The organism is Pseudomonas sp. MDT1-17, assembly GCF_054898105.1.
Genome location: NZ_JBUBVM010000001.1, coordinates 3434776 through 3547660, shown reverse-complemented (window position 1 = coordinate 3547660; position 112885 = coordinate 3434776). Strand labels below are relative to the sequence as shown.

Genomic DNA, 112885 nt, shown 5'->3' with positions numbered 1-112885 from the left:
CGCCGCAAGCACTGCCGGACGGCGGTCAGTTGTGGTTGCAGAACGCCGGCTTCATCTGGGTGCCGTTTATTGTCCTGGTGACGGTGCTGGCCTGGTTCGGCATGAATGACCTGTCCAGTGCCCGCGCTTCCTTCAGCGAACAGGCGGTGATCTTCAAACGCAAACACAACTGGCTGATGTGCTGGTTGTACCTGGCGACTTTCGGTTCGTTCATCGGTTTCTCCGCCGCGTTTCCGCTGCTGATCAAAACCTCATTCCCTGATGTCATCGCTTTGAAATTCGCCTTCCTCGGCCCGTTGGTCGGTGCGCTGGTACGCCCGTTGGGCGGCTGGCTGGCGGACAAGCTCGGCGGCGCGAAAGTGACCTTGTGGAACTTCGTGGCGATGATCGTGATGGTCTTCGGCGTCATGCACTTCCTGCCGCAGAACGGTGAGCCCGGCAACTTCTACGGCTATCTCGGCATGTTCATGCTGCTGTTCATTACCACAGGCATCGGCAACGGTTCCACCTTCCGCATGATCCCGGTGATCTTCCGCACACAGCATGAAAAAGCCTGTGTCGGCAAACCACCCGCCGTACGTGAACAAGCACTGAAGAACGCCGGCAAAGAGTCGGCCGCCGTCCTGGGCTTCAGTTCCGCCATGGGCGCCTTCGGTGCGTTCTTCATTCCCAAATCCTTCGGTACTTCGATGGCCCAGACCGGCGGCCCCGAGATGGCCTTCTACATGTTCGTCGGCTTTTACCTGAGCTGCATCGTGGTGACCTGGTGGTGGTACGCGCGCAAAGGCGCGGCGACACCCTGCTAAGACGACCCGAATCCAACCATTGCGTGGGCGGGGCACAGAACCCCGCAGCAAGCCTGAGAGGACTACACCGTGAGTCATTTACTGGATCAACTGAAGTTTTTCAATCGCAAGCAAAACGAGTTTTCCGACGGTCATGGCGAGACCCGCAAAGAGTCTCGCGACTGGGAGAACGTCTACCGTTCACGCTGGCAGTACGACAAGATCGTGCGTTCCACCCACGGGGTGAACTGCACCGGCTCGTGCTCGTGGAAAATTTACGTCAAGAACGGCCTGATCACCTGGGAAACCCAGCAGACCGACTACCCGCGCACCCGTAACGATCTGCCGAACCATGAGCCCCGTGGCTGTCCCCGTGGTGCCAGTTACAGCTGGTACATCTACAGCGCCAACCGGCTCAAGTACCCGAAAATCCGCAAGCCGTTGCTCAAACTCTGGCGCGATGCGCGGCAGACCATGGCGCCGGTCGAAGCCTGGGCCAGCATCGTCGAGGACAAGGCCAAGGCCGACTCCTATAAAAGCAAGCGCGGCATGGGTGGCTTCATTCGCTCCAACTGGGAGGAAGTCAACGAGATCATCGCCGCGGCCAACGTCTATACGATCAAGCAGTACGGCCCCGACCGGATCGTCGGTTTCTCGCCGATCCCGGCCATGTCGATGGTCAGCTATGCCGCGGGTTCGCGTTACCTGTCGCTGATCGGCGGCGCCTGCCTGAGCTTCTACGACTGGTACTGCGACTTGCCACCGGCCTCGCCGATGGTCTGGGGCGAGCAGACTGACGTGCCGGAATCGGCCGACTGGTACAACTCCAACTACATCATTGCCTGGGGCTCCAACGTCCCGCAGACCCGCACCCCGGATGCGCACTTCTTTACCGAAGTCCGTTACAAGGGCACCAAGACGGTCGCGATCACCCCGGACTACTCGGAAGTCGCCAAGCTCACCGATCTGTGGCTGAACCCCAAGCAGGGCACCGATGCGGCGCTGGCCCAAGCGTTCAACCATGTGATCTTCAAAGAATTCCACCTGGACAAACCGAGCGCCTATTTCACCGATTACGCCAAGCGCTTCACCGATTTGCCGGTGCTGGTGCTACTCAAACAAATGGTCGACAAGGCACCGGGCGCCGGCTACCAGCCGGACCGCTTCCTGCGCGCCAGTGACCTGACCGACAACCTCGGCCAGGAAAACAACCCGGAATGGAAAACCATCGCCCTGGATGTCAGCGGTGAACTGGTGTCTCCTCAGGGTTCCATCGGTTATCGCTGGGGCGAGAAGGGCAAGTGGAACATCCTTCCCCGTGAAGGCGGCGAAGGCCGTGAGATCGATCTGAAGCTGAGCCTGATCGGCGATGACGTCGCCGAAGTGGCGTTCCCGTATTTTGCCGGTGAGTCCCACGAACACTTTCAGCACGTGGCCGGCGATGCCGTGCAGTACCGCCGCGTGCCGGTGCATAACGTGGTGCTGGCGGACGGCAGCGTAGCCAAAGTCGCCACCGTGTTCGACCTGTCGGCCGCCAACCTGGCGATCGATCGCGGTTTGGGTGGCGACAACGTCGCTAAGGATTACGACGACGCCTCAGTGCCTGGCACCCCAGCCTGGCAGGAGCAGATCACCGGCGTCAGCCGCGAGAAAGCGATCCAGATCGCCCGTGAGTTCGCCGACAACGCCGACAAGACCAAGGGCCGCTCGATGATCATCGTCGGCGCGGCGATGAACCACTGGTACCACATGGACATGAACTACCGCGGGCTGATCAACATGCTCATGCTCTGCGGGTGTGTTGGCCAGACCGGTGGCGGTTGGGCGCATTACGTCGGTCAGGAAAAACTCCGTCCGCAATGCGGCTGGCTGCCCCTGGCGTTCGGCCTGGACTGGAACCGCCCACCACGGCAAATGAACGGCACCAGCTTCTTCTACGCCCACAGTTCGCAATGGCGCCACGAGAAGATGAGCATGCACGACGTGCTCTCGCCGCTGGCCGATAAATCGAAATTCCCCGAGCATGCCCTGGACTACAACATCCGCGCCGAACGCGCCGGCTGGTTGCCCAGCGCACCGCAACTCAACACTAACCCTTTGCACATTTGCCGCGACGCGGCTGCGGCCGGCATGGACCCGAAAGACTACGTGGTCAAGTCGCTGCAGGACGGTTCGCTGCGCTTCTCCTGCGAACAGCCGGACAGCCCGGTGAACTTCCCGCGCAACATGTTTATCTGGCGTTCCAACCTGCTGGGCTCCTCGGGCAAAGGCCACGAGTACATGCTCAAGTACCTGCTCGGCACCAAAAACGGCGTGATGAACGAAGACATCGGCCAGGTCGGCGACTGCAAACCAGAAGAAGCCGAATGGGTGGACGAAGGCGCCATCGGCAAGCTCGATCTGGTCACCACGCTGGACTTCCGCATGTCCTCGACCTGCGTCTATTCCGACATCGTGTTGCCGACGGCGACTTGGTACGAAAAAGACGACATGAACACCTCGGACATGCACCCGTTCATTCACCCGTTGTCGGCTGCGATCGACCCGGCGTGGGAATCGCGTTCCGACTGGGAAATCTACAAAGGCATTGCCAAGGCGTTTTCCAGCATGTCCGAAGGGCACCTGGGCGTTGAGAAGGACCTGGTGACCATCCCGCTAATGCACGACAGCGTCGGCGAACTGGCCCAACCGTTTGGCGGCACCGACTGGAAAAGCGCCGGCGTCGCACCGGAGCCGGGCAAGAACGCGCCGAACCTGCATGTGGTCGAGCGTGACTACCCGAACATCTACAAACAGTTCTCGTCCCTCGGGCCATTGCTGGAAAAACACGGCAATGGCGGCAAAGGCATCAACTGGAACACCGAAGCCGAAGTGAAGTTCCTCGGTGAACTCAATCACAAAGAAGGCGATGCCGGTATCAGCCAGGGTCGGCCGAAAATCGACACCGCGATTGATGCCGCTGAAGTGATTCTGTCGCTGGCACCGGAAACCAACGGCCAGGTTGCCGTGAAGGCCTGGGCCGCGCTGTCGGAATTCACCGGTATCGATCACAGCCACCTGGCGCTGTCCAAGGCCCACGAAGCGATCCGCTTCCGCGACATTCAGGCACAGCCGCGCAAGATCATTTCCAGCCCGACCTGGTCGGGTCTCGAAGACGATCACGTCAGCTACAACGCCGGCTACACCAACGTTCACGAAGGGATCCCATGGCGCACCATCACCGGTCGCCAGCAGTTCTATCAGGATCACCCGTGGATGCAGGCGTTCGGCGAGCAACTGATGAGTTATCGCCCGCCCGTCAACACCCGCACCATCGAAGGGGTGAAAGGCAAGCGCAGCAACGGCGAGATCGAAATCGTCCTGAACTGGATCACCCCGCACCAGAAATGGGGCATCCACAGCACCTACAGCGACAACTTGCTGATGCTCACCCTCAGCCGGGGCGGGCCGATTGTCTGGCTCTCGGAGAACGATGCGAAACGCGCCGGTATCGAGGACAACGACTGGATCGAGTGCTTCAACATCAACGGTGCACTGACCGCCCGCGCGGTGGTCAGCCAACGGGTCAAGGACGGCATGGTGATGATGTACCACGCCCAGGAACGGATCGTGAACGTGCCAGGTTCGGAAACCACCAAGACCCGTGGCGGCCACCACAACTCGGTCACCCGCGTTGTGCTCAAGCCGACCCACATGATCGGCGGCTACGCCCAGCAAGCCTACGGTTTCAACTATTACGGCACGGTCGGTTGCAACCGCGATGAATTTGTCGTGGTGCGCAAAATGTCCAAAGTCGACTGGCTCGATGGTTCGTCCGGCGATGACCTGCCGCGTCCTTTGCCGACCGATATCGAGGAAAACTGAGATGAAGATTCGCTCACAAATCGGCATGGTTCTGAACCTGGACAAATGCATCGGTTGCCACACCTGTTCGATCACCTGCAAAAACGTCTGGACCAGCCGCGAAGGCATGGAATACGCCTGGTTCAACAACGTCGAATCGAAACCCGGGATCGGCTACCCGAAAGAATGGGAAAACCAGGACAAGTGGAAGGGCGGCTGGATCCGCAATGCCAACGGCACGATCAACCCGCGCATCGGCGGTAAATTCCGCGTGTTGGCGAACATTTTCGCCAACCCGGACCTGCCGAGCCTCGACGACTATTACGAACCGTTCGACTTCGACTACCAGCACCTGCATACCGCGCCGCTGGGCGAGCATCAGCCCACCGCGCGCCCGCGTTCGCTGATCTCCGGCAAGCGCATGGAGAAAATCGAGTGGGGCCCGAACTGGGAGGAAATCCTCGGCACCGAATTCGCCAAGCGCCGCAAGGACAAGAACTTCGACAAGATCCAGGCGGACATTTACGGCGAATACGAAAACACCTTCATGATGTATTTGCCGCGCCTGTGCGAGCACTGCCTCAACCCGACGTGTGCAGCGGCTTGCCCGAGCGGGGCGATCTACAAGCGTGAAGAAGACGGCATCGTCCTGATTGACCAGGAGAAATGCCGTGGCTGGCGGATGTGCATCAGCGGCTGCCCGTACAAGAAGATCTATTTCAACTGGAAAAGCGGAAAGTCCGAAAAATGCATCTTCTGCTACCCGCGTATCGAAGCCGGGCTGCCGACCGTGTGCGCGGAAACCTGTGTCGGGCGCATTCGATACCTCGGTGTGTTGCTGTATGACGCCGACCGCATCAGCGAAGTGGCGAGCACCGCCAATGAGCAGGATCTGTACGAGAAACAACTGGAGATCTTCCTCGATCCGAATGACCCGGCGGTGATTCGTCAGGCTCTGGAAGATGGCGTCCCGCAATCGGTGATCGACTCCGCGCAACGTTCGCCGGTCTACAAAATGGCCGTGGACTGGAAACTCGCACTGCCGCTGCACCCGGAATACCGCACCTTGCCGATGGTTTGGTACGTACCGCCGCTGTCGCCGATCCAGAACGCGGCCACCGCTGGCACCGTGGGCATGAACGGGGTGATCCCGGACGTCGACAGCCTGCGCATTCCATTGAAGTACCTGGCCAACCTGTTGACGGCGGGCGATGAAAAACCGGTCAAGCGTGCGCTGAAACGCTTGCTGGCGATGCGCGCCTACAAACGTTCCGAGCAAGTCGACGGCGTTCAGGACCTGCAAGTACTGGAGGATGTCGGCCTCAGCGTGGCTCAGGTCGAGGAGATGTATCGCTACCTGGCGATCGCCAACTATGAAGACCGTTTCGTGGTGCCGAGTGCCCACCGTGAAGACGCCATGAGCGACGCCTTCGCCGAGCGTTCCGGGTGCGGCTTCAGTTTCGGCAGCGGCTGCAGTGGCAGCTCCGACACCAACATGTTCGGCGCCAAGAAAGCCAACCGCCGCGACATCCTGAAAACCGTCCAGTTGTGGGAGGAATGAGCATGCAAATTCTCAAAGTGATTTCACTGCTGCTCGATTACCCGACCGAGGCGCTGATTGGCGGTCGCGACGAGCTGGAGCAAGCGATCATCCAGTCACGGGAAATCAGCCCGACGCAGCGCGGTGCATTGTTCGAATTGCTCGAGCTGATCTGCGCCAATGATCTGATGGACGGGCAGGAGCACTACGGTGCGCTGTTTGGCCGGGGGCGCTCGCTGTCACTGCTGTTGTTCGAGCATGTGCACGGTGAATCCCGCGACCGTGGCCAGGCGATGGTCGACATGATGGCGCAATACGAAGCCGCCGGTTTTGCCATCGGCGTCAAGGAGCTGCCGGACTATATCCCGCTGTACCTGGAGTTCCTTTCTACCCGCGAAGACATTGAGGCCCGCGAGGGCCTGGCGGATGTTTCGCACCTGCTGGCCTTGCTCGCGGCGCGTCTGGAAGAGCGCGAAAGCGCCTATGCCAGCTGCTTCCGGGCGCTGCTGCAAATTGCCGGGGCCGAGCCCCATCAAGCGGTGGCCGACCTGCGGGCGCAAGTCGCGGCAGAACCTCGCGACGACTCCCTCGAAGCCCTCGACAAGATCTGGGAAGAGGAGGCCGTGGACTTTCTCCAGGCCGAACAGCAGGACCGTTGCAGTTCGCTGCCAAGCGCGCCGGGCAAGGCCCGGGAAGAAAGCGCGGTGCCGTTGCACTGGGTGGATTTTCAGCATGAAGGGTTGGCCGCCGCGCCAGCCAAGGAGGTGGACAATGTCTAAATGGAATCTTTTGTTGTTCGGGGTCTATCCCTATGTCGCCCTGGCGGTTTGCCTGATCGGTAGTTGGGCGCGCTTCGATTTGTCGCAGTACAGCTGGAAAGCAGGTTCGAGCCAGATGCTCAATCAGCGCGGCATGCGCGTGGCGAGCAACTTGTTCCACATCGGTGTGTTGTTCGTGCTGGCCGGGCACTTCGTCGGCCTGCTGACCCCAGCGTCGATTTATCACCATGTGATCAGCACTGAGAACAAGCAGTTGCTGGCGATGGTTTCCGGCGGGTTCTTCGGTCTGTTGTGCCTGATTGGCCTGCTGATGCTGGTCAACCGGCGCCTCACCGATCCACGAGTACGCGCCACCTCCAGTCCTTCGGACATCCTGATTTTGCTGGTGCTGCTGGCGCAATTGCTGCTCGGTCTGCTGACCATCGTCGCATCCACCGGGCACATGGACGGCTCGGTAATGGTGATGCTCGCCGATTGGGCGCAGAACACCGTGCTGTTGCGGCCGATGGAAGCGGCGGCGGCCATCGCGCCGGTCGGGCTGACCTACAAGTTGCATGTGTTTCTCGGATTGACCCTGTTTGTGCTGTTCCCCTTCACCCGTCTCGTACACATGATCAGTGCACCGATCTGGTACCTGGGACGTCGTTATCAAATCGTTCGTCAGAAGTACTGAGGAGACAATCATGTCAGGTGGATGTGGATGTGGTGGCGGTAATGGGGGCAGCGGTGGCTGCGGTTCTTCAAAAAAAGCGCAGGACGTTCTCGACATCGCGCCGGTCGCAGAGGCGCAGTTTGAAGCGCTGCCGGTTGAGTCCGCGGCTGACGATGACGCTCCGGCGCAGTTGATCGCCAGCAGTGAACAGGAGTGGCCGATCATCAGCGTCAACGAGGTGTCGATCACCCCGGAGGCGATGGCTCAGGAGCTGCAATATCACCCGGCCGAAAGCCGTGAGGAAGCGGTGTATCTGGCCGCTAGGGCACTGGTGATCCGCGAGTTGTTGCAGCAGCGCATCACCGAACTCGGTGTGTCGCTGGAGATCGGCGCCGGTGAGAACGAAGAAGAAGCGGCCACGCGCTTGCTGCTTGAGCGTGAGGTAAAAGTGCCTCAGTGCGACGAGGAAACCAGTCTGCGTTACTACGAAAGCAATCGCGGGCGCTTCCACAGCGCGCCGTTGCTGGCGGTGCGGCACATCTTGCTCGAATGTGCACCGGACGATGTCGAGGCCCGGGAGCTGGCGCATGATCAGGCACAAATCCTGCTGCAGCGCCTGGAAGAATTCCCCGGTAGTTTTGCCGAGCTGGCCGTGAAGTATTCGGCCTGCCCGTCGAAGGCTCAAGGCGGTTCTTTGGGACAAATCAGCAAGGGCCAGACCGTGCCCGAACTGGAACGTCAGCTGTTCACCCTGGCACCGGGCCTGACCAGCAAACCACTGGAAAGCCGTTACGGCTGGCATGTGATCAGTGTCGATCAACGGATCGAAGGCATGCCGTTGCCCTATGAAGTGGTGTCGACGGCGATCCGCACGCAATTGCAGCAAGGCGTGTGGCAGAAAGCGCTGGTGCAATACCTGCAAACCCTGATCGGAGCGGCGGATATTCGCGGCATCCACTTACAGGGTGCCGACTCACCGCTGGTGCAGTGAGCATTGGGCAAACCGGGAGAAGTGATGAACGTTGTGATGCAGGATGGTTTTGGGCGGCAGATCGATTATCTGCGGATGTCGGTGACGGACCGGTGTGATTTTCGTTGCGTGTATTGCATGGCGAAAAACATGACCTTCCTGCCGCGTCAGCAGGTGCTCACGCTGGAGGAATTGCAGCGTTTGGCGACGCTGTTCGTTGGCCTGGGTGTACGTAAAATCCGTCTGACCGGCGGCGAGCCGCTGATCCGTCCCGGCATTGTCGGACTGTGCCGCAACATCGCCGCCTTACCCGGTTTGCGCGAACTGGTGATGACCAGCAACGGCTCGCAACTGGGCCGTCTGGCCCGGCCGTTGGTCGACGCCGGGGTCAAACGGATGAACATCAGCCTCGATAGCCTGGACGGGCAGAAGTTTCGGGCGATCACCCGTAACGGCGATCTCGATCAGGTGCTCAACGGCATCGAAGCGGCGCGCGATGCGGGCTTCGAGCGGATCAAACTCAACTGCGTGGTGATGAAAGGACGCAACTTCGATGAAGTCCCGGCGTTGGTGCAATACGCGATTGATCAGCGCATCGACATCAGTTTTATCGAAGAAATGCCCTTGGGCGACGTCGGTCGTTCCCGGGGCGAATCGTTCTGTTCCAGCGACGAAGTGCGCACGCTTATCGCCAGCCAGCATCGGTTGCTCGACAGCACCGAAAACAGTGGCGGCCCGGCGCGCTATGTACGTCTGGAACGCCATCCCGAGACCCGGATCGGCTTCATTTCGCCCAACAGCCACAACTTCTGCGGCAGCTGCAACCGGGTGCGGATGACCGTTGAAGGGAAGCTGTTGCTGTGTCTGGGCCAGGACGATGCCCTGGATCTGCGCGGATTGCTGCGGCGTTATCCGCTGGATGACCAGCCGTTGATCAACGCGATCCAGAGAGCGCTGCGCGGCAAACCACTGCGCCATGATTTCAGCCCCGACGGGGAGGTGCAGATTGTGCGTTTCATGAACATGAGTGGTGGTTGAACTGACCTACTCGGTTCATCAAACAAAACAAATCCAATGTGGGAGCGAGCCTGCTCGCGAAGAAGGCAGCATATTCAACATCAATGTTGAATGTTCAACCGCTTTCGCGAGCAGGCTCGCTCCCACATTGGTTTTCGTTTCCCTTCAGGCATTTTTTTTCGCCGGCAAATCTTGATATCGATCAATTGCAGATCATTACAATGTCCGTAGCCTTCACTGCATGTTGTGCTTAGTTTCAACTAAACATCTATATGTAGTGTCTGGAGGACGAATGCAGAGCACGCTGATCGCAGTAGGATGTAACCGCTTGCACAAACGCGATGGCAGCCAGGTCGCCTTCGATGCCGACAAAATTCGTCAGGCGTTGATCGCCGCCGGCAAGGCGACGGGGGAGTACAGCGAGGTTGAGGTCGAAGGGTTGCTTCACGCGGTATTGGTCAGGCTGGAAGGGTTGCCGAGGCTGAATGTCGAACAAATCCAGGACCGTGTCGAACGCGTGCTGATGGACGCCGGATTTTTCCTCGCCATGCGCGCTTACATCGTATACCGCGAACAGCACGGGCGCTTGCGCCGCGACCGCCGGACGTTGGTCGAGGTGGCGACCTCAATGAACGAATACCTGGACCGTGAAGACTGGCGGGTCCAGGCCAACGCTAATCAGGGCTATTCCCTGGGCGGTCTGGTGTTGAATGTGTCGGGCAAGGTCACCGCCAATTACTGGCTGGACGAGGTGTACAGCGAAGCCATCGGTCAAGCACACCGCGAGGCGGATTTGCATGTCCACGACCTGGACATGCTCGCCGGTTACTGCGCTGGCTGGTCGCTGCGCACCCTGTTGCACGAAGGGCTTAACGGTGTGCCAGGGCGAGTCGAAGCCGGTCCGCCGAAGCACTTGAGCAGTGCCTTGGGGCAGATGGTGAATTTCCTCGGCACCCTGCAAAACGAATGGGCCGGCGCCCAGGCGTTCAGCTCGTTCGACACCTACCTGGCACCCTATGTGCGCAAGGATCAACTGAGCTTTCAGGAGGTGCGCCAAGCGATTCAGGAGTTCATCTACAACCTCAACGTTCCTTCGCGATGGGGCACTCAGACACCGTTCACCAACCTGACCTTCGATTGGGTTTGCCCGCAGGATTTGCGTGAGCAGATCCCCGTCATCGGCGGTGAGGAAATGCCGTTTGCTTATGGCGATCTGCAAGTTGAAATGGAGCTGCTCAACCGTGCCTACATCGAGGTGATGCAGGCCGGCGATGCGAAAGGGCGGGTGTTCACCTTTCCGATCCCGACCTACAACATCACCCATGACTTTCCGTGGGACAGTGAAAACGCCGACCGTCTGTTCGAGATGACCGCGCGTTACGGCTTGCCTTACTTCCAGAACTTTCTCAATTCGGACCTGCAGCCCAATCAGGTGCGCTCGATGTGCTGCCGCTTGCAACTGGATGTTCGCGAGTTGCTCAAGCGTGGCGGCGGGTTGTTCGGCTCGGCGGAACAGACCGGATCGCTCGGCGTGGTGACCATCAACTGCGCGCGGCTGGGCTATGTGTTCAAAGGTGATACCAGCGGATTGCTGCAGCGCCTGGACACGCTGATGGAACTGGCGATGGAAAGCCTGGAGGTCAAGCGCAAGGTCATTCAGCACCACATGGATGCCGGTTTGTACCCGTACACCAAGCGCTATCTGGGAACTCTGCGCAACCATTTTTCCACCATCGGCCTCAACGGCATGCATGAAATGCTGCGCAATTTCACCGGCGACGAGGAGGGCATGCACACCGAACAAGGTCGGCAGTTTGCCCTGAAAATGCTGGACCATGTGCGCAGCACGCTGCTGCGTTTTCAAGAAGAAACCGGCCATATGTACAACCTGGAAGCGACGCCCGCCGAGGGCACGACCTACCGCTTCGCCAAGGAAGACCTCAAGCGCTACCCCGACATTCTCCAGGCTGGCAGCATGCAAGCGCCGTATTACACCAACTCCTCGCAACTGCCCGTGGGCTACACCGAAGACCCTTTCGAGGCGCTGGAACTTCAAGACGAGCTGCAATGCAAATACACCGGCGGCACGGTCTTGCACCTGTACATGGCCGAGCGGATTTCTTCGACCGAGGCCTGCAAGCAACTGGTGCGCAAGGCCCTTGGCCGCTTCCGCCTGCCTTACCTGACCGTGACCCCGACGTTCTCCATCTGCCCGGTGCACGGCTACCTCGATGGCGAGCATGAGTTCTGCCCCAAGTGCGACGAAGCACTGCTGCTGCGAGAACAGAAGCTCGGCACCGTTCATTGATTTCGATCCACTCAACTGCAAGGAGCTTCACCATGACTGCATCGCAAACACTGCCCCAGGCTCAACGTCAACGCTGCGAAGTCTGGACTCGGGTGATGGGCTATCACCGTCCTGTGTCGGCGTTCAATCCGGGTAAACAGTCGGAGCACCGCGAGCGGGTGCACTTCACTGAAAGCGCGGCGCTGGCCGGGCGCCAATGAGTCGAACGCTTCGGGTCGGGGGCATGGTGCCCCTGACCACTATCGACTACCCGGGACTGCTTGCCTGCGTGCTGTTTTGCCAGGGTTGCGCCTGGCGTTGTCGTTACTGCCACAACCCGCAGTTGATCCCGCCTCGAGGCACAGACGAAGTGGATTGGCGGCGGGTGTTGGCGTTTCTGCAACGGCGTCAGGACCTGCTCGATGCCGTGGTGTTCAGTGGTGGTGAGCCCACCTTGCAGGATGGTTTGCTTGGCGCCATGGATGAGGTGCGGGCGATGGGATTTCGCATCGGTTTACACAGTGCCGGCATTAAACCCGCAGCGTTCGCCAAGGCACTGACCGGGGCCGACTGGGTCGGCTTCGATGTGAAGGCGTTGCCCGAGGATTGCCAGGCCATCACTCGGGTCGAGGGTAGCGGAACCGCCAACTGGCGCAGCCTCGAGCATCTGCTCGCCAGCGGTGTCGACTACGAATGTCGGACCACCGTGCATTGGCATCTGTTCGAGCCTGCGCGTTTGTTGATCCTGGCACAGCGTCTGAACGAGCTCGGCGTCAAACGTTTCGCCGTGCAACTGGTGCGCACCGAGCGGATGTTCGATCCGCTGCTGCCAAGCATTTCGGCACAAGCCTTGCTACCTGACTTATGGGAAGCGATGCGCGAGCTGTTTCCAGCCTTCGTGCTACGGGGGTAGCCGAGCCTGCGGAATAACGTTTAGCAGTGACATCCATCATCAGGTTTTCAAATGCGCTGCCTTTCTGGCAGGTATCAAACGGGGAGCATTTGATATGGCCAAATTAAGCACGGCACACCGTATTGTCATCGGCTTTGCAATTGCGCCGCTGGCATTGATGGGCATGGCGTTTTACGCGTTGCACGATCTGGCAACGCTCAAGGAACAGGCGGTGGTTATCGTCAAGCAGGACTGGCCTAAGATCGATCCGATCATGATCATTGCCACCGGCGTGCGCGATAACGCCAGGAACACCCGGGATTTGCTGATCGATAAAGACAATCAGCAAGTGCAACAGTCGATCGACACCACCAAGAAACGCATCACTCAGGCGCTCGAAACGCTTGAGCCGCTGTTCTATTTGCCAGAAGGCAAAGCCGCTTACGCCGCCCTGAAAAAGAATCGCGAGGTCTATGTCGCTGCGTTCACCCAAGTGCAGGTGTTGATCAGGCAAGGGGCCTTCGATGACGCCATGGCGCAGCTCAAGCAAAAGGTCGTCCCGGCTGAACACCAGGTTTATAGAAGCCTGGATGAGCTGATGGCGCTGCAAGGGAAAATATTCGCCGACCGAGAACAGGCGGCGCAGGCACTGTACAGCGATGCCCGGCGCAATATGCTCGGGTTGTTTGTGTTCTGTGTGGCGCTGGTCATCGCCGCCGCGGTGATCGTCACGCGCAGTGTGACCCGGCCACTGGGTGGCGAGCCGGATGATGCCGCACGTTTTTTGAGTCAAATCGCTCAGGGCGACCTGACGATTCAGGTGCCCGTGAACTCAAGTGTCGGCGGCAGCGTGATGATGAATATGCATCAGATGCAGCAAAGTCTGAATGCCATGGTCAGGCACATCGCGAACTCGGTTGACCAGGTGGCCAGTTCTTCCGAAGAACTGAGTACGGTCAGCAGCCAGACCAGCAGCAATCTGCAATTGCAGGGTCTGGAGATCGAGCAGGCGGCTACCGCTGTGAACCAGATGACCGCTGCGGTCGACGAGGTGGCGCGCAATGCGGTGAGCACCTCGGAGGCTTCCCGGCAGTCCGAGCAAACCGCACAGCGCGGGCGCGAGCAGGTTCAGGAAACCGTGGTTTCAATCGGCGCACTGGCCGATGGCGTCACCGACACCTCACAACGCATCGAGCAATTGGCGGGCCGGGTGCAGGACATCAGCAAGGTGCTGGACGTGATTCGCAGCATCGCCGAGCAGACCAATTTGCTGGCCCTCAACGCGGCCATTGAAGCGGCCCGTGCTGGGGACGCCGGACGTGGTTTTGCCGTGGTCGCCGATGAAGTGCGCGCCCTGGCGCATCGCACTCAAGAGTCCACCCAGGAGATCGAGCAGATGATTGGCAACATTCGTCTCGACACCAGCCATGCGGTGACTGCCATGCAAAGCAGCAGTAACCTGGTTCGGGCCACCCTTGAAGTGGCGCAACGGTCGGGCGATGCACTGGACGAAATCACTCGGTCGATCTCGCAGATCAACGAGCGCAACATGATGATTGCCAGCGCCACGGAGGAGCAGGCATTGGTGGCGCGGGAGGTGGATCGCAATCTGATGGGTATTCGTAACTTGTCCGAGCAGGTCTTGCTAGGCGCTCAACATACCCACACCGCCGGCCACGAATTAGCGCAGATGGCAGGGGCGCTGCACCAGACAGTGGCACGTTTTAAAGTCTGAGTGTTCGGGTGGGTGGTTGCAGGAGGGCGCTGAAGTACTCAGGCCCAGCCCCAGAATTGCAACCACCAGCCAAACCCTACCAAGCCGATGGCGAGTAACAGGCAAGTGCTGCCAGCGCAGCGTCGAGCACGGGAAATGCCTTCGCGGTCCAGTCGTTTCCAACCTAGCAGCAGGCTCCAGCCCATCGCGGCCATTAACAGGCAGGCCCTGGTCGGTTGTACCCACTCCAGCAGCAGACCTTCGTAGCGCAGCAATTTCACCGTCGTGGCCGACAGTCCGAGAAACAATCCGGCACCACCCAAAGGCGTGAGGGTCAGTGCCAGGGGCCAATACAGTGCGCGATTGTGTGCCAGTCGAGCCGTCAGGCGCAGAAGGATCATCAACGCCGTGCCCAACACCATCGAACTCAAACTCAAGTAAGCGACGATGCTGAAACCGTCGAGCCAGCTGAAGCTGTCGTTGAGCTGCGGGTAATGGGTGAGCAGCCACCAGGGCGCGTTATCCTGCAGGGCCCAGAGTTGGTCGTGCTCGACCAGCCATTGGGCGAGGGTTTGTTTGAGGGCGACGAACCATGGGCTGACCGTCCACTGGAAAGCGCCCATGGCCAGGCCGATCACACCGAACAGCAATAAGCGCGCGTCCCACGGTGAAAGAGTCTGCCCCGTTGCGTGAAGAATCTCTTGGTTGCTGGAGCGGGCGATCAGCTGAACCGCACCGCGTTGGCCGCTGCAGCGTCCGCAGGCGTGGCAGTCACTGGCGCCTTGCATACGACGGATATCGAGCAAGGGCGCGCAGTTGGGAGGCGGAAGGCGCAGCGCGGTATTTTCCATCCAGCGTTGTTCGTCGACTTGAAAATGCACGGGGGCAAGGCGGGCGAGCAGGGCGAAGACGCCGCTGACCGGGCACAGGTAACGGCACCAGACGCGCTTGCCCCGGGCGAACAGCAACCCGACGACGACCGCGGCGACGGTCGAGCCGCCCAGAATCAACAGCGCCGCCTGGGCGTAGTCGTAGACGCTGATCAATTGGCCGTAGAGGGTCGTCAGGCAAAACGCCAGGGTTGGCCAGCCACCCCAGCGCAACCAGCGCGGTACACCCAAACCTTTGCCGTAATGGCTGGCCCATTCGCTGAGTGAACCTTCCGGACAGAGAACGCCACACCAGAGCCGTCCGAACAGCACGATCGACAGCAACACGAACGGCCACCAAATGCCCCAGAACAAAAACTGCGCGAACAGGGTCAGGTTATCGAGCAGCCGTGCCTGGCTGTCCGGGAGCGGCAACAGCGCTGGGGTCACCAACAGCAACGCATAGAACAGTACAACGGCCCACTGCACCGCACGAATGACCGGCGCATGGCGACGCATTCCATCGCCCAGGCGCTGCAGCCATCGATTGCGACGACTCAGCTCAGGCATGGGACTTTTTCCGCAGCACGCTGGCGCAGCCAACCGCCCACAGCCAGGCAATAACCTGCCAGCACCAGTAACGTCATGCCACTGGGCGTCGCGCGATAACCAGCAAAACCGGCAAGAAAACCACCCAAACCATGGCTGTCGCTGAGTACTGCGCTGCTATCCCAAAGCGCCTCGCCAACGAGGCTGTAGACCACCTCCGGTAAATCCAGGGCGAGTAATTGACCGCCGATTCGCTCGGTGCCGTTGACCAACAATGCCGCCCCGAGCATCAGCAAAACAGCTTCGCTGATGGCAAAGAATCGCTGCCACGAAATAAACCGGCGACTGCTGTGCAGCAGCGCAATCGTCAGCACTGACAGCACCAATCCCAATCCACCGCCGACGGCAAACAAACCAAGCTGCGGACCTCGTAACTGAGCACCGGCGCCATAGAGAAAGACCACCGTTTCACTGCCTTCACGGCTGACGGCGAGCATGGCCAGCAGTAACAGGCCTGCGCCACCTCGCCGGGCCAGGTGGCTATCGGCGTGTCGTTGCAAATCGTGCTTGAGCGTGCGCCCGTGACGGTGCATCCAGCCGACCATCTGCACCATCAGCAGGCTGGCAACCAGCGCGAGTGCGGCCTGGAACCATTCACTGGCTGAGCCGCTCATGGCCTCACCGGCAAACAGAATCAGCACAGCGAGCAGGCCCGAGAGCATCAACCCCAGCACCACACCTGCCCACAGGTATTTGAGCAGGCGACTCCCTTGGCTTTGCTGGCTGGCCCAGGCCTGAAGAATGCCGATCACCAGCAGCGCCTCGACGCTTTCGCGCCAGACAATGAACATTGATTGATTCATGGAAACTCCGTACTGAACGGGTTATTTCGCGAGGATGCCGCCCTCGGGCAATTGCGGATTGAACTCGTCGAAGAAGGGGTAGTGACCGGGCCTGAGGGGGTGAATGACCACGAAGGTCGTCACCCCCGGCGACAGGACTTTTTCAACCCGCAACGGCGTGCTCTCGAACTCTGCCGGACCCTGGCCGATGTTTTTCAGGATGATTTTGAAGCGCTGTCCGGCCGGCACCTCAAGCAGGGCGGGGGTGAAGTGGCCATCGCGCAGGCTGAGTTCATAGCTCTGTAAATCGGCATAGGCCGTCAACGGCGCAACTGCTCCGGCAAGCATCAGCCAGGCAAAGTGCAGACGCTTCATTCAATAACCGCCTTTTTTACCAATGCCGGCGTAGATGAACTCGTAGTGCAGTTCGCAGCGTTCGAACCACGGCGCGACACCGGTCTCCTTGTCGGTATGACGCCCGAGGGACCCATGACCGCTGGGTGGCAGGAGGGTGAAGGTCAGCTGATATTTGCCCGGACCTAGCAGCTTCACATTGTCGCCGTAGTGCGGGCCGTCATTGGCGACCATGGCGTGGAAATCACCCTTGAGTTCCGGGTCGCTGCCATGTTTTTTCAGGTTGAAAGAGACGTTGAGGTAGGGCACGAAACTGCCTTCCTGGAAGCCCTGCCGATTGTCCGCAGTGGCCCGAATGTCGGCTTCCAGATGTACATCGGAATCCGCGGTGGCCCGCATCATCCCGGCAGGCTCCATCTCGATCGGCTGTAAATACACCGCCCCGACTTCCAGCCCGGGACACAACTGTGGCTCACCGATCGGGTATTCCTTGGCGTGAGCCAGCGGTGTGAGCAAGAGCAGGGCAAGCGAAAGCGACAAGGGGGTACGCATGATTTCTTCCTGGGCATTGGCGAGTAGGAGCCCGAGTCTAGGAAGCTTTGCTGCGAACAATAATGATTAGTATCAAGTTTCGAGCAATTAAACCGATGGCTCGTCACGTTGGCGAAATCGCTGGGCGCGCTCGACGCTGTAGATCATCTGTTCGGCTGCGTGAATGGTCAACGGATGCTGAATAAAACCGGGTCTGGGGGAAATGTAGGTAGCCATCTCCCGGGCAACGGCGAGCTGGTGTTCCGAGCCTTCGGCCAGCAGGGCGATGACCAGGTTCTCCAGGGCAATCACTCGGACACGCAGATGAACCAGTTCGGCGTTCGTCAAGGCTGGCGGAGCGGCAAAAACTTCGTCATCGAGAGATGTTGCGGCGTTTTGATTGTCCCAGGTCGACAGAGTTGGATGGCCGCTTGGGACAGGATTTTTATTGAGCATGAGAAACGTCTCCAAGTCTATTCAGACGTTAGCTTAGCCCCGGGATTGCGAAGGAGGCAGTCGCCCGATGTCGATTCTTGATGTGTATCAAGGCTAGCTTTGCGCAAGGGCTGTAGGTTGGAAGAACTCCTCTCAATGATCGGAGATCGGCATGGCCAAGAACTTCCCCGTCAACCCCAAGCACCCCGAACGGATCTGTTGGGGGTGCGACCGGTATTGCCCGGCGAAGTCCCTGGCCTGCGGCAATGGCTCCGACCGTACGATGCATCCGGCCGAGCTGTTCGGCGAGGATTGGCATCTGCCTGGTGACTGGGGCATCGAGACGCTCATCACTACAGACAAGCCGACGGATGACGTAGCGGACGCCTCGACTGGCAGTCAGAGCGAGTAGCTGGTTGCTTGTATCAATGGACGGGACTTCCAGACTGCCCACAATTTGCAGGTGTCGCTCTCAGTTCGGCCGACTCGTCTGTCTTTGCCATAGCGACTCTCGCGTGGTTCGCTGCGATTTCATTGAGCGAAGATGGAATCGATGCGGATCATCGCAACAGGTCTAGCAGGAAAGCAGAACACGCCGCCGCATTCTCTGCCGGCCAGTTAACAACTACTGCGCCTTTTGAGTGGGGCACTGCGATTCGGATCGTAGCGGGAAAAGTTTGATGCACTGCTACCGGCGGCGATGCCTTGTCCGGGATAAAGGCGGTTTGAGGTTGAAGCCTATGGCGAAGGGTTCTTCCGGGGCAGCCTGCACTTTGGTTTTATCAAGGCGCCCGATGCACCCCAAGCTACACCAAGACTCTAAAAAGCCCGCCCCTCAAGAATCTGTTCATTCAATTGGATGAGTGGCCTTCCACCTTTCGCTCGGTTGAAGTCAACGGCGCTTTAACGCACGTCAAGCCTGAAACTGAAAAAGCGCTGAAAAAGCAGATCGACCGCTTGCATACTGCCGTGGATGACACTGGATTTGATCGACACGAGTTGAGAATCCTGGTCAAGCGGACTCGCTACCTCACGAAGGCTTTTCCCAAACTTTCACCGCTTTCGCGCAAAGCGGCGAGTTCTTTGAAAGCACTTCAATCGGCTTTAGGTTCCTGGCATGACCATTATCAATGGTGCCAAAAGGTGCTGATCGAATCTGATCTGCGACCGTTGGAAAAAAATTAGCAGCGCTGCGCAGCTACTGCTCTCGAAAAAGCAGAGGCCCAATTGGTAGGCTTGGCAAAACTGTTGCCAACATCATCAGGCAAAAAAAGCCGTCTGAAGGGGATCAAGCCATCACTAGCCTCTTGATCCATTCCAGCAGCGCGCTGGGCAACAGCTCCGGCCTGGGCAGTAAGACGTACTGCCGCAATCCGAACACTGCTGGCAGATAGTTCGCTGCCTGGCGGTCGATGGTCAAACAAAAAGGGTGGATGCCTTGTAGCTTGGCTTCGGTCACGGCTTGACGCATGTCTTCCACGCCATAGCGACCTTCGTACTGGTCAATATCGTTCGGCTTGCCGTCGGAAAGTAGCAACAGGAGCCGGTGTGTGGCCGCTTCGCGCATCAGCAATGTGCTGGCGTGACGGATGGCAGCGCCAGCCCGGGTATAACGTTCCGGTTCGAGTGCGGCAATGCGCCGGCCGACTTCACTGCTGTAGCACTCATCGAATGCTTTCAGGGTGCGTATCGTGACCCTTTGCGGCCCCTCGCCGGAAAACGCCAGCACGCTGTAAGGTTCGCCCAGGCTCTCAAGCGCCAGACAGACCAACAGCAACGCTTCGCGTTCGACATCAATAATCCGGCGATGGCAGGACAGCCAGCTATCGGTGGAGCCGCTGACGTCGATCAGCAACATGATCGCCATGTCGCGCCGACTACAGCGCTGGGACTGATACAGCGCCTGCGGCATGTTCAGGCCGGCGCGGGCCTCGGCGCAACCGTCGATGTACGCTTCCAGATCGATATCGTCACCGTCCAATTGTTTGCGCAGCCTGACGCGTTGGGCGCGCAGCCTTTCGAATTGCCGGCGGATGGCATCGAGCACCGGACGGTGAGTGGCGAGTGTTCGCTCGACCCACTGTTGCGGGCCTTCCGGGGCTGGACACAGTTGCAGGTTCGCACCCGGATCACGGTAGACCTGCCGGCGGTAATCCCACTCGGGGTAGCTGATTGCGTTGCTGGCGAGATCCTGTGCACTGTGCTGAGCACGGGTCTGTGGCAGATCGTCAGACAGCAGAACTTCTTTCGGGCGACCGGCCGTGACCACCAGTCGGGCTTCGTTAAGTTCGGCCAATGACTCGGCAAAATCAGCCGCCGGGGTGTCGGTATCCCGGTCGGCAGGCCGCTGCATTCCCATGGGGTCTTCGGCCTTTTCCAGCGGTTCGGCGGGCTGTACCATCCACAGGCCTTGTTCCTGATCGTCGTCCTCGTCGGCACAGGCTTCGCGCACATTTGGCTGGCGTTCAAGGCGTGCGCTGCGTGGCAGGGTGTCGGCGGTGTCGATTTCGCCGGGCAGCGTCGGCACCGCCCGTTGCGCCGACGGCTCGCGCAGATCGCCGGTCCAGGCATCGAGCAACAGCCAATTGGCACCGAGCTTGCGAGGTTCTTCGGCGGACATGAGGCGTGCCGCGAGGGTTGCTGAATGGCGCAGCGAGTCGGCCGTTTTGGCAGGTATCACCAGTCCCTCCAGAGGCTTGCCGCATTCACTGCTTAGCAGTAAACGAAGGAAGTTTTCCAGGGGCTGTCGCTGGCGGGGAAATGCGTGAAGAGGGGGGCGCATGGCAACCGCCTGTTGGCGCAACCCTTGGATCGATGCAGCCAGTCCCGGCAACACTCGCACCAGATCGGTATCGGCAGCCCAGGCTTCGAGGAGCAGATAGACGCTGCGCTGCATCGGATTGGCAAGGGTCGACAGGGCGGCGGCACTGCCTCTTTGCGCGCGCATCGCTTGTTGCAAGGCGAGGGTTCGATAACGTTTCAGCGTGAGTGGAAGATCATCGCTGCCCAGGTGCTCCGGCAGCCAGATAGACACGCCATCGGTAGCCGGGACCGCGCTTTGCCGACAAGGTATCTCGCTACGCTGTAAAAGCCTTTTTAACAATGTGGGTGGCGAGGGTGGTTGCGCGACACGCAGCGAATAGTGGGTATTGAACACCGCCTTGATCAGTAAGTCGAGGTGTTGTGCGACATCCCCTAGGGTGACGATTTTTGCAGGGGCCGAGGGTGCCTGGTGACGACGCCACAACGCCTGTGCATACCCCGTTGCGTGGCGTGCGACATCGGTGATGAGGTCCTCGGCTTCAGCCATCTAGATAAACGTCAGGTCGACGAGGTCGCGCATGGCCGCGACCAGCACCGCGTCATCGGACAGCGGCGAGATCAACGCGACCCGACACGCGACGGGCGCAGCAATGCCGTGGGTGATCAGCCGCGCAGTGGCGATCAGCAGACGGGTACTGGGGACTTCCGCCAGGCCCCGGTCCTGCAAGGCACGTAGCCGCTGGGCGAGGGTGACTAAGGCGTGGGCGGTGGCGTAGTCGGTTCCACCCTCATGGATGACGATAGCGATTTCGCGCTCGGGCGGCGGGAAGTCAAAATCCAGCGCCACAAAGCGCTGTCGGGTACTCGGTTTCAAATCCTTGAGAATGCGTTGGTAGCCGGGGTTGTAGGAGACCACCAGTTGAAAATTTGGTGAGGCTTCGAGGATCTCGCCGATTTTGTCCAGCGGCAGAATGCGTCGGTGGTCGGTCAGCGGGTGCAGGACGACAATCGTGTCTTGCCGCGCTTCGACCACCTCGTCCAGGTAACAGATAGCGCCTTCGCGCACCGCTCGGGTCAGCGGGCCCTCCGTCCAATGGGTGCCCTGGTGACCGATCAGGAAACGCCCGACCAGGTCGCTGGCACTCAGATCGTCATGGCAGGAAATGGTGATCAACGGGCGCTTGAGACGCCAGGCCATGTGTTCGACAAAGCGGGTCTTGCCACACCCGGTGGGGCCTTTGAGCATGACGGCCAGTTGCTGCGCATGGCATTGCTCGAAAATCGCGACCTCGTCGCCGCTGGGCTGGTAATAGGGTTCAGCTTGCAGCGGTGCGGGTTCGGCATGCATCAGCGAGCGTTCCATCACAACGCCGCGCTTGAGGCTTGAGGTGTGGCCAGGAGTGGATCGGCTTCATCGACATTGAAGTCCGGCGTATGGCGGAAAAAATCAAAGATGAACAGCCCGGCACCCAGGCTGAACAGCGACGCCGTCGCCACCAGCATCAGGAAGTGCACCTGAATTTTCAGCTGCACGTCTAGATAACCCAAGCCAAGAATGCGCTCTAGGTACACCTGAGCGATGCCCGCGGTGGCAAATGACAGGGTCATGCCGAACATGCCTCCCAACTGCAGCCAGAACGCCCAATAGCCGATACTGCTTTCCTCCACGGGACGACGGGTCAGGCCCGGCAGCGCATAGGTGATCATCGCCAGGACAATCATGGCGTAAGCGCCATAGAAGGCTGCATGGCCATGCATGGCGGTAATCAGGGTGCCGTGGGTCCACTTGTTGACGTCGGGGAAGGTGTGAGCCAACCCCAGCAGGCCGGCTCCAAACATGGTAAATACCGCGCTGCCCAAGGTCCAGTGCAAGGCCAGTTTGTTGGGGTGAGACAGGCCCGAGCGGCGCATCGCGTTGTAGGCATAGATCGCCATGCCGATCAGCGCCAATGGCTCAAGCGCACTGAAGAAGCCGCCCAGTGGCAGCCAGTAATGGGGAACGCCGATCCAGTAATAATGGTGTGCGGTGCCCAGAATGCCGGCAATGAACACCAGGCCGACGATCACGTACAGCCACTTCTCCATCACCTCGCGGTCAGCGCCGGACAACCGGATCAGCAGGTAGGCAAGAAAGCCGCCCTGGATCATTTCCCAGACACCTTCGACCCACAGGTGGATCGTCCACCAGCGGTAATAAATCGACACCACATAATTTTCATAATGCAGCAGCGCCGGCAGATAGAGCACGGCGGCGCTAGCCAGGCCCAGCAGCAGGACGCCCTCGGTGGCGGTGAAACGCCCGGCCTTCTTGATCGTCATGCCGATGTTGTAGAGAAACATCAGCATGCAAATCACGATCACGATTTTGTGGGGCAGCGGCTGTTCGAGCAGTTTGTTACCGGTGCCATAACCAAACAGGTAGCCAAGCACCGCGGTGACCCCCATGGCCGTCCACAGCCCGAGCTGGATGTAGGCCAGTCGGGTGCTGTGCAACTCGCCACGGGATTCATCTGGCACCATCCAGTAGGTCGCGCCCATGAACCCGGTGAGCACCCAGACGATCAACAGATTGGTGTGAATGGACTTGGTGACATCGAATGGCAAGAGGTCCAGCAGCGGATCCGGCCCGAGGTACTTGGCCGCCGAGAGCAGGCCGAATACCAGTTGCAGGCCGAACAGCACCATGGCAACGGCGAAATACCAGTAGGCGACGGATTGAGATCTGTAGCGCATGGTTATCCCCTGCGGTTACTGGAACGACGCCAGATAGGCGACCAGTTGATTGATCTGTTCGGGTGTTAGTGATTTGGCGAAGGTGTCCGGCATGAAGGACATGCCGTTGGCGGAAAACATGTCGCCCGGATGCAGGTAGGCACTCGGTGTGACGATGGATTCGCGGATAAAGCCCTCGGCGTCCTTAGCCTTGCCCTTGTAGTCAGGCGAGGCGATGACCTGCTTGGCCCGACTGGCCAACCCGGCCAGTGATGGCCCGGCGAGGTTGACGCCCGGCGCAATCGAGTGACAAGCGCTGCACACCGGGGTGGCGGTTGTTCGAAACAGCGCCTCGCCCAAGGCAATCGGATCTTCTTTGCCGGACATCGGGCGAGCTGCGGGTGGTGGTTGGTCGCCGGTAGCGTTCTGCTGAGCCACGGTGAGGTCCATGCCGGGGATCGACGCACCGGTTACTAGAATCGGGCGCGGTGGCCAGCCTTGATTGTCGACCTTGCTCACCCAGTCGAGGAAGGCGATCAAATCGGCGATTTCCTCGTCGCCGAGTTTCAGGTTCGGCATCAGACGACGATGGCGTTTCTCGTCATAGAACTTTGAGGGGTCTTTGAGAAACGCAGTGAGATAAGGGGCGCCGCGCTGCTGCGTGATTTTCGTCAGGTCCGGGGCGTAATAAGCTCCCTCGCCGAACAAGGTGTGACAATTGATGCAGTTGTATTGGTGCCAGACATCTTTGCCGCGAGTGACTTGGGGCGTGATCTGTTGAGCGTTGGTCAGTGTGGGAAACTGCCGGTGACTATCAACAGTCATGCCCAGAAACACCACAGCGGCAATAGCCGTGGATATCAACGCGAACGAGCGTGTTTGGCGTTTGTTCATTGCAATCTCTCTATACGCCGATACCGGTCCAATAGGTGATGCCGATCACTCCGGCATAAACGATCGCGCTGGCCATCAGCACGAGCACTGTATAACTGACGAGCTTCAAGACTTTTTGCACGGCTGCCTCCCGGAATTGAAAAGGTGGAAAATTCCTGGTTAGTCGCTCTGAAATTCGTATTAATACAGATGATTTGGTCGAAATAGAGCGAGAAATATAGGTCAAACCTAACGTTGGTGCGGCCAACTGAATTTGATTTCTACACACTGACAACAACCAGCAATCTGGATTCCAATAGACAAACGACAATTGAGAAAACTAACAACTTCACCTATTCGGGCATAGAAGTTCGTTGTAGTGTGTCACCTTTGAAGATCGTCAGTTGAATGGACTCAGCGTAGTTGAAATTCCTACGATGTCAATTAAATCCGTCGGGTCAAAAGGGAAGGTTTTCGATCTCAAATAATATGTGCAACACATGATGTAAGGCATCGCCCTACCTACAAAATACAATCATTCGAGTATCGAGAGTCGCGTCGCATTTTGATGATGCTATTTCAACCAAGACGCTTCGGGCTATTGCTTCTTCGCAAGTGTCCTATCTCCGAAATAGTATCTAGTATGCTGTTCTCGAAATAACTTACGCCCATGATTGTTCGCAATCGTGACGGTGCAGTTTTCCTGCAATAGCAAATTCGCCATTGGCTTCCCGACGATGTTTAACCTACCGTCAATTACAGCCTAAAAACTTGCCTTGATGCAGACGGCGGGCCGCTAGCCAGATGCCCAAACCGTCATGCACCAACACCTGATGCGCGTGGCGCGGCGAGACCTGGATGGCGCGCGAGAAAACGGAAGGAGCAATTCGACTGGCTGAGTCGGATGAGACGCTCAACCCGCCGGTCTACATGAAGGCTGCAGCGGAGTTCATCCACCATGCCTAATCATCTGACCTTGGCTGTCGCTGGAGGTAGAAAAACTCAAGGGCTGGTTGACCACTGCAGAGCACTACCTACCGATCGACGAGTGCTCGTTGTCACGTTCACTCAAACTAATCAGCAGGAACTGATCAATCGCCTCGGTTCGCAGGCCGGTGATCGCCATAATCTCGACGTTCTGGGCTGGTACACATCAAATTTACTATTTATTACTCCGGCTCTTAGTGCTCTTGGCCGGCCTGTTGCGAACTTCGTTCAGATGAGAAAAGGCCATCATCACACTTCACTAGAGATGTCCGAAAAACATTTATAACAGGGTCCCCAAAAGTGATCGAATATGACGACTTACGAGCGCCGCCCAACTTTCGATTGGTTCCGTTAGCAAAGCGGCGAGAAAGCCGCCGCGCTGCTGCAACGCAGCGTGATCGGCGAGCAGTGTTTACACGAACCGCTGGTGCTGCACTCGGACAACGGAGCGCCGATGAAATCGGTGACGCTGTTGAGCAAGATGTACGAACTGGGCATCACGCCCTCGCGGGGGCGACCGCTGGTACAACAACGAGCACCGGCATAGCCGTATCCGGTTCGTCACACCGGCTGAGCGGCATCGAGGACTGGACCAACAGGGCAACGATTCCGCAGCAAGAGAGAACAGCTTCTCGACGGACGCCAGTTCTGGCAGGTGAGTCAACGTGTCTCCCATGCACAAGATTAGATTTGCCTTTGCGTCGAGGTGGCGCTGAAATGACAAGAGGTCATCCTCGACCGCTCTGACGGGCAGCGCTTCAGCGTGCACCCGCAGCTCGTCAAGCAGGATAGAGGATGTGTCCACGGCGACCACTGAGCAGCCGCGGCGAGCCAATGGAATGGCGTGCATGCCGAAGCCCGCGCCGATATCAACGGCGGTGGTTCCACTGGCTAGATTTGGGAGAACGGCTTCGATCTCGGCTTCGCCCCGAGATACGGCGGCATCAAAGCCGCCGGCCATCCACAGATAGACAGGAGCGAGGTGGGTCTCGTAGTGATCAGCGACGGTGGCCATGAATGTGGGTTCCAAGCGTCTAACGTTCAGGTTAAGGGGCCGCGGTACGCGGTCCCAGTGAGCGGAGCGAGCGATTTGAACCGTTTGTTAGGCATTGATGCGCTTAAGGAAGCAAGCCATACCCCGCCGCGATGAGCAGCGGAGAGACCAGGAGCGTTGCCCAGAACCCTGATTTTGGAACGGCAATGACGCAAATGATTGAGGTGATGAGCACGTAGATGCCAACGATTTTGAGTAGTGCGAGGTCGCCAACTGCTACGGCATGAATGGCTGCGTGCCCGGCGAGCATGAAAAGCGGCCCCAAAATGGTAAACCAGAGTGCAGTACGCCGAACTTCATGCGCTCTGAACTGGTCGACGAAGCCGGCGCTCACGGCTTCGGCGAATGCTGTTTTGAACTTGATAATACCGAATGGAATATGGAAGACGCCCAAGGCGAACAGGGTCCATGCGACGATGTTTGACATGTCTTATGCTCCGTAACGGTAAGGTGGAATGAGTGGGCCTAACGACCGAGTTGAGGGGCGCGCGTGAAGCGGGCGAAGCCCGCAAAAGGCGCGTCCCGCTCGAACGACTGGTTAGACCTCAGTGGGCTGCGCATGGCGACTGGGAGTTTTGCTCACGCCTCCGCGGCCATTGGCCAGCCGATTCGTGCGGCACGACGGAGATTGGATTGAACGACCAAGCGGTGGAACGGGGCGATGACAAGAATATAGAGACGACCCAGGCGGTTGTGGCAATGGACCACGGTTGACAGAGTCAGGTGACGTTTGCCTCCCGCCGACGGCTGATTGGAACAGAGGACGGAGAGCCTGAAGTCCAGGTGCTTATCGTCTTCTCCAAGGATAACTTCGGTCGGACTTGTGCCGTAGATCCTGAAGATGCCGACGCGGCCTGTCTTGCTCTCCGCACCAAGTGACGCAAGTTGCTTGGCAGTTTTGAGGCCGAATCTGCCGACCACCGCATCTCGGACTGCCATGAGGCTGCTGACCCACGGTGCTTGTTGGGAGAAGATGAACCTCGCCAACAGTTCGGGATTGGTCGACGCTCCGGGCGGAAGCTCGATTGAGTAAGCATCAGCAAGATTCGTCGATGCGTAGGCTCTGGCAATTGCCGACTCCGGAGGAAGCGATACCGGCGTTGCGCGATGCTGTTGGGTTGACATGTGTGCGATCCAGTGGTTGGGTTCTGAGGTCTAACGCGCCGTTGAGCGGCGCCGGAGCGCGTAGCGCGGAGGCGTCCGCTCCAACGGCTGGTTAGGCGTCATTCACATCGTTTCCAGCAGACGGAGATTCTTCTCTAAGTCCAATTCTTCCACCGTAACAGCAATTCCTTTTGAGTTGTCTGTGCGGAGATGAATGATCTTTTGGTACTCGGGTGAGTGGTACCAACTATTAAGCGCTTCCTTTGATTTGAATCGAATAACGACCGTCATCGAGCCTGGCTCACCCTCTAACGGTTCCGATTCGTAATCGGCTACGAGTATTTCTGCACCGTGCGCTTCAAGCGTCGGAAAGACGGCGGGGACATAAGATTTAAAGCCTTCCGGCTTCGTGAGTTCGAAGTTGGCAACCAGATATGCGCTCATCAATTTCTCTCCTTGACTCGTCGTGTTAGTAACTTGGTTTTGTCATTTCGTCGAGGAACCTAGCCGCTGCAGGATAATGGGACGGTTCCGTGACGCCTAACGATTAAGCTAAGGGGCCGCGGCACGCGGTCCCAGTGAGCGAAGCGAGCGATTTGAACCGCTTGTTAGGCTTGTGAACTTGAACTGCTTTTTTGGCATTTGATTGCACGGCTTTTTGTACCAGAAATACGCTTGGATGTAGCCGTCCGGGCAACACCCCTTCCTGAAGCGAAGTTGCCACCTGAATTTTAAGTGGATACCAGCGCCCTTATGCCTATGATCAGGTAGGGGACATCGCCGGACGGTTACCGGCATGAATTAAGTGGATGTTGTTGAGGCGCCAACTTCTCCTTGTCGGATACTGAGCCCGATCAAGGCATCATAGAGCTCTTGCTGCCCAGCTGGCAGAACAGGGAGCAACGTCGCACGGCGCTTGTCGACATCGAACCAGGATTCAACCAACCATCCCACCAGATAGAGCGCCGAAAGGCATCCGCCAGCGGTTGCAATGTTCCCCTGGCATACAAGAGGCTGGTCCACGGGGCTCAAGTCCCAGAGCTTGCAATCTCGATCGTGCATCCGGGTGTGTAGTTGCTTGGCCGCTGAGCAGCCCAAGCCGTTCGAGAATGAAAGCTCCGGCGCATATGGAGCCGATTCGCTGGCGTCTGGAATCAAGTTCAAACGACGGCAGGAAATCTGGAGCGGCAAGTGCGGCGGGTATCCCTTCCTTGCCGCTGACGAACAGTACCGCGTCGGCGTTATTGGCCTCGGAAAGCGGACCGTGCACCGAAACAGGCAGGCCGTGCGCCGATCGCACGATAGAGCTAGAGCCCAATATTCGGACGTGCCAGTCCTCGGTGTTGCGGCCTAAAATGTCCCACATCAGGAATAGGTCGATATCAGTGAATTGGTCGAAAGCAACCAGAACGATTTTCTTCAAGGCGAGCTCCATGAAAAGTGCTGGCGTGCAAAACGCAACGGCCGTCTTTGCTGGTGTTCGCAGCGTATCAATCGGTTGCGCACCATACACAGTCTGTATGGCGCTAAATATGGAGCGAAGTAACTCGTGAGAAAACTAACTCGTAACCATTGGGTCGCGGCTGGCTTTGAGGCCCTCGACCAAATAGGGCATATTGGCGTTTCGGCCGAGAGTCTATCGCGCCGATTGAATGTGACCCGCGGATCGTTCTATCACCATTTCCGCAATCGCGAAGACTTTGTCCGCACCTTGCTGGCCGCCTGGGAAGAAGACTACACGGGGCGCATGCTCGCCTATGCAGCGCAGGGTCGTAGCGCGGGCGAAACCTTGAAACGCTACTTGAGTATTGCCGCTGAGAAACAACCTGGGCGGGAAGTTTCCATCCGAGCCTGGTCGCTGCACGATCCGTTGGTAGGCGAGTTCCAGCAGCGTGTTGACACAAGACGACTGGACTTCGCGATACGGACGTGCCGCCGCTTGGTCCATGTGCCAGGCGAAGCAGAAGTAATTGGTCTGGTGGCCCATCTGTGCCTGATTGGAGGTCAACAGGCAGGGCTGCGGCGTGATGCCGCTCGCTTCAACAGTTTCCTGCATCGAGCCTTTTCACTTTTCGAAGGGGCTCTTCCACCGTGGCGGGCCTAAGTCATGAGCTAAATTGGGTAACTGAATAAATAGAGGTCGCGTGCCTGCCTGGCCTGGATCAGTACAAGAGAAAGCGGTGTAGTTTTTCATCGCCCGAGTTACAGACTGAATCGCCCCTAATTTCGCAGTCACTCGATGACCGCTTCTGGCCGATTGCTGCTTTTCATGAAGGGCATTTGACGACCCATTGCAGTCATTCAATCCCCGAGCCTTTCCCGCGCCATTTTCTGATTGGTCGGCGTAGCTTCTTTCCATCGAACGGTTCAAGTGTTTTTCTAACACGCAGCAAAGACTCCAGAGCCCGTTCCTCTGCTTAATCCTCGAGGGATACAGACGAAGTCGGCGATTTATCAGATTGAGACGACCGTACCGAGTAGCGCCAAAAACGTGTATCAGAATGATATGTATTTACTTACAAAAGATAATCGTTATCATCTGCGCGATAATTCATATAAAAGGTGTCCATGGTGACTCGATCGCGCATTTATCCAGCTTCTCTGTCGTTGCTGGGCGTTCTGGTTGTACCTGATTTACAGGCAGAAACGGTGTCTGCTCTAACCCTGCCTGCCACCGCTGTGAACAGTGAGTACAGCGAGCAGAGCTACATGCCAACCGAGAGCAGGAGCGCGCTGAAAATCGATGCCCCGCTTCGTGATATCCCGCAAACCGTCAATGTCATTCCCCAGAGCGTCATCAAAGATCAGGGGGCTCAGTCGATGGAAGACGTGCTGAAGAATGTCCCCGGTATCGGCCTGTCCAATGGTGACGGTCAGCGCGACCAGGTCACCATTCGTGGTTTCAGTGCCATTGGCGACATGTACATCGACGGCATTCGCGACGATGCGCTGTACTTCCGGGATCTGTCCAACGTCGAGCGGGTGGAAGTGATCAAGGGGCCGGCCGCAGTGCTCTATGGCCGCGGTTCATCCGGTGGCCTGATCAATAGCATCAGTAAAAAACCCAACTTCACCCCCAAGCAGGAAGTGGGTGTCAGCTTCGACAGTGAGGGCAAAAAGCGCACCCAGTTCGATGCCGGTTGGGCCGATCAGCAGCAAAACGACAAGGCATTCCGGGTGACCGGTGCTGTGGAGAACAGCGACACCTTCCGGGATGACGGATACATCGACCGCAAAGCCATCGCGCCTTCGGCCTACTTCAAACTCTCGGATGATCTGGAGCTGGACCTGGGTGCTACCTATCTGTATGACAAGCGCCTGATTGACTTCGGCATCCCGGCACGAGGTGATCGTCCGGTCGACGTGGACCGCGACAAGCGCTTCGGTGCCGCCGACCCGGATGATGACTACACCCGCAGCGAAGTGTTCTCATTCACGGCGGGTGTCAACTACCGGATCAACGACGATTTCAGTCTGAGCAATACCAGTCGTTACTACCACTACGACCTGGATCGCAACAATACCCTCGCTGACTCCAGCCCGACACGTTTCGTCACTGCGCCCAATGGTGAACTGCTGGTAAAACTCAACCGCGGCAACGTGCAGCGTAAGGAGGACGGGTGGTTCAATCAGACCGAACTCAAGCAGCGCGCCGTGCTCGCAGGGATGAACCATAGCCTGCTCTATGGTGTGGAGCTGGGGCGCCAGGTGAAGGACCAGTCCGTGTTCAGCCAATCCAATGTGGCAAGGGTGCCGGTGTACCGAGATGCCTTGGTCGACGTGCCGTTCCAGGCCAACCGGCAAACCGCCAAGGGCACCAATACTCAGGACACTGCCGGCTTCTACGTGCAGGACCTGATCGAACTGGCGCCACAGTGGAAGGCTCTGCTGGGTGTGCGCTATGACGTCTTCGATCAGGAATACTCCGATGGCCTGACGCACAGCAATCTGTCCCGCACCGATACTACCTGGAGCCCGCGAGTCGGTCTGGTCTACCAGCCTGATCAAGTGCAGTCCTATTACGTCTCGGTGAGCCGTTCCTACCAACCCTCCGCCGAGATGTTTGCGCTAAGCACGGCGAACCAGGACCTTGAGCCGGAGGAAACAACCAACTTCGAGATCGGCGGCAAGTGGGACCTGCTCGACAATCGCCTGGCGTTGACGGCGGCGCTGTTCCGCCTGGAACGCACCAATATGAAAACCAGCGATCCGGCGAATCCGACCAAACTGGTGCTTGCCGGTGAGCAGCGCACCGATGGTCTTGAGCTGACCGCCAGCGGGCAGTTGAGTGACAAATGGCAGGTCTATGCCGGTTACGCCTATCTGGATGCCGAGATCACCAAGTCCAACAGCCGAACCAACGGTGTGGCCAACGAAGGCCAGGTCCCCACCTTGACGCCGCGCCACAGCGCCAACCTGTGGTTAATGCGTTCGCTAACGCAAACCTGGCGTGTGGGCATGGGGGCCAACTATGTCGATGATCGCTATACCGCGCTGGATAACAATGTCGTCATGCCGGCTTACACAACAGTGGACGCTGCACTGCTGTACAACCAGCCGAAATGGGACATGGCCCTGCGTCTGCGCAATGTCTTCGACAAGGACTATTATGCTTCGGCGCATGGTTCGGTGGATCTGATCACGCCCGGTGCCCCTCGGACGCTGGAGCTGAGCACCAACTATCGTTTCTGAGTACAGACCTTGAGAGCAGGCGTCCGGCATTGTCGGGCGTTTGTTTGGGGGATTGCCCCTGAAGGGATAGTCAGTTCCTCAGGGGTCAACAGCAACATCGAGGCCGTAGTCAGCGCCCCAGGCGGTACGCAGCACCGACGACTCATGCGGCCAAAGCGCCCAATCAGGTGAAATACTGCCCGCAATGGCCGCTGGATGGTTTTGCCAGTTTGGACACCGCACGAGCTTGGGTGAGGGATTTCATGCGCTGGTACAACAACGAGCACCGGCATAGCCGTATCCGGTTCGTCACACCGGCTGAGCGGCATCGAGGGTTGGACGATCAGGTCTTGGCCCGGCGACATGAGCTGTACGAACGAGCCAAAGAGAAAAACCCGGAACGGTGGTCGGGTCGAACACGTAACTGGGAGCCGATCAGCACCGTGCTACTGAACCCGGATCGGGAGCAACAGATCGAGAAAAGAGCGGCATAGTCAGACGGTTGATGCGACAACCACCTTGAAAACGCCGTAAGAGGTTCTTTGGCGCATGGCAATCCTGATGATAGGGGCGATTGTGTCCACGTATTTTTAAGTGGACAACATCGCCCTTATTGCCGGGATCGGGTAGGTGACTTCGCCGGACGGTTACAGACTTAGGCTCTACCCCGAACTCCGGGAGTCCAATAACGGCTTTGCACTATGCCGCCAGTGCGCGGCGATACTGTGGGCCAGTACCAGCTACGAGCCGTTTTACCATCGCCCCAGACGACTTGTTACCGGAAACGTTACCTATCCCTCCAGGAGTCACTTGGCGGTGCCGCTGCGCGATTAAGTTCGGTTGAAAAAAGCTGCTGAGTCATGGCAGTGGCGATCATATAGCCATCATTTTCAACGACATTGACGGCCGAACCCAAGTCTCAAAAATGACAAATATTAATTGCGCACCTGAAAAGCCTGTACTAGACCCAGTGCAGTTTCTAAAGCAATAACAGGACAGCCTTATGCGCACGGAACGATTGCTTCCACAGCCCCACCTGCTTGGTGTGGGCATTCTTTCCATTCTCTGTGTTGCCGTACAACAGGCCCAAGCGGCTTGCATACTCACCCCCGGCCCCGGCGTCGACTCTTATGTCTGTGACAGCGGTAGCAGCGCCACCGGCCTCACCGACCTGGTGGGCAACAATACCCTGACGCTGCCTGCTGGCGGTACCGGCACCATCAACGGCGACGTCGTCTTCGGGCCAGGCGTTGACGCCGTTGACATGAACTCCGGCCGCGTTGTCGGTAGTGTCACCCAAGGTGACGGCACCGACAGCTTTCGCATCAGTGCCGGTACTGTCACTGGCGCGGTGTCCCAAGGCAATGGCATTGATGACTTTGTCATGAGCGGTGGGCAGATCCAGTCGCTGGCGCAGGGCGATGGCCGGGACACGTTCCTGATGACCGGCGGCACCATCGTCGGCGCCTTTGAAGACGGTGACGTGTCCCGGCAGACTGCCGGCACCATCGGCCGGGTGGACATGAAGCTGGACAACAACATCTACGACATGTCTGGCGGTGCGATCCTGGGCAACCTAGTGACCGGTTTTGGTACCGACAGGATTATCTTCTCCGGCGGCACCGTTGGGGGCAATATCAGCGTCAGTGGCGGCGATGACAGCATCACCGTCAGCGGCGGCGTGATCAACGGCGAAATCCGCGCTAGCGTCGGCAACGACACACTCAACTGGCTCGGTGGCGGCCAGATCAAATCGCAAGTGTTAATGGGCGACGGCAACGATACCGCGTTACTCAGTGGCCTGACAGAAAGCCTGCTGAGTGCCACACCCTCCATCGACGGTGGCTTGGGCAACGACCAACTGACCTTCGAAAACACCACCGCCAGCACGGCCTCCCGTTACATCGGCTGGGAATCCGTCAACCTCAACAACGATTCTCACTTCGACCTGGCAGGGAACTTTTTTCTCGGTGACAGCGCGAGCCATACCGGTACATTTTCCATCGATAACAGCAGTGTGCTGGCCGTGACCCAAGGCAGTATCCGGCCCTACACCGCCGGCCAGTTGGCTACCCTCAACAACGCCGGTACCCTCGACATGACCACCGGCAGCAACAGTGCCACCGACTCGCTGACGGTGCACGGCAACTATGTCGGCAACAACGGTCAGTTGTGGCTGCAGACGGTGCTCGGTGATGACAATTCTGCCACTGACAAACTGGTGGTCTCGGACGGCACCATCAGCGGCAATACCCAATTGGCGGTGACCAATCTTGGCGGCCTCGGTGGCCTCACGCTCAGCAATGGGATTGAAGTGGTGCAGGCGCTCAACGGCGCCGTCAGCAGCACCGATGCCTTTGCCCTGAATGGCTCGCTCCGGCCGGGGCCTATCAGTACTACCTGTTCAAAGGCGGTGTGACGGCGGGTTCGGAAAACAACTGGTACCTGCGCTCATCCGTGGTGGCGGTGCAACCGCCGGTAGTGCCAACGCCTACGCCGGAACCACTAGTAGTGGTACCCGTGCCGCCGGTTCCGGCGACACCGCCCGTGGTCACGCCCGATGAGCCACCCGTGGAACCACCGACCGCACAACCGGTCGCGCCGGTCGAACCACCAGCCCCGCCTCCAACCCAAGTGCCGGCCGAAACCTCGCCGGAGCCCGCTGTTACCACTCCACCATTGCCGACGGCGGTTGCGGGCGCTGACCCGATTCCGCTGTATCGCCTGGAGGTGCCGGTGTATTCGGTAGTCGTGCCGGCGGCGCAATTGATGACCTTGCAAGCACTGGGTACCTTCCATGACCGTCAAGGCGAGCAAAGCCTGTTGAGCGAAACTGGCGCCGTACCGGCAGGATGGGGTCGCTCCTATGGTAGTGACTTCAACAAAAGTTGGTCAGGTACCGTGTCACCGAGTTTCGACGGTTCTATCAAGGGCTACCAGGTCGGCCATGATCTGTACGCCTCCGAAACCAGCGGTGGGCAGATCCAGCGCTTCGGCTTGTTTGTCGGTCAGACCCGCTTGCGGGGGGATGTCAAAGGCTTTGCCGAGGGCTTTCAAAACCGCCGCTCGGGCCGGGTTAAACTCGACGGTGATAACTTTGGCGCCTACTGGACACTCACCGATCCCAAGGGAGGGTACGTGGACTTGGTGGCCATCGGCACCCGCCTGGACGGTGATAACAAATCCGACCGTGGCGTGAAAATGGACAGCAAAGGGCATGCCTTGGCGCTGTCCGCCGAAGCCGGCTACCCCATTGCAGTGTCCGAACACTGGGTGGTGGAGCCGCAAGTGCAGGTGATCAATCAGCAGATCGATATGGACAGCCAGAATGATGGGATTTCCAAAGTGTCATTCGACTCCCAGGGCTACTGGACTGGTCGCCTCGGCGCACGCCTGAAGGGCCGCTATCTGGTGAACGATACGCCGGTCGAACCCTATGTGCGCGCTAACGCCTGGCGTACTTTCGGCGGCAGCGACACAGTGACCTACAATGACGCTGATCGGATCAAAAGCGATCATAAATCCTCCTCTGTCGATCTAGGGATGGGCGTGGTCACACGGTTGTCGTCCTCGGTCAGTGTGTACCTAGCTGCGGACTACAATACCAATCTGGATACCAATGCACTGGAAGGTGTGAGTGGCAATGCAGGGGTCAGAGTAAGCTGGTAAATCCCTCCGGTTAGACCAACTCATTACGGCATAGGAATGAGTTGGTCTAACCGGAGGCTCTCTGCAGCTTCGCCGAACTCAAGCGCGCCATGATCCCCGCGAGAGGATAGGCCCAGGGCTGGCTCAGGCCCGGCTGAAAGGTCGCGTTGGTGGGCGACGGCGCAAGCTCCGTGATAAAAAGCGGGGCGAGGTCGCCGAGTTCGTTCTTTCGAGCCGCAAGTCTGGCGCCGAAATGGCAAGGCTATACGATGTGACGAGACAACCGTCTCAAGAATCGTTGCCGAATTTCACCAGCGAGAGGCACATAAAGCACTGCATGACTTTGCTTGAATGACCGCTGTAGTGGATAGCGGAAGTTCCACAATTTTGATTTGTGCAGCATCTTCACTCGAGGACAATGGGATTATGGGCGCTCAATAATCAAGCAGATGGGATGGCACGACGCAGATCGGATGGCCACCAGGATTGCGGCCACCACCCATGGAGACGCAGATGTCTAAGTAGCGGTCTTGTTGAAACAGCATACCCGCCCAAAAGAGCAGGGCCCCACTAGCCAAGATGGCTATAGTCCAAAGCATTTTCTTCGTCGGCATAGCGTCCTCATTCAACCCTACTGAAGTAAAACTGGAGTCGTTCCATAGTCAACAAGCACAAAACTTGAATGGCTGAGAAGGGTCGAATTTTATCGATCAGACACCTCGAGCGAGCGTCCGAGGCAGATCACCACGGCATGGCCCGCCCGCTATTGGCAAGTAGTTTGTCGAACTCTGGCCGGGTGCTTCTGGCGTCGCTGGCAATGTCTTGATAGATGCGCTCGCCTCCGGCCTGCTTCAGGGTATCGACCTGGAGGTCAGCTTTTTGATCCCGCGTGCTCACCCGCGAATATCCGATCTTCATCAAAAGTACCGTTTACTCGACTGTGCTAGTAATAGTTGAACTTTTTTTAAGCAAACCCGTTAATTGAGCTGAAACGAGGCTAGATTAATGCGCTGAGTCATGTGGCGTCCAATATTTCGGGGTCAGATCATTAAGCGGACGCAATGATTCTTAACGCCAAGATCACCATGGGCGAACGTAAGTCTCCTCGAAATCCTTCAAAGCTCAGGTCGTCCAAGAATGCGGGCACCCCATTGCTTCCGTGCGGGCTATTGCGATCTGGCACGGTATCAACCTCAATGTTGTTCGCCACTGGCTCTCGCTTTATCGCGGTCAGCAGGCCATTACCCTGCGAGCTTAAAAAAGCCGCATTGAGCTGACGCCCCATGGAAGGATGCTTCTCAGGAAACTGACTCGCCATTGGGTCGAAACCTTCGCTGTGATCGAAGAACTGGTAGAGGAACCAGGCCTGCAATTGAGGCTTGTTCTGGAAGTAACCGCCAGAGCTCTAGAGCGACAAGGGTTTCTCCGAGGGCTCAGTCAGATCACACTGCTCTTGAGCTGACAGCGTCTACCACAAGTAATCCAAATAGCGAGTAGCCGGATTTCTCTTGTACGCAGCCCGCTTTTGAAAGCTAAGGACGTCCTGACCAGCTAGGGCCTCCTTACGGGATCTAATCATCTAATTGTATGGAGTCACACATGCATACTGACAAAGCCGCTCCTCCGTTCGATCATGGGCTGAGTATCCGGCACCACTCAGGGGTGTTCGAGATCCCCGTGCATTACATGCGTGGAGGCACATCAACTGGAGTCGTGGTGTGGGAGCCGCTTTTGCCCAAGGACGAGAGATTGCGCGATGAATTGCTACGACATCTGATGGGCGTCCCCCTGATAGGTACACAACAGGGGAACCGGCAGATCACTGGTCTCGGGCGTGGCCCTGCGACTAGCAATAAGGTGTTCCTGCTGCGCGTCGAACAGACGGCCCAAGGTAATCGATTGGTCAGTACGCTCGCCCAACTTGCCAGTGACCATGGCGAGATTGATTGGAGCGTGAACTGCGGAAACATGTCTAGTGCTTTGCCTCTCTGGGCTATCGATACAGGGCTCTTCAGCGCTCGGGCCAACGAAATATGCGAAATTGAAATCAAAAATACCAATACAGGTGTTGTGACAATTTCACGAATGAAGCGAGATGAGCACGGGTTGTTCGTAGCCGCTGAGATTCCAGGCGTCAGTGGCGCTTACCCTGGCGTCGATCTGTTCTTGCAATCGCCAGTTGGCAACAAAACTGGAGCCCTGTTACCAACGGGATCGGTGATGGACGTTGTTGCTGGGTATGAAGTCTCCTGCGTCGACGTTGCAGTCCCAATGGTGATTGCCGATGCCAGTAGCTTCGGTAAAACGGGCCACGAGCCGATTGCAGAACTTGAAGCGGATCCCGTGTTCATGGCGGCGCTGCGCCAAGTGTGGATAGCGGCAGGGTTGAAGATGCGCCTTCGTCGTAGGGACGGTGAACTGATGAATCGTGCGGACATGGAGAGAAGCGAAACCATTCCGAAGGTGTGCATCGTCGGCGCCCCGCGCCAAAGTGGCAACATTGCGGTACGTTACTTCACCCCCCAGACCGGCCACTCTTCAATGGCCGTATCGGGCGGTTGCTGTCTGGCCGCAGCCTGCTTGATTCCGGGTACGACTGCGTATAGAAATGCGACAGGTATAAGCCACCCTATCTATGAGTTTTCCGACGTCGAGGTCAGCATCGAAAATCCCGCAGGGCGCCTGGATGCCACGGTTGTTGCGGCGATTAGAAACAACCAAGTCGATATCACCAGCGCAGCCTATCGTCGCAGTGCGCAGATACTGATGCGCGGGTACGTGCCGCTTTACCAGGCATCTACCGAGTTGTTAAGCGCACTGGCTGCCGAAAACAAATCGAACAGCGCTCCAATGTGAGGACGTTCACGACGTCGGCAAAAATGACCAGAACAGATCAGGTTCCGCATGATTTTTTAATCACTTCGGCACCGGGCAGCCGGCTCAGCATTCATGAGCAAGAATGTTGGGATAACTGATGGTGACCACAGTTCCGACCAAGGCGATTGTCAGATACATCTGAACTTTGGAGGGGTAAAGGTAGAGCGCTTACGTAGATTCGCTGTAGGCAAGCGCCTATACGGCCCGCATAGTTGATCGCGAGGTCGAGCGCGTAGGAATTTCCTTACACGATTGCCGGAAAGGCCCTGCTCAAAACTCAAATGCCCAGCATTACAATTCAATACCTCGGTCTATGGGTAATTGAAAGAGAATTGATGACTTCCCCTCGCGTTCTTGTTCTAGAAAATCACTCGTTTCAAGGCGGCGTCGTCATCGCGGCGCTGAGAGAACTGGGAGTGTCCGATATCTTGCAGGCTGGTTCTGGCGAGCAGGCGATGGCTTTGTTGAATAAAGAGGGTGCGGTCGATATTGTCCTGTGCGATTTGAGCTATCACGGTCTGGAGACTCTTAAATTTTTGAGCTGCGCGAGCCAGCTGGGTACGGTTCGTGCAATCGTACTTCTTAGCAAATTGCATCCGTCACTCCAACGAGCGTTGGGTCAAATGGCTCATTTTTCTGGTTTGAAATTGTTGGGTGTGTTGAGCCCACCCGTGCATGTTCAGGCACTTGAAAAAATACTGCAGCGCTACAACCGAAACGGACTCATCGTATCCCCCTCCAGCGAACTCGCGAGCACTTTGCCTAGTGAAGAAGACGTTCGTCATGGGCTCGCCCTTGGAGAGTTTCGAGCCTACTACCAGCCTAAGTTTGTGCTCTGCAGTGGAGAGGACGCGGGTGCTGAAGTGTTGGCACGTTGGGAGCACCCTGTAAGGGGCCTGCTGTTACCCAAGGATTTTTTGGCAGCGGTGTTGGCCTACGATTTGATCGATGAGATGTTTAAGCAACTACTCGAGCAAGGCTTAAGCCTGCTCAGTGTGCTGCACCGCAGTGGATGTTGATCTGACCGGCTTGCAAGGTTGACTGCAGCGGCACAAAGGTTTTTTGCCCGTAGGTGTAGAGGGACTGAAAGTTTCGGTTGTTGTCCTGCACGCTGAACGACTGCCGACTACGCACAATCCAGTCACCCGCATTAAAACCTACTTCAGTATTCGTTGAGTAATAGCGACTATCGCTGCTTGAGAACTGGTTGTTTTGGCCAAGCACTTCATAATTAAACAGGCCGCCGGTACCCCCGGACTCATAAATGCCTTGGTCTTCGCTCACCGGTCAACGACACTTCTTCACGACTGGGTCGCAACTCGACTTCTGTCTGTGGGAAAGCGGCCATAAAATCATAGCAATCACCTTCAGAAGCCTTTGCGTCACTGTCGATCCTGAACCTATCAGCCGGAACCATCAGGTTAGCCTGATCCAATAACTCCCGGGTGAAACATAGCTGACCGTCATTGTCAAAACGCGCTAAGACACTACCGCGCTGACTTCCATTGACTTGCAAACCTACACGTCGATCACCTGCAGAAAATCGCGCAGCCTTACTGAAGAACTCAGCCACTTTTGGGTCAAGCCCACGGTTCTTGAGCACCTCCAGGTCGAACGAAGCAGTTTGGGGAACATTGCCTAAAGAGGGGAGTCGATCCGGGCCAACAATAAGCAGTTGTCGACGATTGTGCGGGCCGTTGAGCGCTTGCGTAGTAATAACCTGGTGATTTTGCGAGTGTCCTCCAGCGCCCGCCGGGCGTTATCCAAATCGCTAGTCTTCTTCGCCATCACCTCGCTTTGCGCGGTGTAATCGGCAGTCGTCTCATCAAGGCGACGGCCCAACGCCTCCTTCTCCTTGGCGTGCTTAGCAATAATCTCCTCGGCAAGATCAACAAACGCCTCCTTATCGCCGGCTTTAGCCACCGCAATCAGCGCCGCCTGCTGGTCCTGCGGCAAACGCCGATATTGACCCAACTCTCGGTAACCAATCCCCATACGCGACATCGAATCCAGCGCCTCCTCGCCGAAAGTCCGCAAGTTCGCGATGTCCCGATCCACCTGATCAACCGAGCGGCCCAGCAACGTACAAAACTCATCCCATGTACCGCTCAACACCTCCGCACCGTGCGGACTTCTACGCCCGGCAATCCCCCGATACAGCTTGTTCGCCTTAACAAACGCCAACTTCGACGTCCGCACCGTGCGGGAAAATTCCTCAACCGCGCCGGCCATCTGCGCCTGCCCCAGCAACTGATTAACCCTGTCCCGCTCGTCACTGTGCGAGGCGTGAAGCGCCGCCATCGCATTCTGATCAGCCGTCAACATCGCCCCATTCAAAACAGGCAACGCCAGCGCCTCTACAGGTGTGCTCTTCGTCCGTGCCATACAACCCTCCTTAAACGATCGACCCAGCGGCAATACGCTGATTGATTTCCTGCATACGCCCCGTCAAACGGGCCATGTGTTCGGCATGCGCCTGCGCGATCTGCAACACACCCACCGAGTGGGCAAAGCGGCCGTTATCCAGCTTCACTGCCAGACCTTCCTCAATCAGCGTCTGCATGGCCCGCGTAATATTGCTGGGGCTGTCCTGCGTCAGATGGGCCAACTCCGTATTACTTAAACCCGTCACCGTGTGGCCCTTCAACGCCTTCAGCGCACGCAAAACACGCGCAGCAGCCGACACTGTGCGATTCATAACATCGCCTCCGGCCCAAACATTTGAGGTAAATTGACACCCGTAATACCAATGGCATTAATAGGCGATGTGGTGTGGCATGAAGTGAAAACAACGAAAACGGTGTGGATTCGTGTGTTTTTTGTAGGAAGTTTCTTTTTTTGCCCCGCGCACTCATACGGCGGGTGTTTTAAAGCGGTAGATTCCAAATAACCGATATGATTTTTCATCACGAGCCTCACGCCACAAAACGGTTGAGCTCAAGAGCCGTCGCTGGATTAGTACAAATTTCGCCGGCCTTAAGCCCCAGCTTGATTGCTATCTCGTGGGCCTGACCCCGCACACATTTCTTGCGCCCACCCAACACCTCAAACACCAGGTTGGGCGAAAAACGATTAGCGATTGCCCATTGGGTAATCGAAACACCTTTGGCCTTGAGCTCAGCTCGGGCCTGGTCTGCTGTACGTAGCACCATGGGTTCACTCCGGGGGGCTGCTGGCGCCGCTAAGGTGCCGATTAAGTTGCCGTTCGTGGTCGAACGGTGTGAACCCATAATGGAACCTATCGGTTCCTTTTGAAAGGCTTTTGGGTAACCGAATGGTTTCTTTTTGTGAACGGCTGCGCGCAGAGCGAACACGACTTGGCCTCAACCAGACCGACTTCGCGGCATTGGCCGGCGTGACAAAGAAAACGCAGATGCTCTACGAAGCAGAAGAACGCGTGCCCGACGCCAACTACATGGCCGCCATCGCCAAAGCCGGCGCTGACATGTACTTCATCATCACAGGCCAAAAAATCGTCGTCCCGCCGCCAGCCGCGGCATGGGCCCCCATAGACAGCGAAAAGCTCGGCCGAATCATCGAAATGTTAGAGGCCGCCGCCAAACAAGCCGGTCGGCGCTGGCCGGCCAAAAAATTGGCCGAAGTGGCCGCAGAGGTCTACAACGCGTTGGGCGAAGATCAAGGATTTGATGAACCACGCGTTGAACGAATATTGAAGTTGGTAGTAAATCGCTAAATAGCAAAGGAGTTCTATGCGAAGCGAGGACGAAGACCTGGTCAAAAATCTGTCAGCCAGGCTTTCTGAGGAAATCGAAAATCTCCCCAGGGATGGAAAAGATCACGAACTCACCATCAAAATCAAAGGCAACCAAGGGCACATCAACCTCGGCCACCAGACCTTTGACATAAAGACCGCCAAAGAACCCCCACCCGAGGGCAGCGATCGCGCCCGAGAATGCCCGCAATGTCACCGCTGCACCTGGCGCTACACGCAGCTGTGCATGAACTGTGATTACAACCTGCACCGACACGACGAAGTCGCTGAACACGAAAAAGAACAGGCGCGCAAAGAGCGAAACAACCTTCAAATGTTGAAGATCAGTGTCACCTGCGTGGGCATCGCCGTGCTCAGCTTTTTCGTCAGAGACTTTCTGCCTGAAACGCTAAAACCGTGGGCCGTAGGCCTGACAGGCGTCTTTGGTTTCTTTGCATTTCTGATCATGACGTCACACAAATAACAAGCCGACAGACAGCGCTGTAACGACCAACTTGTAACCGGTCATGGACGACCAAAAAACACTAAGGAAGTTTTGATGACCGAGAAAAAACAGAGCACGCCCTGGAAAGATCGGCCCGCCGCCGAAAAGACCGCATTGATAATCGGCTGGTGTGTCGTCGCATTCCTCATGGTGTACTGGTTCCTACCGAGTAAACCCGCACAGACCGCCCACTCACAAAGCATCGCATCTGAAGTACAACCCACCACAGCCCAATACACCCGCGCCAGTGCGCAAGCACTGAACAGTGCCACCCAATACCTGTCGCAACTGGACAGCGCTATGGCCGAAGGCATGCACATACTCAAGGCTAACCAACTCCCTGAATTGGCTGCTCCGGCATTTTTCAAGGTAGTTGTCGCGTCAACCGTTCAACTATGCCGCTCTTTTCTCGTCCTGCTGCTCCCGATCCGGATTCAGCATCACCGCTCCTATCGGCTCCCAGTTCCGCGTCTGGCCTGACCAACGTTCCGGGCTTTTCTTGCGCGCTCGCTGGTACAGTTCATGCCGCCGCGCCAGGATCTGGTGGTCCAGCCCTCGATGCCGCTCAGCCGGTGTCACGAAGCGGATCCGGCTATGCCGGTGCTCGTTGTTGTACCAACGCATAAAATCTCTCACCCAAGCGCGTGCGGCGTCCAAGCTGGCAAAACCCTCCTGCGGCCATTGCGGGCAATATTTCAGTGTTCTAAACAGCGACTCCGAGTACGGATTGTCGTTGCTCACTCGCGGTCGGCCACGGGACGGCGTGATGCCCAGGTCGTACATCTTGCTCAACAGCGTCAGCGATTTCATCGGCGCACCATTGTCCGAGTGCAGCACCAGCGGCTCGCGTAAACACTGCTCGCCGATCACGCTGCGTTGCAGCAGCGCAGCGGCTTTTTCGCCGCTTTCTTCTTCGTAAACTTCCCAGCCCACGGCCTTGCGGCTGTAAATATCTTCGATCAAATACAGGTAGTAGTACTTGCCGCGTATCGGCGACGGCAAATACGTGATGTCCCACGACCACACCTGATTGGGCGCTTTGGCGACATGCGTCGTCGGTGCCGCATGCCGTCTGGGTCGCTGGCTACGGCCCCGATGATGTTGCTGACCGGCTGCACGCAGGATGCGATAAAACGTCGCTTCCGACGCCAGATAACGCCCCTCGTCAGCCAGCCTCGGTACGATCTGACTCGGCGGCAAATGGGCATACGCAGGGCTGTTACACAGGGTCACGATCGCTTGTCGTTCGATCTCGCTCAACGCATTACGTGGCGTGGGCCGCACGGTGGTTGTGCGGGCATCGGCTTGAACATCCTCACTCTGCGTCCATCGCTGCAAGGTTCTGAGCGACAGCCCCACCTCCTGGCACGCTCTGATTTTTCGAGCACCGGCCACGATGGCTTCGATCAACCAAGCCACCAACAACTGCCGTTCCGGCAAAGAGGTCAGGTGTCCTCGTTGTCGATCCCCCAGTAATCGTTGAGCTTTTTTCGCAGCACCAACAACGCGGCGGTCTCGGCCAGCGCCTTGTCTTTACGCAGCAGTTCGCGCTCAAGTTGCTGAATACGTTTCTTGTCCTTGCGAGATTGTTCGCGGTCGACCTTTTGTTGGTTCTGAACACTCTGCTGCCCCGTGATACAGGCTTGGCGCCAGGCGCTGACGTGTTCGGGGTACAGACCTTTTCGTCGGCAGTACTCACCCAGTTCGAGCTGCGACAGACCGGCGGTTTCAAGGACGACAGCGAACCGGGCTTCAGCAGACCAGTTCTCGGGGAGTGGCTTGTCTTCAGGCACTGCGCTTCCTTCAGAACTGACCTTCTTGCGCCAGTTGGACAAAGACATTTCGCTAACCCCTTCACGCCGGGAAACCTCGGCCATCGTCAGGTTCAGCGGGGGAAGCAGCATCTTGAGTAATGCGGCTTTGCGTTCAGGTGAATAGTACGGCACGACCAGTCTCTTTCCGCCCCCGATATGCTTTTTCAGGAAAATTCGGAGAGGCGACAACTATCCTGACACCGGGGGAACACGCCGTTCGTATTCCAAATCCTTCAAAGCCCAGGTCATTCAAGAGTGTGCCCAACCCGGCGCATCGATTGCCAGCATCGCCCTCAGCCATAGCCTAAACGCAAACCTCGTTCACAAATGGATTCGGGTGCAAGTGCAGAAAAGCACGGCGCTTCAACCAGCATTCATCCCATTGCCTATGCAAACAACGGCGCCCGTATCTTCATCGAATATCAGCGTTGAGATTCTGCACCCACGCGGCACCGTCAAAGTGAACTGGCCAACCGATAGCGCTGCTGCCTGCGCCGCTTTCCTTCGAGACCTGTTGCGATGATCCGCATCGACGCCATCTGGCTCGCCACCGAGCCCATGGATATGCGCGCCGGCACTGAAACGGCGCTGGCGAGGGTGGTCGCGGTGTTCGGTGCGGCGAAGCCGCACTGCGCTTATCTGTTTGCCAATCGCCGCGCGACTCGGATGAAAGTGCTGGTACACGATGGGATTGGCGTATGGCTGGCGGCACGTCGCTTGAACCAAGGTAAATTCCATTGGCCAGGCGTTCGGCAAGGCAGTGAAGTGCAGTTGGATACCGAGCAACTTCATGCTTTGGTACTAGGCCTACCTTGGCAACGCGTGGGGTCTGGCGGAGCTATTACGCTGCTTTAAAAACTGTAATTAGCATCTCGGTTTGCTGCCGCAAGCGGTCTGCTTTGGTAAAATCCACGGCATGACTTCCTCGCCCAATCTCGATCAAATGACTCCCGACCAACTGCGTGCATTCGCTGCGCAGCTGCTGTCGCAAGTCGAGACCATGGGCAGAACGGTCGAAACCATGGGCAAGAAGATCAACCGCGATCAAACGGTGATCGAGAAGCTGACCCACGAGATCGCACAGCTCAAGCGTTTGAAGTTTGCCAAGCGCAGTGAGCAGATGAATCCTGAGCAGGCCAGCCTGCTGGATGACCTGATCGATACCGATATTGCGGCGATTGAGGCCGAGCTTCAGGCGTTGCAAATAGCACCAGCGGCGACCGAGAAAAAGCAAAAGCCCAAGCGCACGGCATTGCCGGCAGAATTCCCGCGCACGTTGATCCATCACGAACCGGACAACACTCACTGCCCATGCGGCTGCGCACTGAAGCGCATCGGTGAAGATGTCAGCGAAAAGCTGGACTACACGCCGGGCGTGTTCACCGTTGAGCGCCATGTTCGTGGCAAGTGGGTTTGCGATGACTGCGAAACGCTGATCCAGGCGCCGGTACCTGCGCAAGTTATCGACAAGGGCATCCCGACTGCCGGATTACTTGCGCACGTCATGATCGCGAAGTTCGCTGATCATCTTCCGCTTTACCGTCAGGAATCAATTTTCGGTCGTGCCGGCTTGGCGATTCCACGTTCGACGTTGGCCCAATGGGTTGGCATGACGGGCGTGCCTGCACGAGTGTTTTGATCTCACCAGTGCTCATACTTTTGCTGAGCAGCTGCGCCTTAAAATTCAGGCGCTGCGAATCAAGGTTCGTGGCACGGATGAGATGCTAGACACTGTAACTGCGTCTTTTGGTGTTGCCCTCGCCAAAGCTGGTGACGATGTGGAAAGCCTTCTGACTCGCGCCGATGATGCGCTCTATCGAGCCAAGCGCAGCGGGCGAAACCGAGTGAACTGAAAATGGCGTTCGGACTCTTGCTGCAATCACATAGCTCCACAGGATATGGTGATTCGATTCGCATTCATTCGTAAGCGTCCATTCAACACACCTTCCGAACTCCAACATTAAGGTCGATGGTGTCCGCGTATTTTTAAGCGGGCGCGATTGCCCTTAACGTCAGGATTTCCATGCGCCAACGAACCTCTTATCCAAAGCCCTTCAAAACTCAAGTCGTCCAGAAATGCCTGCAACCGGGTGCCTCTGTTGCCAGTGTCGCGATGAGTCACGGCATCAACGCTAACGTCGTGCGCAAATGGTTGCCGATTTACCGCGATCAACAGCTCACTGACTTGCCCGCTTTCTTGCCAGTGAAGCTGGAAGAAAACATCCAGGAGGGGAAGTCCGTCAGCATCGAGTTGCCATACGGCCAGGGAAAGATGACCGTTAAATGGCCGGCCTCCGATCATTATGGCTACGCCCGATTCGTTCGCGGACTAACGCAATGATCCGCATCGACTCCATCTGGCTCGCCACCGAGCCCATGGACATGCGCGCCGACCGGTATCATGATGACGGAAAGTTATCCGATGCAACCAAGAATATCTCTTAACTACTTATAAAAAACGTCAAGAGTGCATGCGAATCCAGAAGCATGTACATAACTTTTCTTTGGATTAAAAACCTTGAACAAACTGTCCGAGATGCATTCTTTTGTCATGGTGGCGGACACTGGTAGTATTTCCGAAGCGGCTCGGCGTTTGGGTACGGCCAAATCAATGGTCTGCCAGCGTATCCAGAAACTGGAAAAACGTCTGGATAGCATCTTGCTTGAGCGTGGTCGCCAGGCTCGGCTGACTGAATCGGGTGAGGTGTTTTACCGTTATTGTGTGCGCATTCTTACCGATGTCGAAGATGCCGAAGACGCCGTCCTGACATCTCAATCGAGTTTGCGCGGGAGCCTACGGATTGCGGCTCCTATGGCTTTTAGCATTCGTTACCTGACGCCGATTTTGTCGTCTTTCGCTATGCTTTACCCTGAACTGCGGTTGGATGTCGAATATGATGATCGCAACGTCAACTTACACGAAGAGAAGTTTGACGCGGCCATCCGTATCGGTGAGTTACCTGACTCCTCGCTCATCGCCAGAACCATTACTGCCAACCGCCATATCATCTGCGCGAGCCCAGCCTACCTGGCTGCTCACGGAACACCGCAAGTCCCGCAAGATCTGGCCCAGCATTTCGCCATGCTCTATGTGAATCGCGAGCCACTTGGCAGATGGACGCTACCAGTGAACAACACATTGGAGTCGTTTCCTGTGCGCTGCCGTATGCGCACTAACAATGGTCATCAACTCATGGAAGCCGCCAAGGCCGGTATGGGTCTAGCTATTTTGCCCACCTTCCTGGCCGCACCGGACATTGTGGCCGGGGAACTTGAAGAGGTTCTGGCACCCTACGCGCCTCGTGGTGGCAACTTCTCAATGGTATATCGGCGATCTCAGAGGGCTTCGCCCAAGCTTCAAGCGCTGACTAACTTCCTCATCGAACAGATCGGCAGTCCCCCTGTGTGGGAACAAATGCTGGCGGCTCACTCGCAGCGAGCAAGTTGATGCGTTCGCAAAAAACGAATCGTTGATTCGTTCTTTGCCGGCTTATGGTGATCTGAGCCCTGAATTATGCTTTTTCCACCAGACGCACTACCGAGCGTCTGACAGGGAAGAAGACGGATGAAGAGCACACTTAACAATCCTGCTCGCCGTGCTGTATTGGCAGGTGGCGTTATGGTTGCCGCGACTTTGGCGGCGGGCAATGGTTTGGCGCAGGTTTTGGAACCAGGCAGCAAACCCGGTAAGAGTGAAGGTCGTAGTATCCCGGTCGATGTGATCATCATCGGTGGTGGTTCGGCCGGCGCGGTTATGGCCTGTCGCTTGAGCGAGAACAGCAAGCGTCAGGTGTTGTTGCTTGAGGCGGGCCATAGCTATGACCCGAATAATTACCCCGAGATTATCGCTAGCAGCGACACCGTTGGTGCCAATGGCAATCCGGAGTTTGAATGGGGCTACAAGACCCAGCCGGGCTACATCGAACATTCCATCGGGGCATTGCGCGGTAAGGTGCTGGGGGGGAGCTCGGCAATCAATGGCGCGGTGGCCATCCGTGCCCGCACTACCGACTTCCAGCGTTGGGATTTGCCTGGTTGGAGTTATGAAGAGCTGCTGCCTTCCTTCAAAAAATTGGAAACTCACAGCGGTGGTGCCAGCCAGCTACACGGCCATAAAGGGCCGCTCCCTGTGCATCAACTTAGTAACAACGAAGTAACCCCCATGCAGCGAGCCTTCATCGACGCCACGGTCGCCAATGGCTACAAAGTGGTTACCGATTTTGACGGTGCTGACGCCAACGGAGTAGGGCCGTACCCGATGAATATCGTCAACGGTGTGCGAGTCAACACCGGCATGGCCTACCTTACCGATGAGGTGCGAGCCCGCGACAACCTGCATATCCGCCCCGACAGCTTGGTAGATAAAGTTCTGTTCGACGGTAAGCGCGCAATCGGTGTGCAACTGGCCAACGGGGAAAAGCTCTTGTCTGGTGAAGTCATCCTTTCGGCTGGCAGCTATGGCAGTGCCGCGATCCTGCTGCGTTCCGGCATTGGCCCGAGGGAGGATCTCCGTGCCTTGCAGATTCCACTGGTCGCCGAGCTGCCGGTGGGACAAAACTTGGTGGATCACCCGTTCTACTACAACGCCTATGCCGCCAAGCCTGATGTGATTGGCAGTCAGTCGCCAGCCATTGGTGCAAAACTCTGGACTCACAGCACCACAGCCGAGAACGGTGATCTGGATATTCATATTACGGCCACCCACTTGTTTCCCCACGATCAGAGCCCGACCAAGGTTGGCTTCGTTCTCGCGGTAGCCCTGACTCGACCACTGTCCCGGGGCAAAGTGACGCTCGCTAGTCGCGATCCGTTCGTAGCACCGAACATAGATCTGAATTTTCTGGCTGAGGAAAAGGATCGCCAGCGTCTGCTGGATGGCATCCGCCTGTCCCGAAAAATCGGCACAACGGCACCACTCAATAAGCTGATCCATTCCGAACTCAACCCTGGCGAAGGCAACGACTCCGACGAGGCTTTACTGGCCAGTGTCAAAGCCAGCCTTGATACCTATCACCACCCAACCTCCACTGCTCCCATGGGCCGACCGGGCGATGCGCGGGCAGTGGTCGACCTGGAAGCACGAATTATCGGCGTGCAGGGCCTGCGGGTAGTGGACGCATCAATCTTCCCTGATGTGCCATCGGTAGCCACCAATATCACTGTGATTGCCACGGCCGAGAAAGTCGCCCGTCTCTACGTTTAATCCTCAGGAATCTGCCTCTATGAACAGCACTCCAGCTTTGAACTGGATCGACGGCCAATGGCTGGACTCCGGTGTTTACAAAGACTCCATCGACCCAGCGACCTATGAGCTGATTGGTCAATACGCCGAAGGCGGCTTAAACGAAGCACAACAGGCAATTAAGGCGGCACATCGGTCGTTCGCTGACACGCCTTGGAAAGACGATCGTAACTTGCGCGCCAAGGTGTTGTTGGAGTTGGCGGATGCTTTCGAGCGTAACGCAGATGAGTTGATCGACACCCTGGCGCTGGAAAACGGGAAGATCAGACCCGAAGCCGAGTTCGAGGTCACTATGGTGCCCTCCAAACTGCGCTATTACGCCGCTCTTGCTCGCGCCGAATACGGTCGTGCGGCGGAGCCAAAGCCTGGCAAAATTTCCCTGGTGATCCGTCAAGCAGTGGGCGTAGCGGGCATCATCGTACCGTGGAATTCGCCAGTGGTACTGATGATTCGCTCCCTGGCACCTGCCCTGGCTGCCGGTTGCACCACAGTGATCAAAATGCCCGGGCAAACGGCCCAGACCAACTGCCTGGTAGCACGGATCATGAGTGAGGCGGTGTCGCTGCCTCGTGGCGTCATCAATCTGTTCAGTGAGCTGGGCGCGGCCGGTTCCATACATCTGGTGGAGTCACCTAAGGTTCCGGTGATCAGTTTCACCGGTAGCACAAGCACCGGTCGGGCGATTTCCGCTGCGGGTGCACAGCACCTCAAGCGCTTTGGCTTGGAACTGGGTGGTAAAACGCCAATGCTGGTGTTTAACGACGCTGACCTTGATGTTGTAGTGCCAAAGTTAGAAAAAGCTCTGACGGTATTCGCTGGTCAATTCTGCATGACGGGGTCGCGGCTGCTGGTGCAACGTGATATTGCCACGGCGTTGACGGAGCGCTTGGCCGCACGGTTGGAAGCCGTGCGCGTGGGGCCGGCTGCAGATCCCGCCAGCGAAATGGGGCCGTTAATAGATAAACCTAACGTGCAGCGGGTCAACCAAGTGGTGGAGGAAGCGATCACCGACGGCGCTCAAATCATCGTTCGCGGCGGGCCAATCACCGAGGGGCCATTGGCCAAGGGCGCTTTCTATCGCCCGACCTTGCTGCTCGTCACTGACCCTAATATGTCCATTGTCCAGCGCGAGACGTTCGGCCCGGTGCTGACCCTACAGGTGTTCGATAGCGAAGCCGAGGCAATCGAGCTGGCTAACAACAGTGAGTTCGGCCTGGCGGCTGGCGTGTGGACTCGCGATGTCGACCGTTCTCTGCGGGTTGCCCGTGAACTGGAGGTTGGCACTGTATGGGTCAACGACTGGGCAGTGGTCTACGACGAGTTTGAGGAAGGTGGTTTTAAACAGTCGGGCCAGGGACGCCTCAACGGCGTAGCTGCCATGGATGACTTTGTCGAATACAAACATATCGCCCTCAATCCCGGCCTGCGCCAAGCTTAAATCCAATCAGTTCGCCTGCGCGCGTTGGTGCGTAGGCGGCTGTACAGAGAATCATATTCATGAATCGTACAAAAACCTTACTAGATCCTTTAAATGTCGGCCCATTCACCCTGGCCAACCGCGTGCTGATGGCTCCGATGACTCGTTCGCGCTCTGCCCAGCCCGGTGATATCCCCACAGCACTCAACGCCCGATACTATGGACAGCGTGCAGGTGCAGGGCTGCTGATCAGCGAAGGCATGCCGATTTCTCCCGGCGCCAAAGGCTACGCTTACACACCCGGGATCTATACCGAGGCCCAGCAAGCTGGCTGGAGGCAGGTGACTGACGAGGTTCATGCCAACGGAGGTCTGATCGCCGCCCAGCTGTGGCATGTCGGCCGCATTTCCCATCACTCGGTCTTGCCCCAGGGGCAGTCGCCTCTGGCGCCTTCAGCAATTCGTGCACAGGCCAAGATTTTCGCCTTCGACGATGAAGGTATGCCGAGTATGGTCGATTGCGACATGCCAGAGGCGTTAAGCGAAGAGGGGATCGCGGCGGTCGTGCAGGAGTTTGTCCAGGCCGCACTGTGGGCCCGCGCTGCAGGCTTTGATCTGGTTGAACTGCAAGGTGCAAACGGTTTTTTGCTGGAGCAATTTCTCTCCGTTACCACCAACGAACGCACTGACCGCTACGGTGGCTCGCTGGAGAACCGTGCACGTTTTGTCGTGGAAGTGGTGGACGCGGTCTCGGCTGCGATTGGCGCGGATCGGGTCGGTATCCGCCTTTCGCCATGGTGCCCACCCAGCGTCAACGATATGGACTTCAGCGTCGAAGCTCAGGACATTACTTTGTACCTCGCCGAGTCTCTCAGTCAGCGGCGCATCGCTTACCTGCATTTGTCTGAGTGGCCCGGTGTGGATTATCCCTCAGGGTTTCGCGCGCAACTGCGCTCGGCGTTCAGCGGTGCGATCTTCGTATGCGGCGGCTATCAGCAGGCCGACGCGCAACACATCGTCGCGCAAGGACTTGCCGATGCCGTGGCGTTCGGCAAACCCTTCATCGCCAATCCCGACCTGCCGCAGCGGTTCGCGCTCAACGCCGAGTTAGCGGAGCCTGATGGCAGCACCTTTTACGGTGGCGACGCCCGGGGTTACACGGACTATCCATCCTTTGCGGCTCAGAGCTGAGCCCCGATGCGACTGCCCCGACTAATGGCAGGCGCGCTGTTGGCAGGGACGCTGACAGCGTCCTCTGCCTTCGCCGCTAAAGAAGATAATTCTTCTCCCGTGAGAAACACCTCCATGCCCCAGGACAAACTCTACGACGCGTTACTTGACGCTCTCTATGCGACCTTCGGGCATCATCCTGGGTTTCGCATAACGCATGCCAAGGGCGTGTTGTTACGTGGCACCTTTACCGCCTCTGAAGCGGCTCCGGCGCTTACTCGAGCAGCTCATTTCCAGGGACAGCCAGTACCCGTATTGCTGAGGTTCTCCAACTTCAGTGGCCTGCCTGCCACCGAGGACGGTGACCCGATGGCCAGTCCCCATGGTCTGGCCGTTCGTTTCACGCTACCGGACGGTGAGTCCACGGATATAGTGGCGCACTCGTTCAATGGCTTTCCGGTGGCCACCCCCGAAGACTTCCTGAGCTTTTTGCGAGGCATTGCTGCCAACGTCGCCACACCGTCCGATCCTTTGCCACTGCAAGCATTTCTGGTCACCCATCCAAGGGCACAGCATTTTCTTGAGACGCCCAAGCCAGCACCGAGCAGCTACGTTAGTGCTGAATACTTTGGCGTCAACGCCCTAGTGTTCAGCAACCGCCAGGGTGAAGACCATGTCGGTCGCTACCGCATTGAACCGTTGCTGCCAGAACCTTTATTGAGCGACGAGCAAGCCGCCTCGATGCCTGCCGATTACTTGCAGAACGAAATCGGCGCACGATTGACCAAGGGGACGGTGAAGTTGCGACTCATGGTGCAACTGGCAGCCCCAGGAGATGCCATCGAAGACGGTTCGATTCCTTGGTCGCGCAACCATCAGGAAGTCGAACTGGGTATTTTGACCCTCGACTCTCTTGTTTCGGCCGAGGAACAACAACTCGCCCAGCAGCGGCTTGCCTTCAGCCCCGGACGCTTGCTCGACGGCATTAAGCCAGGTCACGATCCAATGATTCTCGCACGTGAAGGTATCTACCACCGGGCGATGCTCAGGAGGCAACAACAATGAGCATTGACGCCGACATTGGCGTCAGTGTGATTGTGCATGAGGTCAATCCGCAGCATCAGGCCTTGTATGAGCAATGGATGAACAAGGCCATCTATGCCCATCAGCAGTTCCCTGGTTATTTAGCTACTGATGTAGTCAAACCCGTAGGGTCTCAGTTGAGATACGCAATAATCCTGCGCTTTACCAGTAAGGGTCATGTCTTGGCGTGGTTGGGCTCTGACGTGCGCCAGGCATTGCTGCATGAGTCGCGGCCCTGGCTGCGGCAGGATTACCATCGCGCCGACGATGATTCGAAATTCTGGTTTGAGCCGATGCAAGGACGGGCCACGGTTGCACGCTGGAAGCAATGGCTACTGTCTTGGTCGGTAGTCTTGCCATTGTCAGTTTTTATGCCGGGTTTTTTGACGGTGTTGCTTGAACTTTCTGATCTGAATCTACCAGCTTGGTTGTTCATGGTGTTGGTGGCTGGGTTAGTGTCCTTCAATATGGCCTATTGGTTGATGCCCATGACGACACGTCTTATGTCACGCTGGTTGTTGCGCTGATCCGCCCAAATAGGAGATTTGCTGCAGCCGAATGTTCGGCACGCGCCTCACCGAGATAACACCGATAAAAGAAGCCATAGCGACTTACATGATGAGGGCTACGGACAAACTTCGGGCTCAGCAGTCGCGGGGTCTTCAATACCCAGGAAGCGAAATACGCTAATGGAGTGCTGATGGAATTGCCATAACACTTACATCAATAGCTTGAGCTGCGCGGAAGATAGCGCGTGGATCACCCCGCACGGGGGCTGGTAGATTGCTTCAGCCGTAAGTCTCACTCATTGTCAGGGAACCGAGGATCGTGACGCTCATGGTGAATGCCTTGCACTGATTATCTGTACATGTATCCAATCAACGTCGAAGACTACTTGTGGCCCATCCCAAGTTGGTGATTTGGACGGGGCGGAGCAGCAATGCGAGGACTGATTGATCAATTCGTCTCTCTGCCCAGTTGTTGTCTATGGGTACCGCCCCATCACCGAGAAGGTCAGGTTCGATCGATTCTGAAGTCAATTGCTGCATCAAAGCTCATTCAGCAGGTACTCAAGCAGTTCACGCTCCCAACTCAGTTCGACCGGTTCAGTGCCTTGGCGTTGCTTTCCAAGAAACGGGCAGGACTCGCAGTGATCCGAGGTGTCACAGTCATTGAGCGCGTGAGATTCCAGCCATCAACCTAAACACGCAAGAGGCCTGGCTGCTGGCTCTTGTCATGGTGCGGCTGCCGAGGGCGACGTCCCTGAGAACCTGGTAGACCTCACGGGCGGAGAGAGGATAGGTTGTGTTCAAATCATCCTGTGCTCGAGTCAAGGCCAAGTAGCGCTGGCGGTAGAGAGGCTAGCCGTGAACGGTGGCTGTCGCTGGCAATCCCTTCAAATGACGATCGGGGATCGACTACAAATAATTATCATTGATTTGATGGAAAGCTTGCGTGTCTTAAGCCCGGGTAATCATTGAGCGTTAAGTCAGGCCCGCAATCGTCTATCGGCGCGGGTACCGGCTTATGAAGCACACCAGCTTCAGCTTCCGCACGCATCTGTTCGAGCTCCTTGTGAAACGCCTTGTCCTGAACCGTGGGCTTACTGGTGTATGGCTTTCGTTCGGGTTCAGGCTGTGCAGCATAAGTCGTTACCGCGTCAGGGGCATGCTGTAGCTTTTCTTGAACTTTCGATTCCAACATCGCACGTAGCGCATCTTTGTCTGGCCGAGTCAGCAATTTGTCACTCCTATTAAGAAACCAGGCACCCAGTAATCGACTGGGCCAGTGGCCGGTTGGGGAACATCCAATCGATCGTGTCGAAAATTTGGGCTGCAGATACAGCCACAGGATTTCAGGTTCGAAGAGAAGAGGCGGATCATCAATTTCTTCCAACTCGGCGATCGTGTCAAATTGGGAACATGCCTGGGATGATTCCGTAGTCGATAAGAACGCAGGCAGTGAGAGAGTACAAAGCAAACCAACGCGATGGCGTGAGCTGATAGCTGGGTCTATTTCATCAGCAAATTGCTGTAGTCGAGTTCGGCCTATGCTAGTCCAACAGGCAGTAGGCATACATTATGTATGGCCTCTTGGTGTACGTAAGGATATGCTGCCCCCGACTTCATATGTGCCAATAAAAACCAACTACAGTGACGTTATGAACCAATCAGAGAAGCGTGCGACGGCCTTAACGCTGTATCCAGAGGACTCCCGCGAGGCGGCGGCTTTGCTGAAGCAGGCCGTCCCACTGATGGTGCGTCACAACATTCCACCAAATCCCGTGCACTATGCTCTCTGGTACACCTACAGCAAAGGTCAGGAGCCAGAGCTTAATCGTCATCTGGACAGGGCGGTCAAAGACTTCGACTGTTTCCCTCCAGAATCTGCGACGAAGCTTTTTCGCGACTACATCATTCGTGACGAATTGGAGGAGGCGCGCGCAGGGCAACAACAAGCGATCGATCTGGTTGACGACATGGAGCGCAATGTCTCGCGTAGCGTGAATGGCAGTTCCAACTTTCAAGCCAGTCTTGGCCATTGCATGGAAATGCTCGCGGAGCCGGTCGACCAGAGGTTGCCCGCTATTCTAAGCGAGCTGCAACAGAGCACCCAGGTCATGCAGGATCAGCAAGAGCTGTTCCTCTCTCAGCTGCACTCAGCGCAAAATGAAATTAAGAGTCTGAGAGACAAGCTCGAGCGAGCCCAACTGGCTGCATCTTTGGATGGTCTGACTAAGGTGTTGAACCGAGCTACCTTCACTCGCTTGCTGGAGCATGCATTGATCAACGCTCCTCATGGGGTAGCATTGGTCATGTTGGATATCGATCATTTCAAGCAGTTCAATGACCGGTATGGCCATCCTTTGGGCGACCGCGTACTTGAGCATGTTGGTCAGGTGTTACGGAACACAATCCCGCCTCAGGCCCTGGCGGCACGCTATGGTGGTGAAGAGTTCTGTGTAGTCCTGCAAGAGTGTTTTGATCTCACCAATGCTCATATTTTTGCTGAGCAGCTGCGCCTAAAAATTCAAGCGCTGCGGATCAAGGTTCGTGGCACGGATGAGGTGCTAGACACTGTAACTGCGTCTTTTGGTGTTGCCCTCGCCAAAGCTGGTGACGATGTGGAAAGCCTTCTGACTCGCGCCGATGATGCGCTCTATCTAGCCAAGCGCAGCGGGCGCAACCGAGTGAACTGAAAATGGCGTTCGGACTCTAGCTGCAATCACATAGCTCCACAGGATAAGGTGTTTCGATTCGCGTTCATTCCGCATGGCAGCCATAGTTAAGCTGTGGTGTGAAGTGACGTCAATGGAGAGGTCGCTCCTTCGGGTTTAAGCCCGACTCGATCTCGCGCCTTCAGGTGATGTGTCCAGGCATGCGTTTCCGGCTTGGCGAAAGACTCTGAAGTTCAGCCTGATGTACTGGTTCAGAGAAGCATTTTATGGCTTCCTCATTTCTCCTGGGCGTTGCCAGGCTGTCCGCTAGCCAGGCTTCAGCGGCTATCACCTGTTCTGTGCCTGTGGAACGCAGATGGCGTAGTAAATGCGGAAGGATGACTTCAGCGTCAGGCCCTACGCCTCTGAGGGTTGCTGAGGCGAAATTGCGTTGCTTTGGTAACCCCATAAAGTACAGGCCCGGGATGTGCATTGCTCGTCCATCGCGCTGCATCAATCGCCCTTGATCATCCGTCACCGCGAGGTCTTCAAGTAAGTAAATATTTGGGCGAAACCCAGTGGCGAAGACTAGGCAATCAACTGCTTCGTGGTGACCATCCGCCCAAACAACTCCGGTTGGGGTTACTTGCCCGAACATCGACCGCTGATTGAATAGTCCTGACTTCAACGCTTTTTTGTAAGTGCCGTCATCCAACACCGGCGTGCTCTGATCATTGAGCCAGCGAGTTCTTTCCAGGCCTGTCCATTTCAGCCAGGCGTGGAAATCCGCGCCGAGTAGCTTCTGCGGAAAGAATCGAATCTCCTCGCGCGTCGCAAGCGTGACCTCCGCCACCTTGGCTAACTCGTAAGCAATCTGAACTGCCGAGTTCGCCGCTCCAATCACTACGATGCGTTGACCATTGAGCATTTCCACATTCCGATACTCGGCACTGTGAAGGCGAACACCTTGGAAGCTTTCGAGCCCAGGAACTTCAGGTGTATAGGGGCGACTGAATGCCCCCGATGCCACGATCAGCGCCCTGGTAAAGAAGCGCTGCCCATTGGCAGCCACTATCTGGAACCCCCCAGCTTCTCTACTCACCTTTATGACCTGTATCCCCGGAAGAATCGGTAACTGGAAGAAGCTGGCGTACTGCTCCAGGTAGCGCACTACTTCATCGCGGGAAGGGTAGTGCCCCGGTTCTCCAGGAAACGGCAGCCCCGGTAGTGAGGAGTACGCTGCCGGCGAGAACAGTTCGAGGCTGTCGTAGTAGTTACGCCAGTTACCACCTGGTTGCTGCTGCTCATCCAGGATTAGGAAATCGAGTCCCTGCTGCTTCAAATGCCAGCCACAGGCTAGTCCTGCCTGCCCTGCGCCTATTACGACAACCTCGAATGGGCGATCTATTATGTTCATGTGTGCGCACCTATACACATATAAAGGTAAGAAAAAATCAGCGAGATCCGCCTGGGCAGCACAATAAAGCAATGCTCTTGGTGTGATGGAGGATGTCCTCCAGTCGCTTGACGATGGCTGGGCCATCCACCTCATAAAACATCTGACGTCCCACCTTGGTGGCGCGCACGATTCCCGCGTCAAGCAGCACCTGAAGATGACGAGATACTACAGAGCGCTCTTGAGGTAGATCAGCCGCAATCGCGGTCACATCTGCTCGACCTAATTGCATCACGCGCTTCAGCACAGCAACTCTTGGCGGCTCGCAGAGGGCTTTGAAAAATGTGCCGTCGAGAGACTCAATGGCAGACTCAATGGCTTGTGATCGGTTGGTGGTGACGTTCATGCCTAGAATATATGTGCATGTTGATGCACATGTAAAGCCCCGTGTGGAGGGTGGCACTGCCTCCTTCAGAAGAGAGCAGTGCCACTACAGTTATTTCTTAATGGTCTGTGCTGTCCGGCTGGATTTATCAGAGTTACGGATTGGAGGCCTGCTTGTGGGTTTCCTCGGCCTTCGTATTGCTGGCCGCCCTAATTTCAATCGCCTTACCTAGGCATGCCAAGGCGATATGAAACCGTCAGGCAGGACGGAGTGAACCTCTGCGCGTTGCGCGCGAGGGGGAGTTGGCAGAGCTTGAATCAGCTCATGTCGGAGCCACGCCATGCCACGGCAACCGCACCCAGCTTCACTACTTGAGAACTGTGTGAGAATCATACCTCCCAGCGCGGGTTGCGGCTTATTCAGCCAGGCCGCCGCTTTCTCTGTCTGCAAACACTTGCTCGGTTTGCGGCTGAACCAGCTCAACATAGTTCACGATTCTGGCTCCAGTGAAATAGGTTTCCTAGTGATCAGTGCCATGGCTGGCGTTTGCACTAAGCACTACGTCCGGAATGTTGTCGTAGGGTGCTGCATCTCTCTTAGCTGCAATCCGTAGCATATCGCCGCTGGGTAGAACTCTGCCTGTGGATCGATAAAGCGAGCGCTCAGCCAAGGACAAGCAATCCGGTCAATCTTGGGTCGTTCACGGGTAATCCACCTCATGGAACACCTCCTGCCTAGTTCAATAGGCTCGGGTGGTTTGGCGAGCACAATGCCCGCCAAAGATTGCTAATCAATTCATGCTTTCTAACGCAGCAAATGCACAGCCAACCCGACGAGCGCGCAGGCCATCAGCACCTGAATGACGCCCCGTTTGAAGCGGAACAAGGCAATTGCCGCCAAAATGGCGATCAGTGCAGAGGGCCAGTCGAGGTTGCCGCTGAAGCCTTGCGGCCACAGCACGTGATAGCCAAAGAAACATGCCAGATTAAGGATCACTCCAACCACCGCCGCTGTAATGGCGGTAAGCGGTGCAGTGAACTTGAGTTCGTTGTGGGTCGATTCCACCAGCGGGCCACCGGCGAGGATGAACAGGAACGAGGGCAGGAAGGTGAACCATGTCACCAAGGTGGCTGCGACAGCCCCGGCCAGAAACACATGATCGGCGCCGAACACTTGTGAGACGTACGCTCCGACAAAGCCGACGAAGGCCACGACCATGATCAGCGGCCCTGGTGTGGTTTCCCCTAGTGCCAAGCCGTCGATCATTTGGGTCGGGGTAAGCCAGCCATAGTGACCGACCGCACCTTGATAGACATACGGGAGGACTGCATAGGCCCCGCCAAAAGTCAGCAACGCGGCCTTGGTAAAGAACCAGCCCATCTGGGTCAAGGTGCCCTCCCAACCAAAGAGGACGATCAAAATGCCCATCGGCAATGCCCATAACACCGCGCCTATCAATGCAAGCAACGCCAGTTTCAACCAGCTGAACCGGGCATGTTCCGGGGACGGAGTGTCGTCATCGATCAAGGCTGGGCCGAAAGATTTTTTGGCAGCGCTATGGCCCCCGGCTCTGAATTTTTCAGGCGCCAGACGCCCTCCGGCATAGCCGATTAACGCTGCCCCAAATACGATCAGCGGGAAAGGAACATTGAACGCGAAGATCGCGGCAAATGAAGCTGCTGCTATCGCCCACAGCCAATTATTCTTCAGCGCCCGAGAGCCGATTCGATGGGCCGCCTGCACGACGATGGCGGTCACGGCAGGCTTGATGCCATAGAAGAGCCCAGCCACCACAGGCACTTCGCCGAAGGCGATGTACATCCACGACAAAGCGATCAGGATGAACAATGAGGGCAGCACAAACAGCACGCCAGCAATCACCCCGCCCCAGGTTCGATGCATCAGCCAGCCGATGTAGGTCGCCAATTGCTGAGCCTCTGGCCCAGGGAGCAACATGCAGTAGTTGAGGGCATGCAGGAATCTGCGCTCGGATATCCAGCGCCGCCGCTCTACCAATTCCTGGTGCATGAGCGAGATCTGTCCCGCAGGCCCGCCGAAGCTGATGAAGCCGAGCTTCAACCAGAACCAGAACGCCTCACGAAAACTGATCGCTTCCGGCCTCGACAGCTCTTCTTCAACCATTGGTGCCAAAACCTTACTCATTGGGTTGTTCCTCTTTTACAAACTCGGCGAGCAGGCCGTCGAAAATGGCGCTAGCAGCAGCCAGTAAGTGGTCGTCATGGGTAATGGTTTCGCGCAGTCCTGCCAGCACGTGCTTGATGCCGGCAGCCTCCAAAGGCTGAATGCCGCCGATATCGAGGTAGTGCACCAAGGCCGCGATGCGGTTTAGGCCGGGCTCTTGAATTTCAAAACTGGCTTGCAGGGTTTCGAAGGTCACGCGATTGCCGACATGACTGAAGGTTGCATCATCGAAGTCGAAGCCCAGCGCATCTGCCGGACAGTCATGTGGAGTATTCAGCCAGAGGATCTGAGCTTGAGGATCAATGAAGCGCCGAATCAACCAAGCACAAGCCAGACGGTCAACCCACGGACGCTTACGTGTTGCCCAGACACGACTTTGATAGTCGCCACGGTTGAATGCCGTTATGGGCTCGTCGCGGCTATGTGGTTCATCCGCAGACAACGCTCTGCTGACAGCCGTCTCAAGCTCCTGCAAGGCTGAATCAATCTGTTCCTTGGACTTACCTGGGAAATAGTCGATGTTGGCGAGCTGATCGTAGTTTTTGCGCAGCTTGCGAATTTGTTTGGTGGTCGCCAGTGCATTCTCGGAATTGAGCTGTGCCCGGCATGTTTCGATCTCAGCGCGCAGCTTGCTGTAGTCATCGCTCCGGTCAAACAGCTCAATAAAGCGCTCACCGTTAGGGTCGACAACAGGCAGAACATAGGCAGTGCCATTGATGGCGAGGATATCGCGTTCGACAGACGCCAGTGCTTCACGACATGCGCCAGTGTCGGGCAGCAGATAAGCGCCATCGCGCAGAACCGCCGCGCCCGAAGCTTTCAAAGCTCGCCAGGCTCGCATGCGTTCTGTGGCATTGGCTGTGGGTAAGCCAAGAATCAGGGTGAGCCAACATTTCATGTAGATACAGCTATATATTTTGTAGTAATGATCACATTACTCTTGATTCGAGCGCATGGAAAGCCGCCCATCAGCATGGGATTTCGGCGAGAAATACCGGAGGTGGAGTATCGCGCAAGCTAGGTCAAAAGGTGCTGCGCAAATATAAACAGTGTGCAAAAAGGCATCTATGATACTTCAACCGTTAGCGGTGAACGTCCGCTTTCGGCTGTCTGTCTTGAAGTAGTCACTCTGGCGTCATGAGCACAGCGAGCGTCATATTGATAAACGCCTCGTTCTTGCCCATTGTTTCCAACGCGCCGCGCACGTTACCTCCAACGTCACCCGATCCGTGCTGCTCGACCCAGAGCGTGAGTTCCATGATGGCAGCCTCAAGGTAACCGTCCGCCCAGTACCCACTACTGACCGCTACCAAAATTAGCCAAGATAGTGTCCACCATTTTTTAGTGGACACTATCTTGGATACTACTGCTCCCACCCGTCGAACCGGCCGCCGCCCCAACTTCCCGTTGGACTTCAAACGCCAGGTCGTTGAGGCCACGTTTCAGCCTGGCGCCTCCGTGTCGTTGATCGCTCGTGAGCATGACGTCAATGCCAATTTGGTGTTTCGCTGGCGGCACCAGTATCAAAAAGGAGCCTTCGGCCCGGTTAACCAGAGTGCGACGTTTTTGCCTGTCCAGGTGCTCGAGGCGTCTACGGATATTTCGCAAGCCGCTAGGCCTCAACTCCAGTTTCATTCCGATCTGGTCGTTGAAGTGGGTAAAGCCACGCTACGCATCACTGGCACGCCAGAACCGCAGACCTTGCAACTCATCTTGCAGCAGTTACTGCGATGATTGCTCCCCCTGCTGGAACCCGCATCTGGATCGCCGCCGGCGTCACGGACATGCGCCGTGGCTTCGACGGGTTAGCCGCACTGGTGCAGACTCAGCTTGAAGCCGATCCGTTCTCCGGTCAGATTTTCGCTTTTCGCGGACGGCGCGGTGACCGGATCAAATTGCTATGGTGGGATGGCGACGGGTTGTGCCTGTTTTGCAAACGGCTTGAACAAGGACGTTTTGTCTGGCCGCAAGCAACCAGCGGCAGCGTACCGCTGACAACTGCGCAGTTGTCGATGCTGTTGGAAGGCATTGATTGGCGCAGGCCAATTCGTACAGCGCCCGTCCTCGCGGTCTGACTTGTCACGCTGAAAAAATCCCCAGTAACATTCGGTCATGACTCTCGTGACCGATTCCCTGCCTAACGATCTTCAAGCCTTGAAGGCTCCGGTCTCTGCCCTGCGGGCAGAGATTGAGCGTTTGAAAATGATGATCGCCAAGCTGCGTCGTATGCAGTTCGGTCGCAGCTCCGAGCAACTGGACGCGATGATCGATCAGCTCCAACTGAGTCTTGAAGAGTTGCAAGTCAGCCAGACTGAACTGACGCCGCCAACCGAACCGCCACCTCGCCCTGTCTCTCGGCGCAAGCCATTACCTGAACACTTACCTCGCGAAACTCACGTCCATCAGCCCGAATCACAGTGTTCTGGTTGTGGTGGGAAACTTCGCCACTTGGGGGAGGATGTGTCTGAGGTGCTGGAGTACGTCCCGGCGCGTTTCAAAGTGATTCGCCATGTTCGCTCCAAGTGGGTTTGCCGCTGCTGCGAGCACATCGCTCAGGTGCCGGCACCGAGTCGCCCGATAGTCCGAGGCCTTGCAGGCCCTGGGCTACTGGCCCACGTGCTGGTCTCCAAGTTTGTTGACCATTTGCCGCTGTATCGGCAATCCGAGATTTACGCCCGTGAGGGCGTGGAGCTGGAGCGCTCAACCCTGGCCGACTGGGTCGGCCAGAGCAGTCAATTACTCAGGCCGCTGATCAGCGCCCTTGAATGCCATGTCATGAGCGGCCATAAAGTCCATGCCGACGACACGCCGATTGGTGTACTTGCGCCGGGCAACGGTAAAACCAAAACGGCTCGCCTGTGGACGTACGTGCGGGACGACCGACCTGCGGGCGACTCAACACCAGCAGCGGTATGGTTTGCCTACTCGCCGGATCGCAAGGGGCAACATCCCCGCGCTCATCTCAAGAGTTTCAGCGGGATCTTGCAGGCTGACGGCTACGCCGGTTTTGCCCAGCTGTATGCCTCGGGCACCATTCAGGAAGCTGCGTGCTGGGCTCACGCCCGGCGTAAGTTTTACGATGTCTACAAAGACCAGGCTTCACCGCTTGCAGCCGAGGCGCTGCAACGGATTGCGGCCCTGTATGCCATCGAAAGCGAGATCCGGGGACAACCGCCAGATCAGAGAAAAGCGGTTCGGAAAAACCGGGCCAGTCCGCTGCTGGAACAACTACACGCATGGCTTAACCAGACGCTGACTCAACTGTCGAAAAAATCGGCATTGGGCGGTGCGATCCTCTATGCCCTCAACCGGTGGCATGCGCTGACGCGCTACTGCAATGACGGCCGAATCGAAATCGACAACAATGCCGCCGAACGCGCGTTACGCGCCGTCGCATTGGGTCGAAAAAATTACCTGTTTGCCGGTTCCGATGCAGGCGGAGAACGAACGGCTGCGATTTACAGCCTGGTGGGCACTGCCAAGTTAAACGGGTTAAATCCACAGGCCTATCTGACCTACGTGCTTGAGCGCATTGCCGAACACTCGATCAATCGGGTGAGCGAGTTGCTGCCCTGGAACATTTCTTTGAACCACACTGAACACTGAGAGGCCGCCTGATCCATGGTTAAAACTGTCCGTTTACCCAAACCCGCCTCCGACTTGTTGCTGCTGCACATTGAGCTGAAGTGGATCACTCCGACGATCTGGCGTCGGTTCGCGGTGCCTGAAAATATTACCTTGGGCAAACTGCACCATGTCATCCAGGTCGTGATGGGCTGGAGTGATAGCCATCTGCATGAGTTTGAAATTGCCGGTGAGAATTACGGTATTCCCGATCCTGATGGCTGGGGGCCGACGGTGAACCCGGAAGCGCGTAAAACGCTGATCAAGGCGCTGAACGGAAAGCGGATATTTAATTATCTTTACGACTTTGGTGACAGTTGGCATCACCGTATCAAGGTCGAAAAAATGCTACCTGCTATTGCTTGTCCTCAGGTTCCGTATTGCATCGACGGCGCCAATGCTTGCCCACCGGAAGACGTAGGTGGCGGGCCTGGCTATGAAGAGTTTCTAGAAGCGATGGCCAACCCCGATCATCCAGAGCATGACGCGATGGTTGAATGGCATGGAGATGTTTTTGATCCAGCGGCATTTGAGTGCGAGCGCGTGAACCAGTGGTTTAAACGGATTAAGATTTGAGTTGCAAGACGGTGTAGCTCGGACGCTTACGCTTCGCCGCACCGAATACTGCAATCACTCTGGCCAACGCGGTCTCGGTACCTGCACGCATATCCATGGGCTCGGTGGCGAGCCAGATGGCGTCGATGCGGATCATTGCAACAGATCTCGGAGGAAGGTCGCGCAGGCAGCAGCGCTTTCGGTCGGCCAGTTCACTTTGACGGTGCCGCGCGGGTGCGGGATTTCAACGCAGATGTTCGCTGATGCAGCTTGCGAAGCTGCTCCGACTAGCTGCATGGGTAACGGAATAAAAGCAGGTCGCAGTCCCGTGCTTTTCTGCGTTTGCACCCGAATCTACTTGTGGACGAGGTTCGCGTTGAGGCTGTGGCCCAGCGCGACGCTGGCAATTGAGGCGCCGGGCTGGGCGCACTCTTGAATGACATAGGCCTTGAAGAATTTGGAGTAGGAACGGCGTTGAGGCTGCATGAAAGACCCGCTTAAAAGGCTAGAAATGGTGTCCACTTAAATCAGGTGGACACCATCGCGTTTAGCGTCGGGGTCAGGAAGGTGTGTTGGCCGGACGCATAGTGCGCCAGTTAAAGCTGGCGGAGGATAGTCGATGAAAGTTCGATACTGGTAAGAAATGGCGAATCAACCAGACCCCGAGTCATGCATGTTGCACCGTGAGGTGCAGGGTGAAGCGTTGACAGGGGAAACCGATGGGCCAGCCATTGAGCCGCGTAATCAGGAATCCGGGATGCCGATGCTGTTATGCGAAGCAGAAGGCAATATGGAGCATGGCGTTATACGCCAGTCATGCTCTGATCCCGCGCGGTCGGAGACCCTGTGCACGTCGGGAAGTCCTTCGCACAGAAACTGGGAGATCTCAGCGATGCCCGGTGCGCAAGCACCGGGCGGAGTAGGAAAGGCCAAAAGCCGTAACCCTGCTGTCTACGTCGCTGAGAAGTCGGATACGTCCGTAGTACCTGAGAAGCCATCGAACAAGGGGCTTAGCCCTGCGGAGATGGTGGAGGAAAGGGACGTAGCCAAGGGAAACACCGACACGTCCCCCGCGCCCCGGACACAGAGCCAGATCAGTTGCGCGTCGATGGGACTTGAAGGTGTACGTGAAGCAGCCCGAAGGGATAAGGGCATGCAGTTCACGGCATTGCTGCACCACATCACACCGCAATTATTGGCGCAGAGCTTTTATGCGCTTCGCCGCGATGCGGCGGTGGGCGTGGACGGCATGTCGTGGCGAGAATATGAGGAAGGTCTTCTCCAGCGGGTAACCGATCTGCACGCAAGGCTCCACAGTGGAGCCTATCGAGCAACGCCGTCGCGGCGGGTCTACATTCCCAAAGCCGACGGCAGGCAGCGTCCGCTGGGCATTGCCTCTCTGGAGGACAAGATCGTACAGCAGGCAGTTGTCACTGTTCTGAATGCGATCTACGAAGAAGACTTTCTAGGTTTCTCGTATGGGTTTCGGCCGGGACGTAGTCAGCACGATGCGCTGGATGCGTTGACGGTCGCGCTGAAGGGCCAGAAGGTGAACTGGATATTGGATGCGGATATCACGTCGTTCTTTGATGAGATCGACCATGAATGGATGCTGATGTTTCTAGGACACCGGATTGCAGACCGGCGCCTGCTCGGACTGATCTGCAAATGGCTTCAAGCGGGTGTTATGGAGGATGGCCGTAGGGTGGCTGCGACCAAGGGGACTCCCCAAGGCGCAGTGATATCGCCGTTACTGGCGAATATCTATCTTCACTACGTGCTGGATCTATGGGCAAGGCAGTGGCGCCAGCGCCACGCCCGTGGCGATGTGATTGTCGTGCGTTACGCGGACGACAGTGTGGTGGGTTTCAGGACGCAATGGCAGGCTCAGCAGTTCTTGGAGCAATTGCGGGAACGGCTGGCCAGGTTCGGTTTATCGCTCAACGCTTCGAAGACACGGCTGATTGAGTTTGGTCGTTTTGCTGCAAGAAATCGTAGAAAGCGAGGTTTAGGTAAACCGGAGACATTTGACTTCCTGGGCTTCACGCACTGTTGTAGTACCAACAGAAGCGGTGGGTTTCAAATACTGCGACTGACGGTCAAGAAGCGAATGCGTGCAACGCTACTGGCTATCCGGGATGAGCTGAAACGCCGACGTCATGAGCCTGTTCGGGTCGTGGGTCAGTGGCTTAACCGGGTTGTCAGTGGGTACTTCAATTACCACGCAGTGCCGGGAAACCTGATACGTCTTGGCGGTTTTCGGTTGGCGGTATGCCGTCTATGGCGGCAAGCCCTCAAACGTCGCAGCCAGCGTCATCGGCTTCAATGGTCACGCTACGGACGCCTTGCCGACCTCTATATACCAAGACCCAGAAATGCACATCCTTATCCTGAGGATCGCTTTGCGTCACGTACCCAAGGCAGGAGCCGTATGCGGTAGTTCCGCACGTACGGATCTGTGCGGGGGGCGGCAGGTAACTGCCGTCCCTACCGCGACCAGGTGAACCGCTCTATGGCGCGGCAAGATGGGCCGTCTTTAGCATGGTGGTGCGATCCTTGAGTTATCGGAGACCGCAAAAGCTACTGACTGGAGCAGCTGGCAGAGCCTCAAGAGTTGGGTCAGGAACTCAGCATTGGTTACCTCAGACCAGACTCGGCCGTATCTGAGAGTCAGGTGTATGCTGGTCACTGGCTCTCCATTCTGAGCTGACTCGAGCGAGTAGTGTTCACCAGCCGAAAATGCTCCTTGGGTACATCCAGGGAACACCAACTCCAGAAATGTGCTTACAGCCTCTGAGCACCCGATATCTAGCACGTCTTCAACGCAAGCCAGATCGTTTTCACTGACGTCTGTAGGCTTCAAAATAATGATGTCAAAGCTCATGACTGTGGGCTCTCATCTTGAAAAACAACTGGCGTCGGCGCCCCCATCCGTGTAAGCGGCTGGCTAATACGCCTGTACATTGCTTTCACGTCAATTTACGTTCTCTGCATCAGCCTCTCAAATCCCTGTCGGCAGGAGGGCTGATTATTTTCTGGGGAGCGATGCGATCATTTGATCAAAGGCCGTCACCGAATATCTCCCATCAAGGTTTTCCACGGTGGGCATTTTTGAAGGAAACCCGAATCGCACTCTGCCGGGTAGCACTTCATCCATAGCTGAGTACCAGGTCAGCAGAGCTTGTTGGAGGCGCACGTGTAGCTCGAATCTACTCCGTCGGCGGGTGGTGTCTGCTTTGGCTCGTTCTCGCGCGAGCTGAGGATCTATGCGGCCAACAATGTAACAGTCAGCAAAGCCAATACGTCCTTGTGCGATCGTTTCTCTTGTGGCGTCCAACTCTATTCGCCAGTCGTGTTCGCTCGCCTCGCCGATCTGCCAAAGGCTCCAAATGTAGTGGAGCTTGAGAGGGTCACTGTCACACAAAGCCCACGAAGAAATGTCTTCCATGGCCAACGCTTTTTGCCAGCGATCGACGTTTCGCTCTGCCCAAAAAGTTGCTGCTCCGACTGGATCCTTTATCCGATCCGGCTCGTTTTCAAAACGGCCGTTTTCAGGAATGACATGTTGCCCTCCATGCTTAGCGCACCAAGTGGTTTTCCCGCTGGCGCTGATACCTTCAACAACCAAAATCATCGTTATGACTACTCCGTTAATTGCGCCATCCTTGTAAATCCCAAAGCATGGGGCTTACGTGGTTTCTGCCGCCACCCACGCATGCGGCAGCAGTTGCCCGATCTCACTCGCTCGCTGTGTCGGCAGCCGCATCAGCACATCTTTGAGATAACTGGCAGCCACCTAAACTTTAACCTAAGGACATAGAATGCTCATTGTCTTCAGCGGCCTTCCAGGTACCGGAAAAACGACTATCGCAAGTGACCTTGCCACCAGAACAAGTGCCGTGTATCTGCGTATCGATACGATTGAGCAGGCTATTCGAGACTCCGGTGCTCTTGCACAAGATGTAGGACGGAGCGGTTATATGGTCGCCAATGAGCTTGCTCTGAGCAATCTTCGTTTTGGCAGCACGGTCATAGTTGACTGTGTTAACCCAGTAATTGAAAGCCGAAAGGCGTGGAGCGATATCGCCACACGCTCTGGTGCTCCATTAGTGAACATCCAAGTGATCTGCTCTGATAGACATGAACACCAGCGCCGGGTAGAAACCAGAAAGATTGATATTCCTGGGCTGACTCCACCAACCTGGCAATCTGTACTGGATCATGAATATGAGGCGTGGGAAAACGCTCCGTTTAATATAGACACAGCCCTGACGTCTCCGGCGCAGGCGGTGGCGATGATCACCGAACGATTTTTATCCAAGGAGTAGTGCCAGCTAAAAGCCCAAGGTCGCAAGGTGTGATTAGCAGACGCTTACATGGAGAGGTCGCTCCTTCGGGCTTAAGCCCGGCTCGATCTCGCGGCTTCAGGTGATGTGTCCAGGTATGCGTTTCCAGCTTGGCGGAGGACTCTGAAGTTCAGCCTGATGTACTGGTTCAGCGAAGAGTTTTATGGCTTCCTCATTTGTCTTCGAGGCTGCCGCGCTGTTCGCTATTCCAGGCTTCAGTGAGCTCGTCTATCCGATCTGTGATTTGAGGCTTTTTTGATAGGACAAGGCAGCGCGTGTTGCCGACAAATTCTTCTATCAGATACACAGAGTCGCCGACATCCAGCTCCAATTCCTGCAGCGCTTCATCGGGAATTCGAATCGCACCGTCACCATCCCACTCTTCAATGATGATTTTCATCGGGGGCTTTCTCACGTGTGGTCTCCATTGCTTTAAGTCGGCAAGCCGTTCCCGCTTTTAGATTCTCGGTGGCAGGTTTACAGATCCGGATAATCATCAAGCCTAAGGCTAGGAGCCCCAACGTCCTCCGGTTCACGCTTAGGCGTATGTATCACTCCAGCTTCAGCATCTGCACGCATCTGCTCGAGCTCTTTGTGAAATGCTTTGTCCTGAACCGTAGGTTTGTTGGTGTACGGTTTTCGCTCTGGTACAGACTTGGCTGCGTAAGTCGTTACCGCATCAGGGTCGTGCTGTAGCTTTTCTTGAACTTGAGATTCCAGCATCGCACGAAGTGCGTCTTTGTCGGGACGAGTCAGCAATTTGTTACTCCTACTTAGGAGCTAAGCACCAGTCATGGAGTGAGTGGCGGTTCAAGGGGCTGCCAGAGGTATGCAGGGGGAACATCCAGACTTCGCTGGAACGAAGTCAGAGCTGGATTGCACTCGTGCACTGCTCAAGGCTAGAGAAGGTATTTGATCACGACGGCGGTGATCGTCCCCACCGTGGCTACTAAGCAGAACGCCACTGTTATCGTTTGCAAGAAATGCACATGCGGCACGAAAAGAGGTTCGCAGACAGTATTGCTGGCTTGGGCACTGATACGCATGGTATCAGCCCTCAATTGGGCGATTTGAGTGTGAATCTCTTCAAGTTCAGCGGGAGTGAAAAGTGAGCGGGACATAATTACCACCAGCCAACGGAGTTAGGGCTTGAGGGCATTATATCCCTGATATTGCTAAGGTGCTGCGCGCGCTGCTTGTGGCCAAGAACTGAAGCAGCCACGCTAATGGCCACGCTTTTTAAGGGGCCGATTACTGGGCAGAAATGACCGCTTGAAAATGGCATTCCAGTGAGATCAGGTTTTATGTATGGGGATACCAGGCTGAAGAGGAGACGCTACCGCAGTCACCTTCCCAATTTACGTTCATCGAATCCTCGGCAGATCCTGATGACCGATGCAACCGCTCAGGCTATGAGTGTATTGCCAGTATCAAGATACGACGGCTGCCTCCTTCGCAAGCTCCCCATTCAACGTCGAGCAAATAGCGTCTGCCTCGGCTCTAGACTTGAAGACGCCATGCTTACTAGCTGAACCTCCTTCGACGAGATCAACAACCCTGTATCGCTTGCTGCCATCGTCCAATCTGGTCGTCTCTATCACCCTGAATCTTGGCTGCATGGTGCGCTCCCTGCTGACAATTGTCGTTTAGAAATACCGGGAACACGTGACGATTTCAACATCGACTCGGGGCTTACGCCCGGCAGGGAGGAGTGGCCAAGGCCTTCTGGTTGGTCAGCGAGTAGGTCTACTTGTTGAGCCTAGGCAAGCTAGGGTAGGGGCGTCCCGGTTTGTCGGTAGACGAAGCGCAGTTCGAAGAACTAGCTTGCTGGCATCCCAGACAGCCGATGTACTTGATTTATGGCCAAATGATATTATTAGCGTTACATTCCGCGCTCGCGTAACGCCATGGACAAGGATCGAGGCAAAAGTCTCGGTACATTAAGCGCATAGACTACGAGACGGAACGGATGAAAGACCCTGACGCGAGCCCCAGTGCAGCGGGCTACGGCTATCAGTACGAGCGCGCGCTCTACACGCTCCTATGCATTCAATAGGTCGACAGTATCAGCTCCGTCGCGTTGCCGGAGTTCAAGTGTCCGACTCGGCCATCAGGCGACCTGCAGTACTCGCAGTAGTCGAAGGTGACACCGTCATTGAAGAGCGGGAGTTGCCAGCCTTCGATCTCCACGGGCATGAGCTCGCCTAACCACGATCGCGTAAGCCTAGGCGCTTGATCGAGTGGGCACGTTCCTGGTCGTGTGAATGGTAATACGTGTTTTGGGTAGTGCTGAGATTGCTATGCCGCAGATCGACCTGCAGGACTTTGGCGTTCCGCAAGGGCGCGTCGAAGGTCGCAGAGGTATGACGCAGCCAGTGCAAAGAAGCGACCTTCAAGCTTTCCATCTCGTGAACCGCACGACCCTCGATTCGCATACTTTCAAAAGCTTTGTCGAAGACAACTTGGAGGAGGGCGCGTACCTGTCGATCTGACAGACCAGAACGTCCTCTAAGGGTCTTGATCAAAGGTGTGGTTTCGCCGATCTCAGGAAGTTCGGGCAGACCCAAGAATCGACGATATCGCTTCAAATATAGATTGATATATTCATCCCTGACGGCAACCTTTCCGACCTTGTTCCCTTTGCCAACGGTGTGATACCACCAGTTGCCCTCAGGATCCTGGCGGAAGTCACCCATAGACGGCTTCCAGTTTTGTCGCCCGACAACATCAGACACGCGTAGATACATGGAAAACAATGTTGAAAGTATAAACAGTGTTCGCTCATGCCTAGCAGGTTCGGAAATAGCCAGCTTTTCAGCCGTTTCAAGCACGTAGTTCCATTGTAGCGGCGTCAATGCACGCGTAACGCCTTCATCTTGAATATCATCGCTATAACGGCCAGACTTTTTGATCATTCGGAAAGGATTTGCCGCTGAATAACCATCCTCAACCATAAATTCAAAGAAGCGACTGCAAATCGAGAAAACTTGATTTATCGTGCCGTTAGCTGCGCTATATAGGCTCTCGCTTATTCCTTGCTCTTGATGGTCAGAACCAATCCGTGGCTTCGAGGATTTAATGTTGAATGGGCGCCAGTTAGGATTATGGATAACAGGATCTCCGAGCCCAGTCAGCGGATTATTATTTTTCAAGAAACGACTACGCGTCACAGGGCCAATCCAGTCTCGAGGTGGATTACGACAAAAATTCAAAAACCGCTCAATATTGATGCGATACGAGCTGAAGGTCTGAGCATTGTCGGAAAAGGCCCGCAGGAACGAGCGCACGGCTAGGTAGCCGCGCGGAGCCTCTAGCGCTGCGGGAAATGTGGCAAGGTAGGCTTTAACACACGGGGTGAGGGCCTCACTATAACTGAAGTCCTGATCAAGGAAGGACTCGTACGTGTCAAACAAGGGCTTCGGCGAGCGAGACATTCGTGACTACCATAGACGTTAGTTAGTGCTATTGAGAAACTTCCAGTTATAGCAGTAATCGGAAGTAATAAGCCTATTTTGCATAACCGGCCTCACTTCTCATGAAACTGGGATTTAAGAAAGCCCGATGGTATCGCGCTCGTTACTATCGAGCAACTCTAGATCCTCGCCGCACCGAATACCTGAACTTATCTCAATATTTCGTTAAATGCCCGCACTAACCTCCCGTTTACTTTACAGACATCCATTCGAATACCTCTTAAGAAAGGAGGCACCTGTGAATGCATCCTTTTAGTCTCGTGATTTCGTTACATGCTGTAGTCACGGTAAAATCTCGTAAAAACGTCACATCTACGCTAATGACTGGAATTTCTGGGCGGCGGGTAGTCAGATGGTTTAAATCCACTGGTGAAATCTCACGATTTTGTGTCCGGAAAGTAAGATCCGCAGCACTACATGAGGTCTAGTGCAGAGCAGTTCTCAGCCCAGTTTTTTCAAAAAAGCATTATAGGGTAGAGCTACTAGGCTAAGTCAGGCTTGATCTTCGGCAATCCAGCGCTGGGATTGCGCAAAAATCTTCCTACGCAATCAGAGCGGTCGGAGCCTAGATTTATCTCGTCAAATCTTCACAAAAAACACGACAGGCTATGTCTCACGATTTCGTTAAGAACAGATAACTCATTGTATTTATTTGTTTTTATCTCGAATCCGCAATCAGGGTTAAGCGAAGCTGTCTCACGATTAATTGATAAACTCTAAGCTAGCAACAAAAATGATGAAATCTGCTGAACCCCACGTAAACAAAGGCTTACAGGCAAAATCTAGGATACATGGCAGTCTCATGATTACGTAGAAATCGATGGTGAGATCAGCACTACATTTTTTGCAAAATTTATATAAATCAATTAGTTAATGGTTTGTCGAGGAGAAAGCTCGTCATTTCGCGACTGCCTCAGTTCTAATGACATCGCTTTCATTTCTAATGAATACCGAGGGCTAACACAATGTGAGAAGTTCCATCCAGACACACGGTTTAACATAATATACATTATGCGTACCGCCCTATGCAGGTCTGGGAGGCTCTGGTGGTCAGATTTGAAGCCAGGCTGTCACCTCAGGATGTCTTGGTCTGAACAAATCGACTGCAGGTGCAGACCGACAAAAACCAGTAGCGATAACGCTTTCAAGCTATTCACTTCAGTTCCCTCGCCATGCATCACCTGGTGACGATTCTGTGCGGTAAATGCAGCGACGTTTGATCTGGATGATTGGCTTCGGGCGGCAGAGCTTTTTAGAAAGTCGGATTCATGAAGCGTGAAAAACGGATGAAGAAGATCCAACGATTCTTGATCAAATTCAAACCTTTGCTTGAGCAGATGGCCTGCCGTTGTAGAACGGACCTTAGATTGACCTTTGATATCACGCATCATGCCCAATGGGGATTCAACGCTAAGAATCTCCGACAGCAACCCTGAGCAATCGACCATACATTGATCAATTCCATCATCAGGAAGACTTGCAATACGCTCGATCAACGGTATCAAGTCCTCTAAAGATGTCGACCAGCCAAAAAACCATCCCTTATCAGCAGCAACAGTCATGGCTATTTCGACTGTGCAGGAAGCGCGTCCAGCTACAGCGACGTAATCAAAGTGATGATTTTGCAATACCCTGCCCCGTTATTATTCAATTTAAGTATAACTAATCTAAACATCTATTTAGTTGAGTTATAAGTAAGCACGTATCGGCGCCCTCCTTCTTGGATTTTCCTTTGCAATATCCGATGACTGTCAGCTATGTACGTCCGTGTGTCTGACCTGCTCGGCCGTGACAACTGGCGGCCAGCAATGGGATATTTGCGGCGGGATACGACAGGCAAGCGGTGGTTTTACGTCGTTGGTAAAGATAACAAAACGGCCAAGGTGGCCCGCTCACAATCCCGGCGATCATCCCCGCCATCAGGAAGACCGCTGTGATACGGGCACGCTGGTTGGGCGCAAACCAATAGGTCAGATACAGGATGACGCCAGGGAAAAAACCGGCCTCGGCTATTCCGAGCAGGAAGCGGGCAACAATCAACTGGTTCGGCGTAGTGACGAAGGCGGTCCCCACGGTGACTAGACCCCACAAGACCATGATGCGGAGTCGGGCCATGGCCCAGTCACTGAGGCGTCAACGTGATCGCCGCCGGTGGAAACAAGGACGCAGGCTTGCAAGAACTCGACGGCCCTTTGTTGTTACTGGCCAGCGGCGCCGGCGCCAGCGTGACCGGTGCGGTGTTGCATATCGACAGTCTCAACATTTGAGGCAGCGCGCTGCCATTAATCACACCGCACTTGTGTTTGTGACCCGAGCGGTGCGAATAAACAAGGCGCGCACCTTCTCCCAGAAGTTTCCCCCCAGCACGAAAAAGCTGCCGATCAGCATGATGTCCCCCAGCAATTGAGTCTGCCAGAGGTTGGGTCTGAGCCCAGGCCAAAAGGTGTCAACGTAGGGTTCAAGGAATGAAGAGATCAACGGCAAGCAGAACATGACGATGCCGATTCTATGACGTACCGGCCCTGGTTCGACGTCTGCTGAGGGCGTAAGCGAAGACACGTAACCGAACATACTGCGTTTCAACTGCTGGAATCCGGACTTGCCCATGATACCGATCACGAGGATCAACAGGACCTTGTTGCTGATAAACAAGACGCCTGTCAGCGCCGCAATTCTTGAGCCCGGTACTCCCACCGCCGCTGCGACAGGCACCAGCAGCCATGATCCAAGCATCACGCAAATAATGATTATGCCCAGCTTGAAACGCCAACCGGTTGAATGAGGTTCAACATTTGCCTGAGTCGAATGCATGATTGTCCTACCTTTTAACAGGTCGCAGGTGATGGGATGGCGCCAAAAAAGCTTAGCACCCGGTTGCCCATTCTGACGTCTATGCTCCCAGTGATCTTCTTGAACTGGAAAATGTGTAATGTATTCACGTACATCCGGCCACCTCCTGATACTTGGCGTCATGGCCCTCGGTGGCTGCGTACGGCTGGGCCCGGACTTCCAGTCGCCCGGCGAAGAATGGGTCAAGCACTGGAACACCCCTGCCCTTGAGCAATCCAGCCAACGCGGGCAGAACCCGGATCTGCGTCAGTGGTGGCTCGTCTTCGCCGATCCGGTCCTCGACCGCTTGATAGCCGAGTCGGATGCTCATAACTCCAGCCTCAAGATTGCCGGCCTGCGCGTGATGGAAGCGCGCGCCCAACTCGGTATTGCCCAAAGCGGGCTTTACCCGCAACTGCAACAGGCCAGCGCCGACAGTCTGTACTTCAACCGTAAGCAATCCGGTGGGATCGCCCCGCAGGACAGCCATTTCTGGCAGTACAGCGCAGGGTTTGACGTCGGTTGGGAACTGGATTTCTGGGGACGCTTCAGTCGCGCCATCGAGTCGTCCGATGCCAGTTACTTCGCCGCCCAGGCCAACTATGAAGACGTGCTTGTACTGCTGCGGGCGCAAGTGGCCGATACCTACTTTTCCCTGCGTACCAGCGAGGCACGCTTGCGCGTCGCCCGGGAAAACGCCAAGCAGCAAAAACGCAACTTCGAGATCACCGAGAAGCTGTTCAACAGCGGTCAGCAAGCCGAGCTCGACCTGCAACAAGCCAAGACCCAATACCTGGGCACGCTGAGCACCATCCCCAACCTTGAAGATCAGATCCAGCGCACCCGCAATGCCTTGGCCGTGTTGATCGGCCAGCCTCCCGGCGGACTGCCGCAGTTGCGCGAAAATGAAGGGCTGATCCCCCTGGTGGACCGCGCCGTGCTGCAAGACGTGCCGGCCAGTCTGCTGCTACGTCGGCCCGACGTGCGCGCCGCCGAGCTGAATGTCGCGGCTCAGTCGGCGCTGATCGGCGTGGCCGAAAGCGATTTCTATCCATCGCTGACGTTGCTGGGCAGCATCGTCTGGTCGGCCGACACACTCAACGGTACTTCCAGGACTCTGGATTTGATCGGCGGACCCAGCTTGCGTTGGAATGTGTTCGATCATGGCCAGATCAGCAACAACGTGCGCGTGCAGGATGCACGTTTGCAGCAACTGATCGAGGCCTACCGCGACAATGTTCGACAGGCTGCACGCGAGGCTGACGATGCCGCGAACGGCCTGATCAAATCACTCGAACGAGAACGCCTCCTGCAAGAGGCCGAAGTGGCCGCCAAACGCTCGCTGGTGTTGGCCAGCGCGCAGTACCGGGAAGGCTATTCGGATTTCCAGCGGGTACTGGACGCACAGCGCGCTCTGCTCGAACAACAGGACAACTACCTGGTCGCCCGCAGCAACGCGGTGAGTAATGTGATTGCTCTATATAAAGCCTTGGGTGGTGGCTGGTACAGCGCCCTGCCGAAAGTCGATCACGTTACCCGCCAGCAGATGGAAAAACGCACCGACTGGGGCGATCTGCTGAAAGAGCCCGCCCCCGCACAGCCTGCCATTCCAATGTCTTACAAGGTAAAAGACCAATGAGTGAAGCCGCCAAGCCCACGCCCGAGACACCGGTCACCCAGGCGCCAGCACCGGCTGCCGACCCGGCGAAAAAAGGCATCAAGTGGGTGTTGCTACTTATCCTCCTGAGTCTGACCTGGTACCTGTTGGCCGATCGTTTCACCCCCTATTCCCAGCAGGCTCGGGTGGGCGCCTTTGTCATACCCGTGGCCTCGGAAGTGGCTGGGCGAGTCACCCGTGTCAATGTGCGCAACAACCAGGACGTCAAGGCGGGTGATGTCCTCTTCGAGGTGGACCCGCAGCCGTATCAGATTGCCGTCGAACGTGCGCGGGCAGACCTTGAATCGACACGCAGACAGATCGGTGCAAGCACCGCCGGAATCGCTTCGGCGCAAGCCAATTTACGCGCCGCCCAGGCCAACGAGCTCAAGGCGACGCAGGACAATCAGCGTCTGGAAGGTTTGTATCGCGAAGACCCCGGAACCATCTCCGTTCGCCTGCTCGAAGTGTCTCGCGCCAATCGCGAACAGGCTGTGAGTCAGGTGGCGGCTGCCCGCGCCGAAGTCCAGCGTGCACGCGAGCAGGAAGGTGGCAGCGAGGATGACAACGCCCAACTACGGAGTGCCGCCACGGCGCTGTCAAAAGCCGAACTGGACTTGTCCAACACGCAGGTACGCGCACGTTCGGCGGGGCTGATTACCGATCTGCGCACCGACGCCGGGCAGTTCGCCGCTGCAGGCAGCCCGGTCATGACGTTGATCACCATCCATGATGTGTGGATCACCGCAGACATGACCGAAAACAACCTTGGCCTGGTCAAGCTCGATACTCCAGTCTCGATCGTCCTGGATGCGTTGCCGGGCGAGGTTTTCGAGGGGCGCGTGCGCAGCGTCGGCTACGGCGTCAGCGTGGGCCAGACACCCGCGCCTGGCACCTTGCCCAGTGTGCAGAACAGTCGCGATTGGTTGCGTCCGGCCCAGCGTTTTCCGGTGATTATCGAGTTTTCCGAGGATTCGAGAAACACCCTGCGTGACAGCGGCGCCATACGCGCCGGTGGGCAGGCCGAAGTCATGGCCTTCCCTACCGAGGGCAATCCGCTGAACCCACTCGGCCGCGTGTTTGTGGGGTTCATGAGCTGGTTGAGCTATGCCTATTAAGGGTATGTCTACTCGGCGCACGCCGCGGGATCAACGCGCACTGCGCCTGGCCACCGGCACGGCGTTGAGCCTCACCGCCAGTTTCGGCCTGGGCTTGCCGATTCCTTTTATGGCGCCGGTGCTTTGCCTGCTGTTGCTGGCCTCGGTCAATCGCCCGTTGCCGTTCAAGGCCGGGCTGGTGCTCGCACTGGCCGCCATGTTGACCACCGGCATCGGCCTGCTATTGATCCCGGTCCTGCGTTATTACCCCATTAGCGGCGTGCTATTGATCAGCGTCGGTCTGTTCCTGGCCTTCCGCTTTGGCCTGCGCGGCGGCAACACCTTGATCATGACCTTCCTGGTGATTGGCCTGACCATGATTTCCTCGGCCGGTATCGCCGAATTCGATCTGGCGGCGATGGTTATCGGCGCACTGGTCAAGGGTTTGCTGCTCGCCGTTGTCGTCGTGGCGTTCAGTCATGGATTATTCCCGGATCCACCCAATGCCCCTTCACCGCCGCCTGCCCCACCCCTGCCGGCAGAAGAAGTCAGTCGGATTGCGCTGCGTGCAACCCTGATCGTGTTACCGGCATTTCTGCTGGCGCTGATCGACCCGGCCGGTTATCTGCCCATCATCCTGAAGGCCGTCGGCCTGGGTCAGCAAAGCTCCACGACAAACGCCCGTATCGCCGGTCGCGAACTGCTCGGCTCAACCTTGCTCGCAGGCCTGTTGGCGATCCTGTTCTGGAGCGCCCTCAGCCTGTTTGTGCATCTGTGGATGTTCTTTCTGTGGATGCTGCTGTTCGGCCTGGCGCTGGCGCGCAAGCTGTATGCCCTGAGCCCGACCCGGTTTACCCCGGGGTTTTGGCTCAACACCCTGATCACACTGATTATCCTGTTGGGTCAGTCGGTACAGGACAGCGCAGCAGGCAAGGACGTTTACACGGCCTTCGCCGTGCGTATGGGGCTGTTCATCCTCGTGACGCTGTATGCCTGCCTGATGGTTCATCTGCTCGATCAACGGCAGCCAAATGACGCTCAAGGATTAACCTGATACCCCTTCCCTTGCAGGCAGCTTGTATAGGCCGTTGAACTGGTCGCGGCAGTGGTTTTCTGCTGTGCCCGGCGCTCCTGACGCTGGCGTGAACCACCGACCACTGCGCCCGCTGCCGCGGTCCCTTTTGCCTGGTTCTGGCGATAGTCCTGCTTCACGTCATCATCGACGCGGTCATAAAACTCGTCATGCTGACGGCCGCGCACTTGCGCCCCCGCAGCCCCTGCGGCAGCGCCGACAGCGGCTCCCTTCAGCCGTCCACCGGCCGGAGGCGGTGCAGTCGAGGCGCTCTGACTGGCCGCGATGTTGTGGCAATCGGTGATGTCTGTTTGGGTTTGTTGCGAACTCTGCCCTTTGATCGGCACCACCGTTTCGGCCCATCCCTGGGTCCAGGAAACCGACAGTGCGATGCACAGGCTAATTGACGACAACGTTCTCATAATGACCTCCTAAGGAGTCCTTGCTACTCCACACACCGTGATTCTGAACCGAGCTCAACACCGAAGATTGTAGATCACCCCTCCTCGCCCCACATTCCACCGGGACTATGCCGTCGAATAACAATTTTTCGCGGCGGTGCAAGCCATGGCCTAACCTGAATGGCTAAAGCCGCCGGAGCATGCCTATGCGCCCTGCATTGAAGTTACTCATCTGCATTGTGTTTGCGCTGTTGGGGCCGAACATCGGCGTGCTGTCGGCAGACGAAATGGCAATGCCTTCAAGCAGCGCCGAGGCCAGTTCAACCACTACCGTGTCAAAGAGCGATCTGGAAGCACTGCAATTCAGGCTGGATAACCTTAAACAGCAGGTGTCACTGACCAGTAACTACACCCAGTTGGTAGGTTTTCAGGACAATGTTCAGTTGCTCTTCAGTGATGCGGACAAACTGGCGACCGCGTTACTTCCCGAGCAGGCGCAATTGCAAGGGCAACTCAGTGTGCTTGGGACTGCATCCCCTGACAGCCTTGCTATGGAAAAGGCTGATATCGTGAAGCAGAGATCCTATCTCACCGCACAAAAAGACAAGGTGGATGACGATCTCAAAATATTGCAGGCCATCAAGGAGGGCGCGACTAACCTCATCACTCAGATTGCCAGCATTCGGCGCACCCAACTGGAAACCGAACTGGCCCAGCGTACCGCCAGCCTCCTCAACCCCCGGTTCTGGTTACCGCTGTTTTCTCCACTGCAGGAGGATCAAAACCGTCTGACGTTTTTGATCGACCAGTCCAACAGTGTCATTCAGTCCGTCTGGCAACCCGGCCGGCGTGCCGTGACCGTCACGTTGTTATTGCTGGCCCTGGCCTTCTGGACGCCAGGGCGAAGACTGGCTGAGCGTGGTTTGACATGGATCTGCATCCATCGAGTACCGGAAGGTCGCCTGCGCAGAAGTTCATTGGCGATAGCGACGGTAATTGCCACGATGTTGAGCGCAGGTTGCGCAATACAGCTCATCTCCATTGCGGCTACCCGCCTTCAACCATTGCCTCAGCCACTGCAAGGTTACTTCGACGATGTCGAGAAAGTCGCTTACGCCTGCGCCCTGATCATTGGCCTGAGTCGGGCCCTGCTGTCTAAACGCAATCCCTCATGGCGGTTGCCCGGCATAGCCGATGAAGTGGCGCTTTCGATCAGCCCTTTTCCGGCGCTGCTGGCCGGATCAATGCTGATACTCATCTCGCTGGTACAAGTTACCAATGCGACGGGTATGAGTTCGCAGGTGGTTCTCTTCAGCCGGGGCATCGTGTCATTAGTCGTTATCTTGATTATTGGAGCGTTATTGCTACGCGTCAGTAAAACCCGGCGCGCGATGGTCATTGCCGGGGAATCCCCTGAATCAGGGACTACGCTGGCGGGGCTGATTTATAGCGGCGTCAGCATCGCCGTTTTGATCTCGATTATTGGCCTGCTGGTCGGTTACATCTCCCTGGCCCGCTTCATCACTTACGAAATTGTCTGGCTCTATATCGTTATTGCCAGCTTCTATTTGCTGGCGCAACTGTTCAGGGACCTATGTGATTACCTGTTTTCGCCAAAGCACCCAAGCGGCAAGGCGATCAAACAGCTGCTGGGTATCGGCGACGTGCGGCTTGAACAAATCGAGGTTGTTGTGACGGGTATTGGCAGGGTGGCATTACTGTTAATTGCCGTGATTACTACGTTTGTGGGGGGGATTGGAGCGACCTTTGGACAGCTGACAGACAGGGTTTCAGCGATCCTCGGCGGCGATGGCTTGCGCAAGTTGAATATCATCCCGGGAAATCTGCTGAATGCAGTCTTGGCATTGTTGATCGGTATTTACCTGATTCGATCGCTGCGCAGATGGCTGGATAACGAGTTCCTGCCGAAAACCGACATGGATCCCGGCATGGGGGCATCGCTAAGTACCCTGTTCAGTAACATCGGGTACGCAATGGTCATTCTGCTTGCGTTGTCTTCATTGGGCGTCAAATGGACGAATCTGGCCTGGATCGTCAGTGCGTTGTCGGTGGGGATCGGCTTCGGCTTGCAGGAGATCGTCAAGAACTTCGTCTCCGGGTTAATCCTGCTCACCGAGCGTCCGGTCAAGGTCGGCGACCTGATCAGCATCAGCGGGGTCGAAGGTGATATCCGGCGAATCAATGTCAGGGCCACCGAGATACAGCTCAGTGATCGCTCGATCGTGATCGTGCCCAACTCCCAGCTGATTTCCCAGAACCTGCGCAATGTGACCTTGGGCGGTAGCGCCCAAGGGGTGGCGACACTCGAACTGGTGTTCCCGCTGGATATCGACCCCGAACAAGTCAAAACCCTGCTGTACACCGCCTTTTGCGAACATGAAACCATCCTCGACAAACCCGCCCCCGTTGTTCGATTCAGCAATCTGAGCCCTGACGGCATCACATTAACCATCACCGGCTATGTCAGCAGCCCAAGGATTGTCAGTACGACCAAGAGCGATCTGCTCTTTGAGATCCTGAAGCGATTGAGTGCGGCCGGCATCGAATTGGCCAAGCCTGTTCCTGCGCCATGACCAATCGCTTGAAAATTTAACGGCTGCTTTTCAGCGTTTCACTGGGCAATTCCTTGAATAACGCCCGATAACTGCTGGAAAATCTTCCTAAATGCCAGAACGACCAACGCATCGCGACATCTGCCACCGTGGTGTCCATGGCTGTGCGGCTGAGCAATTCTCGGCGTGCGCCGTTGAGTCGACGCAAGCGCAGCCAAAGGGTCGGGGTCATCCCGGTATAAGCCTTGAACGCATGCTGCAACTGCCGCAGTGAAACCCCGGCGACCTGCGAAAGCTCCAGCAGATTCAGGGTTTCTTCCGGGACATCAGCGGCCCATTCACCGATGCGTTTTATCACCGAGCGCTCTTCGGCGCGGCGCTGTAAACCTCCGCGATCAAGGCACACATACGCGTTGTCGAGGATGTACAGGCAGTCTTCCAGCAACTGCTGGGTCAACGCCTCCTTGCTCGGCGGATCGAGCGTCTGCGCCAGTCGGGTCAACGTGCCGCTGAGCCAGCGACTGAACAGCGCGTTCTGTCCCGAATTCAGCGGTGCCATGAACAGGCCTTCGAGCCTGGCGACATTCAAACCGTGACGCTGAACGAACTCCGGACCGAACACCACGGCGATTTCCTGGTAGTTCTCCGGGGTGATCCAGATATTGCGGCTTTCACCATTCAACACGTACAGCGCGTTGTCGCTGCGATCGAAACAGAACGCCAGTGAGCCTTTCGGGGCGCTGAAATTCTGTTCGACCCGCGTGTTCATGTGTTCCTCGTAAATCTCCACGCCTTGCAGGTCCAAATAGCGAACCCTCCCGGCGAAATGCCCCGGCGACATTTGCTGGTAATGCTGCACCCAACCCGGTGTGGCGCGGATTTGCTCGGCCACATCGGCGGTGTTGAACGCTTGGACTTGTAAGGGATTGCACGTTGTCATGGGTGACCTTGCGCACTCTTTTGGTGCGCTTTGTGCTGCTGAAAGTGGATAGATGGAACGTCAAGGCTCGCCCAAGATAGTCGTCAACGCGCCACAGGGGAAGTGTGTGGTGGATGAAACCAGCCTCCCCGGCGTTAATAAAACCAATAACGAGGTCTTTATGAATGTCCCTTTCGATCAGCTGCTCACGTGGCTGAAAGATCACAAGATTACCGAAGTCGAGTGTGTGGTCAGCGACTTGACCGGCATTGCACGCGGCAAAATTGCACCCACCAACAAGTTCCTGCATGAGCGAGGCATGCGCCTGCCGGAAAGTGTGCTTTTGCAAACGGTAACCGGGGACTTTGTCGACGACGACATCTACTACGACCTGCTCGACCCCGCCGACATCGACATGGTTTGCAAGCCCGTTTCCGACGCGGTTTACGTGATTCCATGGGCCATCGAGCCCACCGCCATCGTGATTCACGACACCTTCGACAAGTTCGGCAACCCGATCGAGCTGTCGCCCCGCAACGTCCTGAAGAAAGTCCTGCAGCTGTACACCGACAAAGGCTGGAGGCCGATTGTCGCGCCGGAGATGGAGTTCTACCTGACCCAGCGCTGCGAAGATCCGGACTTGCCACTCAAGGCGCCGCTGGGTCGTTCGGGCCGTGCGGAAAGTGGTCGCCAGTCGTTTTCCATCGACGCCGCCAACGAATTCGATCCGCTGTTTGAAGACGTTTACGACTGGTGCGAACTTCAGGGTCTGGACCTCGACACCTTGATCCACGAAGACGGCCCGGCGCAGATGGAAATCAACTTCCGTCATGGCGACGCACTGGACCTGGCCGACCAGATCACCGTGTTCAAGCGAACCCTGCGCGAGGCGGCCCTCAAGCACAACGTCACCGCAACCTTCATGGCCAAACCGATTGGTGATGAGCCTGGCAGCGCCATGCATATCCACCAGAGTGTCGTGGACATCGCCACCGGCCAGCCGATCTTTGCCGATGCCGATGGGCAGATGAGCGAACTGTTCCTGCATCACATCGGTGGCCTGCAAAAGTACATTCCCAAAGTGCTGCCGATGTTCGCGCCCAACGTCAATTCGTTCCGCCGCTTCCTGCCGGACACCTCGGCACCGGTGAACGTCGAATGGGGCGAAGAAAACCGCACCGTGGGTCTGCGTGTGCCGACCTCCACACCCGATGCGATGCGCGTGGAAAACCGTTTGCCGGGGGCCGACGCCAACCCTTACCTGGCCATCGCAGCGAGTCTGTTGTGCGGCTACCTGGGCATGGTCGAGCGCATCGAGCCGAGCGCTGCGGTGCAAGGTCGCGCCTATGAACGGCGCAACCTGCGCTTGCCGATCACCATCGAAGACGCCCTGACGCAGATGGAAGAGTGCGAAACCGTCGGGCGTTACCTGGGCAGTAAATTCGTCCGCGGTTACGTGGCGGTCAAGCGCGCCGAACACGAGAACTTCAAGCGCGTGATCAGCTCGTGGGAGCGTGAGTTCCTGTTGCTGAGTGTCTGAGAACTGCGCTGTCTGTGATGGCCTCTTCGCGAGCAGGCTCGCTCCCACTCTGGAATGCATTCCCCTGTGGGAGCGAGCCTGCTCGCGAAGACGGCCGCCAGAACACCTAAGAAACGCCTGAAAAATCCAATAAATCTAAGAGGTGTCGATATGCGTCTACTCAAATCCGTGGTTCCGCTCGCGCTGGCGTTGGTGTTCAGCGCCGTCGCGCAGGCTCAGCCAACGGTCAGCGTCTACAACTGGACCGATTACATCGGCGAGACCACCCTCGTCGACTTCCAGGCGAAAACCGGGATCAAGGTGATCTACGACGTATTCGATTCCAACGAAACCCTGGAGGGAAAATTGCTCGCCGGCCGCACGGGGTATGACGTGGTGGTGCCGTCCAACCACTTCCTCGCTCGCCAGGTGAAGGCCGGCGCGTTCCTGAAGCTTGATCGTTCGCAGCTTCCCAACGTTGAAAACCTCGACCCGAAACTGCTCGCGCTGCTGGAGAAAAACGATCCAGGTAACGAGCACTCGGTCCCGTACCTGTGGGGCACCAACGGCATTGGCTACAACGTCGACAAGGTCAAGCAAGTGCTGGGCATCGATCGCATCGACTCCTGGGCCGTGCTGTTCGAACCGGAAAACATCAAGAAACTCAGCCAGTGCGGCGTGTCGATGATGGACTCGGCCGATGAAGTGTTCCCGGCCATTCTCAATTACATGGGCATGGACCCGCGCAGCGAAAACCCTGAAGACTTCAAAAAAGCTGAGGCCAAGTTGCTGAGCATCCGGCCTTACATCACCTACTTCCATTCCTCGAAATACGTCTCGGACCTGGCCAACGGTGATATCTGCGTGGCCTTCGGTTACTCGGGGGACGTGTTTCAGGCCGCGAACCGGGCCAAGGAAGCCAAGAACGGCGTGAACATCGCCTACGCGATTCCCAAGGAAGGCAGTAACTTGTGGTTCGACTTGCTGGCGATTCCCGCAGACGCCGGTAACCAGAAAGAAGCCCACGCCTTCATCAATTACCTGCTCGACCCGCAAGTGATAGCCAAGGTCAGCGCTGCGGTGGGTTACGCCAACCCGAATCCGGCGTCCAAGCAGTACATGGACCCGGAGTTGGTCAACAATCCTGAGGTATACCCACCGCAGGAAGTCCTCGACAAACTCTACATTTCGACCACCCCGCCCCAGGCGATCATGCGTTTGATGACCCGTTCCTGGAGCAAAGTGAAGTCCAACAAATGAATCAGTACAGCAACGAACATGCTCGCTCCTATTACGCGGCGTCAGCCAATGGCATGGCGCCCTACCCCACGCTGGCCGCGGATCTTGACGCTGATGTCTGTGTCATCGGCGGCGGCTTTACCGGCGTGAACACCGCGATCGAACTGGCTCAGCGCGGGCTCTCGGTCATTCTGCTGGAGGGCCGACGGATCGGCTGGGGCGCCAGCGGGCGTAACGGCGGGCAGCTGATCCGCGGCATCGGGCATGACGTCAGTGGTTTCGCTCGCTATATCGGTGAGGACGGCGTGCGCTATTTAGAGCGTGCGGGCACGGAATCGGTGGAGCTGGTAGGGAACCGCATCCGTGAACACGGGATTGATTGCGACTTGCGCTGGGGGTTCTGTGAACTGGCCAATACCAAAGCGCAATTCGCGGCATTCAAGGCTGAGCAGCTAAGCCTTGCCGAATCGGGTTACGCCCACGAAACCCGACTCGTCGGGCCGGAGCAGATCCGTCAGCAGGTGGTGAACTCCAATGTGTATGCCGGTGGTCTGGTCGACATGGGTTCCGGTCATTTGCATCCGCTCAACCTGGTGCTCGGCGAAGCGCGGCTCGCCGAATCTCTCGGGGTGCGGATCTTCGAGCAAAGCCCAGTGCTGGAGTTGATCCATGGCAGCACCGTGCAGGTTCGCTGTGCCGGCGGCACGGTGCGCGCCGCCAGCCTGGTGCTGGCGTGCAATGCCCACCTGGACGAACTCGAACCGAAATTGAGCGGCAAGGTCCTTCCGGCGGGCAGCTACATTATCGCCACCGAGCCGTTGACGCCCGACGTTGCAGCGCAATTGATCCCGCAGAATCTGGCGCTCTGCGACCAGAAAGTCGGCCTGGATTACTACCGGCTCTCGGCGGACCGACGCTTGCTGTTCGGTGGGGCCTGTCATTATTCCGGGCGAGATCCGGCGGATATCGAAGCTTACATGCGCCCGCACATGCTCAAGGTCTTCCCGCAATTGGCCAACGTGCGCATCGACTATCAATGGGGCGGCATGATCGGCATCACGGCCAATCGCTTCCCACAGGTCGGGCGCTTGAAACAGCATCCGAACGTGTTTTACGCCCAGGGTTACTCCGGTCATGGCCTGAACGTGACCCACTGGTGCGCAAAGCTGTTGGGCGAAGCGATCCATGCCGGACACAGTCAGGGCTTTGACGTGTTCAGCGCCGTGCCGCACATGACGTTCCCCGGCGGACCCATGCTGCGTTCGCCGCTGTTGGCGCTCGGTATGTTCTGGTATCGCCTGCGCGAACTGCTGGGCTGACGGCCCCACTGATCGTTTCCCACGCTCTGCGTGGGAATGATCTGTAATCGATCAGAACTCGCCTTTTAATTTGCTCAATCGCGAGGCGCTTCTATATTGTGGGAGTGCTCTGACTTCCCTGCGTTCTGGCGAGTGCGGCCTATGGCTACAACTGACCCACTGATCATCTGCGAGCACTGCGACTGCGTGTATGAAAAAGTCACGCTCGCCAAACATCAGAAAACCCTGTGTACGCGCTGCGGCGGCGTGCTTCAGCGCTATAACGGTCTGACGGTGGAGCAACGTCTGGCGTTGACCTTCACCGCGTTGATGCTGTGGGTTTTCGCCAACTTCTACCCGGTCATGAGCATCAGCCTCAAAGGCCTGAAAAACAGCGCAACACTCTGGGATTCGGTGCTGGCCTTGAGTCTGGGGCCGATCACTTTCATCGCCATGGTGGCGGCGATCGCGATGATCATCGCGCCGATTATCCAGCTGTTGCTGCTGATCTGGGTCCTGAGTTTCGCCCTCGCCCACCAGCGCTCGCCCGGCTTCAAGTTCTGCATGCGCTGGCTGGAAACCCTCAGGCCCTGGAGCATGCTGGAAGTCTGTCTGCTGGGGGCGATGGTCGCGGTCATTAAACTCGCCGGATTACTGGATGTGCTGCCCGGCATCGGCCTGTTTGCCCTGGCCATTCTCAGCCTGATGATGATCCGTATTGCCGGTCGCGACATCCGTGATTTGTGGGACATCTTATGAACAGGCCCCCGGTGGCGAGCGAACTCAACCTGTGCCTGTGTCACAGCTGCGGCCTGGCCTGTGACATGACCGATGAACCTCACGAATGCACACGGTGCGGTGCGCCGCTGCATCGACGCAAAACCAACTCACTGGCCCGGACCTGGGCCTACATGTTCACCGCCCTGGCGTTTTACGTCCCGGCTAATCTGCTACCCGTGATGAATACCACGATGGTCGGCAATGGCGCCGATAGCACGATCATGAGTGGTGTACTGGAGTTCTGGCAGCACGGTGCCTGGGACATTGCCCTGATTATTTTCATCGCCAGCATCGCGGTACCGGGCATCAAGTTCGTCGCGCTGACGCTGTTACTCGTGACCGTTCAGCGCGACAGCCAATGGGCGAGTCAGCAGCGGTCAACGCTGTACCGTTTCGTCGAGCTCATCGGTTACTGGTCGATGCTCGATGTGATCGTGGTGGCGCTGGTGGCCTCACTGGTGAAGTTTCAAGCCCTGGCGGATATCGAACCGCGCGCGGGCATTCTGTTTTTTGGCCTGGTGGTGGTGTTCACCATGCTCTCGGCAATGAGTTTCGACCCACGCCTGATCTGGGATAAAAAAGAGCGGGATCACCCAAACGAGGAGGTCAAGGATGAAGTCGCAAGCCACTGACGGGCCGCAAGCGCCTGGCCAGGCCCCTGTCAAAACCCGACGTTTCAGCGTTTCGCTGGTATGGATCGTGCCGATCGTCGCGGTGCTGGTGGGGATTTCCCTGGTCGTACACTCCATGATGCAGGAAGGTCCGACCATTACCGTCACGTTCAAAACCGGCAGCGGCCTGACGGCCAACAAGACCGAGGTCAAATACCGCAACGTAGTGATCGGCCAAGTGACCGATGTCGAACTCAGCGATGACCAGAAGAGTGTCAACGCCACCATCAAACTGGCCAAGCAGGCGGAAAGTTTTACCCGCGAAGACTCGCAATTCTGGGTCGTGCGTCCGCGTATCGGCGCCGGCGGGGTCTCTGGTATCGATACCCTGCTGTCCGGGGATTACATTGGCGCCGACATCGGCCAGGCCAACGCCCGCGCCAAAAACTTTACCGGCCTGGAAAAGCCGCCACCGATTACCTATGGCGAACCGGGCAAGCGCTTCACCCTGCGTACTCAGGACCTGGGTTCGCTGGACATCGGCTCTCCGGTTTACTACCGCAAGATTCCGGTGGGTCAAGTGGTGGCCTATGCCCTGGACGCCGACGGTAAAGGGGTGAACATCGAAGTGTTCATCCACGCGCCCAACGATGCCTACGTCACTGAAAACACCCGGTTCTGGAACGCCAGCGGGATCGACGTGAATGTCGGCGCCAACGGCTTTTCGGTGAAAACCGAGTCGTTGTCATCCATCCTCGTGGGCGGCATCGCCTTCCGCGCTCCGGAATACAGCCCCAACGATCAACCGGCCACCGAGGAGAAAGCCTTCGACCTGTTCGAAGACCAGCTAACCGCCCTAGCCCCGCCCAGCGGCAAGGGACAATTCTTGAGTTTGCGTTTCGATCAGGCCTTGCGCGGGCTCAGGGTCGGTGCGCCGGTGGAATTCCTTGGGATGGAGTTCGGCAGAGTGGTGTCGGTCAATCTGGATTTCGACGCGAAAAAGCGCAGTTTCCCGGTCAATGTCGGCATCGTGATCTTCCCGCAACGACTCGGCCAGGCCCACACCAAAATGCTCGAGGTCTTGAAGCATGACCCCAACGACGAAGCCGCAGGCGTGCGGCTGATGGGCAGCTTCATCGACAACGGTCTGCGGGCCCAGGCCCGTAGCGGCAATCTGTTGACCGGTCAGTTGTACATCTCGCTCGACTTCTACCCCAAAGCAGAGAAAGTCGTGTTCGATCCGAGCGCCCGCCCTGTCTCTATCCCAACCGTTCCTGGCAGCCTCGAGCAGTTGCAGGAGAAACTGGAGGCCATGGTCAACAAGATCAACCAGCTGCCCATCGAGCGCATTGCCGGCAACCTCGACAGTAACCTGGTCGAACTGCGTAAAGGCCTGGCGCAATTCAACGCCAAGACCCTGCCCGGCGTGCAGACCACACTGGCGGACGTCAGCAAAACCCTGCAATCGGCCAATTCGACCCTGGCTGAAGACTCGCCGCAACGCGAACAATTAGGCCAGACCCTGGACGAACTCGGACGCATGTCGCGCTCCTTGCGTGAACTCTCGGATTACCTGGGACGCCACCCGGAATCGCTGATTCGCGGCCGTCCCGACAATGCCGCGCCGATTGACCTGCAGGGGCCGCCGCGCAAATGACCACAGGAGCATCACCCATGGTTAATCCGCTGAAGATCAGCTTGGTCACTGCATTGTTGCTACTCGCCGCTTGCCGCAGTGATCCGATTCAATTCCACACCCTGACCCCGGCTCAACCGAGCGGCAACTCAAGGACCAGCGCTGCAGATATCCAGATCGAGGGCCTCAGCGTCCCTCCCCAGGTCGACCGCCCGCAGATTGTCGTTCGCCAGGGCAACAGCGGCCTGGCCATCCTCGAAACCGAGTGGTGGGGTGCGAGCCTGTCGGATGAATTGCGCAGCGCCCTGGTCGATCAACTGGTCAACAGCAATCCCCAGCGCAAGGTATCGGTGCGCCTGGACGTGCAACGCTTTGATTCGATCCCCGGCCAATACGCGCTGATTGACGTCAAATGGCGCCTGCGTAATTTCGGCGAAGGCGATAACGCGCTGGTTACTTGCCGCAGCACGTTGCAGACACCGTCAGGGCCTTCCGTCGACGACCTGGTGATCGCTCAACAGAACAACGTCAAACGCCTGGCCGCACTGATTAACCAGGCAGCGGCTGGAACACAAAGAGGTTGCCCGACGACGCCGTGATTTGACGTTTTTTTCTCATTCTTCGCCGTACATTTGCCGCCGCCTTAATCCTGCAAATGATTCGTATTGGCCTACACTACTTGACGACCGTCTCGGTTGAATCTGCGCGCACGATAAAAAAACTGGAGCTGCCACCGCATGAATGCCCATTTCCCTACTTTCCTGAAAACAGCACTGCTGACCACCGTGTTGCTGAGCGCCGGCCACGTATATGCAGCCGATACCGATGGCATCGTGGTCTACAACGCCCAGCACGTAAGCCTGACCAAATCCTGGATCAAGGGTTTTACCAAGGAAACCGGCATCAAGGTCACCGTACGCAATGGTGACGACACCGAAATGGGCAATCAGATCGTGCAGGAAGGCGCCGCCTCCCCGGCCGACGTGTTTCTGACCGAAAACACCCCGGCCATGGTGCTGGTCGACAACGCGGGACTGTTTGCACCGGTTGCGCCGGCCACTCTGGAACAGGTTGGCGATGCTTACCGCCCGGCCCATGGCAAATGGGTGGGGATCGCCGCGCGCTCTACGGTGTTTGTCTATAACCCGAGCAAACTGCCCGAAGCCCAGCTGCCCAAGTCGCTGATGGACCTCGCCGGCCCGAGCTGGAAAGGTCGTTGGGGCGCGTCGCCAGCAGGTGCCGACTTCCAGGCGATCGTCGCTGCCGTGCTGGAACTCAAGGGTGAAGCCGCCACCCTGGAGTGGTTGAAAGGGATGAAAACCAACTTTACCGCGTACCGGGGCAACAGCTCCGTGCTCAAAGCGGTTAACGCCGGGCAGATCGACAGCGGCGTGATCTACCACTATTACAGCTTCGGCGACCAGGCCAAGACCGGCGAAAACAGCAAGAACACCGCCCTGCACTACTTCAAGCACAAGGATCCGGGCGCGTTTGTCAGTGTCTCCGGCGGCGGTGTTCTGGCGTCCAGCAAACACAAGGAACACGCTCAGGCATTGCTCAAGTGGATTACCGGTAAAGAGGGCCAGGCCATCCTCAAAACCGGCAAATCGTTTGAGTACGCCGTGGGCAAGAACGCTGAATCCAACCCCAAACTGGTGCCTTTGCAGCAACTCGACGCGCCGACAGTCGACGCCTCAAAACTCGACAGTAAAAAAGCCGTGGATCTGATGACTCAGGCCGGACTGCTCTAATTGATGCCTGAAACCTTGCCGGCGGGTGTCGCTGAGACGATACCCGCGAACGTGCGACGACGATCCCGCGGTATTTTCGCGGGGCGTGGCGGCGCGTGGGTGATCGGTTTGTCGGTGCTGGTTTCGCTGCTCTCGCTGCTGCCGATTGCCTTTGTCATCGGCGTGTCGTTTCAGACAGGCTGGGCGACTCTGGTGCCGCTGGTGTTCCGGCCGCGGGTCGCTGAACTGTTGATCAACACCGTTTTACTGGTGGTGATCACGATTCCATTGTGCGTCGCGTTAGGTCTGTCTCTGGCCTGGCTGACAGAACGCACCAACCTGCCAGGTCGACGCTGGTGGTCGTTGCTGGCGACCGCGCCGCTGGCGGTGCCGGCCTTCGTTCACAGCTATGCGTGGGTCAGTCTGGTTCCACCGATTCACGGGCTGTTTGCCGGGGTGCTGGTGTCGGTCATCGCCTACTTCCCGTTCCTGTACCTGCCGATTGCTGCGACGCTGCGCCGGCTCGATCCGGCCATCGAAGACGTTGCCGAATCGCTCGGTCTCAAACCCTGGGCGATATTTTTCCGTGTGGTGCTGCCGCAACTGCGCCTGGCCATCTGCGGCGGCGCCTTGCTGGTGGGGCTGCACCTGCTGGCCGAATATGGCCTGTACGCGATGATCCGCTTCGACACCTTCACCACGGCAATTTTCGATCAGTTCAAGTCTACCTTCAACGGGCCCGCCGCCCACATGCTGGCCAGTGTGCTCGCCCTATGTTGCCTGGTGATGCTGACCGTAGAATCCGCCGCTCGCGGCACGGCGCGTTACGCCCGGGTCGGGTCGGGAAGCGCTCGCGAGCAGCGGGTTGTGCGTCTGTCGCCGACTGCAAACACACTCGCGCTGACCTTGCAGGCACTCACATGCGCCCTGGCGCTGGGTGTGCCATTGATGACATTAGGTAAGTGGTTGATCGCCGGCGGTACGCAGGTTTGGCAACTGGACGAACTTCTGCCGGCGCTGGAACAGACGCTGCTGTTCGGTCTTGCGGGTGCAGCCCTCACTACCTGCGCCGCTATCCCGATTGCCTGGCTGTCGATTCGCTCTCCGGGCCGGTTGCAACGTGTCCTGGAAAGCTGCAACTACATCACCAGTTCGTTGCCTGGGATCGTCGTGGCCCTGGCATTGGTGACCGTCACCATCCATTTCGCCCGGCCGATTTACCAGACCACGATCACGGTGTTGCTGGCGTATCTGCTGATGTTTTTGCCCCGCGCCCTGGTGAGTTTGCGTGCCGGTATCGCCCAGGCGCCGGTAGAGCTGGAAAACATGGCCCGCAGCCTCGGCCGCTCGCCCGCCCGTGCATTATGGCTGATCACCCTGCGCCTGGCCGCCCCCGGCGCTGCCGCAGGTGCCGCCCTGGTATTTTTGGCGATCACCAATGAGTTGACCGCCACCCTGCTGCTCGCCCCAAATGGCACGCGAACCCTGGCCACCGGATTCTGGGCGATGACCAGCGAGATCGATTACGCCGCCGCGGCACCCTATGCCCTGTTGATGATCCTGCTGTCGCTTCCGTTGACCGGACTTCTTTATCACCAATCCAAACGAACGGCTGGCCGATGAACGCTCTTGAACTGCATTCCATCTCCAAGTCCTACGGCGCCCATCAAGCGCTGGAGAGCATCAACCTGTCGGTGCCGACAGGCAGCCGTACGGTCATCGTCGGCCCGTCCGGCTCAGGAAAAACCACGCTGTTGCGGATGATCGCCGGCTTCGAATCCCCCGACACCGGCCGTCTATCACTCAATGGCCAAACGCTCGTCGACGACACCCACGAGGTGCCCGCGCATCAGCGCTTGATTGGTTATGTTCCCCAGGACGGCGCCCTGTTCCCGCACATGACCGTGGCCGCCAACATCGGTTTCGGGCTTTCGATCAGGGGCGGTGCAAAACAGGCGCGAGTCGCCGAGTTGATGGACAGCGTGGCGCTGGAGGCGAACATGGCCAACCGTTGGCCCCATGAGCTTTCCGGCGGTCAGCAACAACGCGTGGCACTGGCTCGGGCGTTGGCGCAACAACCGCGCTTGATGTTGCTGGACGAGCCGTTTTCGGCCCTCGACACCGGACTTCGGGGCGCCATGCGCAAAATGGTCGCACGGCTCCTGACAGACGCTGGCGTCACCACCATTCTGGTCACCCATGACCAGAGCGAAGCCTTGTCATTTGCCGATCAGCTGGCGGTGATGCGCGACGGCCGGCTGGTACAATCAGGCCATCCGCTGGATCTTTACCGCTACCCCGAAGATGAACAAACCGCGCTATTTCTGGGGGATGCCGTGGTCATGCCCGCCAGAATCGAAGCCGGCTGGGCCCATTGCGATCTCGGTCGTATACCGGTGAACAATCATCGCAACAACAAATCGGCGCAGATCATGCTGCGTCCCGAGCAGCTGCAACTCGTCAGCCTCGAGCCCAGTTCAACGAAGGCTGCCGGGTGCCGCGCGGTGGTGACCGAGCGGGATTTCAGCGGCAATACCTGCACGTTGACCGTGGAGTTGGAGTCTTTGATTTCCGGTGAACAGCCTGGTCGATCGTTAATGGTGCGCAGTTCGGGCCTGTATGCCCCACCCGCCGGCAGTGCGGTTCACGTCTCGATGATCGGCCATGCCCACGTACTGAGCGAATCTTGAGCCCCGTCCGTCAAAGATCGAACCGGTCCACTGCCCGACGCCGCTCGTTGTCATCGCGCACATCGTAGTTGGCTGTTGTCTGGATGTTGCTGTGATGGGCGAGTTTCTGGGCGATCGACAAGTCATGCTCTTCAATCACTCGGGTAATGAACGAACGCCGAAAATCATGTGGCATGATTTTCACCCCGACCTGTGCACCCCGTTGCCGGGCGATGTAATAGATCGCGTGCTTGGTAATGCGCTCGCGGGTGATGTGACTGCCGCGACGAATGCGGTTGAACAGGAACGGATCGTCCGTTTCACCCTCCTTCAGCAGTGAGCGCCGCAGTTCCAGCCAGTCATTGAGTTTGGCGAACGCCCAGGCCGGTGCGTACTTGATCAATTGCTTGTTGCCCTTGGCGGTCACACCCAGGCTGCGCTCGGTGAAATCGACCTGATTCAGGTCCAGGTTGACCGACTCCGATTTGCGCATCCCCGAACCGTACAAAATCCCGATAATCGCCGCGTCCCGCAGACCTTGTGGCCGTGGATCGGCGGCACAGACCGCCATCAATTCCTGGATCAGCGTGCGCTTGAGGTTTCGCCCCTGGGACAGCCGAGTGCCGGCAATCCCCTTGACCGAACGCATTTTCAGCAAGTGTTCCTGACTGATCAGGCTCATGCGCCACGCTTCGTTCATCACCCCGCGCACCGCATTAACGTACAGCGAAGAGGTGTTCGGCGCGTAGCCATCCGTGCGCAAGGTGGCCACCAGCGCGATGACATCCTCAGGTTGCAGGTTGTGCCAGGGAATCTCCTCGACGTTCATGTCTTCGAAGCCCAACCGGTCAGCGGCATCCTGCAACACGTAACGCATGGTCAGTTGGCTGGACGGTGCCAGGCGCGCCAGATACAGGGTCAGCGGGTTGGGCTTTGAGGGAATTGGGTCGGTAGCGGGTAAGTCAATCAAACGAAACGGCCTTGAGTAGAAACAGTTCATTAAACAACTAAGAATTGAAACATCCTTCCTGTAAAGCGGAACACTTCTGTAAGACTTTCTACTAAAAAACTCGATGAATGGCAGAAGTCGGAACAGTGGCTGTATGTCTTTCAGAATAAACAGAGGTGCCAGGCCTGGCGTCTGAAACGCCCGTACGTGACGTTATACAACACGATAGGCGAATTGAAATATGGCCTTGCCTATCCTGATGGCGCACGGCAGCAAGTCGATCCGCACTCAGGAGTGCCCCATGAAAATCAGTGTATTTGGTAGCGGTTACGTTGGCCTGGTGCAAGCGGCTGTCCTGGCTGAAGTCGGCCACGACGTGGTCTGTATGGACATAGACGAGAAGAAAGTCGAACTGCTGCAACAAGGCCACGTGAGCATTTTCGAACCGGGGCTGGCCAGCCTGGTGCGCGAAAGCCTGGAAGCCAAACGGCTGCAGTTCACCACCGATGAAAAATTCGCGGTGCAGCACGGCCAGGTGCTGTTCATCGCGGTCGGTACACCGTCCCGGGACGATGGTTCGGCGGACCTGCGTTATGTGCTGTCGGTGGGCGAAGCCGTGGCGCGTCATCGTGAACAACCGGTGATTCTGGTGGAAAAATCCACGGTGCCGGTGGGCACGGGTGACACCTTGCGCGCGCACATCGACAAGTGCCTGATCAAGGTCGGCCGGTTGCTGCAGTTCGATATCGTTTCCAACCCGGAGTTTTTGAAAGAAGGCTCGGCCGTGGCCGATTGCCGGCGTCCGGACCGGATCGTTATCGGCTGCGAACGCGATGCTGTACGTGATGTGATGCGCGACCTCTACGCGCCTTTCAACCGCAACCATGACCGGATCATGTTCATGGACCTGCGCAGCGCCGAGCTGACAAAGTACGCCGCCAACTGCATGCTGGCGACCAAGATCAGCTTCATCAACCAGATCGCCGAACTGGCCGAACACCTGGGCGCCGACATCGAGTCGGTGCGCCTGGGCATCGGCGCCGATTCGCGCATTGGTTACCACTTCATCTACCCCGGTTGCGGTTATGGCGGTTCGTGCTTTCCCAAGGACATGCGCGCGCTGATCCACAGCGCCGAAGAAGCTCATTGCTCCAGCGATCTGCTGCAAGCGGTGGAAGCGATCAACCAGCGTCAGAAGCACAAGCTGTTCGAGCGGATCAACGCGTTCTACAAGGGCGATTTGCGCGGCAGAACCTTTGCCGTGTGGGGCCTGGCGTTCAAACCGAACACCGACGACATGCGCGATGCACCGAGTCGGGTGCTGCTGGAATCGCTATGGGCCGCCGGGGCCAATGTCCGCGCGTTCGACCCCGAAGCCATGCAGGAAACCCAGCAGCTGTATCCCGATGAATCCCGGTTGATGCTCATGGGCACGCCGGAATCGGTGTTGTCCGGCGCTGACGCGTTGATCATCTGCACCGAATGGCAGCAGTTCAAGGCACCGGATTTCAGCCTGATCCAGCAGCGGCTCAACGCCCCGGTGATCTTCGACGGACGCAACCTGTACGACGCCGATCGCCTGGCTCGCGCCGGTTTCATGTACTTCCCGATGGGCCGCGGTGAATCGCGCAATCTACCGATTCCGCATCAGCAGTGGCCGGTCGCTTCGGTCGTCGCTTGATTGCGACGTTAGCCGAGATCCGCCGACAGTCCCTGGGGCCAGGGCTGTCGGCGTTGCTTATTTGTTTGGTTTCGGCCTGATGGCCCCGGACTTCATGCACGACGTGGTGCGCGTGCAGTTCATGGGCCGCCTGGACGGTAGCGTAGGCGTCAGCGGTTCGCTGTATTACTTCACCCGTTCGGTGGGCAACTGACAACCTTCACTCCGGCGTTTATCATTCTCGGCGTGCTGCAAGTGATCGCCCTTGCCGTGCTTTTCCGATCTCGCTGGTGGGCGCAAACATTGGCCTTTGGCGCGGTTCTGGCGCTTTGGTCGTTTTACATTCTGGTGTTCGAACCGGTGAGCGTCGGCACTACGACACTTAGTCTTTCAACCGCGCAGCGTTTGCACGGGTGCCCGTGCACGGTCGGCAGGCGAGCCTTTGCGCAGAGGTGCCGTTGGGGCACCGGGCAATCCGTTGCGCGATGAGGTGCTGGAGGAGAAGTTTTTCAGTTTGGCGGTGCGGGTGATGTCGCGGCGGCAGGCTGGAGAGCTGCTTGAGCAGTTGTGGCGGGTTGAAGAGTTGGAGTCAGTTCGTTCGCTGGATCGGTGGCTCGCTTGAATCTTGTGTTTCCATTGCGGGCCCCATCGCGAGCAGGCTCGCTCCCACAGTTGAAATGCATTCCCCTGTGGGAGCGAGCCTGCTCGCGAATGGCCGCGACTCGGTACATCGGCGAACACCACAAAATCTGAATAAGGACATTCGCACCACCGTGGCCACTTACTCACTTGTTATCCGCCGGTTGATGATCGTTTCGCTGACCATCGTCGTCAGCCGCGCCATCACCAGCCCGCTGCTGACGTTGTTCCTGAGCAACAAACTCGGCCTCAACCAACAGGATGTCGGCTTGCTGCTGGGCATCGCGGTGTTCATCGCCACCCTGCTCGCGCTCTACGGCGGTTACATCATCGATCGCCTTGAAAAGCGCCGGCTGCTGATCCTGGCGATGCTCTCCAGCGCCATCGGCTTCGTGCTGCTGACCTTCGCCGAAAACCTTTACCTGACCACCGCCACCCTGGTGATCACCGAAACCGCCTCGGCGCTGTTCTTGATTGGCTCGAAGGCGATCCTCAGCGAAAACCTGCCGATGGGCCAGCGTGCCAAGGCGTTTTCCCTGCGCTACACCTTGACCAACATTGGCTACGCCACCGGCCCGATGTTGGGCGTGGTGATTGCCGGCGTGTATCCGATTGCACCGTTCCTGATAGCCGGCGGCATCGCGTTCTTCAGTATTTTCCTGATGATCGGGATACCCAAGGACTCGGCCCAGACACCCGCGATCGGCCAGCCCCAGAGTTTTCTCAAGACGCTGATCACCCTGAAGAACGACCGCACGCTGATCATGTTCACCTGCGGCTGTCTGCTCAGTACCGTGGTCCATGGCCGTTTTACCCTGTACCTGTCGCAATACCTGCTGGTGACCCACGATTCCAAACGGGCACTGGAAACCATGGCTGCCCTGCTCGCCTGCAACGCCATCAGCGTGATCTTGCTGCAATACCAGATCGGCCGTTTCCTCAAACGCGAACAATTGCGCTACGGGATCGCGGGCGGTACCAGCCTGTTTATCGTCGGGTTGATCGGTTTCAGCGTGGCCGACAGCCTGGTGTCGTGGTGCGTGGCAATGTTCATCTTCACCCTCGGTGAAATGATCATTTACCCCGCCGAATTCCTCTTCGTCGACACCCTGGCCCCGGAAGAACTGCGCGGTAGCTACTACGGCGCGCAAAACCTCGCCGCCGTTGGCGGTGCCCTAAGCCCGGTCATTTGCGGTTTCCTGCTGATGCATACCCCCGCGCCAACGATGTTCTATGCCTTGAGCGCGCTGACCGCCATGGGTGGTTTCCTGTGCTTCATGAGTGGCCGTCGGGTGGCATTACAGCAAAATTAATGCACTGAAACTGCATTAATATGTATTTGTCAGCATCAGGAATGAACGGCACACTGTGCCCGTTCCTCCCCCAATAGTTGGAACAACTTCAAGGGCTTTCTGGGTATTCCAGCTAAGCCTTTTTTTTGCCTGGGTTTTTTCAACGGATCGTCTGCCTCATGTTCTCTCGCTGGTTTCCCGCCGCCATCAACACTCGCCCATCCGAATGGAGCCGGGCCGCCATCGGCATGTCCCTGGGCACACTGTTCAGCGTCTGGCTCTGCAGCCAGGTGTTCGGCATGCAAGTGGCGCAGCATCTGATCGGTCCGCTGGGCGCATCGGCCGTGTTGCTGTTCGCCGTATCCTCCGGCGCCCTCGCCCAGCCCTGGTCGATTCTTGGCGGCTACCTCAGCGCCGGGGTGGTTTCGCTGCTGGTCGCTCACGTGCTCGGACGAACCCTTGGCAGCGCTTGCCTGGCGGCCGGCATGGCGCTGATTCTGATGTGCTGGCTGCGTTGCCTGCATCCACCGGCCGGTGCGCTGGCACTGCTTTTAGTGTTGGCAGACCCGGCGACCATAGCCCTGGACTGGAAAGCCCTCGCCCCGGTGATGCTTGGCGCATCAACCATGCTGCTCAGCGCCCTGGCCTACAACAACCTGACGCGCATTCGTTACCCAAAACGGGCCAGCGAACCGGTGTCCAGGGTGCCGGCCGACCACCCGCCCGCCGACAGCCAGGCGATCACTGCCCAAGACCTGAAACGAGCGCTGGCGGACATGGAAGCGTTCTTCGACGTCACCCCCGAAGACCTTGAACAGTTGATTCATGCCAGTGAATTGCACGCCAGGCGCCGCAGTATTGGGGATGTATTTTCGAGTAAGGGTTAAAGATCAAAAGATCGCAGCCTTCGGCAGCTCCTACCTTAGAACGCGTACACCCTGTAGGAGCTGCCGAAGGCTGCGATCTTTTGATCTTGCCTTATCGCAAAAATGCAGACCAACCCTGCACATATCCCGGTTGTACATCACAAATTTGCACTGTTACGATCCAGCATCGCTCGCGCGCGAGCTTCTCTATAAAGAACAATAAAAGCAGGGAGTTAGTGATGACTGCTCAGGTTTCTTCTCCGCGGACTTCGTCCATGGATGCCATGCAAAACGAAGTGCTGGCCGAGGTTCGCAACCACATCGGTCACCTGACCCTCAATCGCCCCGCCGGCCTCAACGCCATTACCCTGGACATGGTGCGCATTCTGCAGCGTCAGCTCGACGCCTGGGCGCTGGATCCGCACGTGCACGCGGTGGTATTGCGCGGTGCTGGCGAGAAGGCTTTCTGTGCCGGCGGCGATATTCGCTCGCTGTATGACAGTTTCAAAAACGGCGACACGCTGCACGAAGATTTCTTCGTCGAGGAATACGCCCTCGACCTCTCGATCCACCACTACCGCAAACCTGTACTCGCCTTGATGGACGGCTTTGTCCTGGGCGGCGGCATGGGCCTGGTGCAAGGCGCCGACCTGCGTGTGGTGACCGAGAAAAGCCGTCTGGCGATGCCGGAAGTCGCAATCGGTTATTTCCCGGATGTCGGTGGCAGCCACTTCCTGCCACGCGTTCCCGGTGAACTGGGTATTTACCTTGGCGTCAGTGGCGTGCAGATCCGCGCGGCCGATGCGCTCTACTGCGGCCTGGCCGACTGGTACCTGGAAAGCGACAAGCTGGGCACTTTGGACGAGCAACTCGATCAGCTGCAATGGCACGACACACCGTTGAAGGACCTTCAAGGCCTGCTGGCGAAATTCGCCGTGCAACAGCTGCCTGATGCGCCATTGAAAGCGTTGCGCCCGGCCATCGATCACTTCTTCGCCCTGCCCGATGTGCCGAGTATTGTTGAGCAACTGCGTGAAGTAACGGTCGCCGACAGTCACGAGTGGGCCACGACCACCGCCGACCTGCTGGAAAGCCGTTCACCGTTGGCCATGGGCGTGACTCTGGAAATGCTCCGTCGTGGTCGACACTTGAGTCTCGAAGACTGCTTCGCCCTGGAGCTGCACCTGGACCGTCAGTGGTTCGAGCGCGGCGACCTGATCGAAGGCGTGCGCGCCTTGCTGATCGATAAAGACAAGAGCCCGCGCTGGAACCCGCCGACCTTGCAGGCGCTGGACGCCGAGCACGTCGCGAGTTTTTTCACGGGTTTTGAGCAGAGCGGGAGCTGAGCCATGCACGACATCGAATTGAGCGAAGAGCAAGTCATGATCCGCGACATGGCCCGGGACTTTGCCCGCGGCGAAATCGCGCCCCACGCCCAGGCCTGGGAAAAGGCCGGCTGGATCGATGATGGTCTGGTGGCGAAGATGGGCGAACTGGGGCTGCTGGGCATGGTGGTGCCCGAGGAATGGGGCGGCACCTATGTCGACTACGTCGCCTACGCCCTGGCGGTGGAAGAGATTTCTGCCGGCGATGGCGCCACTGGCGCGCTGATGAGCATTCACAACTCCGTGGGCTGCGGTCCGGTCCTCAACTACGGCACTGAAGAACAGAAACAGACCTGGCTGCCGGATCTGGCCAGCGGTCAGGCCATCGGCTGCTTCTGCCTGACCGAACCCCAGGCCGGTTCCGAAGCCCACAACCTGCGCACCCGCGCCGAACTGCGCGACGGCCAGTGGGTGATCAACGGCGCCAAGCAATTCGTCAGTAACGGCAAACGGGCGAAGCTGGCCATCGTGTTTGCGGTGACCGATCCGGACCTGGGCAAGCGCGGCATCTCGGCGTTCCTGGTGCCGACCGATACCGCGGGTTTCATCGTTGATCGCACCGAACACAAAATGGGTATTCGGGCGTCCGATACCTGCGCGGTGACGCTGAGCAACTGCACCATTCCCGAAGCCAACCTGTTGGGTGAGCGCGGCAAAGGACTGGCGATTGCCCTGTCGAACCTTGAAGGCGGCCGCATCGGCATTGCGGCACAAGCGTTGGGCATTGCTCGGGCGGCATTTGAAGCGGCGCTGGCGTACTCGCGGGATCGGGTACAGTTCGACAAGCCGATCATCGAGCACCAGAGCATCGCCAACATGCTGGCCGACATGCACACCCGGCTGAATGCGGCGCGGTTGCTGATCCTGCATGCCGCGCGTTTGCGCAGTGCCGGCAAGCCGTGTCTGTCGGAAGCTTCACAGGCCAAACTGTTTGCATCGGAAATGGCCGAGAAGGTGTGTTCGTCGGCGATGCAGATTCATGGCGGGTATGGGTATCTGGAGGATTACCCGGTAGAGCGTTATTACCGGGATGCGCGGATTACGCAGATTTATGAAGGGTCGAGCGAGATACAGCGGATGGTGATTGCTCGGGAGCTTAAAAACTACCTCGTGTGAAACGGCTGAAAAGCTTCGCGAGCAGGCTCGCTCCCACAGGATCTCATGAATACTGGAGATCTACTGTGGGAGCGAGCCTGCTCGCGAAGACGCCCGTGAGAGCGCTACATCACTTCCCTTTGAACTCCGCCTCACGCTTGGCAATAAACGCCGCCATCCCTTCCTTCTGATCCTGCGTCGCGAACGCCGCATGGAACACCCGACGCTCAAAGCGCACACCTTCCGACAGGCTCACTTCAAACGCGCGGTTGACGCTTTCCTTGATCATCATTGCAATCGGCAACGACTTCTTGGCAATCAGCGCCGCGACTTTCAACGCTTCTTCCAGCAACTCATCCGCCGGAACAATCCGCGCGACAATCCCGCAACGCTCCGCTTCCACCGCATCGATCAGGCGGCCGCTGAGGCACATTTCCATGGCTTTAGCCTTGCCCACAGCGCGGGTCAGGCGTTGGGTGCCGCCCATGCCTGGCAGTACGCCGAGGTTGATTTCCGGTTGACCGAACCTGGCGTTGTCGCCGGCCAGGATGAAGTCGCACATCAACGCCAGTTCACAACCACCGCCCAAGGCGAAACCGTTGACGGCGGCAATGATCGGCTTGCGGCGGTTGGCCACACGATCGCTGTCGCTGAACAGGTCGTCGAGGTAGATCTGCGGGTAAGTCAGCTCGGCCATTTCCTTGATGTCGGCGCCGGCGGCGAAGGCTTTTTTCGAACCGGTCAGCACGATGCAGCCGATGTTCGAATCGGCTTCCAGGCCATCGAGGGCCTGGTTCAGTTCGCTGACGATCTGCGCGTTCAACGCGTTCAAGGCTTGCGGACGGTTCAAAGTGATCAGGCCAACTCGACCGTGGGTTTCCAGCAAAATCGTTTCGTAACTCAGCTCTTTATTGCTCACAGATGCATTCCTTCTCAAAGATTGCGCGAAATAACCATGCGTTGAATATCGCTGGTGCCTTCGTAGATCTGGCAGACCCGCACGTCGCGGTAGATCCGCTCCAGCGGGAAATCGTTCAAGTAGCCGTAACCGCCGAGGGTTTGCAAGGCCGCGGAGCATACCTTCTCAGCCATTTCCGAGGCGAACAGCTTGGCCATGGAGGCTTCGACCAAGGCCGGTTTGCCGCTGTCTCTTAACGCCGCCGCGTAATGCACCATCTGCCGGGCGACGGCGATCTGGGTTGCCATGTCCGCCAGGCGGAACGCTACCGCTTGATGTTCAATGATCGGCTTGCCGAAGCTTTCACGCTCGCGGGCATAGTCGCGTGCCGCTTCGAACGCAGCGCGGGCCATGCCCACCGATTGCGAAGCGATGCCGACGCGGCCGCCTTCGAGGTTGGCCAAAGCGATTCGATAGCCTTCGCCCTCCTCGCCCAAGCGATTGGCCACCGGCACTTTCACGTCTTCAAACAGGATCTGGCAGGTGTCAGACGCGTGCTGGCCGAGTTTGTCTTCGACCCGTGCGACTTTGTAGCCCGGCGAATCGGTCGGCACGATCAGCGCCGTGATACCACGCTTGCCGGCACTTGGATCAGTTACGGCGAACACGATCACCACCCCGGCGTTCTGCCCGGACGTGATGAACTGTTTGCAGCCGTTCAACACGTAATGATCGCCTTCAAGACGGGCACGGGTTTTCAAGCCGCTGGCGTCGGAGCCGGCCTGCGGTTCGGTCAGGGCAAAGGCCCCCAGCATTGAGCCGCTGGCCAGCGGTTTGAGGAAGCGTTCTTTCTGGTCGTCGTTGCCGTACTTGAGGATCGGTACGCAACCCACCGAGTTGTGCACGCTCATGATGGTCGAGCAAGCGCCGTCGCCGGCCGCTATTTCTTCCAGGGCCATGGCGTAGGCCAGGTAACCGGTGTCGCAACCGCCCCACTGCTCCGGCACCAACATGCCGAAGAAGCCCAGTTCGGCCATCTCGCCGATGGCTTCCTTGGGGAAGCGATGCTCGCGGTCCCACTCGGCGGCGAACGGTTTCAGCCGTTCCTGGGCAAACTGCCGGGCCGCGTCGCTGATCTGAAGTTGTTCGTCAGTCGGGAGCATAGTGATTCCTTAATACAGGCATTCAACGGCCATGGCCGTGGCTTCACCGCCGCCGATGCAGATCGCTGCGACGCCGCGTTTCAGGCCTTTCTGGCGCAGGGCCGAGAGCAAGGTCACGAGGATCCGCGCGCCGGACGCACCGATCGGGTGACCGAGGGCGCAAGCGCCGCCGTGAACGTTGATCTTTTCGTGGGGGATTTCCAGTTTGGCCATGGTGACCAGACTGACCACGGCGAAGGCTTCGTTGACTTCGACCAGATCGACTTCGTCCAGGGACCAGCCGGTTTTTTTCATCAGCTTCTGGATCGCGCCCACCGGTGCCACCGGGAACAGGCCCGGGGTGTCGGCAAACGCCGCGTGGCCGTGAATCACTGCCAGTGGTTTCAGGCCGCGCTTTTCAGCTTCGCAACGGCGCATCAACACCAGTGCCGCGGCGCCATCGGAGATCGAACTGGAATTCGCCGCCGTTACCGTGCCGCCGTCGCGGAACGCCGGTTTCAAGGAAGCGATCTTGTCCAGTTTGGCTTTCGGTGGCTGTTCGTCGTTGCTGATCAGCACTTGCTCTTTGCCGACGGTCACGGTGAGCGGCACGATCTCGTCCTTGAAGCTGCCGTCCTTGATCGCCTGCTGCGCGCGGGTGGTCGAGGCAATGGCAAAGGCATCCTGGGCTTCACGGGTGAAACCGTTGGTTTCAGCACAATCCTCGGCGTAGGTGCCCATCAGACGGCCTTTGTCGTAGGCGTCTTCCAGGCCGTCGAGGAACATATGGTCGAGTACGCGACCGTGGCCCATGCGGTAACCGCTACGGGCGCGGTCCAGCAGATACGGCGCGTTGGACATGCTTTCCATGCCGCCGGCGATGACCACGTCGGCGCTGCCGGCTACCAGCATGTCGTGAGCCAGAATGGCCGCTTCCATGCCCGAACCGCACATTTTGTTCAGGGTCGTGCAGCGGGTCGATTTATCCAGCCCGGCGCCCAGTGCGGCCTGGCGTGCCGGAGCCTGGCCGAGACCTGCGGAAAGTACGCAACCGAACAGCACTTCTTCAACCGAGTCTGGCGCCATACCGGCGCGTTCGACGGCGGCGCGAATCGCCGCAGCTCCGAGTTGCGGAGCGGTCAGGCTTTTCAGTTCGCCCTGGAAAGCGCCCATCGGGGTGCGGACGGCGCTGACGATAACGATTGGATCGTTGGCAATAGTCATGACAAATTCTCCTTATTTGGCGGCCATGCGCAAGGCGCCGTCGAGACGGATCACCTCGCCATTGAGCATGCTGTTTTCAATGATATGCCTGACCAGCCCGGCATACTCGCCCGGTTTACCCAGCCGCGGCGGAAACGGCACGCCAGCTGCCAGGGAGGCGCGGACTTCCGGGGTCATCCCGGCCATCATCGGGGTTTCGAAAATACCGGGGGCGATGGTCATCACGCGGATGCCGAAACGCGCCAGTTCACGGGCGGCGGGCAATGTCAGGCTGACAATCGCGCCTTTGGACGCGGCGTACGCGGCCTGGCCGATTTGGCCGTCGTACGCGGCAGCCGAAGCGGTATTGATGATTACGCCGCGCTCGCCATCGGCATCCGCTTCGGTTTCGGCGATCGCCGCAGCGGCCAGGCGCAGCATGTTGAAACTGCCGATCAGGTTGACGTTGATCACCTGGCTGAAACTGGCCAGCAGATGAGGGCCATTCTTGCCGAGGATCTTCTCGCCCCGCACGATGCCGGCGCAGTTCACCAGACCATTCAGGCCACCGAAGGCTTTGACCGTCGCCTGCACGGCGGCTTCGGCCGCGGCTTCGCTGCTGATATCCGCCACCACGCTTTGCACGCCGAGACGTTCAGCCTGAGCCGCAACGGCCTCGGCGTTCATGTCCACCAGCATGACTTTGGCGCCGGCCGCGACCAGCATTTCAGCCGTGGCCGCACCGAGTCCGGACGCACCGCCGGTGACGAGAAAAACCTTGTTTTCGATCTGCATCATTGTTTCCTTGGATTCAAGGTGAAACGTTCTTCGCGGCGGCCTCTTGAGCCTTGGCGATTTCCTGGTTGCGCAAGATAAAGCGCTGCAATTTGCCGCTAGGGGTTTTCGGCAACTCGCTGACAAATTCGATTTCACGGGGATACGAGTGCGCGGCCAGCCGCTTGCGCACGTGTTGGCGCAGTTCTTCGGCCAGCTCCGGTGTTGCGCGGTATTGCGAGCAAATCACGACGAAGGCTTTCACCAGTTCGGTGCGTTCCGGGTCGGGTTTGCCGACCACCGCTGCTTCGATCACCGCGGGGTGTTCAATCAGCGCGCTCTCCACGTCGAACGGGCCGACCCGGTAGCCGGAGGTGGTGATCACGTCGTCGCTGCGACCGACGAAGCTGATGCTGCCGTCCGGGTTCCATTCGACGGTGTCGCCGCTCAGGTAATAGTGGCCGACGAAGGCCTTGGTCGGTGCGCCTTCGTAGCCGGCGAACCAGCACATCGGCGACTGGGTGCGATCGATGGCCAGAATGCCCGGCTGGCCGACGCCGAGTTCTTTGTACTCGTCGTCCAGCACCACAATGCGGTGGCCTGGCGAAGTGAAACCGGCGGCGCCCATGTGGATCGGATGCTCCAGGGCATGGTGATTGCACAGGACCATGCCCAGTTCGGTCTGACCGTAATGATCGTGAATGACCACGCCTAGGTTGTCGGCAAACCAGCGAATCACTTCCGGGTTCAACGGCTCGCCGGCGCTGCTGACGATGCGCAACTTGCCCTTGATCGAGCGGGCGAATTCGTCGCCTCCGGCGATCAACAGGCGATAGGCCGTCGGCGAACCGGTAAGGTTGGTGATCCCGTATTTGTTGATCACCCGGCAGGTGCTTTCGAGTGTGAACGGGCCATCGTAAAAGGTGATCGGATGCCCCATGGCCATGGGACCTGTGACACCGAAATAGATGCCATAGGCCCAGCCCGGATCGGCGACGTTCCAGAAGGCGTCTTCTGGGCGCAAGTCCACGGCGTCACGGGTGTAGCTCTGGAAGGCGACGATCGCCTTGAGCGGTACGGACAGCGCTTTCGAAGGACCGGTGGTGCCCGACGTGAACATCAGCAGGAATGGATCTTCGCCGGTCAGCAGGACCGGTTCGCACACAGGAGAATAATTGGCCAGCTCGGCCCAGAAGCTGTAATCGCCACGGACGATGCCTTGGCCTTTCGCACCGGCGACGGTGACGATGGTCGGGCAGTCCGCGACTTCAGTGAGTTTGGCGCGATTGCCGGCGTCGGTGACCACCACTTTGGCGCCCGAGCAGCTGAGGCGATGTTCGATGGCTTTTGGGCCGAAGGCCGTAAAAAGCGGTTGATAGACCGCACCGATGCGCCAGGTGGCGAACACGGTGATCAGCAATTCGATATTACGTGGCAGGAGACCGGCCACCTTGTCGCCCTTTTTCACGCCCTGGGCCAGGAGGAAATTGGCGAAACGCGCGGCTTTGTCCTGCAAGTCGCTGAAGGTGTACGTCGCGCTGGCGCCATCGCGGCCTTCCCAGAACAGCGCGATGCGCCCTGGCAAGGCATGACGGTCGCAACACTCGACGCAGGCGTTAAGGGCAGTCAAATCGCCGGTGAGCGCGGCGTCTACGGTGTGCTGATAATTGAACTGAGATGTCGCAGACAAATAATCGCGCATTGCCAGAATCCCTTTGTATTTTTATTAGGTCATGGGAACCGTAATTAACAGGGAAATACTCGCTCTGCGCGGGGCGCGGGACAATGGTCAAAGCTATCAAGTTGCGTGACTGGTTTGGCCAAGATTCAAGGGATGCGTCGCCTGTCAGGGCCTCTTCGCGAGCAGGCTCGCTCCCACAGGGGAACGCATTCCAAATGTGGGAGCTTGCTCGCGAAGAGGCCGGCTGCATCACCACCAAATCCGGATCAGTCAGCTTCGTTAAGGATCAAACTCCGATAATGCCCCGGATTGGACCCCGACCACTTGCGAAACGCCTTGTAGAACGAGCTGGTGTCGGCAAACCCTAAACGCGTGGCGATCTCGGCGAAGCTGATGGCCGGTTCCGCCAGCCAAACAATCGCCAATTCCTTGCGCACACTGTCCTTGAGCCCTTGGTAAGTCTGGCCCTCTTCGGCCAGGCGCCGACGCAACGTCGACGCCGACATGCACAGCTGTTGCGCCAGGGCCTCGGTTTCCGGCCAGTGTTCGGCGGGCAGTTGCCGCAAGTCGTGCTTGATCCGGCTGGCCAGGCTTTCCGGATCACGGTACTTGACCAGAATATTGGCCGGCGCATGGGCGAGGAAACGCTTGAGTTCTTCCGGGCTGCGCTTGATCGGCAAATCCAGGCACTCGGCCGAGAAAATCATCCGCGTGCGCGGCCGGTCGAAACGCAGGTTTTCGGAGAACATCACCTGGTAGTCATCGCAGAAATCCGGCGTCGGGCAGCGCAACTCGATGGCCAGGATCGGTATCCGTCGCCCCGCCAGCCAGCAGGCGACGCCGTGGACGATCATCCAGTAAGTGAAATATGTGAAGGCGCGGCGCGGGTCGTGGTTGTCTTCGAGCAGGACGATTTCTGCCAGGCTTTGCTGACGAACCAACTGTGCGGGCAGGTGCTCGAGCATCAACGACAAAAAGCTCAACCCCGAGGTCAGACCGGCCGCCAGGCTCGGCTGGACCATGGAGCAGCGACAAAGAAACGCCAGACTGCCGGATTTGAGTTTGCGTGGGTCCATGCCAAAAAACTCATCATCTCCACGTCGTGCCAGCAAACGCCACAGACGCGCATAAGCGGTGGCCGGAACGCGTGCATCGCTGCTATGGAGCAGTGCCGGATCGATGCCGACTTTGTTCAACACCTCTTCGGTGGCGACTCCTGGGGCGCAGCTTTGCAACAGCGCTTCACGCACCAGTTGAATGGAGATGGTGTCTTTTTCCGACATTGACCTTGGCGAGCCCTGTTCTTGTTTGAAGTGGGGGCATATTAGCTCGTTAAGATCAAAAGATCGCAGCCTTCGGCAGCTCCTACAGGGAGTCCGCATTCCAATGTAGGAGCTGCTGAAGGCTGCGATCTTTTGCTTTAAGCATTACAGAATCCGATAGAGCAACCGCTCGATCCGCACACGACTCACGCGCTTGAGAAACTTGGCCACCCCCGCCGGGTATTCCAGCAGCGTTTCCAGTTCCTGATAACGCTCGATCCGGCGAGTGTTCTCGAAAATCTCCGCCAGCTCTTTACGACGCGGCTCCAGCAGCTCGCCTTTCGGATCATCGATCAGCAAGGCGTTTTCCAGATCGAGACGGAACGCCCGCGGGTTGAGGTTGTTGCCGGTCAGCAAGGTGAAACGCTGATCGATCCACATGCCCTTGAGGTGATAGGTGTTGTCGCCGTCACGCCACAGATGCAGGTTCAACTGGCCGCTGTCGACGCTGCGATGATGCCGCTTGGCGAAACGCCGAAGGCTGATCTCGTAAAGGTACGGCAGCGCCGAGATCACCTTGAACGGCTCGCTCGGCGGGATGTAGAAATCGTTGGCCGTCTTGTCGCCGACGACGATGTCGATCTTCACGCCCCGCGCCAGTGCCCGGTTGATTTCCCGGGTCACGGCCAGCGGCAGGTTGAAGTACGGCGTGCAGATGGTCAGTTGATGTTGAGCGCTGGCGATCAACTCGCAAATCACTCGACTCAGCGGATTGTTCTTGCCAACACCGAGCAATGGGCTGACCGACAAACTGCCCTTGTCCAGGGTGCCCGTCGTGGTGTCGTACGCCGCGTGCTTGAGGCGGCTGCGCAAGTCGCCGATGTCGTTGCGCAGGCTGCGAGTGGTTGGCAGGTTCGGTAGATCGAGACGATGCACCGCTTTGGAGGCGATCAGGCCGTGCTGAATCAGGTGCTGCATCGAATCGGCCAGGGCGTGGTTGTGCAGCAAGTGATAACGGTCGTAGCGATACTTATCGAACTTGTGCAGATAAACGTTGTTCAGACTCGCGCCGCTGTAGATCACGCAGTCATCGATCACGAAGCCTTTCAAATGCAGCACGCCGAACAGCTCTCGGGTCTGCACGGGAACGCCATACACCGGGACTTCGCTGGCATGAGTCCGGGTGGTTTCCTGATACCAGGCCGAGTTACCCGGCTGCTTGCCGGCGCCGATCAAACCGCGCTGGGCGCGCAGCCAGTCAACGGCCACCACCACGTCCAGTTCAGGACGCGCCAGCTTGGCCGCGTGCAAGGCTTCGAGAATCTCCTGGCCGGCTTCGTCCTGTTGCAGATAGAGCGCGACGATATAGATGCGCTGGGTGGCGCTGGCGATCCTCTCCAGCAGGCAACGGCGGAACTCGGCAGCGCCAGAAAGAACAGTGACGGCATCGGCGGTCAGCGGAAAACTGCGCAGTTTAGGCAGCAGAGAGCGTTTGAAAAGCGACGGCATAGGGCTCGCAATGGGTCGAATCCGAAGAACCCGAGAGCTTACACCATGGATCGGTTCGGGTCTTGTTACTGACTGTAATGGCCTCTTCGCGAGCAAGCCCGCTCCCACATTTGAAATGCATTCCCTTGTGGGAGCGGGCTTGCTCGCGAAGGCGATTTTGTAGGCGACAAAAATAGATGCTTGACCAAGGAGAACGATCGTTCTACTGTTCGCCGAATGAACGAAATCACCAGCATTGACACACGCGATATCATTCTGGACGTCACCGAAAAATTGATCTACAAAAGTGGCATCGCGGCCACTGGGATAGATCTTCTGGTTAAAACCGCCGGTGTCTCCAGAAAGAGTATTTACCGCTACTTCGCCAACAAGGAGGAGCTCACCGTCGCGGCCCTGCAACGGCGGGACCTGCGCTGGATGCACTGGTACACAAGCGCAGTCGACCAGGCTGAAACCCCGGCCGACCGGCTGCTCAACCTGTTTACCGTGCTCAAGGCCTGGTTCGCTTCCGAAGGCTTCCGTGGCTGTGCATTCATTAACACCAGCGGCGAAACCGGCGACCCGCAAGACCCTGTGCGCCTGGTCGCCAAAGACCACAAACAGAAGCTGCTCGACTATGTGCGCGAGCTCTGTACCGAATATGGCGCAACCGACCCGGAGACGCTGGCCAAACAGCTGCTGATCCTGATTGACGGTGCCATTACCGTGGCGCTTGTCATGGGTGATCACAGTGCCGCCGATAATGCGCAATGCATGGCGCGAAAGTTATTGGACCTGTAACACTTTAATCAAGCCCGACACCGTATTTGAACTTTAATTTATAGGGAGACTGTCAATGTCTAACGCCGAAGTTCGTCCGCCATTACCGCCATTCACCCGTGAGTCGGCCATCGAAAAAGTCCGCCTGGCCGAAGACGGCTGGAACTCTCGCGACCCGGAACGCGTGTCGCTGGCCTACACCCTGGACACGAAATGGCGTAACCGCGCCGAGTTCGCCTATAACCGCGAAGAAGCCAAAGGTTTCCTGACGCGCAAATGGGCAAAAGAGCTGGATTACCGCCTGATCAAAGAACTCTGGGCCTTTACCGGCAACCGCATCGCCGTGCGTTATGCCTATGAATGGCACGACGACTCGGGCAACTGGTTCCGTTCCTACGGCAACGAAAACTGGGAGTTCGACGAGAACGGTTTGATGGCCAATCGGTTTGCCTGCATCAACGACATGCCGATCAAGGAAAGCGACCGCAAGTTCCACTGGCCGCTGGGCCGCCGACCTGACGATCACACAGGCCTGTCGGACCTAGGCTTGTAAACACTGATCCCCTGTAGGAGCTGTCGAGTGAAACGAGGCTGCGATCTTTTGATCTTAAAAATCAAAGTCAAAAGATCGCAGCCTCGTTTCACTCGACAGCTCCTACAGGTGTTTGGTGGTGTTTAGGCTACTGCGGTCTGTGGCTTGAGCGCTGTCGTGGCTTCGAGCGCCCCTGTGGGAGCGAGCTTGCTCGCGAAGACGCCAGACCAGTCGCCGCAGTAGTTGGATATAGGTAAGATATCGGCCCTTCCCCGCAGCCCTGTTCTGCACCCCGCCGAATAAGCCGATGCCATGCCTTTCGAACTCAGTGTTGACCTCACCACCCTGGCCATTCTGGCCCTTGTCGCTTTCATCGCCGGT

Annotated in this window: 108 protein-coding genes and 15 pseudogenes (2 of these 123 running past the window's edge); 71 read left to right on the top strand and 52 right to left on the bottom strand. The window is 57.5% G+C overall.

Annotated elements, in window-relative coordinates:
- The 12 genes and pseudogenes from ACYZTX_RS16475 to ACYZTX_RS16420 form a co-directional block, all read left to right on the top strand.
- On the top strand, positions 1 to 806 hold the 3' portion of the coding sequence (locus ACYZTX_RS16475; RefSeq protein WP_462034950.1) for a NarK family nitrate/nitrite MFS transporter. Its footprint begins 592 nt before the window's first position; the window shows 806 of its 1398 coding nt (coding positions 593-1398); the start codon falls outside the window, past its left edge; it ends in the stop codon at positions 804 to 806.
- A 69-nt stretch (positions 807 to 875) separates the two neighbouring features.
- Positions 876 to 4649, top strand: coding sequence for a nitrate reductase subunit alpha (locus ACYZTX_RS16470; RefSeq protein ID WP_462034949.1), 3774 nt, complete (start codon positions 876 to 878; stop codon positions 4647 to 4649).
- A gap of 1 nt (position 4650) precedes the next feature.
- The gene (narH, locus tag ACYZTX_RS16465; protein ID WP_449643735.1) at positions 4651 to 6189 is read left to right on the top strand and encodes a nitrate reductase subunit beta; all 1539 of its coding nucleotides are present in this window, start codon (positions 4651 to 4653) and stop codon (positions 6187 to 6189) included.
- Between the two features lie 2 nt (positions 6190 to 6191).
- Positions 6192 to 6947, top strand: coding sequence for a nitrate reductase molybdenum cofactor assembly chaperone (narJ, locus tag ACYZTX_RS16460; RefSeq protein ID WP_462034948.1), 756 nt, complete (start codon positions 6192 to 6194; stop codon positions 6945 to 6947).
- Positions 6940 to 7620 carry a respiratory nitrate reductase subunit gamma gene (gene narI, locus ACYZTX_RS16455; protein WP_462034947.1) on the top strand — a complete coding sequence of 227 codons (681 nt, stop codon included), beginning with the start codon at positions 6940 to 6942 and terminating at the stop codon, positions 7618 to 7620. Before narJ ends, narI begins: the two co-directional genes overlap by 8 nt.
- 10 nt (positions 7621 to 7630) lie before the next feature.
- The gene (locus tag ACYZTX_RS16450) at positions 7631 to 8590 is read left to right on the top strand and encodes a peptidylprolyl isomerase (protein WP_462034946.1); all 960 of its coding nucleotides are present in this window, start codon (positions 7631 to 7633) and stop codon (positions 8588 to 8590) included.
- A 24-nt stretch (positions 8591 to 8614) separates the two neighbouring features.
- A complete protein-coding gene (gene moaA, locus ACYZTX_RS16445; protein ID WP_462034945.1) occupies positions 8615 to 9607 on the top strand; it encodes a GTP 3',8-cyclase MoaA in 993 nt (330 codons plus the stop codon).
- Positions 9608 to 9878: 271 nt separating this feature from the next.
- A complete protein-coding gene (locus ACYZTX_RS16440; protein ID WP_462034944.1) occupies positions 9879 to 11894 on the top strand; it encodes a ribonucleoside triphosphate reductase in 2016 nt (671 codons plus the stop codon).
- Between the two features lie 32 nt (positions 11895 to 11926).
- The gene (gene nrdD / locus ACYZTX_RS16435) at positions 11927 to 12094 is read left to right on the top strand and encodes an anaerobic ribonucleoside-triphosphate reductase (protein WP_017338867.1); all 168 of its coding nucleotides are present in this window, start codon (positions 11927 to 11929) and stop codon (positions 12092 to 12094) included.
- Positions 12091 to 12786 (top strand): anaerobic ribonucleoside-triphosphate reductase activating protein, encoded by a 696-nt coding sequence (locus tag ACYZTX_RS16430; protein WP_462034943.1) that lies wholly within the window; start codon positions 12091 to 12093, stop codon positions 12784 to 12786. The genes nrdD and ACYZTX_RS16430 overlap by 4 nt, the downstream gene beginning before the upstream one ends.
- A 94-nt stretch (positions 12787 to 12880) precedes the next feature.
- Positions 12881 to 13405 (top strand): annotated as a pseudogene (locus ACYZTX_RS16425) (MCP four helix bundle domain-containing protein); the annotation flags it as partial.
- A 33-nt stretch (positions 13406 to 13438) separates the two neighbouring features.
- Positions 13439 to 14500 carry a methyl-accepting chemotaxis protein gene (locus ACYZTX_RS16420; protein WP_462037058.1) on the top strand — a complete coding sequence of 354 codons (1062 nt, stop codon included), beginning with the start codon at positions 13439 to 13441 and terminating at the stop codon, positions 14498 to 14500.
- Positions 14501 to 14538: 38 nt separating this feature from the next.
- Here ACYZTX_RS16420 and ACYZTX_RS16415 read toward each other — a convergent pair whose 3' ends face one another.
- The 5 genes from ACYZTX_RS16415 to ACYZTX_RS16395 all read right to left on the bottom strand — a co-directional run bounded on the left by ACYZTX_RS16415 (position 14539) and on the right by ACYZTX_RS16395 (position 18080).
- Positions 14539 to 15918, bottom strand: a complete 1380-nt coding sequence (locus ACYZTX_RS16415; protein WP_462034942.1) for a 4Fe-4S binding protein — start codon at positions 15916 to 15918, stop codon at positions 14539 to 14541.
- Positions 15906 to 16760, bottom strand: coding sequence for an FTR1 family iron permease (locus ACYZTX_RS16410; RefSeq protein ID WP_462034941.1), 855 nt, complete (start codon positions 16758 to 16760; stop codon positions 15906 to 15908). The genes ACYZTX_RS16415 and ACYZTX_RS16410 overlap by 13 nt, the downstream gene beginning before the upstream one ends.
- Positions 16761 to 16781: 21 nt before the next feature.
- The gene (locus ACYZTX_RS16405) at positions 16782 to 17114 is read right to left on the bottom strand and encodes a cupredoxin domain-containing protein (RefSeq protein ID WP_462034940.1); all 333 of its coding nucleotides are present in this window, start codon (positions 17112 to 17114) and stop codon (positions 16782 to 16784) included.
- Positions 17115 to 17645 (bottom strand): iron transporter, encoded by a 531-nt coding sequence (locus ACYZTX_RS16400; RefSeq protein WP_462034939.1) that lies wholly within the window; start codon positions 17643 to 17645, stop codon positions 17115 to 17117.
- An 87-nt stretch (positions 17646 to 17732) separates the two neighbouring features.
- A complete protein-coding gene (locus ACYZTX_RS16395; RefSeq protein WP_462034938.1) occupies positions 17733 to 18080 on the bottom strand; it encodes a hypothetical protein in 348 nt (115 codons plus the stop codon).
- Between the two features lie 151 nt (positions 18081 to 18231).
- Here ACYZTX_RS16395 and ACYZTX_RS16390 point away from each other — a divergent pair, with 151 nt between their 5' ends.
- The 3 genes and pseudogenes from ACYZTX_RS16390 (at position 18232) to ACYZTX_RS16380 (ending at position 19244) form a co-directional block, all read left to right on the top strand.
- Positions 18232 to 18471: a DUF3079 domain-containing protein gene (locus tag ACYZTX_RS16390; RefSeq protein WP_462034937.1), complete on the top strand. Its 240-nt coding sequence runs from the start codon at positions 18232 to 18234 to the stop codon at positions 18469 to 18471.
- Between the two features lie 306 nt (positions 18472 to 18777).
- Positions 18778 to 18867, top strand: a pseudogene (locus ACYZTX_RS16385) (hypothetical protein); the annotation flags it as partial.
- Positions 18868 to 18914: 47 nt separating this feature from the next.
- Positions 18915 to 19244: a CHAD domain-containing protein gene (locus tag ACYZTX_RS16380; RefSeq protein WP_462034936.1), complete on the top strand. Its 330-nt coding sequence runs from the start codon at positions 18915 to 18917 to the stop codon at positions 19242 to 19244.
- 103 nt (positions 19245 to 19347) lie between these two features.
- Here the strand turns inward: ACYZTX_RS16380 and ACYZTX_RS16375 are convergent, their stop codons facing one another.
- The 5 genes from ACYZTX_RS16375 to ACYZTX_RS16355 form a co-directional block, all read right to left on the bottom strand.
- Positions 19348 to 21369 carry a nitric oxide reductase activation protein NorD gene (locus tag ACYZTX_RS16375; protein WP_462034935.1) on the bottom strand — a complete coding sequence of 674 codons (2022 nt, stop codon included), beginning with the start codon at positions 21367 to 21369 and terminating at the stop codon, positions 19348 to 19350.
- Positions 21370 to 22185: an AAA family ATPase gene (locus ACYZTX_RS16370; protein ID WP_462034934.1), complete on the bottom strand. Its 816-nt coding sequence runs from the start codon at positions 22183 to 22185 to the stop codon at positions 21370 to 21372.
- Entirely contained in the window at positions 22185 to 23555 is a 1371-nt protein-coding gene (locus ACYZTX_RS16365; protein WP_462034933.1) for a cbb3-type cytochrome c oxidase subunit I, read from the bottom strand. Before ACYZTX_RS16365 ends, ACYZTX_RS16370 begins: the two co-directional genes overlap by 1 nt.
- Positions 23556 to 23570: 15 nt before the next feature.
- Complete coding sequence (locus ACYZTX_RS16360) at positions 23571 to 24428, bottom strand: c-type cytochrome (protein WP_462034932.1); 858 nt, start codon at positions 24426 to 24428, stop codon at positions 23571 to 23573.
- Between the two features lie 577 nt (positions 24429 to 25005).
- A complete protein-coding gene (locus tag ACYZTX_RS16355; RefSeq protein WP_462037057.1) occupies positions 25006 to 25164 on the bottom strand; it encodes a hypothetical protein in 159 nt (52 codons plus the stop codon).
- Positions 25165 to 25365: 201 nt separating this feature from the next.
- Here ACYZTX_RS16355 and ACYZTX_RS16350 point away from each other — a divergent pair, with 201 nt between their 5' ends.
- Complete coding sequence (locus ACYZTX_RS16350; protein ID WP_462034931.1) at positions 25366 to 25680, top strand: hypothetical protein; 315 nt, start codon at positions 25366 to 25368, stop codon at positions 25678 to 25680.
- 69 nt (positions 25681 to 25749) lie between these two features.
- Positions 25750 to 25990 (top strand): annotated as a pseudogene (locus ACYZTX_RS16345) (IS3 family transposase); the annotation flags it as partial.
- Between the two features lie 56 nt (positions 25991 to 26046).
- On the opposite strand, the pseudogene ACYZTX_RS16340 reads toward ACYZTX_RS16345, so the two are convergent.
- The 5 genes and pseudogenes from ACYZTX_RS16340 to ACYZTX_RS16320 form a co-directional block, all read right to left on the bottom strand.
- Positions 26047 to 26355: pseudogene (locus tag ACYZTX_RS16340) on the bottom strand (class I SAM-dependent methyltransferase); the annotation flags it as partial.
- A gap of 157 nt (positions 26356 to 26512) precedes the next feature.
- Positions 26513 to 26875 carry a DUF6463 family protein gene (locus tag ACYZTX_RS16335; RefSeq protein WP_462034930.1) on the bottom strand — a complete coding sequence of 121 codons (363 nt, stop codon included), beginning with the start codon at positions 26873 to 26875 and terminating at the stop codon, positions 26513 to 26515.
- Between the two features lie 152 nt (positions 26876 to 27027).
- Positions 27028 to 27573 carry a DUF2867 domain-containing protein gene (locus ACYZTX_RS16330; RefSeq protein WP_462034929.1) on the bottom strand — a complete coding sequence of 182 codons (546 nt, stop codon included), beginning with the start codon at positions 27571 to 27573 and terminating at the stop codon, positions 27028 to 27030.
- 102 nt (positions 27574 to 27675) lie between these two features.
- On the bottom strand, positions 27676 to 27996 hold the full coding sequence (locus ACYZTX_RS16325) for a DUF1330 domain-containing protein (protein WP_461978802.1): 321 nt from the start codon (positions 27994 to 27996) through the stop codon (positions 27676 to 27678).
- A 357-nt stretch (positions 27997 to 28353) separates the two neighbouring features.
- Positions 28354 to 28975: pseudogene (locus ACYZTX_RS16320) on the bottom strand (DJ-1/PfpI family protein).
- Between the two features lie 126 nt (positions 28976 to 29101).
- Here ACYZTX_RS16320 and ACYZTX_RS16315 point away from each other — a divergent pair.
- The 4 genes and pseudogenes from ACYZTX_RS16315 to ACYZTX_RS16300 all read left to right on the top strand — a co-directional run bounded on the left by ACYZTX_RS16315 (position 29102) and on the right by ACYZTX_RS16300 (position 35892).
- On the top strand, positions 29102 to 29656 hold the full coding sequence (locus ACYZTX_RS16315) for a TetR/AcrR family transcriptional regulator (RefSeq protein ID WP_462034928.1): 555 nt from the start codon (positions 29102 to 29104) through the stop codon (positions 29654 to 29656).
- Between the two features lie 464 nt (positions 29657 to 30120).
- A complete protein-coding gene (locus tag ACYZTX_RS16310; protein WP_462034927.1) occupies positions 30121 to 32244 on the top strand; it encodes a TonB-dependent receptor in 2124 nt (707 codons plus the stop codon).
- Positions 32245 to 32411: 167 nt separating this feature from the next.
- A pseudogene (locus ACYZTX_RS16305) lies at positions 32412 to 32717 on the top strand (IS3 family transposase); the annotation flags it as partial.
- Between the two features lie 509 nt (positions 32718 to 33226).
- Positions 33227 to 35892 (top strand): annotated as a pseudogene (locus tag ACYZTX_RS16300) (autotransporter family protein).
- A gap of 720 nt (positions 35893 to 36612) precedes the next feature.
- Here ACYZTX_RS16300 and ACYZTX_RS16295 read toward each other — a convergent pair.
- Together ACYZTX_RS16295 and ACYZTX_RS16290 are read right to left on the bottom strand one after the other, a co-directional pair.
- Positions 36613 to 36789, bottom strand: a complete 177-nt coding sequence (locus ACYZTX_RS16295; RefSeq protein ID WP_462034926.1) for a recombinase family protein — start codon at positions 36787 to 36789, stop codon at positions 36613 to 36615.
- A gap of 130 nt (positions 36790 to 36919) precedes the next feature.
- On the bottom strand, positions 36920 to 37243 hold the full coding sequence (locus ACYZTX_RS16290) for a hypothetical protein (RefSeq protein ID WP_462034925.1): 324 nt from the start codon (positions 37241 to 37243) through the stop codon (positions 36920 to 36922).
- Positions 37244 to 37470: 227 nt separating this feature from the next.
- Here ACYZTX_RS16290 and ACYZTX_RS16285 point away from each other — a divergent pair, with 227 nt between their 5' ends.
- Together ACYZTX_RS16285 and ACYZTX_RS16280 are read left to right on the top strand one after the other, a co-directional pair.
- Complete coding sequence (locus ACYZTX_RS16285) at positions 37471 to 38727, top strand: PrpF domain-containing protein (RefSeq protein ID WP_462034924.1); 1257 nt, start codon at positions 37471 to 37473, stop codon at positions 38725 to 38727.
- 356 nt (positions 38728 to 39083) lie between these two features.
- Positions 39084 to 39767, top strand: a complete 684-nt coding sequence (locus ACYZTX_RS16280; protein ID WP_462034923.1) for an EAL domain-containing protein — start codon at positions 39084 to 39086, stop codon at positions 39765 to 39767.
- On the opposite strand, the gene ACYZTX_RS16275 is transcribed toward ACYZTX_RS16280, so the two are convergent.
- The 6 genes and pseudogenes from ACYZTX_RS16275 to ACYZTX_RS16250 form a co-directional block, all read right to left on the bottom strand.
- On the bottom strand, positions 39739 to 40032 hold the full coding sequence (locus ACYZTX_RS16275) for a fimbria/pilus outer membrane usher protein (RefSeq protein ID WP_462034922.1): 294 nt from the start codon (positions 40030 to 40032) through the stop codon (positions 39739 to 39741). The two genes, ACYZTX_RS16280 and ACYZTX_RS16275, sit on opposite strands and share 29 nt — an antisense overlap.
- Positions 40007 to 40351: a FimD/PapC N-terminal domain-containing protein gene (locus ACYZTX_RS16270; RefSeq protein WP_462034921.1), complete on the bottom strand. Its 345-nt coding sequence runs from the start codon at positions 40349 to 40351 to the stop codon at positions 40007 to 40009. The genes ACYZTX_RS16275 and ACYZTX_RS16270 overlap by 26 nt, the downstream gene beginning before the upstream one ends.
- Positions 40352 to 40476: 125 nt before the next feature.
- Positions 40477 to 41133 (bottom strand): annotated as a pseudogene (locus ACYZTX_RS16265) (hypothetical protein); the annotation flags it as partial.
- 10 nt (positions 41134 to 41143) lie between these two features.
- Positions 41144 to 41446 (bottom strand): helix-turn-helix domain-containing protein, encoded by a 303-nt coding sequence (locus ACYZTX_RS16260; RefSeq protein ID WP_462034920.1) that lies wholly within the window; start codon positions 41444 to 41446, stop codon positions 41144 to 41146.
- A complete protein-coding gene (locus ACYZTX_RS16255; RefSeq protein ID WP_462034919.1) occupies positions 41443 to 41655 on the bottom strand; it encodes a hypothetical protein in 213 nt (70 codons plus the stop codon). Before ACYZTX_RS16255 ends, ACYZTX_RS16260 begins: the two co-directional genes overlap by 4 nt.
- An 8-nt stretch (positions 41656 to 41663) precedes the next feature.
- On the bottom strand, positions 41664 to 42062 hold the full coding sequence (locus ACYZTX_RS16250; RefSeq protein ID WP_462034918.1) for a DNA-binding protein: 399 nt from the start codon (positions 42060 to 42062) through the stop codon (positions 41664 to 41666).
- Between the two features lie 59 nt (positions 42063 to 42121).
- On the opposite strand from ACYZTX_RS16250, the gene ACYZTX_RS16245 reads away from it, so the two are divergent.
- The 3 genes from ACYZTX_RS16245 to ACYZTX_RS16235 all read left to right on the top strand — a co-directional run bounded on the left by ACYZTX_RS16245 (position 42122) and on the right by ACYZTX_RS16235 (position 43445).
- Complete coding sequence (locus ACYZTX_RS16245) at positions 42122 to 42442, top strand: hypothetical protein (RefSeq protein ID WP_462034917.1); 321 nt, start codon at positions 42122 to 42124, stop codon at positions 42440 to 42442.
- Between the two features lie 16 nt (positions 42443 to 42458).
- Positions 42459 to 42944, top strand: a complete 486-nt coding sequence (locus ACYZTX_RS16240; protein WP_462034916.1) for a hypothetical protein — start codon at positions 42459 to 42461, stop codon at positions 42942 to 42944.
- A 75-nt stretch (positions 42945 to 43019) separates the two neighbouring features.
- A complete protein-coding gene (locus ACYZTX_RS16235; RefSeq protein ID WP_462034915.1) occupies positions 43020 to 43445 on the top strand; it encodes a hypothetical protein in 426 nt (141 codons plus the stop codon).
- Here the strand turns inward: ACYZTX_RS16235 and ACYZTX_RS16230 are convergent.
- Positions 43359 to 44911, bottom strand: a protein-coding gene (locus tag ACYZTX_RS16230; protein ID WP_462034914.1) for an IS3 family transposase whose coding sequence is annotated in 2 segments (ribosomal slippage) — positions 43359 to 44449 and positions 44449 to 44911 — 1554 coding nt in all. Because the reading frame shifts where the segments join, the coding sequence is not laid out codon by codon here. The two genes, ACYZTX_RS16235 and ACYZTX_RS16230, sit on opposite strands and share 87 nt — an antisense overlap.
- A gap of 22 nt (positions 44912 to 44933) precedes the next feature.
- Between ACYZTX_RS16230 and tnpA (ACYZTX_RS16225) the strand changes: the two genes are divergently transcribed.
- From tnpA (ACYZTX_RS16225) to ACYZTX_RS16170, 12 genes and pseudogenes are all read left to right on the top strand, one after another.
- The gene (tnpA, locus tag ACYZTX_RS16225) at positions 44934 to 45302 is read left to right on the top strand and encodes an IS66-like element accessory protein TnpA (protein WP_462037056.1); all 369 of its coding nucleotides are present in this window, start codon (positions 44934 to 44936) and stop codon (positions 45300 to 45302) included.
- Positions 45299 to 45634, top strand: coding sequence for an IS66 family insertion sequence element accessory protein TnpB (tnpB, locus tag ACYZTX_RS16220; RefSeq protein WP_462034913.1), 336 nt, complete (start codon positions 45299 to 45301; stop codon positions 45632 to 45634). The genes tnpA (ACYZTX_RS16225) and tnpB (ACYZTX_RS16220) overlap by 4 nt, the downstream gene beginning before the upstream one ends.
- Positions 45635 to 45695: 61 nt before the next feature.
- Positions 45696 to 46400 (top strand): annotated as a pseudogene (locus ACYZTX_RS16215) (transposase); the annotation flags it as partial.
- Between the two features lies 1 nt (position 46401).
- Positions 46402 to 46632 (top strand): annotated as a pseudogene (locus ACYZTX_RS16210) (diguanylate cyclase); the annotation flags it as partial.
- A 170-nt stretch (positions 46633 to 46802) separates the two neighbouring features.
- Positions 46803 to 47120: an IS66-like element accessory protein TnpA gene (gene tnpA, locus ACYZTX_RS16205; RefSeq protein WP_462034912.1), complete on the top strand. Its 318-nt coding sequence runs from the start codon at positions 46803 to 46805 to the stop codon at positions 47118 to 47120.
- A 177-nt stretch (positions 47121 to 47297) separates the two neighbouring features.
- Complete coding sequence (locus tag ACYZTX_RS16200) at positions 47298 to 48227, top strand: LysR family transcriptional regulator (RefSeq protein ID WP_462034911.1); 930 nt, start codon at positions 47298 to 47300, stop codon at positions 48225 to 48227.
- A 117-nt stretch (positions 48228 to 48344) separates the two neighbouring features.
- On the top strand, positions 48345 to 49982 hold the full coding sequence (locus ACYZTX_RS16195) for a GMC family oxidoreductase (protein WP_462034910.1): 1638 nt from the start codon (positions 48345 to 48347) through the stop codon (positions 49980 to 49982).
- A gap of 19 nt (positions 49983 to 50001) precedes the next feature.
- Entirely contained in the window at positions 50002 to 51459 is a 1458-nt protein-coding gene (locus tag ACYZTX_RS16190) for an aldehyde dehydrogenase family protein (protein ID WP_462034909.1), read from the top strand.
- A 59-nt stretch (positions 51460 to 51518) separates the two neighbouring features.
- Positions 51519 to 52628: an alkene reductase gene (locus ACYZTX_RS16185; protein ID WP_462034908.1), complete on the top strand. Its 1110-nt coding sequence runs from the start codon at positions 51519 to 51521 to the stop codon at positions 52626 to 52628.
- Between the two features lie 114 nt (positions 52629 to 52742).
- Positions 52743 to 53672, top strand: coding sequence for a catalase family peroxidase (locus tag ACYZTX_RS16180; RefSeq protein WP_462034907.1), 930 nt, complete (start codon positions 52743 to 52745; stop codon positions 53670 to 53672).
- A complete protein-coding gene (locus ACYZTX_RS16175) occupies positions 53669 to 54217 on the top strand; it encodes an antibiotic biosynthesis monooxygenase (RefSeq protein WP_462034906.1) in 549 nt (182 codons plus the stop codon). Before ACYZTX_RS16180 ends, ACYZTX_RS16175 begins: the two co-directional genes overlap by 4 nt.
- Positions 54218 to 54248: 31 nt before the next feature.
- Entirely contained in the window at positions 54249 to 54380 is a 132-nt protein-coding gene (locus ACYZTX_RS16170) for a hypothetical protein (protein WP_462034905.1), read from the top strand.
- 479 nt (positions 54381 to 54859) lie between these two features.
- On the opposite strand, the gene ACYZTX_RS16165 is transcribed toward ACYZTX_RS16170, so the two are convergent.
- On the bottom strand, positions 54860 to 55003 hold the full coding sequence (locus tag ACYZTX_RS16165) for a DUF7693 family protein (RefSeq protein WP_462034904.1): 144 nt from the start codon (positions 55001 to 55003) through the stop codon (positions 54860 to 54862).
- Positions 55004 to 55121: 118 nt separating this feature from the next.
- A complete protein-coding gene (locus ACYZTX_RS16160) occupies positions 55122 to 55586 on the bottom strand; it encodes a hypothetical protein (protein ID WP_462034903.1) in 465 nt (154 codons plus the stop codon).
- Between the two features lie 265 nt (positions 55587 to 55851).
- Between ACYZTX_RS16160 and ACYZTX_RS16155 the strand changes: the two genes are divergently transcribed.
- Positions 55852 to 56889 (top strand): GGDEF domain-containing protein, encoded by a 1038-nt coding sequence (locus ACYZTX_RS16155; protein WP_462034902.1) that lies wholly within the window; start codon positions 55852 to 55854, stop codon positions 56887 to 56889.
- Positions 56890 to 57049: 160 nt separating this feature from the next.
- Here ACYZTX_RS16155 and ACYZTX_RS16150 read toward each other — a convergent pair whose 3' ends face one another.
- A complete protein-coding gene (locus tag ACYZTX_RS16150; protein ID WP_462034901.1) occupies positions 57050 to 58264 on the bottom strand; it encodes a flavin-containing monooxygenase in 1215 nt (404 codons plus the stop codon).
- A gap of 37 nt (positions 58265 to 58301) precedes the next feature.
- The gene (locus tag ACYZTX_RS16145; RefSeq protein WP_150641302.1) at positions 58302 to 58649 is read right to left on the bottom strand and encodes an ArsR/SmtB family transcription factor; all 348 of its coding nucleotides are present in this window, start codon (positions 58647 to 58649) and stop codon (positions 58302 to 58304) included.
- A 104-nt stretch (positions 58650 to 58753) separates the two neighbouring features.
- Between ACYZTX_RS16145 and ACYZTX_RS16140 the strand changes: the two are divergent.
- Positions 58754 to 58879, top strand: a pseudogene (locus ACYZTX_RS16140) (organoarsenical effux MFS transporter ArsJ); the annotation flags it as partial.
- Between the two features lie 307 nt (positions 58880 to 59186).
- On the opposite strand, the gene ACYZTX_RS16135 reads toward ACYZTX_RS16140, so the two are convergent.
- The 4 genes from ACYZTX_RS16135 to ACYZTX_RS16120 all read right to left on the bottom strand — a co-directional run bounded on the left by ACYZTX_RS16135 (position 59187) and on the right by ACYZTX_RS16120 (position 62089).
- Entirely contained in the window at positions 59187 to 59348 is a 162-nt protein-coding gene (locus ACYZTX_RS16135) for a chromate resistance protein ChrB domain-containing protein (protein ID WP_461963964.1), read from the bottom strand.
- An 84-nt stretch (positions 59349 to 59432) separates the two neighbouring features.
- Positions 59433 to 60791 carry a chromate efflux transporter gene (chrA, locus tag ACYZTX_RS16130; protein ID WP_462034900.1) on the bottom strand — a complete coding sequence of 453 codons (1359 nt, stop codon included), beginning with the start codon at positions 60789 to 60791 and terminating at the stop codon, positions 59433 to 59435.
- Positions 60784 to 61728, bottom strand: coding sequence for a chromate resistance protein ChrB domain-containing protein (locus ACYZTX_RS16125; protein ID WP_462034899.1), 945 nt, complete (start codon positions 61726 to 61728; stop codon positions 60784 to 60786). Before ACYZTX_RS16125 ends, chrA begins: the two co-directional genes overlap by 8 nt.
- A gap of 226 nt (positions 61729 to 61954) precedes the next feature.
- Positions 61955 to 62089, bottom strand: a complete 135-nt coding sequence (locus ACYZTX_RS16120; protein ID WP_462037136.1) for a hypothetical protein — start codon at positions 62087 to 62089, stop codon at positions 61955 to 61957.
- 97 nt (positions 62090 to 62186) lie between these two features.
- On the opposite strand from ACYZTX_RS16120, the gene tnpA (ACYZTX_RS16115) reads away from it, so the two are divergent.
- Genes tnpA (ACYZTX_RS16115) through ACYZTX_RS16100 form a run of 4 tightly spaced genes read left to right on the top strand, consistent with a single transcriptional unit; the run spans position 62187 to position 65030 of the window.
- Positions 62187 to 62564, top strand: a complete 378-nt coding sequence (gene tnpA, locus ACYZTX_RS16115; protein ID WP_462034898.1) for an IS66-like element accessory protein TnpA — start codon at positions 62187 to 62189, stop codon at positions 62562 to 62564.
- Complete coding sequence (gene tnpB / locus ACYZTX_RS16110; RefSeq protein WP_462034897.1) at positions 62561 to 62905, top strand: IS66 family insertion sequence element accessory protein TnpB; 345 nt, start codon at positions 62561 to 62563, stop codon at positions 62903 to 62905. The genes tnpA (ACYZTX_RS16115) and tnpB (ACYZTX_RS16110) overlap by 4 nt, the downstream gene beginning before the upstream one ends.
- 37 nt (positions 62906 to 62942) lie before the next feature.
- Positions 62943 to 64436 (top strand): IS66 family transposase, encoded by a 1494-nt coding sequence (tnpC, locus tag ACYZTX_RS16105; RefSeq protein WP_462034896.1) that lies wholly within the window; start codon positions 62943 to 62945, stop codon positions 64434 to 64436.
- Positions 64437 to 64451: 15 nt separating this feature from the next.
- Complete coding sequence (locus ACYZTX_RS16100; RefSeq protein ID WP_462034895.1) at positions 64452 to 65030, top strand: plasmid pRiA4b ORF-3 family protein; 579 nt, start codon at positions 64452 to 64454, stop codon at positions 65028 to 65030.
- Here the strand turns inward: ACYZTX_RS16100 and ACYZTX_RS16095 are convergent.
- Both ACYZTX_RS16095 and ACYZTX_RS16090 read right to left on the bottom strand, forming a co-directional pair.
- The gene (locus tag ACYZTX_RS16095) at positions 65020 to 65166 is read right to left on the bottom strand and encodes a hypothetical protein (protein WP_462034894.1); all 147 of its coding nucleotides are present in this window, start codon (positions 65164 to 65166) and stop codon (positions 65020 to 65022) included. The two genes, ACYZTX_RS16100 and ACYZTX_RS16095, sit on opposite strands and share 11 nt — an antisense overlap.
- A gap of 197 nt (positions 65167 to 65363) precedes the next feature.
- The gene (locus ACYZTX_RS16090; protein ID WP_462034893.1) at positions 65364 to 65495 is read right to left on the bottom strand and encodes a transposase; all 132 of its coding nucleotides are present in this window, start codon (positions 65493 to 65495) and stop codon (positions 65364 to 65366) included.
- 187 nt (positions 65496 to 65682) lie between these two features.
- On the opposite strand from ACYZTX_RS16090, the gene ltrA reads away from it, so the two are divergent.
- Entirely contained in the window at positions 65683 to 67449 is a 1767-nt protein-coding gene (ltrA, locus tag ACYZTX_RS16085; protein WP_462032462.1) for a group II intron reverse transcriptase/maturase, read from the top strand.
- Between the two features lie 588 nt (positions 67450 to 68037).
- Here the strand turns inward: ltrA and ACYZTX_RS16080 are convergent.
- Entirely contained in the window at positions 68038 to 68643 is a 606-nt protein-coding gene (locus ACYZTX_RS16080; protein WP_462034892.1) for a hypothetical protein, read from the bottom strand.
- A 187-nt stretch (positions 68644 to 68830) separates the two neighbouring features.
- Here ACYZTX_RS16080 and ACYZTX_RS16075 point away from each other — a divergent pair, with 187 nt between their 5' ends.
- Complete coding sequence (locus tag ACYZTX_RS16075) at positions 68831 to 69337, top strand: AAA family ATPase (RefSeq protein ID WP_462034891.1); 507 nt, start codon at positions 68831 to 68833, stop codon at positions 69335 to 69337.
- A 190-nt stretch (positions 69338 to 69527) separates the two neighbouring features.
- On the opposite strand, the gene ACYZTX_RS16070 is transcribed toward ACYZTX_RS16075, so the two are convergent.
- From ACYZTX_RS16070 to ACYZTX_RS16040, 7 genes and pseudogenes are all read right to left on the bottom strand, one after another.
- Positions 69528 to 69770: an AbrB/MazE/SpoVT family DNA-binding domain-containing protein gene (locus ACYZTX_RS16070; protein ID WP_462034890.1), complete on the bottom strand. Its 243-nt coding sequence runs from the start codon at positions 69768 to 69770 to the stop codon at positions 69528 to 69530.
- Positions 69771 to 69832: 62 nt separating this feature from the next.
- Positions 69833 to 70114: a hypothetical protein gene (locus tag ACYZTX_RS16065; protein WP_462034889.1), complete on the bottom strand. Its 282-nt coding sequence runs from the start codon at positions 70112 to 70114 to the stop codon at positions 69833 to 69835.
- A 1290-nt stretch (positions 70115 to 71404) separates the two neighbouring features.
- Complete coding sequence (locus tag ACYZTX_RS16060; protein ID WP_462034888.1) at positions 71405 to 71551, bottom strand: DUF7693 family protein; 147 nt, start codon at positions 71549 to 71551, stop codon at positions 71405 to 71407.
- 8 nt (positions 71552 to 71559) lie between these two features.
- Positions 71560 to 72789: a tyrosine-type recombinase/integrase gene (locus ACYZTX_RS16055; protein WP_462034887.1), complete on the bottom strand. Its 1230-nt coding sequence runs from the start codon at positions 72787 to 72789 to the stop codon at positions 71560 to 71562.
- A 1109-nt stretch (positions 72790 to 73898) separates the two neighbouring features.
- Complete coding sequence (locus ACYZTX_RS16050) at positions 73899 to 74390, bottom strand: hypothetical protein (protein WP_462034886.1); 492 nt, start codon at positions 74388 to 74390, stop codon at positions 73899 to 73901.
- 322 nt (positions 74391 to 74712) lie between these two features.
- A pseudogene (locus ACYZTX_RS16045) lies at positions 74713 to 74931 on the bottom strand (MFS transporter); the annotation flags it as partial.
- Positions 74932 to 75114: 183 nt separating this feature from the next.
- The gene (locus tag ACYZTX_RS16040; protein WP_462034885.1) at positions 75115 to 75639 is read right to left on the bottom strand and encodes a transporter suffix domain-containing protein; all 525 of its coding nucleotides are present in this window, start codon (positions 75637 to 75639) and stop codon (positions 75115 to 75117) included.
- Positions 75640 to 75757: 118 nt separating this feature from the next.
- On the opposite strand from ACYZTX_RS16040, the gene ACYZTX_RS16035 reads away from it, so the two are divergent.
- From ACYZTX_RS16035 to ACYZTX_RS16025, 3 genes are read left to right on the top strand one after another with little or no spacing between them, the layout of a single operon-like run.
- Complete coding sequence (locus ACYZTX_RS16035; protein ID WP_462034884.1) at positions 75758 to 77296, top strand: efflux transporter outer membrane subunit; 1539 nt, start codon at positions 75758 to 75760, stop codon at positions 77294 to 77296.
- Positions 77293 to 78432 carry an HlyD family secretion protein gene (locus ACYZTX_RS16030; protein ID WP_462034613.1) on the top strand — a complete coding sequence of 380 codons (1140 nt, stop codon included), beginning with the start codon at positions 77293 to 77295 and terminating at the stop codon, positions 78430 to 78432. Before ACYZTX_RS16035 ends, ACYZTX_RS16030 begins: the two co-directional genes overlap by 4 nt.
- Before the next feature lie 4 nt (positions 78433 to 78436).
- A complete protein-coding gene (locus ACYZTX_RS16025; RefSeq protein ID WP_462037055.1) occupies positions 78437 to 79465 on the top strand; it encodes a DUF2955 domain-containing protein in 1029 nt (342 codons plus the stop codon).
- Here ACYZTX_RS16025 and ACYZTX_RS16020 read toward each other — a convergent pair.
- Positions 79450 to 79905 (bottom strand): hypothetical protein, encoded by a 456-nt coding sequence (locus ACYZTX_RS16020; protein WP_462034883.1) that lies wholly within the window; start codon positions 79903 to 79905, stop codon positions 79450 to 79452. The genes ACYZTX_RS16025 and ACYZTX_RS16020 overlap by 16 nt on opposite strands.
- 185 nt (positions 79906 to 80090) lie before the next feature.
- Here ACYZTX_RS16020 and ACYZTX_RS16015 point away from each other — a divergent pair, with 185 nt between their 5' ends.
- A complete protein-coding gene (locus ACYZTX_RS16015) occupies positions 80091 to 82478 on the top strand; it encodes a DUF3772 domain-containing protein (protein WP_462034882.1) in 2388 nt (795 codons plus the stop codon).
- Positions 82479 to 82494: 16 nt separating this feature from the next.
- Here ACYZTX_RS16015 and ACYZTX_RS16010 read toward each other — a convergent pair whose 3' ends face one another.
- Positions 82495 to 83397: a helix-turn-helix domain-containing protein gene (locus tag ACYZTX_RS16010; protein WP_462034881.1), complete on the bottom strand. Its 903-nt coding sequence runs from the start codon at positions 83395 to 83397 to the stop codon at positions 82495 to 82497.
- Between the two features lie 160 nt (positions 83398 to 83557).
- On the opposite strand from ACYZTX_RS16010, the gene ACYZTX_RS16005 reads away from it, so the two are divergent.
- The 10 genes from ACYZTX_RS16005 to ACYZTX_RS15960 all read left to right on the top strand — a co-directional run bounded on the left by ACYZTX_RS16005 (position 83558) and on the right by ACYZTX_RS15960 (position 94879).
- Positions 83558 to 84916, top strand: coding sequence for a glutamine synthetase family protein (locus tag ACYZTX_RS16005; protein ID WP_415767545.1), 1359 nt, complete (start codon positions 83558 to 83560; stop codon positions 84914 to 84916).
- A gap of 150 nt (positions 84917 to 85066) precedes the next feature.
- Positions 85067 to 86155, top strand: a complete 1089-nt coding sequence (locus ACYZTX_RS16000; protein WP_462034880.1) for a polyamine ABC transporter substrate-binding protein — start codon at positions 85067 to 85069, stop codon at positions 86153 to 86155.
- Complete coding sequence (locus tag ACYZTX_RS15995) at positions 86152 to 87453, top strand: NAD(P)/FAD-dependent oxidoreductase (RefSeq protein WP_462034879.1); 1302 nt, start codon at positions 86152 to 86154, stop codon at positions 87451 to 87453. Before ACYZTX_RS16000 ends, ACYZTX_RS15995 begins: the two co-directional genes overlap by 4 nt.
- 141 nt (positions 87454 to 87594) lie before the next feature.
- The gene (locus ACYZTX_RS15990; RefSeq protein ID WP_462034878.1) at positions 87595 to 88191 is read left to right on the top strand and encodes a paraquat-inducible protein A; all 597 of its coding nucleotides are present in this window, start codon (positions 87595 to 87597) and stop codon (positions 88189 to 88191) included.
- The gene (locus tag ACYZTX_RS15985; protein ID WP_462034877.1) at positions 88188 to 88844 is read left to right on the top strand and encodes a paraquat-inducible protein A; all 657 of its coding nucleotides are present in this window, start codon (positions 88188 to 88190) and stop codon (positions 88842 to 88844) included. Before ACYZTX_RS15990 ends, ACYZTX_RS15985 begins: the two co-directional genes overlap by 4 nt.
- Entirely contained in the window at positions 88825 to 90480 is a 1656-nt protein-coding gene (locus tag ACYZTX_RS15980) for a PqiB family protein (RefSeq protein ID WP_462034876.1), read from the top strand. Before ACYZTX_RS15985 ends, ACYZTX_RS15980 begins: the two co-directional genes overlap by 20 nt.
- A 17-nt stretch (positions 90481 to 90497) precedes the next feature.
- A complete protein-coding gene (locus ACYZTX_RS15975) occupies positions 90498 to 91058 on the top strand; it encodes a PqiC family protein (protein ID WP_462034875.1) in 561 nt (186 codons plus the stop codon).
- 138 nt (positions 91059 to 91196) lie between these two features.
- Positions 91197 to 92210 (top strand): iron ABC transporter substrate-binding protein, encoded by a 1014-nt coding sequence (locus ACYZTX_RS15970; protein WP_462034874.1) that lies wholly within the window; start codon positions 91197 to 91199, stop codon positions 92208 to 92210.
- Positions 92211 to 92213: 3 nt separating this feature from the next.
- Positions 92214 to 93812, top strand: coding sequence for an ABC transporter permease (locus ACYZTX_RS15965; protein WP_462034873.1), 1599 nt, complete (start codon positions 92214 to 92216; stop codon positions 93810 to 93812).
- Positions 93809 to 94879, top strand: a complete 1071-nt coding sequence (locus tag ACYZTX_RS15960) for an ABC transporter ATP-binding protein (protein ID WP_462034872.1) — start codon at positions 93809 to 93811, stop codon at positions 94877 to 94879. Before ACYZTX_RS15965 ends, ACYZTX_RS15960 begins: the two co-directional genes overlap by 4 nt.
- Positions 94880 to 94889: 10 nt before the next feature.
- Here the strand turns inward: ACYZTX_RS15960 and ACYZTX_RS15955 are convergent, their stop codons facing one another.
- Positions 94890 to 95828 carry a site-specific integrase gene (locus ACYZTX_RS15955; RefSeq protein WP_462034871.1) on the bottom strand — a complete coding sequence of 313 codons (939 nt, stop codon included), beginning with the start codon at positions 95826 to 95828 and terminating at the stop codon, positions 94890 to 94892.
- 162 nt (positions 95829 to 95990) lie between these two features.
- Here ACYZTX_RS15955 and ACYZTX_RS15950 point away from each other — a divergent pair.
- The 8 genes and pseudogenes from ACYZTX_RS15950 to ACYZTX_RS15915 form a co-directional block, all read left to right on the top strand.
- Positions 95991 to 96092, top strand: a pseudogene (locus ACYZTX_RS15950) (hypothetical protein); the annotation flags it as partial.
- Between the two features lie 16 nt (positions 96093 to 96108).
- Positions 96109 to 97488, top strand: coding sequence for a UDP-glucose dehydrogenase family protein (locus ACYZTX_RS15945; protein WP_462034870.1), 1380 nt, complete (start codon positions 96109 to 96111; stop codon positions 97486 to 97488).
- Between the two features lie 61 nt (positions 97489 to 97549).
- Positions 97550 to 97850 (top strand): annotated as a pseudogene (locus tag ACYZTX_RS15940) (hypothetical protein); the annotation flags it as partial.
- Between the two features lie 36 nt (positions 97851 to 97886).
- Positions 97887 to 98089, top strand: a pseudogene (locus ACYZTX_RS15935) (MmgE/PrpD family protein); the annotation flags it as partial.
- A gap of 151 nt (positions 98090 to 98240) precedes the next feature.
- The gene (locus tag ACYZTX_RS15930) at positions 98241 to 99419 is read left to right on the top strand and encodes an MFS transporter (RefSeq protein ID WP_462034869.1); all 1179 of its coding nucleotides are present in this window, start codon (positions 98241 to 98243) and stop codon (positions 99417 to 99419) included.
- A gap of 158 nt (positions 99420 to 99577) precedes the next feature.
- Positions 99578 to 100285 (top strand): HPP family protein, encoded by a 708-nt coding sequence (locus tag ACYZTX_RS15925; RefSeq protein ID WP_462034868.1) that lies wholly within the window; start codon positions 99578 to 99580, stop codon positions 100283 to 100285.
- Positions 100286 to 100503: 218 nt separating this feature from the next.
- Positions 100504 to 101610 carry an enoyl-CoA hydratase/isomerase family protein gene (locus ACYZTX_RS15920; protein WP_462034867.1) on the top strand — a complete coding sequence of 369 codons (1107 nt, stop codon included), beginning with the start codon at positions 100504 to 100506 and terminating at the stop codon, positions 101608 to 101610.
- Between the two features lie 3 nt (positions 101611 to 101613).
- The gene (locus ACYZTX_RS15915; protein WP_150766348.1) at positions 101614 to 102765 is read left to right on the top strand and encodes an acyl-CoA dehydrogenase family protein; all 1152 of its coding nucleotides are present in this window, start codon (positions 101614 to 101616) and stop codon (positions 102763 to 102765) included.
- 109 nt (positions 102766 to 102874) lie between these two features.
- Here the strand turns inward: ACYZTX_RS15915 and ACYZTX_RS15910 are convergent, their stop codons facing one another.
- The 7 genes from ACYZTX_RS15910 to pssA all read right to left on the bottom strand — a co-directional run bounded on the left by ACYZTX_RS15910 (position 102875) and on the right by pssA (position 111213).
- The gene (locus tag ACYZTX_RS15910; RefSeq protein ID WP_462037054.1) at positions 102875 to 103648 is read right to left on the bottom strand and encodes an enoyl-CoA hydratase; all 774 of its coding nucleotides are present in this window, start codon (positions 103646 to 103648) and stop codon (positions 102875 to 102877) included.
- A 29-nt stretch (positions 103649 to 103677) separates the two neighbouring features.
- Entirely contained in the window at positions 103678 to 104805 is a 1128-nt protein-coding gene (locus ACYZTX_RS15905; protein ID WP_461963698.1) for an acyl-CoA dehydrogenase, read from the bottom strand.
- 9 nt (positions 104806 to 104814) lie between these two features.
- Positions 104815 to 106008: an acetyl-CoA C-acyltransferase gene (locus tag ACYZTX_RS15900; RefSeq protein WP_462034866.1), complete on the bottom strand. Its 1194-nt coding sequence runs from the start codon at positions 106006 to 106008 to the stop codon at positions 104815 to 104817.
- Between the two features lie 12 nt (positions 106009 to 106020).
- Positions 106021 to 106782, bottom strand: a complete 762-nt coding sequence (locus ACYZTX_RS15895; protein ID WP_462034865.1) for an SDR family NAD(P)-dependent oxidoreductase — start codon at positions 106780 to 106782, stop codon at positions 106021 to 106023.
- A gap of 16 nt (positions 106783 to 106798) precedes the next feature.
- Positions 106799 to 108463: an AMP-binding protein gene (locus tag ACYZTX_RS15890; RefSeq protein WP_462034864.1), complete on the bottom strand. Its 1665-nt coding sequence runs from the start codon at positions 108461 to 108463 to the stop codon at positions 106799 to 106801.
- A gap of 245 nt (positions 108464 to 108708) precedes the next feature.
- Complete coding sequence (locus tag ACYZTX_RS15885; protein ID WP_462034863.1) at positions 108709 to 109725, bottom strand: AraC family transcriptional regulator; 1017 nt, start codon at positions 109723 to 109725, stop codon at positions 108709 to 108711.
- Between the two features lie 144 nt (positions 109726 to 109869).
- Complete coding sequence (pssA, locus tag ACYZTX_RS15880) at positions 109870 to 111213, bottom strand: CDP-diacylglycerol--serine O-phosphatidyltransferase (protein ID WP_462034862.1); 1344 nt, start codon at positions 111211 to 111213, stop codon at positions 109870 to 109872.
- A gap of 216 nt (positions 111214 to 111429) precedes the next feature.
- Here pssA and ACYZTX_RS15875 point away from each other — a divergent pair, with 216 nt between their 5' ends.
- From ACYZTX_RS15875 to ACYZTX_RS15865, 3 genes are all read left to right on the top strand, one after another.
- Entirely contained in the window at positions 111430 to 111993 is a 564-nt protein-coding gene (locus tag ACYZTX_RS15875; protein ID WP_462034861.1) for a TetR/AcrR family transcriptional regulator, read from the top strand.
- Positions 111994 to 112048: 55 nt separating this feature from the next.
- Positions 112049 to 112525: a nuclear transport factor 2 family protein gene (locus tag ACYZTX_RS15870; RefSeq protein ID WP_462034860.1), complete on the top strand. Its 477-nt coding sequence runs from the start codon at positions 112049 to 112051 to the stop codon at positions 112523 to 112525.
- Positions 112526 to 112816: 291 nt separating this feature from the next.
- A protein-coding gene (locus tag ACYZTX_RS15865) for a TSUP family transporter (RefSeq protein WP_462034859.1) crosses the window boundary here: on the top strand, positions 112817 to 112885 show its start. 711 nt of this gene lie beyond the right edge of the window; only the first 69 of its 780 coding nucleotides appear in the window; its start codon is at positions 112817 to 112819; its stop codon lies off the right edge, out of view.

Coding starts and splice junctions, on each gene's coding strand:
- narI (WP_462034947.1), top strand. CDS start 6,940: ATGTCTAAATGGAATCTTTTGTTGTTCGGGGTCTATCCCTATGTCGCC.
- ACYZTX_RS15985 (WP_462034877.1), top strand. CDS start 88,188: ATGAACAGGCCCCCGGTGGCGAGCGAACTCAACCTGTGCCTGTGTCAC.
- ACYZTX_RS16005 (WP_415767545.1), top strand. CDS start 83,558: ATGAATGTCCCTTTCGATCAGCTGCTCACGTGGCTGAAAGATCACAAG.
- ACYZTX_RS16050 (WP_462034886.1), bottom strand. CDS start 74,390: ATGACTGTTGCTGCTGATAAGGGATGGTTTTTTGGCTGGTCGACATCT.
- narH (WP_449643735.1), top strand. CDS start 4,651: ATGAAGATTCGCTCACAAATCGGCATGGTTCTGAACCTGGACAAATGC.
- narJ (WP_462034948.1), top strand. CDS start 6,192: ATGCAAATTCTCAAAGTGATTTCACTGCTGCTCGATTACCCGACCGAG.
- ACYZTX_RS15870 (WP_462034860.1), top strand. CDS start 112,049: ATGTCTAACGCCGAAGTTCGTCCGCCATTACCGCCATTCACCCGTGAG.
- ACYZTX_RS15890 (WP_462034864.1), bottom strand. CDS start 108,463: ATGCGCGATTATTTGTCTGCGACATCTCAGTTCAATTATCAGCACACC.
- ACYZTX_RS15875 (WP_462034861.1), top strand. CDS start 111,430: ATGAACGAAATCACCAGCATTGACACACGCGATATCATTCTGGACGTC.
- ACYZTX_RS15990 (WP_462034878.1), top strand. CDS start 87,595: ATGGCTACAACTGACCCACTGATCATCTGCGAGCACTGCGACTGCGTG.
- ACYZTX_RS16095 (WP_462034894.1), bottom strand. CDS start 65,166: ATGATCCGCATCGACGCCATCTGGCTCGCCACCGAGCCCATGGATATG.
- ACYZTX_RS16285 (WP_462034924.1), top strand. CDS start 37,471: ATGCATACTGACAAAGCCGCTCCTCCGTTCGATCATGGGCTGAGTATC.
- ACYZTX_RS15925 (WP_462034868.1), top strand. CDS start 99,578: ATGTTCTCTCGCTGGTTTCCCGCCGCCATCAACACTCGCCCATCCGAA.
- ACYZTX_RS15995 (WP_462034879.1), top strand. CDS start 86,152: ATGAATCAGTACAGCAACGAACATGCTCGCTCCTATTACGCGGCGTCA.
- tnpA (WP_462034912.1), top strand. CDS start 46,803: ATGCGCCAACGAACCTCTTATCCAAAGCCCTTCAAAACTCAAGTCGTC.
- ACYZTX_RS16120 (WP_462037136.1), bottom strand. CDS start 62,089: ATGGAACTCACGCTCTGGGTCGAGCAGCACGGATCGGGTGACGTTGGA.
- ACYZTX_RS16030 (WP_462034613.1), top strand. CDS start 77,293: ATGAGTGAAGCCGCCAAGCCCACGCCCGAGACACCGGTCACCCAGGCG.
- ACYZTX_RS16190 (WP_462034909.1), top strand. CDS start 50,002: ATGAACAGCACTCCAGCTTTGAACTGGATCGACGGCCAATGGCTGGAC.
- ACYZTX_RS16415 (WP_462034942.1), bottom strand. CDS start 15,918: ATGCCTGAGCTGAGTCGTCGCAATCGATGGCTGCAGCGCCTGGGCGAT.
- ACYZTX_RS16015 (WP_462034882.1), top strand. CDS start 80,091: ATGCGCCCTGCATTGAAGTTACTCATCTGCATTGTGTTTGCGCTGTTG.
- ACYZTX_RS16010 (WP_462034881.1), bottom strand. CDS start 83,397: ATGACAACGTGCAATCCCTTACAAGTCCAAGCGTTCAACACCGCCGAT.
- tnpC (WP_462034896.1), top strand. CDS start 62,943: ATGACTCTCGTGACCGATTCCCTGCCTAACGATCTTCAAGCCTTGAAG.
- ACYZTX_RS16150 (WP_462034901.1), bottom strand. CDS start 58,264: ATGAACATAATAGATCGCCCATTCGAGGTTGTCGTAATAGGCGCAGGG.
- ACYZTX_RS16440 (WP_462034944.1), top strand. CDS start 9,879: ATGCAGAGCACGCTGATCGCAGTAGGATGTAACCGCTTGCACAAACGC.
- ACYZTX_RS16365 (WP_462034933.1), bottom strand. CDS start 23,555: ATGCGCTACAGATCTCAATCCGTCGCCTACTGGTATTTCGCCGTTGCC.
- ACYZTX_RS16370 (WP_462034934.1), bottom strand. CDS start 22,185: ATGGAACGCTCGCTGATGCATGCCGAACCCGCACCGCTGCAAGCTGAA.
- ACYZTX_RS16400 (WP_462034939.1), bottom strand. CDS start 17,645: ATGCGTACCCCCTTGTCGCTTTCGCTTGCCCTGCTCTTGCTCACACCG.
- ACYZTX_RS16390 (WP_462034937.1), top strand. CDS start 18,232: ATGGCCAAGAACTTCCCCGTCAACCCCAAGCACCCCGAACGGATCTGT.
- ACYZTX_RS16025 (WP_462037055.1), top strand. CDS start 78,437: ATGTCTACTCGGCGCACGCCGCGGGATCAACGCGCACTGCGCCTGGCC.
- ACYZTX_RS16280 (WP_462034923.1), top strand. CDS start 39,084: ATGACTTCCCCTCGCGTTCTTGTTCTAGAAAATCACTCGTTTCAAGGC.
- ACYZTX_RS15960 (WP_462034872.1), top strand. CDS start 93,809: ATGAACGCTCTTGAACTGCATTCCATCTCCAAGTCCTACGGCGCCCAT.
- ACYZTX_RS16035 (WP_462034884.1), top strand. CDS start 75,758: ATGTATTCACGTACATCCGGCCACCTCCTGATACTTGGCGTCATGGCC.
- ACYZTX_RS16330 (WP_462034929.1), bottom strand. CDS start 27,573: ATGTCAACCCAACAGCATCGCGCAACGCCGGTATCGCTTCCTCCGGAG.
- ACYZTX_RS16055 (WP_462034887.1), bottom strand. CDS start 72,789: ATGTCTCGCTCGCCGAAGCCCTTGTTTGACACGTACGAGTCCTTCCTT.
- ACYZTX_RS16040 (WP_462034885.1), bottom strand. CDS start 75,639: ATGCATTCGACTCAGGCAAATGTTGAACCTCATTCAACCGGTTGGCGT.
- ACYZTX_RS16410 (WP_462034941.1), bottom strand. CDS start 16,760: ATGAATCAATCAATGTTCATTGTCTGGCGCGAAAGCGTCGAGGCGCTG.
- ACYZTX_RS16155 (WP_462034902.1), top strand. CDS start 55,852: ATGAACCAATCAGAGAAGCGTGCGACGGCCTTAACGCTGTATCCAGAG.
- ACYZTX_RS15895 (WP_462034865.1), bottom strand. CDS start 106,782: ATGCAGATCGAAAACAAGGTTTTTCTCGTCACCGGCGGTGCGTCCGGA.
- ACYZTX_RS16375 (WP_462034935.1), bottom strand. CDS start 21,369: ATGGCTGAAGCCGAGGACCTCATCACCGATGTCGCACGCCACGCAACG.
- ACYZTX_RS15980 (WP_462034876.1), top strand. CDS start 88,825: ATGAAGTCGCAAGCCACTGACGGGCCGCAAGCGCCTGGCCAGGCCCCT.
- ACYZTX_RS16170 (WP_462034905.1), top strand. CDS start 54,249: ATGTTCGGCACGCGCCTCACCGAGATAACACCGATAAAAGAAGCCATA.
- ACYZTX_RS16135 (WP_461963964.1), bottom strand. CDS start 59,348: ATGAGGTGGATTACCCGTGAACGACCCAAGATTGACCGGATTGCTTGT.
- pssA (WP_462034862.1), bottom strand. CDS start 111,213: ATGCCGTCGCTTTTCAAACGCTCTCTGCTGCCTAAACTGCGCAGTTTT.
- ACYZTX_RS15975 (WP_462034875.1), top strand. CDS start 90,498: ATGGTTAATCCGCTGAAGATCAGCTTGGTCACTGCATTGTTGCTACTC.
- ACYZTX_RS16245 (WP_462034917.1), top strand. CDS start 42,122: ATGCTCTACGAAGCAGAAGAACGCGTGCCCGACGCCAACTACATGGCC.
- moaA (WP_462034945.1), top strand. CDS start 8,615: ATGAACGTTGTGATGCAGGATGGTTTTGGGCGGCAGATCGATTATCTG.
- ACYZTX_RS16420 (WP_462037058.1), top strand. CDS start 13,439: ATGCTCGGGTTGTTTGTGTTCTGTGTGGCGCTGGTCATCGCCGCCGCG.
- chrA (WP_462034900.1), bottom strand. CDS start 60,791: ATGAGTAAGGTTTTGGCACCAATGGTTGAAGAAGAGCTGTCGAGGCCG.
- nrdD (WP_017338867.1), top strand. CDS start 11,927: ATGACTGCATCGCAAACACTGCCCCAGGCTCAACGTCAACGCTGCGAA.
- ACYZTX_RS16310 (WP_462034927.1), top strand. CDS start 30,121: ATGGTGACTCGATCGCGCATTTATCCAGCTTCTCTGTCGTTGCTGGGC.
- ACYZTX_RS16195 (WP_462034910.1), top strand. CDS start 48,345: ATGAAGAGCACACTTAACAATCCTGCTCGCCGTGCTGTATTGGCAGGT.
- ACYZTX_RS16145 (WP_150641302.1), bottom strand. CDS start 58,649: ATGAACGTCACCACCAACCGATCACAAGCCATTGAGTCTGCCATTGAG.
- ACYZTX_RS16080 (WP_462034892.1), bottom strand. CDS start 68,643: ATGATTTTGGTTGTTGAAGGTATCAGCGCCAGCGGGAAAACCACTTGG.
- tnpB (WP_462034913.1), top strand. CDS start 45,299: ATGATCCGCATCGACGCCATCTGGCTCGCCACCGAGCCCATGGATATG.
- ACYZTX_RS16325 (WP_461978802.1), bottom strand. CDS start 27,996: ATGAGCGCATATCTGGTTGCCAACTTCGAACTCACGAAGCCGGAAGGC.
- ACYZTX_RS15900 (WP_462034866.1), bottom strand. CDS start 106,008: ATGACTATTGCCAACGATCCAATCGTTATCGTCAGCGCCGTCCGCACC.
- ACYZTX_RS15970 (WP_462034874.1), top strand. CDS start 91,197: ATGAATGCCCATTTCCCTACTTTCCTGAAAACAGCACTGCTGACCACC.
- ACYZTX_RS16175 (WP_462034906.1), top strand. CDS start 53,669: ATGAGCATTGACGCCGACATTGGCGTCAGTGTGATTGTGCATGAGGTC.
- ACYZTX_RS15965 (WP_462034873.1), top strand. CDS start 92,214: ATGCCTGAAACCTTGCCGGCGGGTGTCGCTGAGACGATACCCGCGAAC.
- ACYZTX_RS16180 (WP_462034907.1), top strand. CDS start 52,743: ATGCCCCAGGACAAACTCTACGACGCGTTACTTGACGCTCTCTATGCG.
- ACYZTX_RS16090 (WP_462034893.1), bottom strand. CDS start 65,495: ATGCAGCCTCAACGCCGTTCCTACTCCAAATTCTTCAAGGCCTATGTC.
- ACYZTX_RS16360 (WP_462034932.1), bottom strand. CDS start 24,428: ATGAACAAACGCCAAACACGCTCGTTCGCGTTGATATCCACGGCTATT.
- ACYZTX_RS16075 (WP_462034891.1), top strand. CDS start 68,831: ATGCTCATTGTCTTCAGCGGCCTTCCAGGTACCGGAAAAACGACTATC.
- ACYZTX_RS16430 (WP_462034943.1), top strand. CDS start 12,091: ATGAGTCGAACGCTTCGGGTCGGGGGCATGGTGCCCCTGACCACTATC.
- ACYZTX_RS16240 (WP_462034916.1), top strand. CDS start 42,459: ATGCGAAGCGAGGACGAAGACCTGGTCAAAAATCTGTCAGCCAGGCTT.
- ACYZTX_RS16450 (WP_462034946.1), top strand. CDS start 7,631: ATGTCAGGTGGATGTGGATGTGGTGGCGGTAATGGGGGCAGCGGTGGC.
- ACYZTX_RS16235 (WP_462034915.1), top strand. CDS start 43,020: ATGACCGAGAAAAAACAGAGCACGCCCTGGAAAGATCGGCCCGCCGCC.
- ACYZTX_RS16295 (WP_462034926.1), bottom strand. CDS start 36,789: ATGAAGATCGGATATTCGCGGGTGAGCACGCGGGATCAAAAAGCTGAC.
- ltrA (WP_462032462.1), top strand. CDS start 65,683: ATGTTGCACCGTGAGGTGCAGGGTGAAGCGTTGACAGGGGAAACCGAT.
- tnpB (WP_462034897.1), top strand. CDS start 62,561: ATGATTGCTCCCCCTGCTGGAACCCGCATCTGGATCGCCGCCGGCGTC.
- ACYZTX_RS16395 (WP_462034938.1), bottom strand. CDS start 18,080: ATGCTCAATAAAAATCCTGTCCCAAGCGGCCATCCAACTCTGTCGACC.
- ACYZTX_RS16255 (WP_462034919.1), bottom strand. CDS start 41,655: ATGAAAAATCATATCGGTTATTTGGAATCTACCGCTTTAAAACACCCG.
- ACYZTX_RS16350 (WP_462034931.1), top strand. CDS start 25,366: ATGCCTAATCATCTGACCTTGGCTGTCGCTGGAGGTAGAAAAACTCAA.
- ACYZTX_RS16185 (WP_462034908.1), top strand. CDS start 51,519: ATGAATCGTACAAAAACCTTACTAGATCCTTTAAATGTCGGCCCATTC.
- ACYZTX_RS15905 (WP_461963698.1), bottom strand. CDS start 104,805: ATGCTCCCGACTGACGAACAACTTCAGATCAGCGACGCGGCCCGGCAG.
- ACYZTX_RS16060 (WP_462034888.1), bottom strand. CDS start 71,551: ATGCCCGTGGAGATCGAAGGCTGGCAACTCCCGCTCTTCAATGACGGT.
- ACYZTX_RS16260 (WP_462034920.1), bottom strand. CDS start 41,446: ATGAATCGCACAGTGTCGGCTGCTGCGCGTGTTTTGCGTGCGCTGAAG.
- ACYZTX_RS15945 (WP_462034870.1), top strand. CDS start 96,109: ATGAAAATCAGTGTATTTGGTAGCGGTTACGTTGGCCTGGTGCAAGCG.
- ACYZTX_RS16000 (WP_462034880.1), top strand. CDS start 85,067: ATGCGTCTACTCAAATCCGTGGTTCCGCTCGCGCTGGCGTTGGTGTTC.
- ACYZTX_RS15915 (WP_150766348.1), top strand. CDS start 101,614: ATGCACGACATCGAATTGAGCGAAGAGCAAGTCATGATCCGCGACATG.
- ACYZTX_RS16100 (WP_462034895.1), top strand. CDS start 64,452: ATGGTTAAAACTGTCCGTTTACCCAAACCCGCCTCCGACTTGTTGCTG.
- ACYZTX_RS16125 (WP_462034899.1), bottom strand. CDS start 61,728: ATGAAATGTTGGCTCACCCTGATTCTTGGCTTACCCACAGCCAATGCC.
- ACYZTX_RS15885 (WP_462034863.1), bottom strand. CDS start 109,725: ATGTCGGAAAAAGACACCATCTCCATTCAACTGGTGCGTGAAGCGCTG.
- ACYZTX_RS15920 (WP_462034867.1), top strand. CDS start 100,504: ATGACTGCTCAGGTTTCTTCTCCGCGGACTTCGTCCATGGATGCCATG.
- ACYZTX_RS16335 (WP_462034930.1), bottom strand. CDS start 26,875: ATGTCAAACATCGTCGCATGGACCCTGTTCGCCTTGGGCGTCTTCCAT.
- ACYZTX_RS16020 (WP_462034883.1), bottom strand. CDS start 79,905: ATGAGAACGTTGTCGTCAATTAGCCTGTGCATCGCACTGTCGGTTTCC.
- ACYZTX_RS16405 (WP_462034940.1), bottom strand. CDS start 17,114: ATGAAGCGTCTGCACTTTGCCTGGCTGATGCTTGCCGGAGCAGTTGCG.